We start from the raw sequence: 115,343 nt of genomic DNA, 5'->3' as shown, positions 1-115,343 counted from the left end.
CAGACCTGGCTGATGGTGGTGCGGGACAGACCGAGCTTGTCGGCCACCACGGCCAACGAGCTGGCAGCCACCTCGGCTTGCAGAACCTCAAGCCACGTGTCCATGAGGGGCCTCCTTCACATCGAACTGGTAAAAACGCTGTTCGTTTTGATCCCAGCATCCCCCCTGTGTGGCCCTGACCATGGGGGCAAATCGCCCTGTATCCCTGACCAACTGGTAGCGATTCTGGTCACCCTTCACTTTGAAACGCTCAATCTTGTCCACCAGCCGGACATAACCAGCCCGGACCAGGAAGGTGGTGAAGGTACTCGCGCCGCTGTCATCTACCCCAGACGTGATCGCGAGGTCATTCAGGGTGAAAAAACGGCTGATTTTCATGGTGTTCCACATCTTTTGTTGAACCGTTTTACGCCTTATCCGCCGCTTCTTGCGGTGCTTGGTGCTGCGGTTTCCTGACCCGAATTGAGGTGTTAGCGCTGCATCCACAACCTGATAACGACTGCCCCGGAACGATATACGGCGACCAAATGGTTTCTGGTAGACACAGCGCAGATGGCCACTTGCCAACCAGCGCCGAACAACCAGATAGACATTCCCCAGCTTTAATGGGCTGGCTGCCGCTAACTCCAAAAGATCAAAGGATTCTTGCTGGCACATCCACTGCCAAGCCGTCTCTGCATTGGTGTTTACACTTTTCCCGACCACTGGTATCCCTCCCGTGCTTTGTTGTTATTTGCTGGAATCCAGTGGCTACCGGCTGCGGCGCACGTCATGCAGCAGTTCGCTGGCGTCCACGTCCTCCAGCCGGATAATCCGGGCATCGGAGGCCATGGCCATCTTCTCGATCTTGTCCAGGGCCGAGACGATGGTGCGCACCACCCCGTTGGAGCGCTTGCGGATGAGGTCCAGCAGGGCGTCGTCGATCTCCACGTCCACCTCCAGCATTTCGCTGGCAATCAGGGAGACGTCTTCCAGGTCCGCCGGCTTGAACTCGATCCACTGGGAGATGCGGTTGAACAGTTGCTTGCGCTGGCTGATGCGGCGGGCAATCTCCTCCATCCCTACCAGGATCAGCGGCTGTTCGGTGGCGTCATAGATATCGCGCAGGGTCTCCATGATGCGGGCATTGCCGACCACGTAATCCGCCTCGTCCACGAAGATGGCCAGCTCCTCGGCTCGGACCGCTTCGACGATGCTGTCCACCTGCCCCCGCAGGTTGTGGCGCTGGGGAATGCCGATCTCCTTGGCGATCTGCTCCAGCAGGCTGGTCACGGTGTCGGCCTTGTAGCAGCGCACGTAGATGCCGTTCACTTCGTCCTGGTTGAACAGCCACTCCACAGCCGTGGTCTTGCCGAAGCCGGATGGCCCGTGGATAAGGCCAATGCCCGGCACGATGCTGGAGCGGTTGAGCAGGTTGTCGAGCAGTTGCTCGGTCTTGATCATGTTTTTGACTTCGACGATCTTGTGTTTCATAGTGTTTTTGTCCTTATGAGGTTGTTTTACAGGGCCGCTCGTTAACCTTTTGCCTGGGTGTTGCGAGTGGCCCTGGTGCTTTCCAGATGGCGGTGGATCCGTTTCGCCATCAGCTTGTGGCTGTAGAGGTACTTGGTCAGCCATTCCTTCTCCCGCTCTGTCAGCGGTGCATCCAACTCCTTCTCGGCCAGATAGATGGCCTGCTCGTACTCGGTCTTGAGTGCCCTGGACTCCTGCCCGGCCGCCGCCTGGGCACGGGCCGCTTTCTCCTCACGGCGAGCTTCTATCGCAGCCAGTTCGGCGGCGCTGAATTGTGCCGGTTCGCGGGGAGCGGTAACGCCGGAGAGTGCGGCCAGTGCCGGGTTATCGAGCCCGAGATCGCCGCGCTGGAACTGGGCCACATCACGGGCCTGGTCAACGAAGTGACGCACCACATCCTGATGCAGTTCGTTGACGCCGAAGGTCTTGGCGAGACTGCGCATTTCGCGGCGAAAGCTGGCCAGCGCCTTGGCATCGGCGCGTTTGGCCGCACGGAAGGCATCCGGACTGACGCCATTGCCCAGCAAGTCGAGGTTCACCGCCTCGATCCGCTCGTTCCAGTCGCCAGTGCGGTACAAGATGGCCCGGCCCACGTCGCTCGGGTCGAGGAACACGCTGACCCGCTGGCTCTTCCAACTGTTCTCCAGCAGCTCCGGGGCGCTGTATTTGAGGCCGCCGGCCTTGATAAAACCCTTGGAGACCGTGGCCTCACCGATATGGTTGAGCAGCAGATCCAGCGCCGATTCATCGACGATGGCGCGGCGCTGGTAACGGGCGCTCTGGTATTTCTCGTTGGGGGTCATCCCGAGCGAGCTGTGTTTGCGGTTGTGATAGCGGGCATCCAGCCAGTCATCGAGCAGGGTCTGCAGCTCGGCCGCCGTCATGGCAAGCTCATAGAGCTCCTTCTCCGCATTCGGCTTGCGCTTCTCCTCCAGCCGCTCGGCAAAGCTCTTGCGAGCCTCGATCACTTGACGGTCAGCCACGCAGTGACCGACATAGCCAGGCAGCAACTCGATCAGGCCGTGGGAGAGAGTGCGGAAAAAGCGTTCGATGTACGGCTTCTCCCAACCCGAATAGGCGTTGGAACGGCTGACATTCATGCCGAGCAGGGTGCAGATGGACATGACCCGCTGGCTCACGTAATCGGAGCCGTTGTCGGTACGCATCACCCCGTTGTCGTTGAGGGTGCCCCAGGCCAGCAGGGTCTTGCGCAGCAGCAGGCAGATCCCCTCGCTCGACGAGGTTTTGGCCACCAGCAGCCGCACCCTGCGGGTGAACACATCGATCACCGCGATGATGCTGTGACGACCTTCCACCAACATGGCATCGACCGGGGTGCTGTCGAACTCCCACACGTCGTTTGGCTGGCCCATCCAGGGGTACATCTCCTCGATGGCGGTGCGGTACTTGTTGTTGTAGGCGTCGGGGTTGGTGGCATAGGTAAAGGCCACCTTGTTCTCTGCCAGCCACTTGACCAGCCAGCGGCGCAAGGAGGATTGGCTGGGGATCTGCCAGCCAAGCTGGTTCATCTCGTTGTACTGGGTCGCCAGCTCATGCAATGCCCCCCACTTGTTGGCCAGATGCGGTTTGGCGGTGATCAATGCCGTGAGGAAGCGGGCCAGATCCGGGCTTTGCTCGACGCTGGATGGCCGCTCCCGCTGGTAGTTGCCAGCCAGCGCCGCCGGACCGGCATCCGCCAGGGTGCCTTGCCAGCGGCGCAGGGTGATCAGGCTGAACGGCTTCTGTTGCTCATAGACACTCGCTGGGAGTGACAGGCTGCGGGTACGGTATGCCTCGATAAAGGCACGACGTCCCACCTCCCCTTGCTGGCAGGCTTGGTAAGGGGTCAGGAAGATATCGGCGGCCTGCAGGATCAACAGTCGGGCATCCACCTTCTTGCGGGCGGCAGCGCCCAGGGTCAGCAATTTACGCCCCGCATCCGGCTTCACCGGCACCTCGCGGGCAAGCAGCTTGGCCATCGCCTTGCCACCGGCCGCATGATCGGTCACCGCTTGCCCCTGCTGGGCGACGGCCTGCTCCGCCAGATAACGTCGGGTTTCTGCGGGAAGCGAACTGATGTGGTATTCAACGCCCTTGCCTTTCTCGCGCTTGCGACTTTGCCACTCTTCACGCTCCGCCTTTTTGCGCACACCATCGGGATAGGCTGGCATGCCAATCAATCCGGCCAACCCTTGGGCGGTGAACCAGGTACTCATTGGCCACCTCCCAGCAAGTCGATGCCCAGCGAGTCGGAAAGCTGCGCCATGATGGAACGGCTTTCCCTGCGCTTGGGGCTGACGCCCATGGATGGGGCATATTGTTTGATGCAGCGCTGCACTGCTCTGGGATGCAACCCTTTGGCGCGGGCCCAAGCAGCCTGGGAATATCCGCGTTTTATGAGCTCAGCCCTGATCCACTCTGGTGTTTTCCCTGACATACTCACCCCGTTTCGGTATCATCAAGTGTCGCGGCGCGTATCTTTATCATTCATAAAAGAATGATTTTATGTCGCGATGCGTCACATATGAATGATTGATCACCCCAAAAAGATTGACAAGTCTTTTTGTGCGGAATTTTTTGTCTATCGACTCACCAGCAATAGCCACTAGCCGAGAATTCCTTGTATGTCAGAGCGTTATGAAGAAAAACCACAATCAGCACAAAAAGACGGTGAGGTATCTTTTCTGACGGTTGGAATGGATACTCTGAGTGACCGCCTGGACGAGCTACGTGGGAGTCTGAGCTACAAGGCATTCGCCGAGTTGGTGGGGATGAGTGAGTCGGGGATGCGCAAATACTTCCCCCCGTTCAATTCGCTGCCCACCATCGACAAGGCGCTGCGAATTGCGCGAACGTGCAATGTGAATCTGGAGTGGCTGGCCACGGGTCAGGGCCCGAAACATCCCGATGGAGTTGCCGAGCAGGCGGTGCGTCGTGATGAGTTTGATGAGGAGTACGCGCTGATCGATGGCTACCATGTCACCGTCAGTACCGGCCATGGCGCGTTTAATGATGATCATGAGGTTAAACGCAAGCTGGCATTTCGCCGCAAGTGGCTCACGTTTCGCAAGTTGAGCCCGGATAACCTGGTGGTGGTCTTCGCCAAAGGCGACAGCATGGAACCCACCATTCACTCTGGCGACTCCATCCTGGTCGATATCAGCAAGAATCAGATCGAAGACGGATCCATCTTCGTGTTGCGGCTTGGAGAGGAACTCTATGCCAAGCGCTTGCAGAAGAACTTCGATGGCGGGATCACCATCATCAGCGATAACCGGGTTGATTATCCCCTGCAGGTCGTTCCCGCCAACCAGCTGGAAAGCCTGGCCGTGATCGGCAAGGTAGTCTGGGCCGGGCACGATTTTTTTTAGTTTTGTGAGTCCGAAAATAGGACTTAAATAGCAATTTAAACTTGGAACACCATCTGAGTCGGCCCTCATCTAGGTTTTCATTTTTGCCGCATTCACCCCAAATGTCGTGCGCCGTCTTTCATTTTGGCGGCGCCCGCGACTAGAACCTCCCGATCCCCCTCTAAGCCTTATCAGCCTTGAGTTTGTCCCACGAGATCCCACTTACTTTCGGCTGCTCCCGGTTTTTTCATTCTCAGTGGTCGGTTACAAAAACCGGTCGAGATCCGCCGTTTCGCACGGCAACTGGGCACCCTGTGTGCAGGATATGCCGCCCCGTTCGCAGGTAAAGAGGACGCTGCGACACGGGCAACCCCTCGCTTTCATCGCGGATGACGGGAGCCATTGTCTGACCCGGCACCATGTACTAGTGTGCAAGGGGAGGATTCAAGGAGGAGTCTATGTCACGCACCCTGGTCATCTGCCTCGCCCTGCTGGCGGCGGCCACCCCGCTCTCTGCCGAGGTCTACAAATGCACCGTCAACGGCAGCATCACCTTCAGCGACATCCCCTGTACCGGTGACAGCGAGCCGGTGAGGATGAACATCTTCACCCCCTCGGCCGAGGAGGTCGAGCGGGCGAACAAGCGAACCCGGGATATCGAAGAGAACCTGGCCAGCGGTCGGAAGCAGCGCCAGCTTGAGGCCATGCGCACTGAACTGGATGCCAAGGATCAGAAGATGAACCGCGAGATGACCAGGTTCAACGAGGGCCAGTCAGACACCATCACCACCGAGACCGGCGACACCCGGCGCCTGGATGTGCAGGCCGTGACACGTCCATATCAGGACGAGATGGAGGCACTGAACAAGCGGCTCTCCACCCTCAAGGCAAAATAAGCGCCCTCCCCGTTTCATCCGGGTTCATAAGGATGCTGCCGAGCCGGGAATATTGCGCTTCGCCTGTGTAAAAGGGTTATCGGGGGATCACTGGCATGTGCATGGGGTTATTTCCCACACAATCAATACCGATTCATCGTCTGTTTCAGCCGCCCTGCCGGCCGCTAATCCACCAGCCGATATCCCGGCGCCTCAATGCCATGCAGCCCTCACCGGCATCGGTCGATATTCATCGACAGCCGAAGCGATGAAATAAAAGCCTCCAATGTTGAGACGACAATATCAAGTGTCAAAAGAGACACCGTCATGCCAATATCAGATGCAGCCAGAGAAGGGTAACAATATAAAAGAGCCTTATTCGAGACCTTATTATCCAGCAGTCATAAAATCAGCATTGAAAATTAAAAAGTTAACCCAGGTCCGATGATGATTCATCAAAGAGCAATGCTATTGTTAATTCACTCAGATTAAGCTCGGTCTGTCATTCAAGGGTCTCATGGAGGAGCTCCGTCATGTTCTGGAATCAAAAAACAAGCAAGGAAGCCAGTGAGCAAGCGGCAAGGATGGTGGAGCTGGACGCGTTCGAGCGGGCCATCCAGTCCCAGGTGCCCTTCGTTCAGTTTACCCCGGCAGGAGTGGTCACCTTCGCCAACGAGCTGTTTCTCAAGATCGTGGGATTTGAACGTGAAGAGGTGATCGGCAAGCATCACAGCGCCCTTTGCTTCCCGGAAGACGTCAAGACACGCGATTACGAGGGGTTGTGGCAGGATCTGCGCGGCGGCGTCTCCCGCAGCGGCCGCTTCATCCGCCAGTCGAAATCGGGCAAGGCCGTGTGGCTGGAAGCCACCTATTTCCCCATCGTCATCGACGGCAAGGTGGTGCGGATCGCCAAGGTCGCCTCGGACGTGACCCAGCAGCAATCCTCCCTGGAGCGCACCCAGGCCCTGCTGGCTGCGCTGGACAAGTCCCTGGCGGTCATCGACTTCCAGCCCGATGGCACAGTGCTCAACGCCAACCAGAACTTCCTTCACTGCTTCGGCTATCGGCTGGAAGAGGTAGTCGGCAAACATCATCGCCTCTTCTGCGATCCCGAGTTCTACCAGAAAAATCCCAACTTCTGGCACGATCTCGGTTCGGGGGACATCAAGTCCGGCCTCTTCATGCGCCTGGGCCACCGTGGCGAGAAGATCTGGCTGGAAGCCACCTACAACCCCATCTTCAACCACGAGGGCAAGGTGGTCAAAATCATCAAGCTGGCGAGCGACATCACCGAGCGGGTAGAAAAATCCATCTCCACCCGGGAAGCGGCCCAGAAGGCGTGCGCCATCGCGAGCGAAACCGTCGCCAGTGCCGCCAAGGGGCGGGAGGTGATCGATCGGGTGCTGGAGACCTCCTCCCACATCAACCACTCGGTCAACGCGGTCAGCAGGCAGATAGAGCAGCTCAATCAGCAATCCAGGAGCATAGAGTCCATCATCTCCACCATCAGCGGCATCGCGGATCAGACCAACCTGCTGGCCCTCAACGCCGCCATCGAGGCGGCCAGGGCCGGCGAGCAGGGACGGGGATTCGCGGTGGTGGCGGACGAGGTGAGACAGCTTGCCGCCAGGACGTCGACCTCCACCAGCGAGATCGTCTCCGTCATCAAGCACAACTCGGAGATCACCTCCCAGATCACCCAGACCGTCTCCGTCGTCTCCGACAAGGCGGTGGCCGGGCAGGATCAGGCCAACATCATCGCCGACGTCATCAAGGAGATCATCGAGGACGCCAACTCCGTCTCGGACACCGTCAAGAGCCTCTCCATCTAGTGCGATGCCCCCATGACGACGCGGGGCCAAGAGCCCCGCGCTTTTATGGGTCATAAAGCCCCTCGGGTACGGATCACTCCTCCCCAAGCAGATAGTGCCTGGCCTCCTCGTCGGCCTGACCGAGAGCCGCCTCCCACAGCTCGGCGATGCAGAGCCCCTCCTCCCCCACGGCCTCCTCCTCCAGCGCCTCCAGCGCCCTGGCATCGGCCAGGGTAAAAGGGTGGTGGCTCAGCAGTGCCTTGGCCTCGGCCAGCAAGATCATGTCGCTCATGGTGTGGCTCCTTCATGGCCGGGATGCTCCCCTGTCCAGACTGTAGCCCAACGGCGGCGACTCATCCCCCCGTGGTGATGGCCTGTGGCCGCGGCTTGCCCGAGGGCAGCTGGCCCACCCCGATGCCGGCCAGCACGGCGGCGCAGGCAAGCCATTGCAAGGCACTGAGGGTCTCCCCCAGCAGCAGATAGGCGAGCAGCAGGGTAAACACCGGGATGAGGTTCACATAGGCCGCCGCCAGGGTCACCTTGACCTGGGTCACCGACCAGTTGTAGAGCAGGTAGGCGCCGAGCGTCACGAAGGCGCCGAGGAAGACGATGACCGCCATGTCCTGCCAGGCCCAGGCGGCAGGCCAGGGGGAAGAAAAGGCAAAAGGCGCGAAGAAGAGGGTGCCGACGAAGGCCTGCAGGGCCGTCAGGGTCATCACGCCGTAGCGGCTGGAGAGCTTCTTGAACACCACGGAATAGGTGGCGGCGCAGAGCATGGCCCCCATCTCCAGACTGTTGCCAAGCAGGGCGTTGGGGGCAAACTCGTCGGCCCCCTCCCCCAGTCCCAGCAGGGCGATGCCGGCGATGGCGATGGCAAAGCCGAGCAGCTGGCGGCGGCTCACCCGCTCCCTGAGCAGCACGAAGGCCACCAGAGCCACCATCAGGGGCAGCAGGGCGCAGACCATGCCCGCCTGGCCGGCGCTGGTGTAACGCAGGGCGTTCACCTCCAGCAGGAAGTAGAGGCAGGGCTCGAGCGCCCCCATCAGGGCCAGCCAGCGCCAGTCCCCCTGTCGATAGTGAAAATTGCCGAGCCGGCGGTAGCACAGCAGCCAGCAGCCACCCCCATCCGCATGAAGAGCACCTGGCCGAAAGACCAGACCTCCAGCACATGTTTGAGGGCGATGAAGGAGCTGGACCAGAGCAGCATGGCCAGGGTCAGGGTCAGGATGGGTAAAGGGCGCACTATGCCTCCATGAATTGGCCAGTCGAATAATAACCATGCGGCCTTGCGGTTGTCTAAAGGCACCTAACATCAGATAATACCGCCGCCTTCATACCGGATAACCCATCGTCAATGACTGAGTACCTGCTTTTACTGGTCGGCACCGTGCTGATCAACAACTTCGTGCTGGTGAAGTTTCTCGGCCTCTGCCCCTTCATGGGCGTCTCGGGCAAGCTGGAAACCGCCATCGGCATGGGACTGGCCACCACCTTCGTGATGACGCTCGCCAGCGCCTGCTCCTACCTGATGGAGCACTACATCCTGATCCCGCTGGACATCGCCTACCTGCGCACCCTGGGCTTCATCCTGGTGATCGCCGTGGTGGTACAGTTCACCGAGATGGTGATCCGCAAGAGCAGCCCGACCCTGTATCGCCTGCTCGGCATCTTCCTGCCGCTCATCACCACCAACTGCGCCGTGCTCGGCGTGGCGCTGCTCAGCATCAACGAGCGCCACAACTTCATCCAGAGCATCATCTACGGCTTCGGTGCCGCCGCCGGCTTCTCCCTGGTGCTGATCCTGTTTGCCGCCATGCGGGAGCGCCTGGTGGCCGCCGACGTGCCGGCCCCCTTCCGCGGCGTTTCCATCGCCATGGTCACCGCCGGCCTGATGTCGCTGGCCTTCATGGGCTTTACCGGCCTCATCAAGATATAGCGCTATGACTCACATACTCTTTGCCATTCTGGTGCTGGCCCTGCTTGCCCTGGCCTTCGGCATCATTCTGGGCTTTGCCGCCGTCAAGTTTCACGTAGAGGCCGATCCCATCGTCGATCAGCTCGACGCCCTGCTGCCCCAGACCCAGTGCGGCCAGTGTGGCTACCCGGGCTGCAAGCCCTACGCCGAAGCCCTGGCCAATGGCGACAAGATCAACAAGTGCGTGCCAGGCGGCGACGCCACCATGCGCAAGATAGCGGACCTGATGGGGGTCGATCCCCAGCCGCTGGACGGGGGCGAGGAGGCGGCAACCCCGGTCAAGAAGGTGGCCTTCATTCACGAGGACATGTGCATAGGTTGCACCAAGTGCATCCAGGCCTGCCCGGTCGATGCCATCCTCGGCGCCACCAAGGCGATGCACACCGTCATCGCGGCCGAGTGCACGGGGTGCGACCTCTGCGTCGACCCCTGCCCGACCGACTGTATCGAAATGATCCCGGTGCCGACCACGGTCGACAACTGGAAATGGGATCTGGCCAAGGTCGCCATTCCGGTCAAGATAGTGGAATAAACAGCGGAGTAACCATGCAGCATCTGCTCGAACGCATCAAAGCCGGCACTCTGTGGGATTTTCACGGCGGCATTCATCCCCCCGAGAACAAGCACCAGTCCAGCCTGACCCCCGTCGTTGACGCGGGCCTCCCCCCCCAGCTCATCATCCCGGTGCGCCAGCATGCCGGCCCCGCCGGCGAACTGCTGGTGCGGGTGGGGGACAGGGTCAAGAAGGGCCAGCCGCTGACCGGCTTTGACAAGGGGCGCATCGTGCCGGTGCACGCCTCCACCTCGGGCACCGTCACCGCCATCGAACAGCACACGGTGGCGCACCCCTCCGGCCTCGACGATCTCTGCGTCATCCTCACCCCGGACGGAGAGGATGCCTGGGGGCCGCGCGACGGCCGCCCCGACTACTGGAATCTGGAGCGGGGCGAACTGCTCGCGCGCATTCAGCAGGCGGGCATCGCCGGCCTCGGCGGCGCCGTCTTCCCGACCCACAGCAAGCTCGACGGGCGCGGTCAGCTCACCGAGATCCTGATCGTCAACGGCCTGGAGTGCGAGCCCTACATCACCACCGACGACAGGCTGATGCAGGAGTATGCCGACGAGATCATGGACGGCATCCGGGTGCTCAAGCACCTGCTCAAGCCCAAGCTCACCCTGATCGGGGTGGAGGACAACAAGCCCGCGGCCATCGAATCCCTCAACCGCCATGCCACAGACCCGGATGTGCTGGTCAAGTCGGTGCCGACCAAGTACCCCTCCGGCGGTGCCAAGCAGACCATAGAGCTGCTCACCGGACGCCAGGTCGCCAAGGGCGGCCGTGCGGTGGACATGGGCATCATGGTGCTCAACGTCGCCACCGTGTTCGCCATCAAGCGCGCCATCATCGACGGCGAGCCGCTCATCGAGCGCATCGTCACCCTCACCGGCGACGCCTTCAAGAAGCCCGGCAATGCCTGGGTGCGCCTCGGCACGCCGGTTCGCTGGCTGTTACAGCGCTTCGAGCTGCAACCGGAGGCGGATCAGCGGGTCATCATGGGGGGGCCCATGATGGGCTTCACCCTGCCCCACGCCATGGTGCCCGTGGTCAAGGCCACCAACTGCCTGCTCTCCCCCACCCGGGCAGAGCTGCCGCCGCCCGGCCCCGAACAGGCCTGCATCCGCTGCAGCGCCTGCGCCGACGCCTGCCCGGCCACCCTGCTGCCCCAGGAGCTCTACTGGTATAGTCGGGTCAAGGAGTACGATAAGGCCGAGAAGCTCAACCTGTTCGACTGCATCGAGTGCGGGGCCTGCGCCTGGGTCTGCCCGAGCGAGATCCCCCTGGTGCAGTACTACAAGATCGCCAAGGACGACATCCGCGAGGCCCGTGCCGAGGCCGAGAAGGCCGAGCGGGCCAAGCAGCGCTTCGAGGCCAAGCAGGCCCGTTTCGAGCGGGACAAGGCCGCGCGGGAGGCACGCCATGCCGAGGCGGCGGCCCAGCGCCGTCAGGCCATGACGGCCGCGGGGGGAGAAGATCCCGTCGCCGCTGCCCTCGCCCGCCTCAAGGCCAAGCAGGAGACCACCCAGGCAGGCACCAGCGAGCCAGCACCGGACAACGGCGCCATGATTGCCGCCAGAGAGGCGCGCAAGCAGGAGGCGCTGGCACGTCGCGCCGCCAAGGCGGCTGAGGCCGCTGATGGCGTGGAGAGCGGCGCCGTCGAGGTCGATCCCAAGAAGGCGGCCGTGGCTGCCGCCCTCGCCCGCGCCAAGGCCAGGAAAGCCGCCCAGGCTGCCGGTGGCGACGCCGTGAGCGACCCCCCGCGGGAGCACCGGGACGAGGCCCCCACCGCATCGGTCCTGGCCGAGCCTGCCGATGCCGATCCCAAGAAGGCGGCCGTGGCTGCCGCCCTCGCCCGCGCCAAGGCTAGGAAAGCCGACCAGGCTGCGGGGGACGACGCCGTGAGCGCTCCCCCACGGGAGCACCGGGACGAGGCCCCCCCCGCATCGGTCCTGGCCGAGCCCGCCGACGCCGATCCCAAGAAGGCCGCCGCCATCGCCCGCGCCAAGGCCAAAAAAGCCGCCCAGGCTGCGGGTGACGACGCCGTGAGCGAGCCCCCGCGGGAGCACCGGGACGAGGCCCCACCCGCATCGACCCTGACCGAGCCTGCCGACGCCGATCCCAAGAAGGCCGCCGTGGCCGCCGCCATCGCCCGCGCCAAGGCCAAAAAAGCCGCCCAGGCTGCGGGTGACGACGCCGTGAGCGAACCCCCGCGGGAGCACCGGGATGAGGCATCACCCGCATCGGTCCTGGCCGAGCCTGCCGACGCCGATCCCAAGAAGGCCGCCGTGGCCGCCGCTATCGCCCGCGCCAAGGCCAGGAAAGCCGCCCAGGCTGCGGGAGGCGACGCCGTGAGCGAGCCCCCCCCTCAGGAGCACCGGGACGAGGCCCCACCCGCATCGACCCTGGCCGAGCCCGCCGACGCCGATCCCAAGAAGGCCGCCATTGCCGCCGCCGTGGCCCGCGCCAAGGCCAGGAAGCTGGCCGCCGAGGCTGCGGCCTCTTCCCCTTCCTCTTCGACCGACAAGAGCCACTGACCCATGTTCAATATCGCGAGTGCGCCCTTTGCCCACAACCGCAGGCAGACCCAGACCATGATGGTGCTGGTGATCCTGGCCTGCCTGCCGGGTTTTCTGGCCCAGACCTGGTTCTTCGGCTGGGGGACCCTGATCCAGATCCTGCTGGCCCTGGTCACGGCACTGGGCTGTGAGGCCTTCGTCCTTCGCCTGCGCGGGCGCCCCGTCAAACCGGCGCTGCTGGATGGCAGCGCGGCCCTCACCGCCGTGCTGATCGGCCTCGCCTTGCCCCCCCTGCTGCCCTGGTGGATGCTGGTGATCGGCACCGCCTTTGCCATCATCATCGCCAAGCACCTCTACGGGGGGCTCGGTCAGAACCTGTTCAACCCCGCCATGGTGGCCTATGTGCTGCTGCTGGTCTCCTTCCCGGTCCAGATGACCAGCTGGCTTCCCCCCTCCAGCATCGCCGCCTATGACATCGGCTTCGGCGATGCGGCCTCGGTGATCTTCACCGGCTTCAGCCTGGACGGCTACAGCATGCTGCAGCTCAAGCAGGGGGTGGATGGCCTGACCATGGCCACGCCGCTCGATACCCTCAAGACCGGGCTGACCCAGGGGCTCACCGCCAGCGAGGTGATGACCCACAAGGTGTTCGAGGGCTGGGGCGGCATCGGCTGGAGCTGGGTCAACCTCGGCTACCTGCTGGGGGGCCTCTTCCTGTTGCAGCAGAAGGTGATCAACTGGCGCATTCCGGCCGCCGTGCTGGGCTCACTGCTGCTGGCATCCACCCTGGGCTATCTGGCGACGCCGGATGCCACCGCCACCCCCATGCTGCACCTGTTCAGCGGCGCCACCATGCTGGGCGCCTTCTTCATCGCCACCGATCCGGTGAGTGCGAGCACCACGGCGAAGGGGCGCCTGGTCTATGGTGCCCTCATCGGGGTGCTGGTCTATCTCATCCGACGCTTTGGCGGCTACCCGGACGCCTTCGCCTTCGCGGTGCTGCTGGCCAACCTGTGCGTGCCGCTGATTGACAGCCTGACCCGCCCCAAGGTCTATGGAGCCCGTCGCAAATGAACCCATATCTGAGTTGCCGGACACGCGAGACGGAGAGCCTCCCATGTTGAAGAGCATGCGCAAGAACGGCCTGACCCTGGCCCTGTTCGCCCTGGGTTGCACCGCCATGGTGGTGCTGACCAACGAGCTGACCCGGGATCGCATCGCCCACCAGCAGCAGCTGGAGCAGTTGCGCACCCTCGGGGCCCTGCTGCCGGAGGGAAGCTATGACAACGATCTGGTGGCCAGTTGCAAGCTGGTCAGGAGCCGGGAATACCTGGGCAGCGATCAGCCCATGCCGCTCTATACCGCCACCCTCAAGGGAGAGCACACCGGCTACGCGCTGGAAACCGTGGCCCCCGATGGTTACAGTGGGGCCATCCGCATGGTGGTCGGCACCGACGCCAAGGGTGCCATCAGCGCGGTGCGGGTACTGACCCACAAGGAGACCCCGGGCCTGGGGGACAAGATAGAGCTGAAGAAGTCCAACTGGATCGACAGCTTCGTCGGCCGTACTCTCAATGCAGAGAACGAGGCCAGCTGGGCGGTGAAGAAGGACGGGGGCGAATTCGACGCCTTCACCGGCGCCACCATCACCCCCCGGGCCGTGGTCAAGGCGGTGAAAAACCTGCTGCTGCTGCAACAGGAGCACCCCGAGTTGCTGCGGGACGCCCCCTCCTGTGACGCCACCCCCTAACGCCGGAGCACAAGCTATGGAACAAGTCGACGTGATTGACGGGCAGGGCCCGATCAGCGAGAGCAATGGCCGCCGCGAGGAGCTCAAGGAGCTGATGCTGCAGGGGCTGTGGAAGAACAACCCCTCTCTGGTGCAGGTGCTGGGCCTCTGCCCCACCCTGGCCGTTTCTTCCACCTTCACCAATGCGCTGGGGCTGGGTCTTGCCACCATGGTGGTGCTGATAAGCTCCAACCTCGCCATCTCCCTGGTGCGAAACTGGGTGCCCAAGGACATCCGCATTCCGGTCTACGTGATGATCATCGCGGCCCTGGTGACCAGCGTGCAACTCTTGATGAACGCCTACACCTACGGCCTGTATCAGGCGCTCGGCATCTTCATCGCCCTCATCGTCACCAACTGCGTCATCATAGGCCGGGCCGAGGCCTATGCCTCCAAGAACCCCCCTTTGCTTGCGGCCGTCGACGGCTTCATGATGGGGCTCGGCTTCACTCTGGTGCTGCTGGTGCTGGGAGGCCTTCGCGAGATCATCGGCATGGGCACCCTGTTTGACGGTGCCGACCTGCTGCTGGGGGACTGGGCCAAGTCCCTGCGCATCGAGCTGTTCCACGCCGATGCCAGCCTGCTGCTGGCCATACTGCCGCCGGGGGGCTTCATCGGCCTTGGCCTCCTCATCGCCAGCAAGAATGCCATCAACGACAGGATGGGCCGCAAGCAGGCCGCCGACAGGGCCCACTGCAGCGTGCCGGCGGCGGGCGCCCGCGCCACCCAGCTCTGAGACAAGAGAGAGCCATGAACAACCAGAAACGCAGGCAGATCCTGGAGCGACTGCGGGACGACAATCCGCACCCCACCACAGAGCTCAACTTCACCACGCCGTTCGAGCTGCTCATCGCCGTGCTGCTGTCGGCCCAGGCCACGGATGTGAGCGTCAACAAGGCCACCGACAAGCTCTATCCGGTGGCCAACACCCCGGCCGCCATGCTGGCCCTCGGGGTGGAGGGGCTCAAGGAGTACATCAAGACCATCGGCCTGTTCAACACCAAGGCCGAGAACGTCATCAAGACCTGCGCCATCCTGCTGGAGCGCCACGGCGGCGAGGTACCGGAGGATCGCGAGGCCCTCGAGGCCTTGCCGGGGGTGGGTCGCAAGACCGCCAACGTGGTGCTCAACACCGCTTTCGGCTGGCCCACCATCGCCGTCGACACCCACATCTTCCGGGTGTCGAACCGCACCGGCTTCGCGGTGGGCAAGAACGTGGATCAGGTGGAAGAGAAGCTGCTCAAGGTGGTGCCCGCCGAGTTCAAGCTGGACGTGCACCACTGGCTCATCCTGCACGGCCGCTACACCTGTCTCGCCCGCAAGCCGCGCTGTGGCTCCTGCATCATCGAAGACTTGTGCGAATACAAAGAGAAGGTCTATCCCGAAAGCTGATCCGCAGGGCGCGGCCTGACATGCAGGCGTCTGCGGAGCCGGGCCTCGGGCCATCAGGCAGTACCAATCACCAACCCGGAGAATTGAGCAATGAGAATTCTGCATACCATGCTGCGCGTCGGCGATCTGCAACGCTCCATCGACTTCTACACCCGAGTGCTGGGCATGAAACTGCTGCGCAAGAGCGAGAACAGCGAGTACAAGTACACCCTGGCCTTCGTCGGTTACGGCGACGAGAAGGACGAAGCCGTCATCGAGCTCACCTACAACTGGGGCGTGAGCGAGTACGAGCTGGGGTCCGCCTACGGCCACATCGCCCTGGAAGCGGATGACATCTATGGTACCTGCGAGGCGCTGCGTGCCGCCGGCGCCAAGATCACCCGCGAGCCGGGCCCGGTCAAAGGGGGCACCACCGTCATCGCCTTCGTGGAAGATCCGGACGGCTACAAGATTGAGCTGATCGCCAAGAAGGATGCCGGCACCGGTCTCGGTACCAGCGTCTGAATCCGTGCTGGCGGTGATACAAACAACGGGGCCCTGGGCCCCGTTTTCATTGGCAGGCCGTCAGGCCAGGCGAAAGCGCCCCATGGTCTGGCGCAGCCCCGCCGCCAGCTGACTCAGCTCCAGACAGGCGCGGGCGGTGTGATCCGCCCCGCCCGCCACCTCGTTGGCGGAATCGTTGATCCGCGCCACGTTGCGGCCAAGCTCGTCGGAGACCGCATCCTGCTCGCCACAGGCGCTGGCGATCTGGATCGCCATGTCGGCGATCTGGGCGACCGCCTCCTCGATCTGCTGGATGCCCGAGCCGGTCCGCTCGCTCTGACTCACGCACTGACGGATCATCTCGCAGCTCTGGCCGGTCACCGCCTTCGCCTGGTTGGCGCGAACCTGCAGGGTCTCGATGATGGCGACGATCTCGCCGGTGGAGGCCTGGGTGCGGCCCGCCAGGGTGCGCACCTCGTCGGCCACCACGGCGAAGCCGCGGCCCTGCTCCCCGGCGCGGGCCGCCTCGATGGCGGCGTTGAGTGCCAGCAGGTTGGTCTGCTCGGCGATGCCGCGGATCACATCCACCACCAGGTTGATCTGGGCCGATTCCCGCTCCAGCTCGGCTACCAGGGTCCCGGCCTGCTCCATCTCCTCGGCGACCCGGGTAATGGCCACCAGGGTGCCCTGCACATCCTGATTGCCGCGACGAGCCAGGGCATTGGCGGAGCTCGCGGACTCGGAGGCGACCTCGGTGTTGCCCGCCACATCCGCCACCGTCGCCTTCATCTGGGCCATGGCGGTCGCCACCTGGGCGATCTCCTGTTGCTGGCTCTGGATCCCCTGGGCCGACTGCTCGGAGACGGTGCTCACCTCCTCGATGGCGGCGCCCAGCTGGGTCACGGCGGCGATGACCTCCTCGATGAGGCCCCTCAGGTTGTCCTGCATCTTGAGGGAGGCCCTGGCCAGCATCCCGAGCTCATCCTGTCCGATGTGCCGGCGATCCAGATCGTGGGTCAGATCCCCCTGGGCGATGGCGTTGGCCTGGGCGACCACGGCCTGCAGCGGCAGGCAGATCTGGCGGGTCAGGAACCAGGTCATGACCCCCATGAACAGCAGCAGGGCGCCTATGCTCGCCGAGGCGAAGAGCGTCACCCTGTTGACGCTGCCAAGCAGGCTGCCGCGGTTCTCCCGCACGAAGCCCAGGTTCACCTCCACCAGGGCGTTCACCGACTGCTCCAGTTCGCTATAGGCGGCATTGGAGCCGAACAGCACGTCCCTGGCCTGCTCCCTGTCCCCCAGAGAGAACAGCTGATCGACCCGGTTGGCCGCCCCCAGATACTGCAGCCAGTGCTGCCTGACCCGGTTGAACGCCCGGCGTTCGTGCTCGGCCCCCACTGTGGCCTCATAGGCGCCGAGCGCCTGCTCCACCTTGCCCAGGCTCTCCTGGATACGACCGCGGCGGACCTGCCTGTCGACGACATCCTCCACCATCAGCAGGGCAAACTGGGCGCGCCGCACATAGGAGACGTCGTAGAGCAGGTTTTCCACCGAGATGACGCTCGGCAGGGTGGAGTCGGTGAAATTCAGCACCCGGTCCCGCACGCCGCGCAGTTCGCTGGCGAGAAACAGCCCGAACAGGATGTTGATGACGGCGATGACCGAGAAAACGGCGGCAATCTTCTTGCCGATGGAGAGATGCTTGTAAGACATGTTGGCTGGTGATCCTCGACTGCGAAGACGCAGTGACACAATGATCACATCCATGTAAGCGGTGACCCGAGACTCCTGACGGGAAATGACGACGCGCGAGCAAGGACGGGGCCTTTCCCCTCCCCTCGCCACCCCGGGCCTATGTCGCTCGGCCCGGGAGCCCGCTACAGAGCGACCACCCGAGAGCCAAACTTGAACCGATTGTCGCAATCGCCCCGGCGCCATGGACAAACGGGGGGCCAGGTTATGTAATGGCACCCTCGTCTCTTGATCACAGCGCCCGAGGCTCCATGGAAAACGCGTCGACACTCTCCCCCTCCTGGTCCGTCCAACTGCGCGAGCAGATCCAGGCTCGCCCCCTCGTCGCCCTGGGGCTGCTGCTCGCCCTGGCCGCCGTCCTGCTGCTCCTGTTGCAGAGTCTGGTCGTGCTGGCGGCCGGTGACATCACCGCCGGCATGCGCTATGGCCTCATCGGCGGTGCCGCCGGCTTTGCCGCCACGGCGCTCGGCGCCCTGCCGGCCCTGTTCCTGCGGGCCGTACCCCAACGGGTGGAAGACGCCATGCTGGGTTTTGCCGCCGGCATGATGCTGGCCGCCAGCGCCTTCTCCCTGTTGCTGCCGGGCCTCGAGGCCGCGGAGGGGATCACAGGCGACGGCTTTCTCGCCGCCGCCGTGGTGGTGACCGGCATGGCTCTCGGCGCCCTGCTGATGCTGGGGCTGGATCAGTTCACCCCCCACGAGCACGACAAGACGGGGCCCTGCGGTCCCGGCCACGAGAGCTGCTCCCGGGTCTGGCTGTTCGTGTTCGCCATCGCCCTGCACAACCTGCCGGAGGGCATGGCCATCGGGGTCAGCTTCTCCCAGGGTGACATGGCCGTCGGTCTGCCGCTCACCACCGCCATCGCCCTGCAGGACATTCCCGAGGGGCTGGCGGTGGCGCTCGCCATGTGTGCCGCCGGTTTTCGTCCCCCGCTGGCCGTGCTGGTGGCCATCGCCAGCGGTCTGCTGGAACCGCTCGGGGCCCTGCTCGGGGTGGGGCTCGCCAGCGGCATGGCCATCGCCTACCCCATTGGCCTGGGGCTCGCGGCCGGCGCCATGCTGTTCGTGGTCTCCCACGAGGTGATCCCCGAGACCCACCGCAACGGCCACCAGACCCACGCCACCCTGGGCCTCATGATCGGCTTTGCCCTGATGATGACGCTGGATACCGCGCTGGGATAACGCGTCGGCCCCCGTGCACTCCGTAGTTTCCCACAAAGCGCTTCCCGAGCGGCTGGCCCTGTTCGCCAGCACCCTGCAACGGCTCGCAGACAGTGGTGAACTGGCCGCCCTGGCCAGACGCTACCCCTGACCCCCCATCCGCGCCATCGCAATGCTCGGCGCCACCGCCAAGTTTTGCTATCATCCCCGCCAACTTTTTCGGCCCAGCGGCCATCGAGACGAGGTAGATGATGAAAGTAGGTATTATCGGCGCCATGGAGCAGGAAGTAGCCCTCCTGCGCAGCCAGCTGAGCGAGCCCACCACCCTGCAACTGGGCGGCTGCGAGTTCTATCAGGGCAAGCTGGCCGGTAAAGAGGTGATCCTGACCCGCTCCGGCATCGGCAAGGTCGCCGCCAGCGTCGCCACCAGCCTGCTGCTGGAGAAGTTCGCTCCCGATTGCGTCATCAACACCGGTTCCGCCGGCGGCTTCGCCCAGGATCTGCACATCGGTGACGTGGTCATCGCGAGCGAGATGCGCTTCCACGACGTGGACGTGACCGCCTTCGGTTACGAGATGGGCCAGATGGCCCAGCAGCCCGCCGCCTTCCCCTGCGACGAAAAACTCATCGCCCTGGCACAAGCCTGCATTGCCGAGCAAGGCAAGCACCAGACCAAGGTCGGGCTCATCTGCACCGGCGATCAGTTCATGTGCAAGCCGGACGCCATCGCGAAAGCCCGTGCCGACTTCCCGCAGATGCTGGCGGTGGAGATGGAAGGGGCCGCCATCGGCCAGGTGTGCCACATGTTCAAGGTGCCCTATCTGGTGGTACGGGCCATGTCGGACATCGCCGGCAAGGAGCAGGTGGAATCCTTCGATGCCTTCATCGAGGTGGCGGGTCAACACTCCGCCGAGGTGATCATCGCGCTGCTCGGTAAATTGTGATCGATACCCTCTCCTGGGACGCCCTGATGACCGCCCTCGCCTCGACGACGGCGGCCATCATGGTGGGTGCGGCCCTGCTGGAGGCCATGCTGCCCTGGCCGGCCCGCTTTCGGCCCGGCGCCGTCGTGTCCCTGCTGACCCGCCTCGGCCAGAAAGTCTATCGCCCCGACGGTACGCCCCGCCAGCAGGGCCAGGCCGGGCTCCTGGCCCTGCTGGTGGTCTGGGTGCCCTGCGCCGCCGGCCTCTGGGCGGTGCGCAATCTCACCCTGTCGGAGCCCCTGTTCGACCTGCTGTTTCTGTTGCTGATGCTGGAATCCTGGCCCCTGCGCGAACTCGCCCAGGGGAGCCGCACCCTGGCCACCCAGGAAACCCTGGTGGTGGCGAGGCTGCAGGCGGCGCCCTGGCTCAGGCGCGAGACGGGGAAACTGTCGGTGATGGGGCTGAACAAGGCGGTGAGCGAGACCTGCGTGCTGCGCCTCGTGGGCCAGTGGGCCGGCCCCCTGCTGGGCTTTGCCCTCGCCGGGGTGCAGGGTGCCCTGCTCTGGCGCCTCGCCCAGCTGATGAACCAGGCATGGAGCCCGAAGCAGGCCGAGTTCGTCCACTTCGGCCGCCCCGCCGCGACGCTGTACCAGGGACTCTGCGCCCCCGCCATCCTGCTGCTGGCGCTCCCCCTGTGCCTGACCCGGCTGCGCCGGCTCGGCGGCAGGCTGCGTCCCGCCCTGCACTGGCCCTATCCGGCCATGGGCTGCCTGCTCGCCCTGCTGGCCCTGACCACGGGCAGCCGGCTCGGCGGCCCGCGCTACTATCGGGGCCAGCTGGTGCGCTTCCCTGTGCTGGGCGAGGGGGAAGAGCCCGATGCCCTCCTGCCCCGGCGCCTGCTGCACCGCCTGCTGCTGATCGGCTGGGGCTGGCTGACCGTGGCGTTACTCCTGACCCTGCTGGTACTGCACCATGGCTAATCCCTTGCACTGGCGGGCCCTCTGCCTGCTGCTGTGCCTGCTGAGCGCCCCCCTGCTGGCCACAACGCCTCCGGCGCCACAGCGCATCATCACCCTCACTCCCCATCTGACCGAGCTGTTGTATGACATCGGAGCCGGGGATCGCATCGTCGCCACCGACGACGCCTCCGATTATCCCCCCGAGGTGGCTCCCCTGCCGCGGGTCGCAAACTATCGCAGCATCAACCTCGAAGCCCTGCTGGCCCAGAAGCCGGATCTGGTGGTGGCCTGGCGCTCGGCCCAGGCCCGCATGCTGGCACCCGTCGAGAAGCTCGGTATCCCCGTCTTCTACTCGGAGCCCACCGACTTTGCCTCGCTGGCCACCGAGATGCGCAGCCTGGGGCGCCTGCTCGGCGTCGAACAACAAGCAGACGCCAGGGCCGACGCCTATCTGGCCAGACTCAATGCCCTGACGGCGCGCTATGGCAAGCCCAAGTCCGTCTCGGTCTTCTACCAGCTCTGGTATCCGCCGCTGACCAGCGTCAATGATTCGACCTGGCCCGGCCAGGCCATCGCCCTGTGCGGCGGCCGCAACATCATGGCCAAGGCGGCGACCCCCTATCCCCAGGTCGGGCTGGAGCAGGTGATCAAGGCCGACCCTGATCTCATCCTGGCCGGCAGCCAGGACCCTGAGGTGCTGGCGCACTGGCAACAGTGGCCCATGCTGGACGCCGTCAAGCAGCGGCGGCTCGCCCTCATCAACGCCGATGAGCTGCACCGCTTCACCCCCCGCGCCCTCAACGCGGTGGAGCAGGTATGCGAGGCGATCCTGGCTAGCGCGATCAAGAGCCGCAGCGGAGGGTAACATCCCCCTTGCACACAATCGCAACCGGATTACTCAGAAAAAACCCGTATCAGGCCATATATCCAGTAGCGTCAACCTTGCTCATGGCCCGTTTTTAAGAGGGCATACAGGGTGATATCACTCGCCAGACCCGACTGCTGCAGCCCTTGCTCCAATACAGTCGCAAATTTTGCGTTATGCTGGCGGAGTGTATGGTAGCTATAAAACAGATCCGTGATATCCCGCTCGGTGAGTGGCGCCTCATCCATCGCAATCAAGGATAAATAACTGCGTAGCAGGAAATAATCTGCAATAAGAAGCTGATACGCTATTTGAGGAGTATCAGATTCTGATGGAAACTGATTATGATAGACATGATAAAGCAGATAGTTCTGTTGAATATGGGGGCGTTCCGTTAAAAAGGGCACTACTTTCTGGTGCCAACTCTGGTGTATCAGCAGTAACTTGTCCTCATAAAATTCACCTTCTAATACCTGATTGATTTTATTTAGGCAACGGATCATCACAGCCCTCCCTCGACGCTGCTGATTCTGTATTAACAGATGCGTCAGAGTACGCAAGGCCCACCACTGAACTTTACCAATGAAAGGAATTTGAGAGAAAGCCGCGCTCAACTGACCATCATTGATCATGGGAGCCAATTGTTCGATAAATGCCTGATGCGACCCCTTGCTTTCGTCCCTGTGTACCAGCATACCGATCAGCCAAAGCTTGTCTTCAATCGTCATACCATTGGCAAGCAGCACGTCGATGCTCAATGAATGCAGCATGTCGAGGGAACTGGAAACAGGGGAGGTCTTGGCCTGCCCCTTGAATGGGGTAACGTCAACCATCATGGCATCTGGATTCAAGAGTACCTGTCGGCTCACTTCCGGGCAGGAGAGCACCAGGCTTCGCCTGTGCTGGGTACCAAATTGCCGCAACTGCCTGGGGTAGGTCTTACAAGTGTGACTCAGTGCCTCGGCCCCCATCTTCTTATGTACATTGCATAATCCGACACCGTCCAGAAAAGGGCAGGCGCCAGACTCGTCCATACGGATAGTCCCCCAGTGAGCGTCTGAGTTTTTCACCTTCTCAATATGTTGCCTGGCAGTGCTTTGAATCAGCTGATCCGGGTGACTGACATAATGACGATACGTCTTCTTGTCGATGGATATCGTCCATCCATGGCAGCAATTGTCCTCACATTGATCGCCAATACAGTGAAAATCCGTGTAGTACCTGGGGGTTACCAGGGTATGGGCCATGACGGTGTCCTCAAGAAAATCATTCGGATTCACCTACCCCTTTCAAGAACGTAGGTTTCATTAAGACGCAAAGTGCATGCCTACATAACAGGCAATCATCACCTAATGGGTATTAGGCAAGAGCTAACATCCTTATTGACTCCCCCCTTAGTTACTGGCTATCGTTGGAACTTTCCATTTGTTTCATTTCTACGAGATCGCGTGTCTTCGGTGCAGGTATCAGGCTAATAAATCTGGCCAGACTTAGCAGTGTCATGAAGAGACCGACGGTCGCGTGAAAAAGCAGTACAGAGGCAGCCATAGTGCTTTTTGGCAATAAGTCGAAATCACCAAATGATGTCATCGTGATAAAACTGCTATAAATACCACCAAAGACAGTTCCCGTTCCCGGCTGCCATTTGTGATCAAAGTCAGCGGCCATCACCGTATAGGTGCACGCCAACCAAAGTATGATTTCGAAGTAATTGTGCAGTAGCAACAATACGATACGACGGTAACCCTCTAATCTGTATTCCCTCCCTGCTTTTACGACCCGATACTCATCGAACAACAAGACATTCGTCTGGTATACGACGATCTCAAAGGTTCGAAGAAAACCATAGCCCATAAAAAAATATCCCATCACAGGATAGGGTGAGTAAACAGCGACCACTACTGCCACCATGGAAAGGACAAGGTGACTCAGCACCCAGCAATCGACAAATCGAGCAGTGATGGCTGTAGGGAACAGTTTCCTTACCAGGGTAAATACTGAAACTTTTGCCAGTACGCCAAAAATACTCGACCAGAACTCAACGATAAATGAAGGCATATAACGACCTAAACGCTTGCATACGGCTCATGTTCACTTTATGTCAGGAAAGCAAAGTGAACGCTCGACAATGTAAAAAGAGAGAGATAATCCATCACTGCTGCTCGTGACGCCTATCACACCAAGCGACAAACAACCTTGGCTATCTAGATCTTACCTATTCCCATGATAGGTAGACTTTGCCTTGTTGGCCCTGCCGAGGGCCACTATCTGCATGGCGATCTCATTCTTGAACATATCAACCTGGCTTCTCAGCTCCTGCTCTTTTGCTAATTGATCTCTGATCAAGGTAGCTATGTCCGCTGGCGCCAGCTTCTTCTGCTGGGACAATGCTGTCAGTGCCGCGATGATCGCCAGGCGCTCATCCATACAAGTTAAGGCCTCTTCATATTGATGGCCCGCCAACAATCGCTGCAGTGTCGCGATATTATTGGTCAGGGCATCACCATAAGCATTAAGCTCATCCACTACACACTCCCTGAGGCTTGTCTTAGCTGAAAGCCCTGCTGCTTATCCGCGTCGGTGATTTGATCCCAAGCCGATTTGATCGTCACCATCAGTGTCATGACCTCGTCGAGAGGCTGGATGTCACGTCGCACGCTGGCCTCCCAGATACGCTCATCCATGTAGGCATAGAGCGCAAACAGATCCTCTGCGATCTGCCCCTGCGTCATGTCCAGCCCATCCTGAAGGCCATGCACCAACCCCTGTGCCTTGGAGATGGTCCTGGCCTTTTCCTCCATGTCCTTGCGCTCTATGGCTCCCTTCGCCTGTGCAAGGCTCTCCAGCAGTCCTTGCATCATCAGTTGAATGACGCGATGGGGGTCGGCAACCGCCAGATCAGCCGCTATGCTGGTTGCCTTATATGCTTTCAGATTACGGTGATACATATATGGGTCCTCGAAATATCACACTCAGTCATTTTTTATCTGTAATGCCGTCAGGGCAGACGCCGAGTTGTTCATCTTCACAAGCAGTGCATCCAGGCTGCCGTACTGAGCGCGCAGGGCTGCCTCATATTTCACCAGCTGCTCGTTGGTAGTGGCCTGCTTCTGGCTAAGACTGCGCAGATCCGCATTAAGGGTATCGGTCCGTTGTGCCAGCAGGCCACCGGTCTTGGTATATTCCTTCAAGCCAGTCGTCAGTTTGGCCGCCAGACCATTCTCACCGCCAAACAGGCCCGCCACCTGGTCGAAGTTCTTGTCGACCACCTCGCCAAACTTCTCTTTGTCCAGGGAGAGCTGACCCTTGTTATCCATTTTGATGCCCATCTCGAAGATGGTGGAATAGATGGTACTGGTGTCAGAGGGGGTGGTAATTAAATTGGACATGAAGTTGCTGATGGCCCGCGTGGTGGAGTCCCCCGCCAGCGCACCGCCATCGTCCTGACGCACACCGCCGACGATGCTGTTGCGTTTGCCAAGGCTTGTTAACTTGCTCTGCAGGGCGTTATAGCCATCGATAAACTTCTGTACCGTCTCCTGAACAGAGGTCTTGTCGGTAGTGATATCCACCTTGTTGGACTTGAGATCGCCATTGCTGTCGGTATCGGAGACCCGCAGCACGGTGATCTTCAGATCCTGGATGACGTCATCGAAGACATTGGTATCGCTCTTGAGCTCATTGCCATCTACCAGGATCTCGGCGCTGGACGCCTGTTGCGTCTCTGCCAATTTGCTTGTGAACTTATCTTGCAGTTCGGTCGTGCTGCCCGAGATGACCAGATCCTTGCCATCTCCAGAGACCCCAGAATCGATGACAAGCTTCGCCTTACCATCGGCGGTATTGACGATGTTGGCACTGAGCCCGAAGTTGTCGCCATCATTGTTGATGCGCTTGCGGATAGTTTGCAGGGTATCCCCCGCCTTGACATCGACCGTGAACTCCTTGTCCCCCGCCTTGAAGGTCAGCTGGCCGTCCTGGGTAGCAAGCACCGCCGTCGAACTGTCAAAGATGCCCTCCTGGCGGCTGGTGGTTGCCAACTTATTGACGGTGATATTGTACTGACCATTGGAGGTGCCACTCTTGCTCTCCACTGCCAGCACAGGGTCATCTTTACTCTGGGTGATATTGATGGCTCGCTTGTTGAAAGCGCCGGGTTTGCTCAAGGTATCCAGGATATCGGTGAAGGCAGAGAGGGAGGACTTGAGCTGGCCTATGCCAGACAAGGTGATATTGGTGCTGTTCTGCTTGATGGTGATGGGCTGCTGCAACTGCGCCTTCCTGGCGGCCACGCTCGCCGAGATCACGCTCTCGAGATCGATGCCAGACCCCGCCCCGGCGGAGGTAATCGCCATAATATGCTCCTCTTATCTCGTTAAAAACCTATACCTGACCGTCGAACAGCAACCCGGAGAGGCCGGAACCATCGCCCTGATGCTGCCCCATCTCCTGCAGACGCTTGTTCATCTGGAGGATCTCCTCGCTCGGGATCTGGCGGATCACCTGCTTGGTCTCGGCATCGATTACCTTGATGACCGGTCGATCAAACTCGGGCACCAGGCTGAAATGGATGGCCCACCCCTTCAGCTTGCCCAAGCTGGCCAATTTCTCTTGCAATTCTTGGGCCTGCTTTTCAGTTTCATCATTATTCTTGGATGATGACGCTGTGGCCTTCGAAGGCTCTTCCTTCGCAGTCTTGTTTGCCAGGTCGGCGCTTCCCTGCTCGACGGTTTGCTCCTCAGCAGAGGCCGATGGCGCAGAAACAGGCATGGCGGCCCGAGGGCCGCCATGGGAAGTGAGCGTCGAGGTAGAAGCCATGACGATGGGTTCATTGGCCATCTGCCGCTCCTTATTCAGAGGTTAACCTGGACCGTCTTAGCGACCCAGCAGCGACAGGGCCGACTGCGGACGCTGGTTGGCCTGGGCCAGGATGCTGGAGGCCGCCTGCTGCAGGATATTCTGCTTGGTCATATTGGCGGTCTCGGTGGCGAAGTCCGCATCGCGGATACGGGAGCGGGCGGCGCTGACGTTTTCCGAAATATTGGCCTGGTTGCGAATAGTCGAATCCAACCGGTTCTGCACCGCCCCCAGTTCGGCGCGTTTGCCATCGACCACACCAATCATGGAATCAACTGCACCTAACACCTTCTGAGCTTCAGCGGCACTAGAAATATTGATTTGCCCCGCCGAACCACCTTTAAAGACACTCACGACATCGGCATCGGTACCATCTACAGTACCATCTCCATTGCTATCATACTTCTCAGCAGCCTTCGCGATCCCTTGTATCGTGAATCCATCACCAGTGCCCGAAATATCAATATTATTTGCGCCCGCTTTTTTCATCGAGAAGCTAATGGTTTGATTGGCATTAGCTCCTACCTGGAAGTCACCTTGATAAGAGCCATCAAGCAGCTTGGTACCAGCAAAGGTGGTGTCCTTGGAGATACGATCGATCTCCGCGCCCAGTTGATCCACCTCTTTTTGCAAGGCCTTGCGATCGTCATCGGAGTTGGAACCGTTGGCGGACTGCTGGGCCAGGGTGCGGATACGCTGCAGCATGCCGGTCACTTCGTCCATGGCCCCTTCCGCGGTCTGCGCCAGGGAGATACCGTCGTTGGCGTTGCGGTTGCCCTGATCCAGGCCGTTGATCTGGGAGGTCAGACGGTTGGAGATCTGCAGGCCGGCCGCATCGTCCTTGGCGCTGTTGATACGCAGGCCGGAAGCAAGGCGGGTGTAGGAGGTATCCAGCGACTTGCTGGAGTTTATCAAGTTGCGCTGGGCGTTGAGGGACGAGACGTTGGTGTTGATGTACATGGACATATTGAATTCTCCTGATGAGTCTAAAACTGCGGATCCCAGGGCGCGTTGCGATTGAGATCCATCGTCAGTCCGCAGGGCCAAACCGCTCCCGGTGACTGAGGCAGACCTGATTCAACGTGGTGATGACCAGATCCGCAGCACTGCAAAAAGTTGGACTTCCTGACACCCTTCCATTTGCTTCCCCCTTAGTAACGGCACCACCGCCCGATGCTTTAGAACATTTTTCGCCTCAAGGAGGATAAATCTGTACTGAATCCCACCATGACCGTATTGCGGCCTGATGCTGCCCGCTTGCCTACCTCAACCCCTTATCCAGAAACCGGCGCTGGCTCCCACTTTTGCACTCCCGCATTGCTCATCCCCACGGCTTGCCCCTAAAATCGCCGCCCCATCATCTATTGGACGTGAGTTGTTCTCCATGCAGACTCTGGTTGAGCAGATCGTTTACATCAGCGACATGTTTGGTACTGCGGTATTCGCGTTTTCGGGAGTATTGGTGGCAGGACGCCTTCGAATGGACGGCTTTGGCGTCATGGTGCTGGCGGCGGTGACCGCCATCGGCGGTGGCACCATCCGCGACATGATCCTGGGGGCTACCCCCGTCTTCTGGGTGCGTGACCCCCTCTATATCTGGGTGATCATCGCCACGGCCCTCGTCGGCATGTGGATGGTCAAGCTGCCCCGCCGCATGCCCTGGTATGTGCTGCCGGTGGCGGACGCCTTTGGGCTCGCGCTCTTTACCGTGATAGGTGCCCAGAAGGCGCTCAACTTCGGCACCTCGGGACTGATTGCGGTGCTCATGGGCACCATGACAGGGGTTGCGGGCGGCATGATCCGGGACGTGCTGGCCCGGGAAGTGCCCATGGTGCTGCAAAAGGAGATCTACGCCACCGCCTGCATCCTGGGGGGCATCCTCTATACCCTGTCGCTGGAAGTCGGAGTGGACAGGGTGAGCGCCATGCTCATCAGCATGCTGGGGGTATTCGGCCTTCGGGTGGCGGCCATCTACTGGCATCTCTCCCTGCCCACCTTCTCGCTGCAGCGCAACTGAGGGACGCCGGAGTGGGCGAGATCCCATCCCGACAGGGACAAGATTGAACCAAGCCGGCTTTTCTGTTGTCATACAGGGGTCGTTTCAAGCCGGAATACCTCATGCAAAAACTTGGGCTCATTACCACGCTGACGCTGATGATGGTGGCGGCTCATGCGGGGGCACAGACCCTGTTCGGGCGTCTGGCATCCACCCCGGTGCAGCAGTTCAACCAGCAGATCCGTCAGGCGAGCAGCAATCAGCAAGGCTGGGTCAACGACTATCGCGAGGTGGCTCGCCGCTTCGTGGGCCATGAAGACGTCCCCACCCGCATCCATGCCCAGCAGCTGGACAACGATCTCGTGCTTTCGGTGGCTCTCGATGGCCAGAGGAACGACATGCTCTATATCCTGACCCTGTTTCGCAGCAACAACCTGTGGCAGATGCGTCAGGCGGAGATGGGCTGGCGCTGCCAGGGCCAGGAGACCTTTACCCCGGTTCCCTGTCCCTGACCCTCTGCATCCATGGAAGTGAAATAAAAAATCCGGCGCCTTGGCCGGATTTTTTTATGGGCGAGGGTCGACCGCTCAGGGACGATAGACCTTGACGTTGGCAAAGCCCTTCTCCTTGAGGTAAAGCGCCTGCAACTTGCTCATCACGCCGCGATCGCAGTAGAGCAGGTAGGTCTTCTCTTGCGGCAGATCGCCAAAGGCGGTGGCCAGCTTGAAGAAGGGGATGTGCAGCACCTCGCGCCCTTCCACCACCAGCGGCTTCTCGTCGTGCTCCTCCACGGAGCGGATATCCAGGATCACCTCGTCATCACCGGTCGCGGCCGTGGTCTCCACCTCCTGCACCTCGGCGGCGGTCTCCTCACCGATGCGGCGGATATCGAGGTAACGGGCCTCGGCCACCACCTTGTCCAGAATGGCGAAGTCGAAGTTGGCCTCTTCCGCCTCGATGCGGGAGAGCTCGGCCTTCACGGTCGGTTTCTTGGAGATGACGCCGCAATACTCCGGCATGGTCTCGGCGAACTCCAGGGTGCCGATGCGACGGGCTTCGCTGATGATGTCCGGCTTGTCCCAGGTGATGAGGGGGCGCAGGATCACCTTGTCGGTCACCCGGTCGATGACGTTCAGGTTGGTCAAGGTCTGGCTGGAGACCTGGCCCACGCACTCGCCGGTCACCAGGGCCGGGATCTGGAACTCGTCGGCCACCTTGGCGGCGGCGCGCATCATCATCCGCTTGAGCACCACCCCCATCTGACCGTTGTCGATCTTCTCGAGGATCTCGGCCACCACGGGCTCGAAGTCCACCGCGGTGAAACGCACCCGATGGGAGGAGCCAAAGCGGTTCCACAGGTGATAGGCCACCTGCTTGACGCCGATCTCGTGGGCGGCCCCGCCCAGATTGAAGAAGCAGTAGTGCACGCGGCAGCCGCGCTTGATGAACTGGAATGAAGCGACACCGGAGTCAAAGCCGCCGGAGAGCAGGCTCAGCACATCTTCCTGGGTGGCGATGGGCATGCCGCTCAGGCCCTGGTGGATGGCGCTGACGATGAAGAGCTCCTCGCCGTCGATCTCGAGGTTGATCTTCACGTCCGGGTTCTTGAGGCGCACGCCGTTGCTCACGCAGTGCTGGTTCAGGCCGCCACCCACGTAGCGCTCGATCTCCAGCGAAGAGAACTCGTGCTTCCCGTGGCGCTTGGCGCGCACGCAGAAGGTCTTGCCTTCTAGCTGGTCACCCCAGACGGCTTTCACCTGCTCGAAGATGTCGTGCAGGTCGGTAAACTTGCTGGCCTGCACCTCGAGGAAGGCTTGGATGCCGGGGATGCAGGCGAGCGCTTCGATGGCCTGCTCGCGGAACTGGTCGTTACGGGAGCTCACGATCAGCTTGTCCCAGTCCATCCGCACCCGGGCATCGTCGTCGAAGCGGCGCAGGACATTGCGGATGTTGCCCTGCAGTATCTTGATGAAGCGCTGGCGAACCGACTTGCTCTTGATGGTGATTTCCGGGAACAGCTTGATAATGAACTTCATGGTATTGACTCGGGTGGCCTCGATTTAAGGGCGCGAATTATATCAGAACTTTGTGGCCAGCGCCTACTGGATGAGCGGCCGCTCACATTCCCCCACGCAATGTTTGCCGCACCCTGGCCATCTTGCGTATATTCCCCAGCCTGCGCCCCGGCAACACGGCACCCATGAAAATCCATATCTACTACCCCGGCATGGAAGTGCGGGATGAACTCTGGCTCAAGTTTGCCCTGCTCTATCTGGAGCGGCTCGCCTTCGTCTTCACCGTCAGTGAAAAGAGCGGCCTCACCACCCTGCTCGAGACCCTGCGCCGGCAGACCGACCTGCTGGCCGAACCGCCAGCACCCGCCTTCTTCGCCGCCATCACGCCCCAGATCGAGAACCAGATTGCCGGCCTGGTTGCCCCCGACTTCGTCCGCCACAAGGTGTTTGGCAACAAGGAGTTGATCGGTCGCTGGCGCACGCCGGCCAACCACGACTGCTTCTGTCCGGCCCAGGCGGGGCTGGAGCGGCTGCACGGCTTTTGTCTGGCTCACGGTTTTGCCAGCCTGGAGGAGGGCGGGTTCAGGATGGCGCGCCGCTTTGCCAACCTGCTCTCAATGCGCCTCGCCCGCGAGTGGGCACTCGCCAATGACGGCGCCCTCATCACTGATCACGACTATCTGGATCGGCTGCTCCACCTGCTTGAATCCCGCTATCACAACCGCGGTGGTCAGGATTGCTTCCATCTGGAGATCCCGCTGCGAGTGCCCGCCAACTTAAGCGAGATCCCCATTGCAGAGCTTATTGCCCTGCGCGGGCGCAGCGGTTTTCGCCAACAGCTGGCCGAGTTCCATCAGGCCCTCGACGCCCTGCTCGCCATGCTGGGCAGCGGCTACGCCGAGCCCGCCGTGCTGACCCGTTTCGAGCAGGCACAGCAGGGGCTCAACCCGCTGCTGGGGCCCGAGACGGTCAGCCTGCCGCTCACCACCCTGATCAGCACCAGCCTGCCCGCCATGGCGATGATCCACCGCCTCAAGGCGAGCCACCCGGACAGCCCCCTGGTGTTTCACCCCATCAAAAAGAGCCACTTCCACCAGCGCAAGAGTCAGCACTTCTTCACCCGACTGGGCCAGGTCAAGCCCTGAGCCGGTCGGCGCCCAGCCGAAGGTGGATAACCCCTGGCATCGGAGCCATCCCCGATGTCGTCAATATTCTGGCGCCTGCCATGGAGCCCCCTCAGGAGGGATTTTCCAGCCGAAACTCGATGCGATCGCTGTTGCCCGCCTCGTCCACCACCACCAGCTGGTAGCGACCGGCCTCACTCAACACCTGATCCCCGTCCCAGCGCAGCCGCTGGCCGTTGAGAAACCAGGCCGGCTTGCCGACGCCCCCCAGCACCCTGGGCTGCAGCCGATAGCGCTGGCTGCGGATAAGATTGCCCTCCCCCAGCGCCAGGATGCGGATGGGGGCCTGCAGCTCGGCGCTCTGCCCCTCCCCCGCGCAGCCGCTGGCAAGCAGCGCCTGACGCCGCTCGCCGGGCGTACGCCACGGCTCCAGCGACAGCGGCCACAGGGCCCGAAAACCGGATTGCGCCGCATCCTGGCAACGTGTCAGCGTCGGCTTGCCCGCAACGGTCAGTGCGACCTGGCGCAGCGGCGAGGGCCAGTCCATGGGATCTGGCAAGGTGGGGGGATCGCGCCCTTCCAGCAACCAGGCGCTCTGGCGCTGCAAACAGGTCTCAGGCAGGGTCGCGCTCACCCTGCGCCCCAGCGGCCAGCAGATCTCCGCTTCGCTGACCGTGTTGGGCTGCATCGGCAGAGGGCTGTTATCCGCCAATCGCGAGTAAACCGAGAGCAGCAGCGGCACCGCCGCGCTCTGGCCGTAAAAACCGGGCATGGGGGTGCCGTCGGGGCGCCCAAGCCAGACGCCTATGGTCCAGCGACCGGAGACCCCCATCGCCCAGCTGTCGCGATAGCCGTAGCTGGTGCCGGTCTTCCAGGCCAGTCGGTTAACCCGGCCGGTCGCTTCACTGGCAAAGGGCTGATCAGCCCGCCCCTGCGCGCTCAATATCTGCCAGATGATCCAGGCCGCCCCCGGACTCAGCAAGGGGCGCGACACCGCTCGCTGCCCCGCCAGCCAGACCGGCATGGCCACCTGCCCCTGCCGGGTCAGCGCGCTGTAGAGCGCCACCAGCTGCTCGAGCCGAATACCCGCCGCCCCGAGCGCGATGGCCGGATTGGGTTTGTCGGAGAGCGCCAGCCGCACCCCGGCGTTGTCGAGGCGGCTGACCAGCTTGTCGGGCCCGAGCGCCTCCAGCACCTGCACCGCCGGTACGTTGAGGGATTGCTGCAGCGCCTGAGCGAGCGTCACCGGCCCCTGAAAGGCACCGGAAAAGTTGGCGGGTCTATAATCCGAGCCGAGCCTTGGCGCATCGGAGAGCAGAGAAGCCGAATGCACCAGCCCCTCATCCATCGCCAGACCGTAGATAAAGGGCTTGAGGGTGGAGCCGGGAGAGCGGATCGCCTGCACCATGTCGAGGTAACCGTGGCGGCGCAGGTTGCCATATTCGGAGCTGCCCACATAGGCGCGCACCGCCATGGTTTGGTTGTCGACCAAGAGCAACGCCGCTGAGGTCTGCTCCGGGAAGCGGCGGATATAGCTCGCCACCCGTCCCTCCAGCCAGCGCTGCAGATCCCCGTCTATGGTGGTGTGCACCAGCTCCCCGGCCTGATGGTCGGCGGCGAGGCGGGCAAACAGCGGCGCCTCCATCGGCGTGAAGTGACCGCGAGCCAGCACCGGCTCGATGCGTCCCTCCAACCACACCGGCTCGGGCCAGACACCCTGCGCTACCAGTCGCTGCATCACCTTGTCGCGGGCTGCGCGGGCCCGCTCGGGGTGGCGATCCGGCCGGTTGCGGCTGGGGGCCTGCGGCAGCACCGCCAACAGCGCCGCCTCGGCATAAGTCAGCTTGGCTGCGCTCTTGCCGAGATAGGCAAAACTGGCCGCCTGCACCCCCTCCAAATTGCCGCCAAAGGGCGCCCGGTTGAGGTAGACGGTGAGCAGGGTGCGCTTGTCATAGTGCCACTCCAGCTGCAGCGCGCGCGCCATCTGGCGCAGCTTGCCGGACACGCTCCTGTGGTAGGGCTCGATAAGGCGCGCCACCTGCATGGTGAGGGTCGAGCCGCCCGACACGGCACGCCCATAGCGCAGCCACTGCCAGACCCCGCGCACCATGGCCACCGGATTGACCCCGGGATGACGCCAGAAATGGCGATCCTCGTAGCCCAGCAGCGCCTCGGTATAGCGTGGGGAGACCTGCTCCAGGGTCACGGGGTAGCGCCACACGCCGCTGGTATCGGCAAAGGCGCGCAGCGGCCGCCCCTTCATGTCGAGCACCACCCGCGCATAGGCGGGGTCGAGCGGTGGCGGCGGGAAAATCCGATCCAGCGCCAGCAGCGACAGAAACAGGGCGGCTGCCCCCAGCACCGAGAAGCGCAGCCAGCGTGGCAGACGGCTCAGTCGGTGGCGGCAAATGCGGCCACCGTGACACAGTCGCAGCCAGCCGCGCCGCCAGAAAGTGAGCGTGCGAACCCGCTCAAGGGAGGGTTTGTTACTCAGAGATACGCACCTCGTGGATATCCTCACCCAGAGCCCTGAGCTCGGGGCGGTACATATCCTCCACCTGGGTCGGCGGCACCTGATAGCGACCCGGCGTCACCGCCCGCATCAGGTAGACCAGCTGCTGGTTGATCCCCTCGCTCAGATCCAGCGCCGCCGTGTAGCGGTCGTCGCGAAACTCCTGATGCTTGAGGTAGTCGTTCCACTCGCTCTGCCACGCCGGTTTCCCCTCGATGGAGAGCTCTTCGAGCTTGATGCTGTTGCCAAGGGCCGGGTTCTCCAGCTCGAAGCCGGCGGGCACCATCTCCACCAGCAGGGCATCGGGCACCGCCGACTCGCTGCTGACATTGAGCCGCACCACCACCAGATCGCCCACCTTTACCTTGGCGGGATCAAACGGCTGACCGTCGCTGTTGAACCAGCTGCGGGTCACGCTTATCCCCTGACTCAACCTGGTAGGAGCCTGCTCGGGGTAACCGCTCAAGGTGCGCTGCACATAGAGGGAGCCCTTGCCCTCGTTGCTGATAGTGCTCGCGGCCAGTGCCTCGGGGGCACCCAGCTGCAACGGGGCCGAACCGCTCAGGGATCCACTGCCAAGAGAGGAGGTCACCCTGGCCTGCCAGTCGACGGCCGGATCGAAGCGGGCTAGTCGCAGCAGGGCGAGCCGCTCCTGGGTACTGAGCCACTGACGGTGAGCCAGGGTGACGGCCACCTTGGCGCTGAGATCAGGCCAGCGCTCCGCAGCCAGCTTGTGCTGGCGCAGCAAGGAGAGCTCAAGGGCCTGATCGCGCAGCGGTGAGCCGTAATCCCCGAGATAGTCATCACCACGCTCGGTCACCAATGCCCGACTGAGGGCCTTGGCCGCGTTCTGTTCATCCCCCATGGCTGAGAGTGCCAGCGAGAGGTGCAAGAGCGGCAAGCCGGAGCGGGCGTGATCGGCCTGCTGCTCCCAGACAAGGCGCAGGGTAGCGAGCGGCGCCTTGCCCACCCGGGCCAGCACATAGGCACTGTAGGCCTGATAGGCCAGCCGGCTGTGCTCGGGGGCACTGCTCCAGCGCTCGCCGTACTGGCTGTCGGTGAGATAGCTCTGCAGCCGGTTCAGCGCCTGATTGAGCATCGCCTCCGGCACTGCGTCACCCGCCTCCTTGCGCGCCAGCAGGTAGTCGGCAGCATAGGCGGTGAGCCACTGCTCCTCGTCGGAGCGACCATCCCACAGACCAAAGCCGCCGCTTGGCAGTTGCAACCGCTGCAGCCGTTGCAGCAGGGCGCGCTGCACATCCGCCTCGCTCGCCGCTTTCTTGCCCTCTGCGGGTTTGCTCCAGGCGATGCGCTCATCCGCCGTGGTCAGCAAGTAAGGCCACGCACGGGACAAGGTCTGCTCCAGACAGGCGTAGGGATAGTCGGCCAGCGCCTGCCACTGGGCTGCCGGATCCCAGGGCGGGGTGCCAGAGAGGCTGAGCAGCCCCTGCAGGTTGGCGCGATCCAGCCCGGCCAGCTCAGCTGGCGCAAAGCTCATCTGCTGGCCGGGGGCCAGCATCTGATAGCGTTGGCGAGTCTCGGCCGGCCAGGGGGAGCGCAGCGGCAGAGCCCAGTCGCGACTTATCGCAAAATCCTTGCCGCTGGCAGCCAACTGCAGGCTTGCCACACCGCTCGCCCCGGTCACGGTGAGCGGCAGGCTCAGCCACTGCTCTTCGCCATTTTTCAGGGAAAGGGTGCCGGGCAGCTCGCCGTTTGCCTTGAGCCCGCCATTGAGGGTCCAGACAAGGGAGAGGACCTGATCCTCGCCACTCATGTTACGCAGCTGCACCAACGCCCGGGTCTCATCCCCTCTGGCGCCAAAGCGCGGCCAGCCAATTTCGGCCACCAGGGGCGCCACAACTTTGACGGCGCGTTTGGCCTCACCGACCTGTTGTTCGTTCCAGGCCAATGCCATCAGTGCCAACTCGCCGTTGAAGTTGGGCAGATCGAGCGGGATCACCGCCTTGCCGCTCTCATCAAAGCTCACCTCGCCGCTCCACAGCGCAGCAATCTCGACCCGGCTCTCCAGCGCGCCGCCCTTTTTCAGCGGCGCACGGTCACCCCCATAGTTGAGGCGGGCCAGCTTGCCATCTTGCGGCGGGATCACCTGGCCATAGTTGTCGAACAAATCCTGGGCGAAGCGCTTGCGGCCAAAGAAGATCTCGAACGGGTCGAGGGGTTGATAATCGCTGATATTGAGCACGCCCCGATCCACCGCCGCCAATACCACCCGCCCCTGACTGTTGGGGGTGGAGGTGGCGGTCACCTCCAGTCGAGTGAGCGGCACCGCTTTATCCGGCGCGCTCAGGGTGAGCGGCAGACGGCGCGCTTCCCGATCCAGCGTGAGCGGCACCAGACCGACCGAGCGCAGGCTCTGCCCCTGCGGCTTGCCAGCCGGTTTGGAGGCGCTGTCTGGCGCGGCGATCTGGGCCGAGATATGCAGGTCATGGCGCTGCCACTCGGGGCTGACCGGGATCTCGAACTCGCCGCGAGCATCCTTGGCCTCGCCACCGGCACCCTTGAGCTCGATGCGCTGCCACCAGCGCAGGCTGTCGCCATCTTCCACCAGCAGCAACCCCTTGCCGGGGCGCGGGGCCACCAGGGTCACTTTGGCCTTATCGCCCGCCTGATAGGCGCGCTTGTCGAGGGTGATGGCAATCTTGTCGGGCCGCGCCTGCTCGCCACCGCCACCCCAGGCGTAACTGCCGATCTCCACCCGCAGGCTCGATTGATGGCCCTGACTGTTCTCCACCTCCAACCGATACCAGCCCGCCGCCAGCTGCAAACTAAGGGGGGTCGGCCCCTTGCCGTCCAGCTGCAGGGTCTGCTCCTGCTCCAGATAGGGCTGGCTGTTGAACTCGTACTTCCACCCCTCGCCATCGGCGTAGTGCCAGTAGTAGTCGCGGTACTCGTTGATGAGGCGCACCTTCACCGCCCCCGCCACCGGCTGACCTTGCTCATCGAGGTTGAGGATCTGGAAGGGGAGCGGCTTGCCCCCCTCTACCCGATCAGCCACGAAGTCGGCCTTGAGTGCCGGCCACTGGCTGCCCGCGGGCCAGCCATACTGGGTGCGGCTGCGATTGACGGCGCGGCCACCGGGCTCGGAGAGCGACACCCGATAGGCCACCTCCAGCGGCCCGAGGGCGCGCACTCCATCGAGCTCATCAGCTAACGAAAAAGTCCCCTGCCCCTGCGCATCGAGGGTGAGACTCCGCGCCTCGAGATCCTTGGCCTGCTCGGCGAGCAGCACATCCCCCAGGGTGAACTCCTGCCACTGGGTAAAGGGCATGGTGGCGCGGCTTATCTTCACCTCCGCCTTGGCCTTGGTGGCGCTCGCTGGCGCACCGTAGAGATAGTCCCCCTGCAGCGGCAGGGTGAGGGCGGCGTCCAGACTCGTCACTTCCCCATCCGGCCCCTTGCCAAGCTGCAGTTTCAGCCGTTCCGGCAGAAACTCCTCCACCAGAAAAGGCCACTCGAAGCGGCTGCCGGCGGCGGTCTTGAGGTTGATGGTCCAGCGCCCGAGCGGCGCATCATCCGGCAAACGCAGGCCGTAGTGGGCCGCGCCCAAATTGTCCGGCAGCAGCCGTTTTTGCTCCAGCAGCTGGCCATCCGGCTGTTTCACCTCCAGCTCCACCGCCATGCCCGGCAGCAGCTGGCCATCCTGCCCCTTGAGCAGGATCTCGCTGTCGAGCCGCTCGCCGGGGCGATAGAGGTCGCGCCCGCTGAACAGATAAAGCTGCTGGGCCTGCCAGGGCTGGGTGCCGAGATCGAAGGTGGAGAGATCGAGCGCCGCCCCATCGAGGCGCAGCACCGCCAGATGGGTGCCCTGCTCGGCCAGCAACAGGCGGGCCCCCTGCACCTGATCGAAGCGGCGATGGCCTTGCGGATCCGTGTTTTGCACCTGTAGCCGGTTGCCCTTCTCATCGAGCAGGGAGAGCTGCACATCCTTGAGCGGGTCGGCGCTGGCCAGGGAGCTCACGAACACCTCCAGCTGATCGCGGTAACGGCGGGCACTGAGCCCCATGTCGCTCACCGCGAAGTAGGTGGTCTCCTTGCGCCAGTCGTAGTTGCCAAGGGGCGACATCACCGCAAAGTAGACGCCAGCCTCGGCCAGCTGCGGCTCCTTCACATTGATGAGGCGGGTCTCGCGCCGGTTGGCATCGAGCTCCAGCGCGTAGCGGCCGCTGAATACCCGCTTGGCCCGCTGGGTGATCTGCTCAAGCTCCCAGTTGCCCATGCCGGCACCGGGGCGATACTCCGCCAGGAAACGGGGCAGATATTCCGCATCGACCCGAAAGAAGTCGATATTGACCTCGTCCACGTTGACCGCGCTGATGGGCAGGCGCAGCTCGTCGCGCAGCGGCAGTACCATGCCGCTGGCGGTAAAGGAGGCCCCCGCCTCCAGCGGCCGGGTCTTGAGAGTCCAGCTCTGGGGGGATGGGCCCAGCCCCGTCTTGAGGCTCACCTCGTAGCTCTTGTCGGGCTGGACGTTCGGGAAATAGAGGGTGCGACCATCGTCGGCCAGGATCCACTCCCCCTGCACCTGCTTGCCCCCTTCACTGACAGAGAGCCAGCTCTGCCAGTTCGCCTTGGGGGTCAGGGGGCCGGAGAAGACCAGGGCCAACGCCGGGGCATCGCGGTATTGGCGAGCATTGGCCTGCACCACGGAGGCGGGCGCCCCCGCCTCCTGCCGGGCCATCGGTTCTGTCGTCGGCACCTGGCTGGCAGGCTTGTCGGGACCGCAACCGGCCAGCAGCAGAGCGACCAACCCGGCCAACAACCAAGCGAAACGAGTGACAGGGCAGGGCTTGAAGGGGCGCATAGGTTCCATCCCGGGTTGAATCGCCGCCAGTGCGGCGCAGGAGCCAATAGGATAAAGCGTCACTCCCGGGAACACCAAATGCCTTGTCACGCCGAACCTGCTGGCGGATGCCTTCCCTCCCGGCACATATATTGTTCGCCGGCAGGATGGCCATCAGATTCATTCGGGGTTAGGATTCTGATTGATATTTTATATATGCGAACTCGTCCTGGTTTTCTGAACGCAGGCTAAACTGGTAACCATTGTTAGCTTGTGCGTCTCGGGGACATAAATTATTCTCTGGCCTAGCCACTCTCGGCGCGCCAATCAACCAAATATCAAGTAGTTAAGTATTTTTTAAACATTCAACATCTGTGCCGTAAATATCGTGCAGATGAGTTCAATGTGTCCCCCACACGTTGGCAATGGTTTTATTTATTACTGCGCACTCCATGCTTGCTGACCCTGGGTTCATGCCGGGTCAGCATGGTCGTGCATCCATCCCCCGTTGGAGTCATACCAGAATGGAAAATAACGATCTGTCCATTGTCGAAAAGAGATTGGTTGCCAGATTCCTGGATATGTTCATCAAGTTCGGCCTGATCCTGGCGCTGGGCTCGTTCTGCTTTACCGTGTTCTCCCCCTTCATGAACATGATGCTGTGGGCCCTGATCCTGGCGGTCACCCTCTATCCCCTCCACCAGCGCTTCGCCTCCCGACTGGGGGGAAAACAGGGCAAGGCGTCCACCCTGCTGGTCCTGCTGGGCATCCTGCTGATCGTGGCCCCCACCGTCGCCATGCTCGGCTCCCTGGGTGACAGCGTCAGCGCCCTGGTCGACAAGGTGAACAACAACACCCTGGTGATCCCGGCGCCTTCCGCCGAGGTCGCCAGCATCCCGCTGATCGGTGCCAAGCTGCACGCCTTCTGGACCAAGGCCTCGGTGGATCTGCCGAGCCTCCTCATCAGCTACAAGCCGCAGCTCGGGGAGATAGCTAAACAGGTCGTCGGCATGCTCGCCAGCATGGGCGGCGGCCTGCTGGGCTTCGTCGCCTCCTTCATCGTGGCCGGCATCATCATGGCCTGGGGGGCGCCGGGTGCCATCAGCGCCGAGCGCATCGCCATGCGCATCACCGATGAGCGCAAGGGCCTCGCCCTGACCAAGCTGTGCACCAGCACCATCCGGGCCGTGGCACAGGGGGTCATCGGGGTGGCCTTCATCCAGGCCCTGCTGGCCGGCGTCATCATGTCGCTCGCCGGGATCCCGGCGGTCGGCATCTTCTTCGTCCTGGCGCTGATCCTGGGGATTGCCCAGGTCCCCGTCATCCTGGTCACGGGTCCGGCCATCGCCTACATGTGGATGTCGGGGGAGCACGGCACCCTGCTCAACGTCATCTACTCAGTGCTGCTGGTCGTGGCCGGTATGGCCGACAACGTGCTCAAGCCGCTGCTGCTGGGGCGTGGCGTCGATGCGCCCATGCCGGTAGTGCTGCTGGGGGCCCTGGGCGGCATGGCCACCAATGGCATCCTCGGCATGTTCATCGGTGCCACCCTGCTCTCCATCGGCTATCGCATCTTCATGGCCTGGGTCAACGACGGTCTGGCCAACGCGGAAAAATAACCCCATGGCCGACGCATTTCCTCTCCTTCGCCCCCTGCTTGCAGGGGGCGCCTGCCTGCTGCTTGGCGCCTGTACCCTGCTCGGGCCCAACTATCAGGCCCCCGGCGTCGAGGAGATGGCCAACTGGCACAGCGCCAGCGAGGGTCAGCAGGCAGTGACGGTGACCGACTACCGCCGATGGTGGGACAGCTTGCACGATCCCGTGCTGAGCGCTCTGGTGGAGGAGGCCTTCCTCAAGAACCCGGACGTGCGGATCGCCGGCCTGCGGATCCTCGAGGCCCAGGCCCAGCTCGGCATTGCCGAGAGCCTGCTCGGCCCCCAGGCGACGGTGGGGACGGCGGAATTCCTCCAGGCAGGTCAGACCCGCAACGGCCACAGCAGCGCGGGCAGCAGCTACGGCGCCGGCTTCAACCTCGGCTGGGAGCTCGACTTCTGGGGCAAGTTCCAGCGCGGAGTCGAGGCGGCGGATGCCAGCTATTTCGCGACCCTGGCCCAGTATGACGACATCCAGGTGTTGATGGCGGCCCAGGTGGCCCAGCTCTATGTGAGCATCCGTACCCTGGAGGCCAGGCTGCACATCGCCCGGGAGAATGCCCGCATCCAGCGGCGCAGCCTCGAGATCACCGAGCGGCTGTTCAAGAGCGGCAACAGCGCCGAGCTGGACGTGCAGCAGGCCAGGACCCAGTACCTGGGCACCCTGTCCGGCATTCCCCAGCTCGAGACCAGCCTGCGCCAGAGCCAGAACGCCCTCTCCACCCTGCTCGCCCGATCCCCGGGTCCCCTGCCCGAGATGGCGCAGGGCACGGGGGCCATTCCCGAAGGGGAGCTGGCCCTGGTTACCGAGATGCCCGCGGATCTGCTGCGCCGTCGTCCCGACGTGCGGGTGGCGGAGCATCAGCTGGCCGCCCAGTCGGCCCTCATCGGGGTGGCCGAGAGCGAGCTCTACCCCTCCATCACCCTGCTCGGCACCCTGGGAGTCAATGCCAGCGGCGGGGAGAGTGGCACCTTCTCCTGGGCCGTCGGACCGTCGCTCAGCTGGAACCTGCTGGATCAGGGACGGCTCGGCAACCAGATCCTGGTGCAGGACGCCCGCTTCCAGCAGCTTCACGAACGCTACCGCGACAGCGTGTTCAAGGCCGCCCGCGAGGTGGATGACGCGGCCGTGGCCTATGCCAACGGCCAGGAGGAGATCGCCCTGCTGACCCAGACCGGCGAGGCCGCCCGCCGCGCCCTGGCGATCGCCAACACCCAGTATCGCGAGGGGATGGCGGATTTTCAGCGGGTCCTCGACTCCCAGCGCGCCCTGTTCAGCCAGCAGGAGCGACTGGTCAACAGCCGCGGCGCCCGGATGCGCGACCTCATCACGCTCTACAAGGCTCTCGGCGGCGGCTGGGAACAGGGGCGCTCCCGCCCCCTGGTTACCCCGGAGGTGGAGGCCCAGCTGCGTCAACGCGCCGACTGGGCTCCCCTGCTCGACGCCGCCCGCCCCATGACACAGAAGGCAAGTGCCCATGACTGACAACACCGCCTCTCCCGGCCAGGCCAGCCGCCGTGCCACCCTAGGACTGCTGGGACTCATTCTCCTGCTGCTCGGCTGGTATCTGCTGGCCGACCGGCTGACCCCCTACAGCTCCCAGGCCCGCGTGCAGGCCTTCGTGGTCCCTATCGCCGCCGAGGTGTCCGGCCAGATCCAGAAGGTCCATGTGCGCGACAATCAGGACGTGGAGGGCGGCGCCCCCCTGTTCGAGATCGATCCCGAACCCTATGACATCGCCCTGGCCAAGGCCAGATCCGACTACCAGACGGTACTGAGCGGCGTCAAGGCGAACAACGAAGGGGTCAAGGCGGCCGAGGCGGCCCTGATGGCCATGCGCGCCGCCTATGACAACGCGGCCAAGGATGCCGAACGCCAGGAGCGGCTCTATCGCGAGGATCCGGGGGCCATCTCGGTGCGCCGCCTCGAGGTGGCCCAGGCCAGCCGCGAGACGGCCAAAAGCCAGGTGGCGGCGGCCGAGGCCGACGTCCGGCGCGCCATCGAGGCGGCCGGGGCGAGCGGCGAGGACAACTCCCAGCTGCTCAGCGCCCGCTCGGCGGTGCACAAGGCCGAGCTGGATCGCCAGAACACCCGCGTGGTGGCGCCGGGCCGCGGCCTTGTCACCGACTTGAGCACGGATGCGGGTCAGTTTATCGGGGCTGGCGCCCCGGCCATGACCCTGATCGCCATCCACGACGTCTGGGTATCGGCCGATCTGACGGAGAACAACCTCGGCAACATCCGGTCGGGAGACAGGGTTTCCATCCTGCTGGACAGCCTGCCGGGCCGTCTGTACGAAGGCGAGGTGCGCAGCATCGGCTACGGGGTGGGCGACGGCAAGAGCCAGCCCGCCGGCACGCTGCCGACGGTGGACAACAACCGCGACTGGCTGCGCCAGGCCCAGCGCTTCCCGGTCAAGATCGCCTTCAAGGCCGACGACTTCCCCCCTGTCGAGGCGCTGCGGGTCGGCGGTCAGGCCGACGTGCTGGTCTACACCGGCGAGCGCGGGCCGATGCACTGGCTGGGGGGGCTCTACATCCGGCTGATGAGCCTCTTCTCCTTCCTCTATTGAGGCACCTCATGGAACAGGCTGACCAGGCGGTACTGCGCATTGGCACGGGCATCGGGCTCGCGACGGGGATCTGTTACGGCCTGGCCCTGCCCATGCCCCACCTCGGCGTCATCATGGCCTGGGTGGTGCTGTGCCGACCCGGCGAGCCCCTGGCGCTGAAGAAGGGGCTGGTCGGCGGGCTCCTGTTGCTGGGGATCATGGTCTCCGGCGTGCTGCTGGTGCCACTGCTGACCCACTATGCCCTGGCCGGCGTGCTGCTGGTCGCCCTGTCGCTCCATCTGTTGATGCAGCTGGGGATGGCCGGCAAGGGGGGGGCCGCCATGCTGCTCATCATGGCCATCACGGTGATCCCGGTGGCCGGTCTCATCGAGCAGCGCCTTGCCATCGCCATCGCCCAGATGATGGGGCTGGGGATCCTGATAGGTACCCTGGTCAACCGGCTGGCGCACGCCCTCTTCCCTCCCCCGCCTGCGACGGGCACGGCCGCCAGACCGGCCCCACCGCCCCCCGAGCATCCCGAGCGGCTGGCGCTGCGGGCCGTGGCCATCGTATTGCCGGTGTGGCTGCTGGCCCTCGGCAATCCGGCGTTCTACATCCCCGCCGTCATGAAGACGGTGGCCCTGGCCCAGCAGAGCACCTCCCTCAATGCCAGGCAGGCGGGCCAGGAGCTGGTGCTCTCGACCCTGGCGGGCGCCCTGCTGGCGTTCGCGCTCTGGATGGGGCTCAGCCTCTGGCCCTCCCTGCTGATGCTGGTGCTGATGCTAATGCTGATGACCCTCTGGCTGGCGCGGCGGCTGGTGCCACTAGTGGCCAGCCGCTTCCCGCCCTCGTTCTGGAGCAACGCCTGGATCACGGCCCTCATCCTGCTCGGGCCCGCCATCGAGGACAGCGCCACCGGCAAGGATGTGTGGCTGGCGGCCGCCATGCGCTGCGGCCTCTACCTCTTGGTGGCCGGCTACGGCTGGCTCTGTATCTTGCTGCTCGAACAGTGGTGGCCGGTCGGCCGCCCGCTGGCAGAAGCCAAGCTAGGAGAGTGATATGTTTACGATTTTTCTGGTCGGCATCCCGGTGATCCTGGTCAACATGCTGCTGCAATCCCTGGTTGCCGTCTGGAGCATCCGCTTCTACGTCAAGCGGTTCCATCGCCGCGAGGGGGCCCTGGCCGGCATGCTGGCCCTGTTTGGCATCATCACCCTGGTGATGCTGGGCAACCTGGCACAGATTGGCGTCTGGGGAGCGCTCTTCCTGTGGCTCGGCGAGTTCGACACCCTGCAGGAGGCCGTCTACCACTCCGGCGTCAACTTCGCCACCCTGGGCTATGGCGACATCGTCATGAGTGCGCAGTGGAAGCTGCTGGGCCCGCTGGAGGCGGTCAACGGCGCCCTGATGATAGGCCTCTCCGGCGCCTGCATGCTGGCGGTACTGCAGCACCATATCCGCAAGCAGCTCGACGACGCCCCCTCACCGGAACGGTGAGCGACCTTGATGCGAGAGAGAAGGGCCACTCCATGGAGTGGCCCTTCTCTCTCAGGAGTCGGCTCACCGACCCCTTAGCGCCAGCCATCCCTACTCGGCGCACGCCATCTGCCAGGTCTTGAAGCCGCCGGAGAGGTTCTTGACCTTGAAGCCGTGCTGGCTCAGCAGGCGGCAGGCCACGTGGCCGCGCAGCCCCACCTGACAGCTGATGAGCAGCTCTTTATCCTTGGGCAGTTCATGGAGGCGACTGCGCAGCTCATCCAGAGGGATGTGCAACGCCCCCGGAATGCGACCCAGCTTGTCGAGCTCGGGGCCGCTGCGCACATCCAGCACCTGTTGATGAGGGTGGCGGGCCTGCACCTCGGCGGCGTGACAGAGCAGGGTATCCCCCTTCAGATGGTTGCTCGCCACGAAGCCCGCCATGTTGATCGCGTCCTTGGCCGAGCCGAAGGGGGGCGCATAGGTGAGCTCCAGATCCTGCAGATCGAACACGGTGAGACCGGCGCGCTGGGCCACCGCCAGCACGTCGATGCGCTTGTCGACCCCGGCCTTGCCGATGGCCTGGGCACCGTAGATCTTGCCGTCCGGCGCAAACAGCAGCTTGAGGCTGATCGGGTGGGCGCCGGGGTAGTAGCCGGCGTGGCTGCCCGGGTGCACATAGGCCTTCTCGAACGGCAAGCCCAGCTGCACCAGCCGCTTCTCGTTCAGCCCCGTGCTCGCCACCGCCAGATCGAACAGCTTGCAGATGGCGGTGCCTTGCGTCTTCTTGTAGGTCTCGCTTCGACCCAGCATGTTGTCGGCGGCGATGCGTCCCTGGCGGTTGGCGGGCCCCGCCAGCGGGATCAGCACCGGCTCGCCGGTGACGAAGTCGGTCTCCTCCACTGCGTCCCCCACCGCATAGATGAAGGGATCCGAGGTGCGCATCCCGGCGTCCACCTTGATGCCGCCACGGGGTCCCAGCTCCAGCCCGGCCTTGGACGCCAGCAGGGTCTCCGGCTTGACGCCGATGGCGAGGATCAGCAGGCCGGTGTCGAGCCGGCTGCCATCGCTCAGGGTCAGCCGCAGGCCGCCCCCTTGGGCGCTCGCCACCGCCGAGGTCTTCTCTGCCGGCACCGCCAGGCTCTCGATGGCACTGAGGCCGGTGCGCAGGCGAAGATCGATCCCCTCCTCCCGGATGCGGACGTGCAGCAGGTTGGCCATCTCCCTGTCCACGGGCGCCATCACCTGATCGGAGAGCTCCAGCAGGGTGACTTCGAGCTTGCGCTGGTGCAGCGCCTCCATCATCTCCAGCCCGATGAAGCCGCCCCCCACCACGGTGACATGGCGCGGCTTGTCGTGCGCCAGCGCCGCCAGGATGCGGTCCATGTCGGGAATGCTCCGCAGGGTATGCACTCCCGGGCTGTCGATGCCGGGGAAAGGCGGCCGTATGGGGGCGGCGCCCGGGCTCAGCAGCAGTCTGTCATAGGGCTCGCGCCGCTCCTCACCGGTCTGCAGGTTGCGCACCAGCAGGGTCTTGCCGGCCTTGTCTATCTCGATGACGTCGTGAAAGACCCGCACATCCACGTTGAAGCGGCGCTTGAAGCTTTGCGGCGTCTGCAGCAGCAAGGCATCCCGGTCGGGAATGTCCCCCCCAATGTGATAGGGCAGCCCACAGTTGGCGAAGCTGACGAACTCGCCCCGCTCGAACACCACTATCTCGGCCTCTTCGTTCAAACGACGGGCGCGGGCCGCCGCCGACGCCCCCCCGGCCACACCACCCACAATCAGGATCCGTTTCATCTGCAAGACTCCGCTCAACATGAGATGACCAATAAATTAGGCATTTCTAATTTAGATATCAATGAAATTTTGTTTGCCACGGTTTTGCAGTATTCTTGGCCTCCGACAATTGCTCAACAGGATAGTGTCAGTTCATGTCGTCTACCGCGCTCAGCCATCTCCCGACCGCCAGCCAGGCCCCGCTGTTCTTTCGCCTGGATACCCGTAGTCAACGGCTGGTCGCCCTGACCGATGTGATGCAGACCCCGCTCCACTGGCTTGACGAACCCCGCAGCGCCTGGCCGGCCCAGTTGCCGGACGCCCTGCGCCAGCCCATCGAGCAGCGCCTCGCCAGCGGCAAGGGGGGCAAGCTCCTGCTGCGCTTTGACTCCCTGCTGTGGCATGTCTCCCTCTCTCGCGAGCAGGACGCCTTCTGGCTCATCTGCCTGCAGACCCAGCCTCAGGAGAGTGCGGCCAACCTGTCGCTGCAACTGCCGCGCCTGAGCCAGATGGCCAGCCAGCGGCAGTACGCCCCCATGCTGGAGAGCCTCAAGGAGTGCCTGGGCGCTGACCGCCTGATCCTCTGGCACTACCAGGCCAATGGCCCCCTCGGTAGCGAACAGCTGACCCCGGTGTTCACCCTGGGGGTGGAATCCGTTGGCGCCATCCGCGGCGACAGCCGCTATATCCGCGCCCTGCGCACCCGGGGCGCCCTGAGCTTCTCGGAGGCGGCGCACCAGCCCATGCTGAGCCAGCACTATTACCTGGCCGATGCCAGCGTCAGCTCCCGACTGGACGGCGCCCTGCTGGAGCAGGAGAAGCTCGTCGGCGTGCTCAGCCTCGAGTATGCCGAAACCACCCTGATCGGCGACGAGACGCTGCAACTGGTGCGTCACTGCGCCCAGTTGCTGGGCCACTGGCAACCGGAGCCCGTGGCGACGGAGTCTCCGCTCATCCCCTCTCCCGACGGACTGGCCAACAAGACCGGCAGCGATTACTGCCGCGCCCTGGTGCGATGGGCCATGGACGCCAGCGGCGCCACCATCGGCTGGATCGGCGAGTTTCAGCCCCGCGGCCAGGATCTCTGGCTCATTCCGCGCTGCGTGCTGGAAGGGGATACCTTCTCCGCCGTCAAGCCCATGCGCATGGAGATGGGCCCGTGCCGGGAGATCTACCAGCACGGCCAGAGCCTTTACGTGGAAGACCTGCCCCTGCGCTACCCCCAGGCCAGCCAGCTGCTGGCCCTCAATGCCAGGAGCTACATCGGCATCCCCTTCCAGGGCGCAAACGGCCTCCCCCTGGGTCAGCTCACCCTGCTGCTCGCCGGGCCGCTTGCCGACCCCATGCCCCTGCTCGACGCCCTCTACGAGCAGCGTGAGCGGGCCGCCGTCGAGCTGCAGCGCATCGCCAATGACGATGCCCTGCGCCTGGCCGAGGTGGCCTTCAACACCCACGACGGCCTGCTGGTGATGGATCACGGCGGCATCATCCTCAAGGTCAACGCCTCCTTCAGCCGCATCACCGGCTTTGCGGGCGAGGAGATGATCGGCCAGCACATCGACACCCTGAGGCCCACCTACTACGGCGACAGCCTGAAAGAGGAGGTGGTCGCCGCCGTCAACCGGCAGGGGTACTGGAGCGGGGAGGAGCAGTGCCTGCACAAGGCGGGGCATCTCTTCCCGGTGCGGCTCATGGTGAGCGGCGTCAGGGATGATCTGGGGGAGCTCAGCCACTTCGTCAGCAGCTTCCACGACATCACCCAGGAGAAGGAGACGGCCCGCCACATCGAGCGCCTCGCCTATTACGACGACCTGTGCGATCTCTACAACAGGCGCAGCCTGAACGACATCATGCAGCGCACTCTGCAGACCCCGAGCGGTCAGTGGGGGGCCCTGCTGCTGCTGGATCTGGACAACTTCAAGTCGATCAACGACTCCCTCGGCCACGCCTGCGGCGACCTGCTGCTCCAGGCCGTGGTGGTGCGCCTCAAGTCCCTGCCCCAGGAAAACCTGGTGCTGGCCCGCACCTCGGGGGACGAGTTCGCCCTGCTGTTTACCGCCCTGGGCCAGGGCTATGTCACCGCCAAGATCCTGGCGGAGCACTTCGCCCGGGAGCTGATGGCGATCTTCCGCCACCCCTTCGACATCGGCGATCACAAGCTGCACTGCAGCGCCTCGGTGGGGATCAGCCTGTTCAGCGATGACGACAAGGATCACCTGATCCTGATGCAGCAGGCCGATACCGCCGTCCACATGGCCAAGCGCGCCGGTCAGGGCAACCACATCTTCTTCAGCGAGGCCATGGCGGAGAGGGAGAAGAGCAAGCTCTCCCTCAATAACCAGTTGCGCGATGCCCTGCGCAACAACGAGCTGGTGTTGCACTACCAGCCCCAGTACAGGGTCGACAACGGCAGCCTCTCCGGCGTGGAGGCGCTGCTGCGCTGGCAGAAGGCCGATGGCACCATGGTGCCCCCCGGCGAGTTCATCCCCATCGCCGAAGAGACCACCCTCATCCAGGAGATAGGTTACTGGGTGATGAAGACCGCCTGCGCCCAGTACAGCTTCTGGCTCAACAACGGCCTGGTCATCCCCCACCTGTCGGTCAACGTCAGCGCCCGCCAGTTCCACACCGCCGGCTTCGTACAGCAGGTGGAGTACATACTGCGGGACACCGGCGTGCCCCCGTCGCGCCTGCTGCTGGAGGTCACCGAGTCCGTGGTGCTGGAAAACCGGCTGGAAAGCATCGCCAGGATCCGCCAGCTCAAGGCCCTGGGCCTGCTCATCTCCATCGACGATTTCGGCACCGGCTACTCCTCACTGGCCTATCTGCGCGATCTGCCCGCCGATGAGGTCAAACTGGATAGAAGCTTCATCCAGACGCTGGTGCACAGCGAGCAGGACAAGGCCATCGTCAAGGCCATCCTGGACTTGGCCAAGGTCTTTCGCTTCACCGTGACCGCCGAAGGGGTGGAGGAAGAGGAGCAGCTCGCCGTGCTCAAGGCCCTGGGATGCCAGCATTATCAGGGCTTCCTCACCAGCAGGCCGCTCCCCGTCAAGGCGCTGGAGCGTCTGCTTGGCGGTGCCCGGCCAGGCTAAACATGTAGGATTTATAGGGCTTTCTGTCATAAAATAACGACCGCTAGTACCCTGTCCGAACCATTGGAGTCGTCTATGTCAGTCATTAACCGGAACCCTGTCGTTGAAACCAAGGGGCCTGCCGACCACGGCGCACAGCGGATCCCCGCCGTTGAAGCCGGCGACGCCAGCAGTACCGAAGTGATTGGCAGGATCCACTCCGTCGAGACCTGCGGCACCGTCGATGGCCCCGGCATTCGCTTCATCGTGTTCATGCAGGGCTGCCTGATGCGCTGCAAGTACTGCCACAACCGGGATACCTGGGACACCCAGGGCGGCCGCGAGGTCACCGTGCCCGAGCTGATGAAGGATCTCACCAGCTATCGCCACTTCATGAATGCCTCGGGCGGCGGCGTCACCGCCTCCGGTGGCGAGGCCATGCTGCAGCAGGAGTTCATCGCCGAGCTGTTCACCGCCTGCAAGGCGCAAGGGATCCACACCTGCCTGGATACCAACGGTTTCGTGCGCCACTACGACGAGCTGCTCGATCGGGTGCTCGACAACACCGATCTGGTGCTGCTCGACATCAAGCAGATCAACGACGAGAAGCACATTCCGCTTACCCACGTCAGCAACAAGTACACCCTGGAGTTCGCGCGCTATCTGGCGTCCCGCGGCCAGACCATGTGGATCCGCTACGTGGTGGTGCCCACCTGGTCCGATGATGACGAGAGTGCCGAAGGGCTCGGCCAGTTCATCGCCGAGCTGGGGGAGTGCGTCGAGAAGGTGGAGCTGCTGCCCTACCATGAGCTCGGCAAGCACAAGTGGGACGTGCTGGGGGACACTTACGATCTGGTCGGGATCAAGCCCCCCAGCAAGGAGACCATGGACAGGATCCAGGGCATCCTCGGCAAGTATCACCCCAACGTGAAGTATTGAGACAGGAGGCCGCCCGGCAGAGGGCGGCCTCTTTTCATTGTGCCGCCAGCGCCCGGGCTCATCACCGGGCAGTGACATCCGAGGGAACAGGTCATGAGTGAAGGACAAGTCTCCGCCCTCCTGCTCTGGCTGGTGCTGCTCGCCTTCAGCCTGAACGCCTCCCTGCTGCGCACCCTCCACGCCAACCCGCTCTACCAGCACCTCTGCCTGGGGAGCGCCATCGTCCTGATACCGCTCTGGGCCCTGCGGGCCGGGCTGCACGAGGGGCTGGAGATCCACTTTCTCGGCCTCACCAGCCTGACCCTGCTGCTGGGCTGGCGCCTCGCCCTGCTCGCCCCCTGCCTCACCCTGCTGATCCTCGCGGCCTTCGATGTCACCGAACTCGCGGACATCGGCTGGCAGGCCCTGATCGGCGTCGCCCTGCCGGTGGCCACCAGCTGGCTGCTGTTTCTGGCGAGCTGGGCCTGGCTGCCCCGCCACCTCTTCGTCTACCTGTTCGTGGCCGCCTTTCTCGGCGGCGCACTCAGCATCTCGGTCAAGGTGATCGCCAGCGCCCTGCTGATGGGGATGAGCGGCACCTACCCCTGGCACACCATCGGCGCCGACTACCTCTCCATCTGGCCCCTGCTGCTCTTCCCCGAGGCCCTGCTCAACGGCATGACCATGACACTGCTCGCCGTCTATCGCCCCCACTGGGTCAACACCTTCTTCGATCGGGAGTATCTGGGGCGCTGATAAATTGCTTCACATAAGCGGCATAGGGAGTAATAACCACCGCCATACCGTACCAAGCCTGTCAACCTAGAATCTATATTCTATATGAAGAGTATGACTATCAAGCGAGGGGTTAGAATCATACATTTTGCCGTTGGACATGTGCTCATATTGGTAGCCTACCATCCAGTTCTTATGAAAGGCATAACCCAGTCCCAACCCTGTCGATAGCTGGACAGGCCCCCCATAGTCCTTGAAGCCATTTCCCCTGTGCCCAAACTCATATTTGCTTAGCCACAGCACTTCAAACGGCATCCATACGACCCAATTGCCCAATAGACATTCGGCGCGAGCCCCAACCCCCAGTCTTGCCCCTTCTTCATGACCCACATCCAACAGGCCGCCACGCCCCCCCAAACCAAGCTGGCAATCCGTTTCATCCCATTGCCAGAACATATGATGATATTTCACATCGACAGTAAATATGTCGAGTTTCTCGCTTTCGGCTGGTGTTCCCAGCTGCAAAGCCATGATGTTGTCATCGGCATGAACACTCGAATAGTTCGCCCACAAACCAATCCATCCAACAACTAAGAGAGCCTTCACGTCCATGTTCCCCTCCTATCCTGTTTTTATGCTTAAGCGCCCAAGCACACTTCAGGCATAGTCAGTCAGAAGGGGGGTTGTCCAATGGATATTAAAACTAAAAAATCACACCGTTTAAGTAGACTGGTCTACATATGTAGTACCTGAAAGAAAAATACAGATTAATTCACTGTTTCAGTTTCATTTATCCATCAAGCGCAACCAAGATAATCTGATAAAGAACGCATTGTAGTGGTCAGCGAGGGCCTAGTGCAGCAGGTTACGTTTTAGGTGGTCATGAAGTTGCTCTTGAGCCCGCACCAGTTGCATGGGGCTGAGCTGTGCAAAAGAGCGAAGCAGTGCGAAGAAGGTGCCGTTGTCCATGGTGCCCCCCACCCTCAATACCTGAAATAAGCATAATAGGGCCGACCAAAACGTCTCGGGGACAGCCCCCTGAATAAGGTGGCTCAACCATTACCATCTTCATCGATGGAAGATGATGACAAGAGTGGTAGTCAGGATAACTTCCAGAACGAAACAGTACAGTTAATGTACAGGTAGATGGCTATCATGCCCCCCAATCCCTGAGGAGAAGCTGAACCAAAACTTAATAAAAATCAAATACATTGTATTAGACAACTAGGACTCTCTGCCATGGCAATACAATGTGTTATGGTCATGGGGTCTCAAAGAGATACATGTTTGTGTTGACCCATACGAAACCTCAATGGTAGTATGCGCGACGCATATTTGGCCACCATGTCACATCATAGGTGCGAAATAATATATATCGATAGCGCGGGTAATCATTAATTACCTGCCGCATCGTTACGTCTGTATTTTTCTGCTTTTCGTCCGGAGCTATGACATTTCCGTGCGGTAGCTTTACCATTTTTCAGCTCAACGGCGCCATCCTCACCAAGATAATGACAAAGCACTCTTACAACATAACGGCGCCCCAGTTTATCCCTCAGGCTTCAGATTTCTACTTCGTGGAAAATATTGACATATGAGTTATACGACCCATTTCCTAGCGTTAACGCTGGCACTGCAAATAGCTGGCTGCGCATATGAGCCAAAGCAAGTCCAAGCGTCTCGACCCCTTGTTAATTCATCGGCTTCCAACGAGCATCAGCCTATGGCAGCAGAGATGCAGCAGGCCCTCAACACCTTGCCTCAAGGGGCGACGCTCAACACAAACAGCACTACATTCACCCTTGGTCAACGCTATGTATCTGCTCTGGGACGTGAGTGTGCTGAGCTATTTCTCAACAACATTCAAGGTCACTCACAGAGAAGTGCCGTATGCAAGAGTGAAGAAGATCTATGGTACTTGGTGCCCCAATTGGAACAGGCATCTATCGGCAACCTGTTGGCTGACTAATAAACTTGAAGGTAAACGTTTTGAAGACAATGAACATTCGTCAACTGAGTACCCTCCTGTTTCTCATCAGCACTTCTTGCCCTACCATGTCTGCCGCAGCACCTGACCAGGCACAACTCAGCGGACAGTCATTTGGCTATAGCCTCTCGGGGAGCACAGGCCCCCAACTCGGTGGCCAATCGGCCTTGAGCGCCCAGGCCAACACTAACTCGACGACAGGCAGCTTCACCCAGCAAAACCGACAAGGAATGTTATTGCCGGGCGAATCTGATGTGCGCAAACTGCTGCCACAGGCCGAGGCTGGACTCCCTCCCCCCTACGGCGCCAATCTCTTTGCGGGCGGATATGAAACAGAGCGCAGTGACGGCCTGAACGACAATTACCTGATAGCGCCGGGTGACAAACTGAATATCTGGATCTGGGGTGCCGTCAACTTCTCCAACGTCGTGACTGTCGATAATCAGGGCAATATCTTTATTCCCGATGTAGGGCCTATCAACGTCAAGAACGTGCCCGCCAACCAAGTGAATAACCTGGTCACCAGCAAGATTGGGGATGTGTTTACCAACAACGTCAATATCTATGTCAACTTATTGACCACTACTCCCGTCAGCGTCTTCGTCACCGGTCCGGTGATCCGCCCAGGCCAATATGCCGGGCAATCTTCCGACAGCGTGCTCTACTTCCTCAAGCGTGCGGGTGGCATCGACTCTGAACGGGGCAGCTATCGTCAGATCAAGGTGTTACGCCAAAATCAAGTCATCCAGCAGATCGATCTGTATGAATTCATGCAGCAAGGCAGAATGCCCAAGTTTTCGCTGAAGGATCAGGATGTGATCCTAGTGGAACCCCAGGGACCGATGATCAATGTGGCTGGCAAGGTACGCAATCCGTTCCGCTTCGAGTTGAAAGAGCGCAACACCTTGGGCTCCGAGCTGGTCAATTATGCCCTCCCCCTCGCCAAGGTGAGTCACGTCGGGATCATAGGTGATCGTCCAAACGGCCCTTTCTCCATTTATCTTCCTTACAAAGATTTTGCACAGGTGCAGCTTAAAGATGGGGACAAAGTCCTGTTCAACGATGACATGCATGCGCAAGTGTACGATGTGCAGGTCACTGGCAGTTATATGGGCCCCTCTTATTTCACCGTCCGCAAAGAGACCAAGCTGCACGACCTGCTTAACCACATTCCCATCGACCCCAAACTGGCGGACTACCAATCCATCTACCTGATGCGAAAGAGCGTGGCAGCCAGACAAAAAGAGATGCTGGATGAGTCGCTCAACCGACTGGAACGCAGCGTGTTCACCGCTCCCGCCAGTTCGGACGGGGAGGCTGCCATCCGCGCCAAAGAGGCCGAACTGGTCATGCAGTTTGTGGACAAGGCCCGCAAGATCCAGCCACTCGGCAAGGTCGTGGTATCGGATAAAGGCATCATCGCCAATATCCAGCTGGAGCAGGGCGACCAAATCGTCATCCCGAACAAGACAGACCTTATCCAGGTGGGTGGAGAGGTGCTGATGCCGCAAGCCGTGGTCTATAACGCCAATGCAGACCTCGACGACTATGTCGCGTGGGCAGGTGGATTTACCGAGCGTGCCAACGACAAGCGCATCGCCGTGGTCCATGCCAACGGATTGGTGGAGTTCAAGGGCCAGGGTAGTGTCCAGCCTGGAGACCAGATCTTGGTCTTGCCCAAGGTTGATAGCAAAACCATGCAATCCGTCAAAGACATCACCCAGATCATCTATCAGATCGCCGTGGCGGCGGACGTCGTACTGGGTAACTAACCTCCCGGATAAACAACAGACTCGTCCGATGGCGAGTCTGTCATAGGGTAAATGACCCAATGCATAAACCCATTCTCAATCAAACACCTCGCACACCCTTGCAGGTGCTGCGCGATGTGACCTTTGGTCTGCTTATCCGCGAGCTGAAGACCCGCTTCGGCAGCTATCGACTCGGTTATGCCTGGGCCTTGCTCGATCCCTTGCTGATCATCGGTGCATTTAGCCTGATCTTCGGGCTGCGCGGTCACAGTGGATTTGGTGGGGCGCCGGCCCCCTTGTTTATCACCGCCGGCTATCTGCCTTTTATTTTTTTCAAGAATGTCGTGAGCAAACTGCAATCGGCAGTCAGTGCCAACATGGGGTTGTTCTGCTACCGCCAAGTCACCCCCTTTGCCACCTTTGTTGCCCGTTTTATGCTCGAGATGATGGTAGGCATGATAGTGGGCATCATCCTGATCCTCGGGCTGCTCTGGTTCGGGTTCGATGCCATACCGGCCGATCCCTTGCAGGTTATTCTCGGTTATTTCCTGCTGATGATCTTCTCGTTTTCCCTCGGTATCGTCTTTTGCGTGCTCTGTAATCTGTTTCAAGAGGCGAATAAATTCCTCGATCTGTTGATGATGCCGCTGATGTTTATCTCCTGCGTGATGTATCCGCTGGCGGCCATACCCGCTCAGTACCAACACTGGTTTTTGTGGAACCCGCTGGTGCATGCCCTCGAGCTCATACGCAGTGGCTGGATTGCAGGCTACGCCAGCCCCAACGTTAGTTGGGCATATTTGTCCGGCATGACCTTGCTGCTGCTGACCTTTGCCATGAGCTGCTATCGCCTGAGCCATCGCCGGCTGATCGCCAGCTAAAGTGAAATTACATGATCATTCTTGACAATGTATCCAAGTACTACCCCACCAAATTTGGTCGCAACTATGTGTTGCGGGATGTGAGCATCGAGCTGCCGCGAGATCGCAATATCGGCATTCTGGGGGTTAACGGGGCAGGAAAATCCACCCTCTTGCGTCTGCTGGGAGGGATGGATACGCCCAATCAGGGCAAAGTCACCCGCTTGTGTCGTGTCTCCTGGCCCCTGGCACTCAGCGGTGGCTTTCAAGGCAGCATGACGGGACGGGAGAACACCCGTTTCGTCTGCCGTATCCACGGCGTGCGCGACACCCAGTCAGTGGAGGAGTGGGTCAAGGAGTTCTCCGAAATAGGCCAGCACTTCGAACTGCCGATCAAAACCTACTCCAGCGGCATGAAGTCCAAGTTTTCCTTTGCCGTCAGCATGGCCTTCGATTTTGATATTTATCTGACCGATGAAATCACCTCGGTGGGGGATGCTCGCTTCAAGCAAAAATGCATCGATACCTTCAATCAAAAGCGCGAGACGGCGAGCCTGATCATGGTGTCCCACGATATGAAAAACCTGCGTCAACAGTGTGACATGGGCATCTTGCTGCGCAACAGCACATTGGAAATCTTCGACAATATCGATGACGCCATCCGCATCTACCAGAATCTATAACAAGCAACAACTAACATGACTCAACCAATCAGACCGGAAAGACCCTCACGCCTGATGCGCAAACTGCGCAAGCTCGGCAATGAGCCTAAGCAGTTCTTTATCGACTCCAGCGGCTTCCAAATTGCCCACCGCTCCTGGCAGCAGAGCCTCAAGCTCGGCAGTTTTCTCTGGGTGCTGGCCTGTTTTACCATCGCGGCACTCTATCTCGGGGTGATCGCCTCTGACCGTTATGTGAGCCGGGCGGAGATCATCATCAAGCAGGCGGACCAGATCAAGATGCTGCCCGATGCCCTGTCGATGCTGGGTATAGGTGGCAGCAATCATCAGGATGTGCTGCTGATCCAGGATTACCTGAACTCATGGGATCTGCTGGCCAAACTGGACAAAGAACTTGATCTCAAGGCCCATTACCAGAGCGGCCAAGCCGACTATTTCTCCCGTCTCCCCCAGGATGTCAGCCGGGAAGATTTTATCGAATATTACCGCGATCACCTGACGCTGCGCCTGGACGAACTATCGGGTGTGCTCACCATCGAGTTGCAGGCGTTTGATCCCGAATATGGCCAGCAGGTGGTGGGGATGATGCTCAAGGAGTCCGAGCGTTTTATCAACAAGCTGGGGCACCAGGTGGCACTGGATCAGTTGGCCTTCGTCGAGAAAGAGGTCAATCGCGCCTATCAACGGCTACAGGATGAAAAGGCCAAGGTACTGGCGTTTCAAAACAGCCACCAGCTTATCAGCCCCGAATCCACCAGCAGCGCACGTCTCGGAGTAGTCAGCCAGATCGAAGCCGAGCTGGTAAACCAGCAGGCACAGCTCAAACAACTGCGCAGCTATATGAAAGAGAGCGCCCCTGCAGTCATCTCTGTGCAGAGCCGGGTCGATGCCCTAACCAGACAACTTGAGCAGGAGCGGGCCAAGCTGACCGGCCAGGACAAGAACGCCATGAATGAAGTCACCGCCGGCTATCTGGATGTACAGACCCAGGCAACTCTGGCGGCAGACCTCTACAAGACGGGTCTTATCAGCCTGGAGCAGGCCAGGGTCGAGGCATATCGCAAGCTCAAACACCTGCTGGTCATCAGTCACCCGAGCCTGGCCCAAGATGCGGAATACCCTCGCCGTCTCTACAACCTGGCCACCGTCGGTGTACTGTTGTTCCTCTTCTATGGGTTGATCGTAATGGGCCTCGCCACCCTGCGTGAGCACCAAGACTGATAGTGCGACTGAATCACCACCGGTTTTCGAGCATCGCCTTCATCTCTGATGGCCGGAAACTAGCAAAAATATTACCGAGGCGCCTGATCAAGGCGCCATATTGGCAAAAGAATTCATGCCCCTGTCATATCTGCGTGTGAATGTCGTGAGCCCAACGTTATTTAAGCTGTGAGTCAACTATTTTGTATAAAAATAAACGTCCGCGCATTGCGCTAGTGGCGGACCAATTCACGACATTCAGCCTGACACCCGATGCAGACCTGATTCATATCACGCCATTGGATTGGCAATGGAAATTAAGGTTCTATAAGCCCGATTTTTTATTTGTTGAATCTGCCTGGCGAGGCTACAAAGACAGCTGGAAAGGGAAAATAGCCAGTTATGCTCACAGTTCCCCCAATAAACCGGAGCTGAGCAGGTTGGTAGAGTTTTGTCGCAAGCGAAAGATCATCACCATATTCTGGAACAAGGAAGACCCCTTCCATTTCGAACGTTTTGCTGATGCCGCAGCCCTGTTTGATGTGGTCTACACCACGGATGCCGACTCACTGGATCGTTACCGGGCTTTGCCTCATCAGAGCTTTCAACATATCGGCGTGCTGATGTTTGCCGCCCAACCGCACTGGTATCAACCAGCCGGTGCAGGAGAGCGAGGACCGGGTATCGCCTTTTTGGGTGGCTATTATGGCAATGAGCTGGCCGAGCGCAGTCGGGCTCAGGAAGAATTACTGTATGCGCTGCGAGACCAAGGGCTGATTATTTTCGATCGCTTCTGGCAGAAAAATAATGGTTGCAGTTATCCGAATACATTGCAGCCCTACTGCAAACAGGCTATTTCACCAGCCTTGGTAGCCAAGGCTTATCGGCAATACCAGCTTTATTTGAATATCAATACCATCAGCCAGTCGCCGACGATGTTGTCACGTCGGGTATTCGAGTTGGCGGCGGCGGGTTGCTCTGTGATCAGCACCCCTTCGCTGGCCATGGATAATATTTTTGGCAAGAGCATTATCGCGGTGCCGGATGGAGAAGCGGCGCGAGAGTGGAGTGTACGATTGCAGAACGATGTTCGACAGAGAAGCGAACTCGGCAAGCAAGCCAGGGATATAGTGCTGGCACAGCACACCTGGCAGCACCGGCTGACACAGCTCAATCATGAGCTCAGCCTTTATTAAGTAGTTTGGAACAAAACGAAACTTAATTATTTCACACGGGAGTGAATATTATGCCAACGAAAATGCTGCGGGTATTGATGGTGTTCGGGACCAGACCCGAAGCCATCAAGATGGCCCCGATCGTCAAGGCCTTCCAGGCCAATCGCAAGATTGACGTGCGGGTCTGTGTCACCGGACAACACAGAGAGATGCTGGATCAGGTACTCAATCTGTTTGAAATCAAGCCTGACTATGACCTCAACATCATGAAGCCAGGCCAGGATCTGACCGATGTCACTACGGCCATCTTGCAGGGATTGAAACCGGTATTTGCCGAGTTCAAGCCGGATCGCATCCTGGTTCACGGCGACACCGCCACCTCCTTCGCCGCCACCCAGTCTGCCTACTACCACAGGGTTGCCGTTGGCCACGTCGAGGCTGGTCTTCGCACCGGCAATATCTACTCCCCCTGGCCCGAAGAGGGAATGCGCCGTCTCACCGGCGGCATCGCCGACCAACACTACACCCCGACCGTCAGCTCCCTGAAGAACCTCATCATGGAGAACATCGCCCCCGAGACCATCTTTATCACCGGCAACTCGGTGATCGATGCCCTGCTGGATGTCTCGGCGAAGATCGATGGCGACGCCGCTCTCAACGGCGACTTGGCCGCCCGCTTCCCCTTCCTCGACGCCAGCAAGAAGATGGTACTGGTCACCGGTCACCGCCGTGAGAACCACGGCGAAGGCTTCGAGCGCATCTGCAGGGCGCTGGCTGAACTGGCCAAGCGCGATGATGTGCAGATCGTCTATCCGGTGCACCTCAACCCCAACGTGCAGGAGCCGGTCAAGCGCAACCTGACCGGATTTGACAACGTGCACCTGATTGAGCCTCAGGACTACCTGCCATTCGTCTACCTGATGAAGCGCAGCTACCTCATCCTGACCGACTCGGGCGGTATTCAGGAAGAGGCGCCAACCCTGGGCAAGCCGGTGTTGTGCATGCGCGACACCACAGAGCGACCGGCGGCCGTCAAGGCCGGTACGGTGCGTCTGGTGGGCACCTGCGATGCGACCATAGTGGCAGAGACCACTCGCCTGCTCGATGACGAACTGGCCTATCAAGTCATGAGTCATGCCAATAACCCTTACGGGGATGGCAAGACCAGCCAACGTATTGTGGATGCCGTGCTTGGTCTGGGTGGCGCCCTGGGTCAGCAGATCGACAGCAGCCTGCAAGTTGCCTGATAAACAATATTAAAAACCACACGAGGGGTGGGTAGCCCCTCCAATATGTTGAGAGCACATACATCATGAAATTTGAGACTATCTCCGTCATCGGTCTGGGTTATATCGGCCTGCCGACAGCCGCCGTCATCGCCAGCAACGGCATTCGCGTCATCGGGGTCGATGTCAACCAGCATGCGGTAGATACCATCAACCAGGGCAAGATCCATATCGTTGAGCCAGGTCTGGAAGAGCTGGTCAAGCAAGCGGTCGCCGATGGTCACCTGAGCGCACACTCCGCCCCGCAGAAGGCCGATGCATTCCTGATCGCCGTGCCCACCCCGTTTAAAGGCGACCAACACGAGCCGGATCTTAAATACATCGAGAGCGCCTCGCGTGCCCTGGCCCCGATCCTCGAGAAGGGAAACCTGGTAGTGCTGGAATCCACCTCGCCGGTTGGCGCCACCGAACAGATGGCCAAGTGGCTGGCGGAAGAACGCAGCGATCTGACCTTCCCGCACACCGTCGCGAAAGGTCAGACCCCTGACATCTTTGTGGCGCACTGCCCCGAGCGCGTGCTGCCTGGTCAGGTGATCCGTGAGCTGGTCGAGAACGATCGCATCATCGGTGGCATGGATGCAGCCAGTACCCAGGCGGCCACCCAGGTGTACAAGATGTTTGTGAAGAAGGGTGAGTGCATCGCTACCGAAGCGCGCACCGCCGAGATGAGCAAGCTGACCGAGAACGCCTTCCGCGACGTCAACATCGCCTTTGCCAACGAACTGTCGCTGATCTGTGATAAGCAGGGCATCGATGTGTGGGAGCTGATCTCGCTGGCCAACCGCCACCCGCGTGTCAACATTCTGCAGCCGGGCTGCGGCGTAGGCGGTCACTGCATCGCGGTCGACCCCTGGTTTATCGTCAACCAGAACCCGGATACCGCCAAGATCATCCATCAGGCGCGCCTGATCAACGACTACAAGCCCCACTATGTGGTCGAAAAGGTCGAGCAAGCCATCGCCGGTCTGGCCAACCCGAAGATCGCCTGCCTCGGCCTGGCCTTCAAGCCGGACATCGACGATCTGCGCGAGAGCCCGGCACTGGATATCACCAAGACCCTGGCGAGCAACCCGGCCTACCAGATCCTGGCCGTTGAACCCAATATCGAGACCCTGCCGCCGGTGCTGGAAAATCGTAATAATGTCACGTTGGTATCGATTTCTGATGCGTTAAACAATGCAGATTTAGTCCTTATTCTTGTCAAGCACAAACAATTCATTGGCATCAATGCATCCGATATAAAAAATGCAAAGCAACTGAATTTTGTTAACGCATAAAAACAACTTTATAAGGAAAAGTGGGCATTAATGTCCACTATTTTACTATGAAAGCACGGCAAAAAAAGAAATTTATAAAAAAGAACATTGTAGCACCTGTAAATAACCAGCAACTTTCTAGCGAAAGTGATTTATTAGTTCAACAGCCTAAGGTATCAGACGAAAAAAACTTAATACTATTCAAAGAAGAACTAGCGCAGCTACATAATGAGATAATGAGTCAGAAAGAGCATTTTCTCCTAATTTCTAAAATATTGCAAAAAAAGCAACATGATTATTTGAAACCTCTTATTGCCGAAAATCAACAACTTGCTATTTCGGCTGAAAGGGATGGAATAAACAAAACTATCTTTAATGCTCTAAAAGAGCATGTGTATACATTAGAAATAAAAAATCATGAATTACAGGTAGAGATTGAGAAAGAAAAGGAACGTACTTTCAAAGCAAAAAACTCTCTTTCCTTCTTGCTAGGAAATACATTGATAATGTATCGCAAGAATAACGAGAGTTTGCTTTCATTGTTCATAAAATTAACTAAAATCAATAAAATAGCAAAAGAACGGCGCAATACTAACAAAGTCATAACTCAATCCTCTCGGCCCTTTAAAGCGCAGAAAAATTTCACTCAGGAATACTACCAATCAAAGCTGAAATTATTTACAAATCTCGGTGAGAATGAATACATACCCCTTGATAAGACACCTACTTGGTTTAGCTTCACACCAATAGGAACCACCGAATTAATTTTTCGTTTTTACCCACACTCACCTGAAAAAATAAATTATAAAGATCTTCTTGCTAGAATCATTTACCTAAATGATGACGGCAATGAAATTAATGGCTCTATTCCTGGAACATATATTTCGTCTACCGTCGGTAGATATATTTACCTTGATATATTCAAGAATGAAGATTTTGTTGAGCTAAAATTCACTCCTCCATCTTCAGCTGTATCGATTCTAGTTGGACTCCAAATATGGAATTCCAAAGACAGTATTAGGATTACAAACAGCTTTAATCATCGCGGTGTCGAAAAAGAAATCGACTTACTTCATGATGATACAGATTTCATGTCTTTGCTGGATGGTGTAAGCATTATCATTCCAAGTTACAAAGGCAATAACACAATTCCGGATATGCTTCATTCAATTCTCCAGCAAACATTTCCGAAGTCACTGATACAACTTGTGATTATTGTTAATGGCGATGACACAAGTTCGATTCCTTTATATGAAGATTTCAAAATAAAAAATAATGATATAGATGTAGTTATATATCATGATGTAATGCCTAGCGCATCTAATGCGAGAAATGTTGCTATTGGCTATGCAAATCGCAAATACACATTGTTCTTAGATAATGATGACATGATCACAGAGAACTATATCCAGTCTCTGTATGATAAAAGATCACCAAATAGTATTACTATCAGTGGAATTCATGACATCAATGAACGTGGCGATATAATCAAAGATAACAGTGCCAATAACCAGTATTTACTAGCGTCAATAAAAACATCGATTTCATATAATGACGTGACGGCAATCACGACTATGATTGCATGCAAACTTCTTCCGACTCATAACCTTAAGAAAATTAGTTTTGTACCACATCTACGCAGTGGTGAAGACGTTGTATTCTTCTGTGACTACATATCTAAATTCAAACCAAAAATCACTGCAGTACCAGAATCAGATAATGCATTCTATATTAGAAGGATTACGCAAAACTCTGTTTCAAGACAGAAATCGACTTTTGATTTTTGTATCCGCCAACGACTACAGGTAATAAAGGAGCTGAAGTCATTACAGGACAAATCTGACGATAAAGAGCAGTTTGGATTTATTCAATCTAAAATAAATGCACAGTCTACTTTCATAAGGGATTTTATAAATGAGTCGCCAGAGTATAAGGAAGAGTTAATCCTTGAGCTCAAATCTTTATCGCTCGAAGACTTCTCATATGAAGTAATCAATAGAGGGAAGGCTAAGTCTCTCATCATCTCTTATTGTTTTCCACCCTATGTCGATACAAGTGCTTGCGTTATGGCCAAGCGACTTAGAGCTGATGGGAAAATTGTCGATGTTGTGCATAACAATATGAGCAAGGTGAGAAATACTTCTAACGATCTCAACCTCCTTGTTAACGATTTGATAGAGCAGCGTAAGGTAGTTAACACCCCATCCACTTTTGCTAACTGGTCAGGCATTTACGGTTTTGCGATTGAAACACTGAAGTGGGCAACAAGAAAACAATCTAGCTATGAAGATGTTTACAGTCGAGCTATGTGGCCCGCATCCCATTTTGCTGCATTCCTTGTAAAAAAAGAAGATCCTGCGATTAAATGGATAGCCGAGTTTTCCGACCCAATTTTGTGGGATATAAAATCGCAAGAAAGATATTCCAAGCTCGACCTCAACTTCATCAAGGAGAATGTGCTTGGTAAGTCAATAATAATTGACACCCTTCTATTTAAATATAAAGATAATGATAATCTCTACTTGTGGTGTGAACTTCTCCCCTACCTTTTTGCTGACGAAATAATTTTTACTTGCGCTAATCAACGTGATTACATGCTTTCAATGATAAAAGACTTGGAAATCAAGAACCTTGCACTCAATAAATCAAGAATCTCTCAACATCCTACACTAGAAAATTTTTACTATAACCTAGGGAATTCAACGTACCCACTAAATAAAAAGATAAAAAATATTGGCTACTTTGGCGCATTTTATTCAAAGCGAAATCTTGATGATATTGTCCATGCTTTAAAAAAATACAAAGAACATGGTCATGATAATATTCTTCTACATGTTTTCACAGAACAAAAAGATGATGCATCTCATTTCGTAAATGCTAATGGCCTTTCTGACATGATTAAGATCAATGGCTATCTTGACTATCTTGACTTCCTTAAAGTAATCAAGGAGTTTGATTGCTTGATAGTCAATGATGCTGAAGTCTCTAAAGAAAAAGGGATAAATCCCTATCTGCCATCAAAAATCAGCGATTACATTGGCTCTGGTGCAAAGGTTTGGGCCTTATGTGAAGAAAATAGTGAATTAAGTAAACTTAAAGAAGTTAGCATGAAGTCTATAATTGGTGATTCACACGCTGCATATAAATTACTTATTGAGATGGGAAGCGATGTTAAATAAAAAATTTGCAATTGGGATCAGGTGCCATAAGATTTCAAGTGAAGAATTGAGAGTATATAATTGCTTACAGAATGACTTCGGCATAAATGAAGATGACATCTTTTTTATAGTTGACGACTCCACCTCAGACAAGTGCTATGAAAATTACGAAAACATTGTGTCATTAAGTGACTACACCAATAAAAAAAACCTAATCTTACCTAATAGATTCGGCTGGTTATGTGGTGATTTATTTTACTATGCATTCAAGGAGCACGTGGATAGAGCGATGTATTGGCTATTGGAGCCAGATATCGATTTCGGGAACAATTGTAAAAACTTTTTTTTAGACCTAAATAATAATGATATGGACTTTTTAGCACCAAGATTTGGCCCTGCCAATCCAAGCGGGTATTGGACTAAGACAGGTTTATCTATATCAGATGATGTATACTCATGTTCGTTCCCCATTACTAGGATGAGCAAAGCAGCAATTTTAATTTGTGAAGATTATCGAATTAAGTCTTTTAGTTCCAAATCACAAACACAATGTCCAAACGATGAAACATTTGTCTCCACCATTGCTATTAAAAGCAAATTAAAATGCTTTGATTTATCTGCAATCTCAGGATTGAACTTTTCTTGCTTCAGTACCACCATCCCGTTGATCAACACAGCCATTAAAAAAGCCAATCATATCTACCATCCATTTCTACCATGGGAGGACTATCTGGCAAAGTTTCAGTCAAGATTCGAGCCAGCCCTTAGAAATGGTACGCATTCCAACTTTATTGAAAAAAGCCTCTCTGGATTATCGAAAGAACAACTTCTTAAAATAAGTGAGATAATATGTCTAAGTTTAAAAAAAGATTTAAAAATCGACGAATAATATCTATTTTAAACGTTAATTTAAAATAACTTAGTACCTTAGTAAAAACACGAGTTACATTAATATATATCAAAAATTATTACCTTTCCATGCGGGTGATTATTTATTGAGCGCGGCATGTCAAGCCGACAATTAGCCAACATATATTTAGATCACTAAGCATTTAATTGATAGCTATTACCTACTGTTAACTTAACACCTATTTCAGGGCGTGGTATGAAAATAAAAAAAGCGGTATTTCCTGTCGCGGGTATGGGTACCCGCTTCCTGCCCGCGACCAAGGCATGTCCGAAAGAAATGCTACCCGTCGTGGATAAACCACTGATCCAGTATGCAGTTGAGGAGGCCATTGCCGCCGGTATAACCGACCTGATCTTTGTTACATCCTGGACCAAGCGTGCCATCGAGGATCACTTCGATAGCAACTTCGAGCTTGAGTACAAGCTCGAGCAAGCCGGTAAAAAGGCGTTGCTCGATACCGTCAAGAACATCATTCCCGCCGGCGTCAACTGCTTCTATGTTCGTCAAACTGAAGCCCTGGGGCTGGGCCACGCCGTACTGTGTGCCAAGCAGATCGTCGGTAACGAGCCGTTTGCCGTGTTGCTGGCTGACGACATGATCCACTGTGACAAGACTCCCTGCCTCGACACCATGATTGGCCTTGCTGGCGAGAGCCATTGCTCGGCCGTGGCTGTAGAAGCCGTACCGATGGAAAAAGTCAGCCAGTATGGTGTCATTGCGCCGCAAGCGGTGAGCGAACGCCTGTATAAACTCAATGGCGTCGTGGAGAAACCGCCCCGTGAGGAGGCGCCATCCAACCTCTCCATCGTCGGACGTTATGTACTGCAGCCACGCATTTTTGAGCTGCTTGAGCAGACCCAGCGCGGGGCCGGTGGTGAGATCCAGTTGACCGATGCCATTGCCGATTTGCTCAAGAAGCAAGAGGTCATGGCTTACGAGTTTGACGGTATCCGCTACGACTGCGGCAGCAAACTGGGCCATATGAAAGCCAACATTGAATATGGCCTGCGCCATCCCGAGTTGTCGGACACGCTGCGAGCCTATCTCGAAGAACTGCTGGCACACTGAACGTAGGGCACCATGTCGCGAGATCTCAGCGTTATTACACCGTTCCACTTTCAGCAGAATGGGCGGGGTAGTCTGGATTCCGCGGTAAAGAGACTGGAGGCATGCCTCCAGTCTCTTTTTATCGCAGGTGATCTGGATATTTTGATTCCGACCAACCAACACCATCTGCTAACAGGGCGGCTTGATGCCCGGATATTGGAAGACTCACAGCCCCTTCCTATCTACTCGCCGGGGCTGGCTCGCTGTCATGGCATTGAGCGCAGTACCACACGTTCGCTCTTCATCCTGGATGCGGACCTTCTCTGCTCACAGCAATTGGCCGAGCAGCTTCCCGCTCGCAGCCGATTGTGTGCTTACGAAGGGCAACCCGCCTTTGAGATGTACCCCTGCCTCTATCTGACCAAGGAAGAGACCGAGCGCTTTGACGGCGATTTTCAGGGCTGTCTGGAGTCCTTCTTGCGCGGGGAGAATCACAGGGTGGAGGGGATCGCCCTGGCCAGCAGCTGCCTGCTGATGAACCGCGAGTGGTTCTTGCAACTGGGCGGCTTTGACGAGCGCTTTGTGGGCCATGGGGGCGAGGATCTGGAGCTTATCGACCGGCTTACCCGTCACTATCCCATTGGGCCGCGGCCGGATGACTATGCCCTCAATATCAAGGCGCAGCATCCAGGGGACTATCAGGGCTTTCGTCGCTATTTCAGCTACTATGCCCTCCCCCACCTGTTTGCCGGTCGCTTCCTGGTGCATCAGTGGCACCCGCGTCCATTGACCCATCCCTATCATCGTCGCCGTGCAGGCAACGACGCCATGCTGGAACAGATGTTGTCACGCAGCGAGGCTGAGCGAGGCCCTCTTAAGGGGCCCGTGGTGCCCTGCAATGACCTCAATGGCGAGCTGCCGGACTTTCGGGAGTGGATGATCCACCTGCAGGAAGAGGCGGGGTATCCCGTCAGTGATTACCCGGGACTGTTACGTTGGCAGGATGGGATCACGCTCAAGCGCCCGCTGTGGCGCAAAGTTCGCAAGCTGTACCTCAACCCACGGGCTTTTTTCAAAGACATGTTCAAGCCCGCGTCTCGCTGAACTCTTTTTATCTGAGTATTTTGCATGACTCTATGGACTCAATCTGGCGGCATTATGGCCCGCAGCGCCCAGATCAGCGCCTGCCTTGACCAGCCGTTGGCGCGCCTTGTTTCCCCTGATTCCCCCCAGCCGGGGGATGCGCTGATTGGCTGGGGCCAGAAGGCCAATGCCCGCCAGATCAAGCAGCAGGCGCAAGATCTGGGCCTGCCCTATTGGCACCTGGAAGATGGCTTTATCGGCTATATCGGCCATCCTGCCAATGGCGGCAAGGCGGTATCCCTTATCGCCGATCCGGTCGGCATCTATTACGATGCCCGCCAGCCCAGCCGGCTCGAACAGCTGATCGCCACCCCCAATGACGCCGCCATGCTGGCGCGAGCCGAACGGCTTGTCCACGAGCTGGTGCGCCTTGGGGTCACCAAATACAACTGCTATGCCGAGCGACCCACCTCTCTCTCAAGTTATTCGTCACCCAGCCTGATGGTGAAGGATGTCGCCGGGCTGCCCGCGGCGCTGGCCCAGCGCCTGCGGCAAGACGGCAGGCCCAGAGTCTTGCTGGTGGATCAGGTGGCCGGGGACCTCTCCATTCCCGGCGCCCTGGCCAGCGAGGCGGACTTTATCGCCATGGTGGAAACGGCACGGCGCAATCATCCCGATGCTCGCCTCTTGCTGCGCACCCACCCGGACACCCGCTTTGGCAAGAAGAGTGGCGTGCTGGCCAGACTGAGACCGAGCGATGTAGAGATCGTTGCCGACCATTGTCATCCCCATGCCCTGCTCAATCTGGTGGACGCCGTATACACAGTGTCATCCCAGCTCGGCTTCGAGGCGCTCCTGCTGGGCAAACCCGTGTATTGCTTCGGCATGCCGTTTTATGCGGGGTGGGGTCTGACCCAGGACAGCAAACAGTGTGAACGCCGCACCGTTCAGGTGTCACTGCCCCAGCTAGTGGCGGCGGCGCTGATCTGCTATCCCCGCTATCTGGATCCCGTGATTGGCCAACGCTGCGAGGTGGAAGAGGTGATCGCCATCATCGCCCGCCAGCAGAAGACAGCCCCCCGTTGGCGCAGGCTCTATCTGGTGGGGTTCTCTTTGTGGAAGCGCGCCTTTATGCAGGCCTTCTGCCAGCCCTTGGCCGAAGAGCTCTGCTTTGTGCGCAAGCCGCCAAAACGGCTGACCGGTGACGAGCAGGTGCTGGTATGGGGCAGTCGTTACCCAGAGCTCACCTCGGCCATCCGGGTGGAGGATGGCTTTATCCGTTCCAAGGGGCTGGGCTCCAACCTGTGTCGCCCCTCTTCCCTGTCGCTGGATCCGGTCGGGATCTATTTCGACAGCCGCAGCCCCAGCGGGCTTGAACAGTTGCTCAATTACCAGGAGCTGACCCAGTCACAGCTCGACCGGGGTGAGCAACTGCTCACTCTGCTGCGCCAAAACAAGGTGAGCAAGTATAATGTCGGCGCGCCGACGCACTTCACGCCCCCCGCCGATGGCCGTCCCCTGGTGCTGGTGGTGGGTCAGGTGGATGGGGATGCCTCCATCCTGACCGGTAGCCCGACCATTCGCAGCAACGAGCAGTTGCTCTGGGCGGTGCGCGCCGCCAAGCCAGAGGCCCACATCCTCTACAAACCCCACCCGGATGTGGTGGCGGGCAATCGGGCCGGCGCCATTTCTGCAGCCTGTCTGGCGGAGTGCGTGGACAGCCAGGTGCTGGATATCGGCCTCACCAGCCTCTACCCCCACGTGGATGAACTGCACACCATGACCTCCCTGAGCGGCTTCGAGGCGCTGGTACAAGGGGTCAAGGTGACGACCTGGGGTCAGCCCTTCTACAGTGGCTGGGGGTTGACCACGGATGCCCATCCCCCGGCCCGGCGCCAGCGCAAGCTCCCCCTGGCGGCACTGGTCTATCTGACGCTGGTGGCCTATCCGCTCTATATCGATTGGCAGAGCGGACTCTGGATAAGCCCGGAGCAGTTGATCCGCCAACTGGCCGCGCAAGGTCAATCCTCCGGCCACAAGTCGAGCCGCTGGCAACGCTGGCAAGTCAAGCTGAGCTATCTGGCGCAAGCCCTACTGCAACGCCCTTCCTTTCCCCAGTTGATGAGATGAGTCGTACATGAAGATTTTGCTGCTGCAAGGACCGCTGGGCCCCTTCTTTCAGAGCCTCAGCCAGGCGCTTTCCGACGCCGGTCACGAGGTCTACAAGATCCATTTCAACGGGGGGGATGAGTGCTGGCGCTGCGTAGGCCATAACGAACGCTTCACCGGCAAGCCGGAGACCTGGAACACCTTCTTTCGCCGCTTTATCAAGCGCCATGGCATCGACAGCCTCATCTGTTACGGTGATTGCCGTTATTACCACCAGCAGGCCATCCGTATTTGCAAGCTGAAAAAAATCCGCGTCTGGGCCATGGAGGAGGGCTATCTGCGTCCCGACTTTGTGACGCTGGAGCAAGGAGGCGTCAACGCCTTCAGCCCTCTCTATGCCAAACGTGACTCCCTGGCCGAGATGACCTGGCCAACCCCTTACGAGGCGCGGCTGAAGGTGGGCAAAACCTTCGCCCGCCGGGCCTGGTATGCCAGCCGCTACCACATCAACAAGAGTCTTTTACGCTGGCGCTATCCCCATTTCGTCAATCACAGACCCTGGAGCCTCTATCAGGAGGCCAGGGGCTGGGTGGCGGGGGGCCTGGTGAAGTGGAAGCACAGATGGAGCGACCACTCCCTGCTCAAGGCCCTGCCCCGGCATCAGGGGCACATCTTCTTCGTGCCCCTGCAGGTCACCGAAGACTTTCAGATCCGTGAACATTCGGATTTGAGCGGGGTGGAAGAGATGATCGCCCAGGTGATGAACTCCTTCGCCGAGCACGCCCGCCGCGAGGATGTACTGCTGTTCAAACACCACCCCATGGATCGGGGCTATGTCAGCTATCAACCCCAGATCAACCGGCTTATCACGCTGCTCGGGCTGGAAGGACGGGTGTTCTATGGTTATGAACTGCCACTGCCCACCCTCTATCCGCTGCTCAAGGGGGTCATCACCATCAACAGCACGGTTGGCCTCTCCGCGCTGCTGCACCAGGTACCCACCTACTGCATGGGGAGGGCCCTCTACGACCTGCCAGGGCTCACCACCCGGGGCACGCTGGCGAAGTTCTGGCACAAGCAGAGCCCGGTTTGCAGCGAGACCTTCGAACGGATGCGTCAGTCATTGCTGCATCTGACCCAGCTCAATGCCAGCTTCTACCGTCATCTGGACATGGGTGCCATGGCCGTGGTGAACAAGATAGGCCAACACAATGAGCAATCGGCTTCTGTCCAGAAGAGCAAACGCCAAACCCTCTCTTCCGGCGTTGTCGGGGCCTTGAGCATGACCATCCTGAGCGCATTTTGCCTTTTGACCGAGGAGATGCTGACACCGATGACCATGCTCTGACTCATACCGAGCAGGAAAAAGCCCGCGGATGCGGGCTTTTTTGCAGGTGGCGGTTACACGCTGCGGGGGCGCAGGTGGGCGTGCCAGCGGGCCTCCCACTTCTTGAACAGCCAGACGATGGCGAAGGTGAGCAGCATGTAGAGCAGGCCGGCGGTCAGGAACGCCTCGAACGGGCTGTAGTAGCGGGAGTTGATGATCCGCGCGGCCCCCGTCAGGTCGACTATGGTGATGATGCCCGCCACCGCCGAACCCTGCAGCATGAAGATCACCTCGTTGCTGTAGGCGGGCAGCGCACGGCGAAACGAGTTGGGCAGTATGATGCGGGTGAGGGTCTGCCAGCGGGTCATGCCGAAGGCGCTCGCCGCCTCTATCTGCCCCTTGGGCATGTTCATCACGGCGCCCCGCACTATCTCGGCGGTGTAGGCACCGGTGTTGAGGGTGAACGCCAGCAGGGCGCAGAACCAGGCCTCGGAGAAGAGGGACCAGGCCGCGCTGTTCTTCAGCCACTCCCACTGGGCGGCGCCGTAGTAGATGATGAAGAGCTGCACCAGCAGCGGGGTGCCGCGGAAGAAGTAGATATAGGCCCAGATCGGTCCCTTGATCAGCCAGTTGCGGCTGTTACGCAGTATGCCCATGGGCACCGCCAGCAGGAGCCCCAGCATGAGGGAGGCCGCCACCAGCCAGATGGTGGTGTAGAAGCCCTCCCAGTAGGTGGGCCACTCCGTGAGAATGATCGAGAAATCCATGGCTTACCTCGTCTTGATCGTGATGTAGATACGCTCGGCACTGACACCGCAACGATCACAGTAAACGAATGACTGCATTGAATACGGCATGGCTTACCTCGTCTTGATCGCGTAGTGACGCTCGGCCCACTTGAGCGCCGAGGTAGAGACTGCGGTGAAGATCAGGAAGATCAGCGCCACCGCCATGTAGAAGGTGAACGGCTGCTGGGTCGAGCCCGCCGCGAGCGACGCCTTGCGCACCATGTCATCGAGCCCGATGATGGAGACCAGGGCCGTGGTCTTGAGCAGTACCAGCCAGTTGTTGCCAAACCCCGGCAGGGCGTGGCGCATCATCTGGGGGAAGAGGATCCGCACAAACACCTGGCTCGCCCGCATGCCAAAGGCGCGCGCGGCCTCGAGCTCTCCCTTGTCCACCGCCAGGATGGCACCGCGGAAGGTCTCGGTCATGTAGGCGCCGAAGATGAAGCCGATGGTGGCCACCCCGGCCGCAAACGGGCTGATGTCGATGTAATCCGGCAGCAACGAGACCCACTCCTGGTTCGGATTGCTCTCGAGCAGGTAGTTGTTGTACGCCTCGTTGACCCAGGTGCAGATCCCGTTGATGAGGACCTGACCGCCGAAGAACAGCAGCATCATCAGCACCAGATCCGGGATGCCGCGAATGACGGTGGTGTAGGCCGCCGCGATGCCGCGCGCCCACTTGTAGGGGGAAAGCTTGGCCAGGGCCCCCAGCATGCCGAGCACCAGGGCCAGCAGCAGGGAGGCGATCGCCACCTCCAGGGTGATCCAGGCCCCCTCCAGCAGGGAGGTTTCGTATCCTTTCAAATCAAACATATGCAATGCAGCTCCATCGCAATCGGGCCCGTCACTCCCAGCGGAAGGCAACGGGCCCGATGACTACTGACGGGATCAACCTGTCGTTGTTCGCCTGACGTTGACTTACTCGCCGTACACGTCGAAGTCGAAGTACTTGTCGTTGATTTCCTTGTACTTGCCGTTGGCGCGCAGGGCCAGGATGGCGGCATTGAATTTCTCTTTCAGATCCTTGTCTGCCTTGCGCACAGCGATGCCGGCACCCTCGCCAAACCACTTGGGATCGGTCAGTTTCGGGCCGATGAACTCGAAGGCATCACCGCCCTCTTTCTTCAGCAGGCCATCGCTGATGGCGGCGGAGTCGGCCATCACGTAATCGACGCGGCCGGACTTCAGGTCGAGATAGGCCTCATCCGCGGTGCCGTAGCGCTTGATGGTGGCATTGGGGAAGTTGTCGGTGATGTAGGTGTCCATGGAGGTGGCACGCTGCACGGCGATGGTCTTGCCATCCATGAAGGCCTTGTCCAGCTGGATCTCGGTGCCCTTCTTGGCGGCGAAGCGGGCCGGAATGTGCTGGTACTTCTGGGTGAAGTCCACCTTCTTCTTGCGTTCTTCGGTGATGTCCATGGTGGCGATGATGGCGTCATACTTGCGCGACAGCAGCGCCGGAATGATGCCGTCCCAGTCCTGCTTGATCAGGGTGCACTTCACCTTCATCTCCTCGCACAGGGCGTTGGCGATGTCGATGTCGAAGCCTTTCACCTCGCCGCTCGGCTCGGTCCAGGAGAAGGGAGGATAGGCCCCTTCCACCCCGATCCGCACCTCTTTCCACTCCTTGGCCATCAGGCTACCGGAACACAGGGCCGTCATCACGGCAGTCGCCAGCATCAGCTTGTTCATGTATCTCTCCTTGATAAACACGTCGATCGTTGAAAGTACGGAAATAGCATCCCGTCCATCAATAGATGGAGGAGATGAATTGCTTGAATCGCTCCGACTTGGGATGAGCGAAGATCTCCTTGGGATTGCCCTCCTCCTCCACCCGCCCCTGATGCAGGAACATCACCTTGTTCGACACGTCGCGGGCAAACGACATCTCGTGGGTCACCACCATCATGGTGCGCCCCTCTTCCGCCAGCTCGCGCATCAGGCCGAGGACCTCGCCCACCAGCTCGGGGTCGAGGGCCGAGGTCGGCTCGTCGAACAGCATCACTTCCGGCTCCACCGCCAGCGCACGGGCGATGGCCGCCCGCTGCTGCTGGCCACCCGAGAGGTGCCCGGGGTAGTAGTCGCGTCGCTCCCAGAGCCCGACCCGGTTCAGCAGATGCTCCGCCTTGGCGATGGCCTCGGCACGGGGCACCTTGAGCACCTGGATGGGCACTTCGATGATGTTCTGCATGATGGTCATGTGCGACCAGAGATTGAAGCTCTGAAACACCATGGCCAGCCGGCTGCGGATACGCTCCACCTGGCGCATGTCCTCCGGCAGCCGCTCGCCGGAACGACTGGTCTTCATCCGGATCAGTTCCCCATGCAGGGAGACGCTGCCCGACGAAGGGGTTTCAAGCAGATTGATACAGCGTAGAAAGGTCGACTTCCCCGAACCCGAGGAGCCGATGAGGGAGATCACATCCCCCTTGTGGGCCGTCATATCGATGCCCTTGAGCACTTCGTGGGTGCCAAAATACTTGTGCAGATCACGAACTTCCAGTGCGGCAACGTCGCTCATCCATTACAACCTTGTCTGTCCCTAGACGCCGCTTCGGCGTGACACCACCACCGGAACATTTAACAAAACGTTAACCGATGGCAACCTTCAGCGAAAATATCATTCAGGTAGTTAAAAAACAATACAGAACCGAGGTATTTGGTGGTTTATCTGTATTTTTATTGGCCTGACCGGTATTTTTCAGCACTTTGTCTGCATAAAATGCATTTTTTGTCACCGGTGCCATACCGACCTTTTATACCCGCAACGCACTGGTGGCAAGAATATTCCACCATCCACGCCGGATGTCACCCAAAATGACTTTATTCATCCGACATAGTCACCACCGTCGCACAATTTTACGAGGATGGAATTGATTTTACTGGCGATGTGCCCCCCATCCCGGGACCTTGCCCCTCCCCTCCCTCCTCAAAAAAACATAACAATGTTATAAAAAAGGCCCGTATGGGGCACTCAAACACCGGGATATGTGACACAGACGCAACAAGTCGTGATAAGGTGCCGTTTCTCCCAGTTTTGTGACCGAGGCCCCGATGTTGCTCAATGTGTTGCTGATCCTGCTGCCGCTCGTGATCGGCTATCTGATCCCCCTCTCCTCCACCCGGCTGGTCAAGCTGGTCAACCAGTCGCTGGGCAAGATGGTCTATCTCATCCTGTTCCTGATGGGGCTGGGGCTCGCCTACGTGGAGAACCTGGGCAGCAACCTGGCGGTGATCTTCAAGGTGGCCGGCATCATGCTGACCGCCATTACCCTGTGCAACCTGCTGGCCCTCTGGTGGCTGGACAGGCGCAGCCCGCCCACCCACGAGGCGAGCGACGGCAAGATGCCGAGCAAGCTGCACCTCCTGTGGGAATCCCTCCAGCTCTGTTTCGTGGTGCTGGGGGGCGTCCTGCTGGGGCTGCTGGTGGACCTGCGCGCCCTGCCCATCGACCGCTTGAGCGAATGGGCCCTGATGCTGCTGCTGCTGCTCATCGGCATCCAGATGCGCAACTCCGGCATGCACCTGCGCCAGATCCTGCTCAACCCCTGGGGCATGAAGATCGCCGCCACCGTCATCGTCAGTAGCTGGCTCGGCAGCCTGCTGGCCTCACAACTGCTGGGTATGCCCTTTGCCCACGGGCTGGCCATGAGCTCCAGCTTCGGCTGGTACTCGCTCTCCGGCATCCTGGTGGCGGACAAGCTGGGCCCCGTGCTGGGTTCGGCCGCCTTCATCAACGATCTGGGGCGCGAGCTGATCGCCATCCTGATCATTCCCATCCTGATGCGCCGCCACCCCTCCGCCGCCATCGGCTACGGTGGCGCCACGGCGCTGGACTTCACCCTGCCGGTCATCCAGAAGTCCGGCGGCATCCAGGTGGTGCCGGTGGCCATCGTCTCCGGCTTCCTTCTGAGCCTGCTCGGCCCCATCCTGATCCTGGGGTTCCTGGCCATCTGACCGGGACACACACCGCAAAAAACGAAGCCCGGCCCCCATGCCGGGTTTTTCGTATGTGAACGGGGATGAAGAGATCCGGCTGATGCGCCACTCAGGCTCGCCACTGGCCGCCGCTCATGACCCTTTCTATGGCGAGGGTCTCGGGGTCGATGAGCAGCAGATCCGCGTCCTGCCCCACCCCCAGGGAGCCCTTGCCAGTCAGCCCCAGCGCCCTGGCCGGGTTGGCCGTCACCACCGCCAGCGCGCTGGCAAGGGGCACGCCGAGGGCACAGGCCCGGATGCATTGCTGCCACAGGCTCCCTATCTGGCCGCTGCGCAGCTCGATGAGGCGCCCCTCGCCGTCGAAACGCGGCAGGCTGGCGTTGGCATCCGAGCTGAAACTGATGCGATCCCAGGGCACGCCGGCCGTCAGAAGCCCCACCAGGGCATCCGCCGCCAGCTGCTCGCCATCGTCCAGCAGGTCGGGGAAGCTGGAGGCAGTGAGATCCACCCAGCCCCCGGCCCGACCCCAGTCGATGGCCTCGGCAAAGAGCCAGGGGTTGCGGTTGCAGTGGGTGGGGTAGAGCTGGCGCAGCGGGATGTCGGTGGCGTCCCGCAGGGCCCGCAGCGGCGCCAGCGCACCCCGGCCATCCCCCAGATGGAAGAAGCTCACTCCGCTCTTGCCCGAGAGCAACCCGGCCACCCGCGCCTCGCTCGCCAGCCGCGCCAGCTCATCATGGGTGGGGGCGCTGGATCTGTGGTCGCTGATGGCCACCTCCCCCACCCCCAGCACCTCGGGGATCAGCATGATGTCCGATTCCACCGATCCGGTGAGGGTCTTGACCGGCAGGTGGTAGGAGCCGGTATACATGTAGGCGCTCACCCCGGCGGCGCGAAACTCGCGCACCTTGCCGAGCACCTGGGCCGGGGTGCGGGTCAGACTGTCGGTACCGAGCGCCGCCACCAGGGTTGTGACCCCGGCTGCCAGGGCCTCGTCGGCGGCAAGCTCCCGGGTGCGAAAGGCAAAGCCCCCCTCCCCGCCACCCCCCGTGATGTGGGCGAGCGGGTCCACCAGCCCCGGCACCAGATAGCGGCCACGGCCGTCGACCCGCACCAGCGGCCAGTCGGCCGGGGCCGTCAGCCCCTTGCCCATCCAGGCGATGCGGCCATCGGCCACCAGCAGATCCTGCTGGCCGAGGGGGGCTGGAGTGAAGACCTCGGCCCCCTCGATCAGTGTCAACATGGGGTATCTCCTTGCTGCATGAAAAAAGAGGGAGCAAGCTCCCTCTGCCTGTTACCCATCAACCGCCATAGATGTCGTACTTGAAGTACTTCTGGTTGATCTCCTGATACTTGCCGTTGGCGCGCAGGGCCTTGATCGCCTCGTTCAGCTTGGCCCTGAGATCCTGATCCCCCTTGCGCACCGCGATCCCCATGCCGTCGCCAAACCACTGGCGATCGGTCAGGGCCGGCCCCACATACTCGAACTTGTCGCCCCCCTCCTTGCTGAGCAGCCCCTGATCGATGGCCGAGGCATCGGCCAGCAGGGCCAGCACCCGACCCGCCTTCAGATCGAGATAGGCCTCATCGGCACTGCCATAGCGCACTATGGTGACGTTGGAGCCAAAGTTGTCGGTCAGGTACTTGTCGTGGGTGGTGGCACGCTGCACCCCGATGCGCTTGCCCGCCATGCCCTCCGGCGTCAGCGTCAGCTCGGTGCCCTTGGCCGCCACGAAGCGGTTCGGGATGCGGGCATATTTCTCGGTGAAGTCGACCTTCTTGCGCCGCTCGTCGGTGATCGACATGGCGGCGATGATCCCGTCGTATTTGCGCGACAGCAGCGCCGGGATCATGCCGTCCCAGTCCTGGGCCACCAGCTCGCACTTGACGGCCATCTGCTGGCACAGGGCGTTGGCCAGATCGATGTCGAAGCCTTTTATCTCCCCCGACGCGTCGGTCCAGGAGAAGGGAGGATAGGCCCCCTCCACGCCGAAGCGCACCGTCTTCCACTCCTTGGCGGTGACGGGGGTGGCCAGCAGGCAGGCAGCAAACAGGGCTGACAGGGTCAGTGTGGTCTTCATCATGAGTACTCCATTACATAGAAAGCGCACAGGCGCGGTCAAGGCATCGCAAGCGCGGGCAAGCGATGGCCAAAAAACGGCAAATTGCAGATGAGCAGGATTACGCCGCCATGGGCATCATTCGATTGGCTGGCGTCAATGAACTGCTCCGGGGCCTCGACTTATTCGTCGAACCACTCGGAGAGATAGAAAGGCTTGAAGTAGAAGGCCAGAAAAAAGCCTCTGGCTTTGCGCATCATGGTGATTTGTCGCGTCCTGTGACAAAGATGACATGCACCTTACCACGCCCCAAATTTGCCCCGCAAGGGGGCGCTGACGGCGCAATGAAAAATCCTGCCCATGGTCAATCCGGCCGGCATCCGTTAGGCTCGGATCACCCACTCCACCCTGGCACGCGAGCCGCAGCCCATGAACTTTCTGGCCCATCTTCATCTGGCGTCCCATACCCAGAGCTCCCTCACCGGCAACCTGCTGGGGGACTTCGTCAAGGGGCCGCTGCCATCGGGCCTGCCGGCCCCCTTCGACGAGGGGATCTGGCTGCACCGCAAGATAGATGCCTTCACCGACACCCACCCCGCCCACCGGGCGGCGGTCACCGGCTTCGAGGCCCCCTGGCGCCGTTTCGGCGGCATCCTGGTGGACATGCTCTACGACCACTGGCTCAGCCTGCACTGGCGGCAATTCAGCCCGCAACCCCTGCCCCGCTTCCTGCACCAGAGCTATGGTCAACTTCTGGCGGACCATCATCGCCTGCCACAGGGACTGCCGCCGGCCCTCAGACGCATGGCCGAGCAGGACTGGATCGCCTCCTACCAGCACAGGGCGGGGCTGGGTCAGGCCCTCGACGGCATAGGCCGCCGCCTGCGGCGCCCCATGCCGCTCGGGGACGCGCTGCTGACCCTGGACCAGGCGCGCTGGGCCGAGGCGGAGCACGCCTTCCTGCGCTTCTATCCCGAATTGATGCGCTTTTGCGAGGAGCAGATCGCCGCGCACCGCACCACCGGGGAGCACCAGGTTCCCTAGGTTGCAGCCCGGCCCCCGTGGCCGAAAACGCGGGCGGGACGAGGAGTGAAACGGGTGATGGATCAGATTGGGTCTTTTATGGCACCCCAAAAGGGAGGAGACTGGCGATACCGCTTCGCCCGGACTCAGACCGAGCGGGCACGGCTGGGCCAGGCTCAGCGCCCTCAAGACCCAAGGAGACCTCTTCATGTCATCGCGATTATTCCGTAGCGCCCTGTGCGGCGCCCTCCTGATCGGCGGCGCCGTTCACGCCGCCGAAGCGGCTCGCCCCGCCATCTTGTTCGACAACGTACGCATCTTCGATGGCAAGGGAGGCGCCCTCAGCGCCCCCTCCTCCGTCTTGGTGGAAGGCAACCTGATCACCCAGATCAGCCGGGGCGGCATCAAGGTGGGGGGAGAGGTGCAGCGCATCGATGGCCAGGGCAAGACCCTGATGCCGGGCCTCATCGATGCCCATACCCACCTGATGTTCGCCACCCTGCCGCAGATCGCCGTGCTGACCAACGACGTCACCTTCACCACGGTGGCGGCGACCAGGGCCGCCCATGACATGCTGATGCGCGGCTTCACCAGTGCCCGTGATCTCGGCGGCCCCGTGTTCGGCCTCAAGAAGGGGATCGACATGGGGCTCATCGACGGCCCCCGTATCTGGCCCGCCGGCGCCATGATCTCCCAGTCGGGGGGCCACGGCGACTTCCGTCTGCCCAACGAGCTGCCGGCGCTGGCGGGACAATACTCCTTCGGCGAGCGGGCCAACGCGGCCATGGTCGCCGACAGCCCGGATGCGGTGCGCCAGCGCACCCGCGAGCAGCTGGCCCTCGGCGCCTCCCAGATCAAGGTGATGGCAGGTGGTGGTGTGGCCTCCAACTATGATCCCATCGACGTGACCCAGTACACGGTGCCGGAGATCCGTGCCGCCGTGGAGGCCGCCGACAACTGGGGCACCTATGTGACCGTGCACGCCTATACCCCGAAGGCGGTGCGCCAGGCCATCGAGGCTGGCGTCAAGTGCATCGACCACGGTCAGATGCTCGACGAGGATACCGCCAGGCTGATGGCCGAGAAGGGGGTCTGGTGGAGCCTGCAGCCCTTCACCGACGATCGCAAGTCCCCCTTCCCGGAGGGCTCGGCCAACCGTCTGAAGCAGCTTGAGATGTACAAGGGCACCGACCACGCCTATGCCATGGCCAAGAAGTTCGGCATCAAGACCGCATTCGGTACCGACGCCCTGTTCAGCGCCCAGGCCACGGCCGATCAGGGCACCATGCTGGCCAAGATGGGCACCTGGTATACCCCGGCCGAGGTGTTGAAGATGGCCACCCATGACAACGCCGAGCTGCTGGCCCTCTCGGGCCCGCGCAATCCCTACCCGGGCAGGCTGGGGGTAGTGGAGACCGGGGCGCTGGCCGATCTGCTGCTGATCGACGGTGACCCGCTCAAGGATCTCGCCCTGGTGGCCGATCCGGCCAACCGCTTCAAGGTGATCATGAAGGACGGCAAGATCTACAAGAATACGCTCTGACCCCTCTTGACAGAAAAGGCCCCATCAGGGGCCTTTTTTTGCTGCCGAACGGCCAGCGGTAGAGCGGCTCAGCGCTCCTCCTTCTTCTTGCGAATGCTGAGGCCCAGCTCCCGGCCCCGCAGCCGGGCGTAATAGATGGTGCCCACGAAGGCCAGGGTGGTGAAGATCAGCTCCACCACCGCGAGCCAGCGCTCCCCCTCGTCCGTGGTGATGAGCGTCAGGGCGTGGAGGAAGTAGGGCATCAGCACGAAGTTGCCCCAGGCATGGGTGTAAGGGTTGCCCTGCACTATGCCCTTCAAGGGGAAGAGCAGCGGCACCGTCCAGATCACCGGCAGCAGCCAGGGGGCGAGCCCAGGGTGAGGCGAGAGCCACAGGTGCCAGAGCAGGACCCAGGCCAGCAGGCCAAAGTAACCGACCAGAGTCAGCAGGCGGGCGAAGCGGGTGCTCACTTGAGGATCTCCAGCACCTGCTCGGGCGGGCGGCCGATGCGGGCCTGGCCGTTCCTGATGACGATGGGGCGCTCGATGAGCTTGGGGTGCTGGTGCATGGCACGAATGAGGTCATCGCCGCTCACCTCGCCGAGCCCCAGCTCCTTGTAGAGATCTTCCTTGGTGCGCATCAGCTGGCGGGGATCGGCGAAGCCCAGCTGGCTCAGCAGGGTGCGGATCTCATCCTCGCTCGGCGCCTGCTCCAGATAGAGCACCACCTCGGGGGCAACCCCGTGCTGTTCCAGCAGCGCCAGGGTTTCACGGCTCTTGGAGCAGCGCGGATTGTGATAGATTTGGGTCTCGCTCATGGTAACTCCCTGATATTGCAAGATGGGACGACAAGTGGCGCTATTGTAGGGGAAACCGATGGGCAGGGTAAGCGGGAAGGATATGGAAATGAAACGGATCTGTTGGCTGATTGTGGCGGCCTTGCTGGGGGCCTGCTCGCCGGCGCCGCGCTTCACCGATGCCACCGGGCAGGCCGTGAGCCTGTCCGACTTTGCCGGCAAGCCGCTGCTGGTCAACTACTTCGCCCCCTGGTGCGCCCCCTGCCTGCGGGAGATGCCCCTGCTCGCGGCCTTGCACCGGGAGGGGCAAATTGGGGTGATCGCCATCAACTATGATCCCGCCTCCCCCGCCGAGCTGACCGCGCTGGCCCGGCGCCACGGGATAGCCGTGCCCCTGCTGATCCCCGAGGACGAGTCCCGCCTCCCCTTCCCAAGGCCGGGGGCACTGCCCACCAGCTACCTGCTCGATGGCGAGGGGCGCCTGCTGGAGACCCTGGTGGGAGAACTCGATGAGGCCAGGCTGGCCACCCTCACCACGCGGGTCGCGGCGCTTCCCTGAGCGGCGCGCCGAGCCCGGCAACGAAACGGGGTGCCCCATCTCTGGGGCACCCCGTTTCACGGATGGCGGACGAGCATTTACCCCTTGAGGCTGTCCAGATCCTTCTTGGCCCGCTCCAGCTGGGTGATGCGCGCCTCGATGCGGGCCAGGGTCAACTTGTCGCTGGTGGTGCCGCGGGCCACGATCAGCTCGTCGATGGCCGCCTGGTAGTCCCCGCGTAGGGAGAGGGTCTCCGCCCGCGCCATGTGCAGGTCCGTCATCCTCCCCGCCTTGCGGTAGGCATCCGACAGCAGGCTCCAGGCCAGGCTGTTCTCGTCGTGCTCCCGGGCATAGGGGTCCAGGATGGCGATGGACTTCTGATAGTTCCCCCCCTCCAGATAGGCGTTGCCGAGGTTGACCACCACCACCTCGTTGTCCGGCATCCGGGTGCGGAAGCGCTCCAGCCTGGCGATGGCCTGGGCGCTGCGCCCCTTGGCGAGATCGATGTCGGTCAGGGCGTCCACCACGAAGAGATCCTCCGGATGGCGGGTGGCCAGCTCCTGCATCAGGGCGTCGGCCTCGTCGGTGCGTTTGAGCTGCAGCAGGGCCAGCGCCTTGCCATAGAGGGCGGCGTCTTTGACGGGGTAATCCCCCTTCTGCAGGCGGCTGTCGAAGTAGGTGAGCAACCCCTGGGGGGTCTCGGTGCCATAGCGCACCTGGATGCGCACCTTGGCCAGCCAGAAGTCGAGGCTGGGGGCGAGGGCGCGGCGGCCATAGCTGCCGGCACGGGCACGGGCCTCGCTGATCCGGGTCTCGGGCAGGGGGTGGGTCAGCAGCATCTCGGGCGGCTTGCTGGCGAAGCGGTACTCCGCCGCCAGCTTCTGGAAGAAGTTCGCCATACCCATGGGATCGAACCCGGCGTCATACAGCGTCTTCATGCCGATGCGATCCGCCTCGTATTCGTTGTCCCGGGTGTAGTTGATGGCCGACTGCATCGACAGGCCCAAGGTGGTCTGCAAGGCGGCGATGCCGGCGGTGGGGTTGATCACCGCGAGCGCGATGGAGCCCACCAGACCGGCCAGGGTCATGGCGGAGCTGCTCGCCTGGGCCTCCATGTAGCGGGCGATGTGGCGCTGGGTCACGTGGGTGATTTCGTGGGCCAGGACAGAGGCCAGCTCGCTCTCGCTCTCCGCGTAGAGGAAGAGGCCGGTGTGCACCTTGACCCGGCCACCGAGGAAGGCGGCCGCGTTGATGCTGGGATCGTTGACGAGGAAGAAGGTAAAGGGGAAACGCACCCCGTCGGCGTTGGTGAGCAGTCGCTGACCCAGATCGTCGATGTATTCGTTCAGCACGGGATCGTCGATGATGGGCAGGCCCGCCCGGGCGAAGCGCATGAAGGCGTTGCCATAGCGCACCTCCTGCTCGATGGGCAGGGCGGCGACCCCGGCGGTCCCGATGTCGGGCAACTGGTTGCTCCCCTGGGCGTGGAAGGTCGCTCCCATCAGGGAGACCAGCAGGGGAAGCGATGCTATCAGGGGGGAAAAACGTGCCACGTTATCTCTATCTCCAATCAGACCCTACCGGGCATCGGCAGAATACCCTTGCCATTCAAGGCCCACAAGCGTTGTTTCATCCTGCCATCACGGCCATAATGACGGCCACGCACGCGATGGAATTCCCATGGAACAGCTCGACCTGACCCCCTGGCGTTGTCCCGAGCCCCTCATTCGGCTCAAGCTCTGGCTGCGCCAGGCTCGGCCCGGTCAATCCCTGCTCATTCTTCTGGGAGATCCCGGCTCAAGGCAAGACATTCCTGCCTATCTGCGCCGCCAGGGTCACGACGTCCAGCCACTGGAGGAGTCCGCCACCCGCCTCTCCCTGCTGCTCGTGGTCGCCGGGATGCCGCCATCGGCATCGGGCGACGCCTCCCTGCCATGACCCGTCATTCAAGGAAGCCTCGATGTTAGATGTATTGAAGCGCTGGTATCAGACCCGTTTTTCCGACCCGGATGCCGTCACCCTCTTCCTGCTGCTGGTGTTCTGCTTCGCGGTGCTCTGGCTGTTCGGCGATCTGCTGGCACCGCTCCTGGTGGCGCTGGTGATGGCCTACCTGCTGGAGTGGCCGGTCAGCCGCCTGCAGCGCACCGGGCTCTCCCGCCCCCTGGCCACCAGTCTGGTGCTGCTGCTGTTCATCACGGTGACCACCATGATGCTGCTGGGCCTCATCCCCACGCTGGTGAGCCAGGGCGTCAACCTGGCCAAGGAGGCGCCGTCCATGCTGGCCCATGCCCAGGACTATGTGCGCACCCTGCCGGAAAAATACCCCGAGATCATCGACGTCAGCCTGGTCGAGACCATCATCGACAACATCCGCCAGCGCATCCTGACCGGGGGCGAGCAGTTGGTGAGCGCCTCCCTCAGCTCCCTCATCAACGTGGTGGCCATCCTCATCTACGCCATCCTGGTGCCGCTGATGGTGTTCTTCATGCTCAAGGACAAGCAGGTGCTGATGGGCGGCCTGCGCCGCTTCCTGCCCCGCAACCGCACCCTGGTCAACCGGGTCTGGGTGGAGATGAATGACCAGATCATCAACTACATTCGCGGCAAGGTGATAGAGATCCTCATCGTCGGGGTGGCCACTTACATCCCCTTCGCCCTGATGGGGCTGCGCTACTCGGTGCTGCTGGCGGTGGCGGTCGGCTTCTCCGTGCTCATCCCCTACATAGGGGCGGTGGCGGTGACCGTGCCCGTCGCCATGGTGGCCCTGTTCCAGTGGGGCCTGACCCCCGACTTCGCCTGGCTGATGGTGGCCTATCTGGTCATTCAGGCCCTGGACGGCAACCTGCTGGTGCCCCTGCTCTTCTCCGAGGCGGTCAACCTGCACCCGGTGGCCATCATCGTTGCCGTGCTGGTGTTTGGCGGCCTGTGGGGCTTCTGGGGAGTCTTCTTCGCCATCCCCCTGGCCACCCTGGTGAAAGCCGTGCTCAACGCCTGGCCCAAGCGGGACGATCAGCCCCGTCCCACCCCCTGATGCAGAGGGAGGCGCAAGCCTCTCTTTCTTATCCAGGCCCCTCTCTATTCCCCTTCGCCACCTTGGTTGCCGCCACGCAGGACGACTCTCGGGGTCAATGGGCGCCTCCTCGCGCCATCCCAGGACCTCCGCGTCATTTTTTTGCTATCAACTTGAATTGACAATGGAAACAGGCTTCACTGACGGCATCCGCGGCAGTATTCTCTGCCCCGTTCCAGCCCAGATTCAAAGGATCTCTCCATGCCCCCTGTTCGCGCCCTGCGCCACGCGCCCCTCGGCTGTCTGCTGGCCCTGCTGTTCACCGTCCCCGTCCGGGCCGAGATCGATCTCGGCTCCCTCGACATCTTCGTGCAGGACAGCCCCACCAGCCCTGTGCCCAAGGGGCTGGTGCTGGGCGGCGCCGTCATCGGCGGGGATGCCCGCTACCAGGGGCAGGACGACACCGCCCTCGCGGTGCCGGGCGCCGTCTACTTCGGCGATCGGTTCATGTTCCTCGGGGACAGGGCCCGCTACTACTTCCACAAGGAGGAGAACTTCGCCGCCTACGGCTATGGCCGGGTGCGATTCGGCAACCTGGATCCCGACGATGCCCCCGAGCTCGCGGGCATGGAGGAGCGCGAGTGGGAGCTGGAGGGGGGCGTCGGCGCCAGCCTCATCACCCCCTACGCCCTGCTCAGCACCCGCATCAGCACGGACGTGACCGGGACCAGCAACGGCCAGGAGTGGCTGCTGTGGGCCGACTTTCCCATCATTCGCGACAAGCTGCTCATCATGCCCGGCATGGGGGTGATGATCCGCAGCGACAAGATGGCGAACTACTACTTCGGCGGCGTCTCGGGCAGCGAGGCCAGGGCCCAGCGCGCCGAGTGGGACACGGGCACCACCCTCTCCCCCATGGCCGCCATCATCACCAGCTACCGTTTCAGCCCCCACTGGATCGGCATGTTTGCCGCCAACTACGAGCGCTACGACAAGGACATCGCCAACAGCCCCATAGTCCAGCACGATGGCGAGCTCTACGCGGGCTTCGGCATCGGCTATATCTGGTAACCCGGATCTGCTGGCGAAGCCAACCAACAAGAAGGGAGCCCAAGGCTCCCTTCTTTGTCATTGACGGGCCGTCACCACGTTCCGATCGCGGCCAGAAACTCGGCCAGCGCCCGGTTGACGAACGCCGGGTTCTCCAAGGTCGAGATATGGCCGGCGGCCGGGATCTCCCTGAAGGAACAGCCCAGCACCTCGGCCATCAGGTAACCCTCCAGCACAGGGCGGGCCTTGTCCTCGCAGCCTGTCATCACCAGCGCGGGCAGCGCCATCTCCTCCAGCCAGTCGATGCGATCCTCCCGGGTCACGAAGGCGCGCCCCACCGCCACCAGGCTCGCCACCTTGTCGACCGGCCAGGCGGCGAGCCGCCCCTTGAAGCCGTCCATCAGGGCGGCATCGGGTTGATGGGCAAAGAAGAGCGGCGCCACCTGCTCGACGATGGGGGCGGGTATGCTCCCCAACTGCTCGATGGCGGCCAGCATGGCGAGGTAGCGCTCGCAGGTGATCTGGGGCTCGAGGCCGACGAAGCTGTCCATCAGCACCAGCCCCTTGATGCGCCCGGGCGCCATGCGCGCCAGCTCCACCCCCCACATGCCGCCGATGGAGAGCCCTACCAGCACGAAGTCGTCGACACCGAGGGCGTCGAGCAAGGCCAGATGATCCCGGGCCAGGGTTGCCAGGGTGCAGGGGCCGTCCGGCGTGGCATCGGAATCCCCATGGCCCCAGAGCTCGGGCACGATGCAGCGATACTGCCCCTTGAGGGCCTCCACTTGCGGCGCCCACATGGCGCTGTCCCACAGGTAGCTGTGGCCCAGCAGCAGCACCGGGCCCTGCCCCTCGTCCAGATAGGCCATCCGGCGACCCGCTACCTCCATAAACTGCTTCATGTTTTCTCCTGTTGCCAACTGTGATGATGAGACGGCTGTGCAAATCGCCATCAATGGCGTCATGTTTTTCTATTGTCAGCGGCTGACGGAGCGGCAGTGTATCACGCCTCCCTTGGCAGAGGGGCCGGCCTGGTGCAAGCTGGAGTGACTCACAAGAGGACTCATCAAGGAGAGGCCGATGGCCAAGGAGAAGAGCAAGAAGCGCCCCCGTCTGGACAAGAAGAGCTACGAGCACCACCTCGCCCACCTGCAGGAGGAGCTGGTCAAGCTGCAGGAGTGGGTCAAGCAGGAGGGGCTGAAAGTCGTGGTGCTGTTCGAGGGGCGGGATGCCGCCGGCAAGGGGGGCGTCATCAAGGCGATCACCGAGCCCCTCAACCCCCGGGTCTGCCGGGTCACCGCCCTGCCCGCGCCATCGGATCGGGAGCGCACCCAGTGGTATTTCCAGCGCTACGTGGCCCACCTGCCCGCCGCCGGCGAGATGGTGCTGTTCGACCGCTCCTGGTACAACCGGGCCGGGGTCGAGCGGGTGATGGGCTTTTGCAGCGACGACGAGTACCGTGAATTCCTGCGCGCCTGCCCCGAATTCGAGCGGATGCTGATCCGAGCCGGCATCACCCTCATCAAGTACTGGTTCTCGGTCAGCGACGAAGAGCAGGAGAAGCGCTTCAAGGAGCGGATCAACACCCCCATCAAGCGCTGGAAGTTCAGCCCCATGGACCTGCAGTCCCGCTCCCGCTGGGTGGAATACTCCCGCGCCAAGGACGACATGTTCACCTACACGGACACGCAAGACAGTCCCTGGTTCGTGGTGGAGGCGGACGACAAGCGCCGTGCCCGCCTCAACTGCATCTCCCACCTGCTCGGCAAGGTGCCCTACGAGGCGATCCACTACGAGCCCATCAAGCTGCCCCCCATCAAGACCGAGGGTTATGAACGCCCCCCTCTCTCCAGCCAGCACTTCGTACCTGACGTCACCGCCGGGTTCGACGCCGGGAAAGAGGCGAGAAAGGAGGCGTGACCAGGTGCCGCCCGGTCCGCCGGGCGAGCCCCTGGGCATTTCCCATCAAGATCAGGGGCATCAACGCCCTCCTCTCTCCAGCCCAGGCCAGCCAAACCCGCTGACCTGCCCCCACCAGTCCCGAACGGCAGGCAATAAAAAGCCGGTCTTGCGACCGGCAAAAGGCATTGAACATGAAGAAAGGAAAACCTCGGCATCCTGACCGCGATCAGGTGCGGATATATTTGGCGGTGCGCGGGAACGCCTGTTCCCTGGCATCGAACAGGTAACAGGCCTCGGCCGGAATGCCGACGCTGTACTCCTGGCCGGTGGCTACGTCCACGTCGGAACTCGCCTTGACGGTGAAGTCGTGGCCACCCACGTCCATGTAGACGAAGGACTCCGCTCCCAGGTGCTCGGCCACCTGCACCACGCCGCTCACCCGGCTGTCGGCATGGGCATGGCCCAGCGGCACCAGGTGCTCGGGACGAATGCCCAGCTCCACCTTGTCGCCCACGGCGCCGCGGCGGGCATCCACCCGCACCCGCACGCTGTCGCCCGTGGTCAGCTTGACCACGGCTTCCCGCTCGCCGATCTCCACCAGCTCGCCCGCCAAGAAGTTCATCTTGGGGGAGCCGATGAAGCCCGCCACGAACTTGTTGTCCGGATTGTGGTAGAGCTCAAGGGGGGTGCCGAACTGCTCCAGGTTGGTGGCCGCCTCGCCCTTGAGCGGGCTCAGCACCACGATGCGGTTGGCCAGGGTCATGGCCTCCACCTGGTCGTGGGTCACGTAGATGATGGTGGAGTTGAGCTCCTTGTGCAGCTTGGCGATCTCGATGCGCATCTTGACCCGCAGGGCCGCATCCAGGTTGGAGAGCGGTTCGTCAAACAGGAACACCTGGGGCTGCTGCACTATGCTGCGGCCGATGGCGACCCGCTGGCGCTGACCGCCGGAGAGGGCCTTGGGCTTGCGCTCCAAGAGCGGCTCCAACCCCAGGATCTCGGCGGCGCGCATCACCCGCTTGTGGATGCTCTCCTTGTCCATCTTCTTGAGCTTGAGGCCGAAGGCCATGTTCTCGTAGATGTTCATGTGCGGGTAGAGGGCGTAAGACTGGAACACCATGCCCACGTTGCGCTCCACCGGCGGCACGTCGTTCATGTAGCGACCGCCTATGGTCAGCTCGCCGCTGGTGATGTCTTCCAGACCCGCGATCATCCGCAGCAGGGTGGACTTGCCGCAGCCGGACGGGCCGACGAAGACGATGAACTCCCCTTCCTTGATGTCGAGGTTGATGCTGCGCAGGGTGTCCTTGTGGACAGCCGGGTCGTAATTTTTGCGAACGTTGTTGAGTACTACTTCAGCCATGTCGAGCTCCGCTCTTGAATCTTTGCAAATCGTGATGGCGGGGGGAGTCGGCTCCCCCGGCCATTAACCGTTAACCTTTCACACCGCCTGCGGTCAGACCGCCCACCAGCCAGCCCTGAGGTAGACCAGCAGGAACACCTTGGTACAGGCAGCGTGGCGCCACTTAACCTTTCACACCACCGGCGGTGAGGCCACCGACTAACCAGCGCTGCGCCAGCAGGAACACGACTGTGATGGGGAAGCCGGACAGAACGGCGGCCGCCGCGAAGTCGCCCCACAGGTAGTTCTGCGGATAGAGGTACTGCTGGGCACCGACCGCCAGGGTCAGATTGTTCACATCCTGCAGCAGGATGGAGGCCATGGGCACCTCGGTAATGGAACCGATGAAGGCCAGGATGAACACCACCGCCAGGATGGGCACCGACAGGGGCAGCAGGATCAGCCTGAACGCCTGCCACGGGGTGGCACCGTCGATGGCCGCCGCTTCCTCCAGGGAGGAGTCGATGGTCTCGAAGTAGCCCTTGATGGTCCAGACGTGGAGGGCGATGCCCCCCATGTAGGCCAGGATCAGGCCGCCATGGGTGTTGAGCCCGAGCCAGGGAATGTAGTCACCGATCTTGTTGAACAGGGCATAGATGGCCACCAGGGCCAGCACCGCCGGGAACATCTGGAAGATCAGCATGCCCTGCAGGATGGTGGACTTGCCACGGAACCGCAGGCGGGCGAAGGCGTAGGCACAGGTGGTGGAGAGCACCACTATCATCAGGGCGGTGATGCCTGCGACCTTGATGGAGTTCCACAGCCAGGTCAGCACCGGGAACGGCGGCGGCGTGATGCTGCCGTCGGCGTTGGTGATGGACATGCCGAGCGCCAGCTTCCAGTGATCCAGGGTCGGATTGGTGGGGATGATCTCCCCCACCGAGAAGTTGCCGTTACGGAACGAGATGGCGATGACCATGATCAGCGGGAAGATGATCAGTGCCAGGAAGCCCCACATCACCAGGTGGGTTGCCCACACCCGGTATTTCACTGATTTGGGTTGTACGATTGCCATGTTGAAGCCTCCTTACAGTTGCTTGTCGGCTTTGGACAATTTCAGGTTGAGCAAGGCCAGCGCACCCACGATGAGGAAGATGGCGGTGGCGATGGCACTGGCCAGACCGTAGTCCTGACCACCCGAGCCCTGGAACGCGATCCGGTAGGTGTAGCTCACCAGCAGGTCGGTGGTCCCGGCCGGCGTGGTGGCCCCGATGATGTCCGGCGCCCCGTTCGTCAACAACTGGATAAGCACGAAGTTGTTGAAGTTGAAGGCAAAGGATGCGATCAGCAGGGGCGTCAGCGGCTTCATCAACAGCGGTACCGTGATCTTGAAGAAGTTCTGTACCGGACCTGCACCGTCCATGGCGGACGCCTCATAGAGATCTTCCGGGATGGCCTTGAGCAGGCCCATGCAGAGGATCATCATGTAGGGGTAGCCGAGCCAGGTGTTGACGATGAGGATCATCACCTTGGCCAGGAAGGGGTTGGTGTACCAGTCGGGCTTGATGCCGAACGCCGCTTCCAGGAACAGGTTGATCTCGCCGAAGTTCTGGTTGAACAGGCCCTTGAACACCAGGATGGAGATGAACGCCGGTATCGCATAGGGCAGGATCAGCATGACCCGGTAGAAGCCACGGCCCTTGAGCTGCTCCCACTGCACCAGACACGCCAGCACCATGCCGATGGCCAGGGTGAAGGCGACCGAGCAGGCGGAGAAGATCACGGTCCAGACGAAGATCTGCATGAAGGGACCCTGGATGCCCGGATCCGTCATGATGCGCATGAAGTTCTTCCAACCCACGCTCACCACGAAACCCGGGGCTATGCCCTTGCCGACGAAGTGGCCTTCCGCGTCTATGTACTGGTAGAAGCCGGTGTCGCCGTTGGGCAGCATCAGCTCGCCGCTCTGGTTGTCACGCAGCAGGTTGCTGTCCTTGATCATGACGCCGGACTTGAGCACGACGCCGTCCACCAGCTGGGTATAGAGCTGCTTCTGGGCGGCAAACTTGCGCAGGCTGCTCAGGGTCAGGTGGATGTTACCATCGGGCAGCACCAGATCCAGGGCACTCAGGTGAGTGCGGTGATCGACGATGGCCCGGATGGGCGCCACCTGGTCGATGGCCTCCCCGTTGAAGGGCTGCAACTGAACAACCTGTGGCTCGTCATGAACCCGGCCCTCGCGGACAGCCAGTTCACGTGCCTTGTTGTTCGACAGAGTAAGGGGTTGACTGATAAAGGATTGGTCGTCCTGTTGCAGCAGCAGCTGAAACTGATTGTTCTCACCACCCAAGAGGGTGAAATCGAATTCACCGCCCGCCACCTTATAGGTCTTTTTCAGATGGTAATCCCGAGCCTGTTCGAGGGAGAGCAGGTTGGATCCCGAATAGTTGGTGAAGGCGATGCCGATCGTGTAGGCAAGAGGGAAGATGATAAAAACAACCATGCCTGCCACACCGGGGAAAATATAGCGGTGGGCATAGGTCTTCTTGTTCATGAAGACATAGAGACCGACGGAAACGACCACCAGATCGAGCAGGGCAAAGACCCACTCGCCGCTGGCATACATCATCACGGCCGCATAACCATTAAGCACTGCGATCAGTGCCGCCATGGTCCACTTCAGCCAGACGTACTTGTCTTTCTTCGGACCGGCATAGGATTCGATAGAAGGTACTACTTCCATGCCAATTAACCTTTATTGCGCCAAGAGAGATTGGAGAGAGTGGGAGGCCCGAAGGCCTCCCTGATACGTGCTTACTGGACGATACGCTTGGCAGCGGTATCCAGGGCTTCGTCAACGCTCTGACGACCAGAGGTGACGTTCTTGAGGGCTGTTTCGAAGGAGGACCAGAAACGGCTCATCTCGGGCACGGACGGCATCGGCTCACCGTTCTGGGCGTTCTGCATGGTGGCCTTGATGTTGGGGTCCGCTTCCAGGGTCTTCTGGAAGGACTTCAGGGCCACGGCACCCAGCGGCTTGTCGGCGTTGACCGGCGCCAGACCGGCATCGGTCAGCAGGTAGTTTTCCAGGAACTCGATGGCCAGATCCTTGTTCGGGCTGGCGGCGTTGATGGTGGCACCGAGGACGCCGACGAAGGCCTTGGCCGGGTTACCCTTCAGGGTCGGCAGCGGCGCTACGCCGTACTTGATGCCGCTCTTGTCCAGGTTGCTCCAGGCCCAGGGACCGTTGATCATCATGGCCACTTCGCCCTTGTTGAACTTGGCATCCATGACACCGTAGTCGATACCCTTCTCCAGGTGACCGGACTTGATCATCTCGGAGATGTAGCCGACACCGGCCTTGGCACCCGCGTTGGCCACGCCGGTGTCTTTCACGTCATAACCGGTAGCGGTCTTCTTGAAGGCATAACCACCGTTGGCAGCCACCAGGGGATAGCTGAAGTAGGGGGTATCATAGGCCCACATGATGGCGCGCTTGCCATTTTTCTTCAGCTCTTCGTCGATCTTGGCGATCTCTTCGAAGGTCTTCGGCGGGTTGGGCAACAGATCCTTGTTGTAAATCAGGCTGACGGCTTCGACCGCGACCGGATAGCCGTAAGTCTTGCCATCGACGGTCATGGCATCCCAGGCGAACTGCTCGAACTTGGCCTTGGTGGCGGCGTTCGGGGTCACGGGCACCAGCAGACCGGACTTGACCCACTCACCGTAACGGTCGTGAGCCCAGAAGAAGATGTCCGGGCCGTTGCCGGTAGCGGCGGCTTGCTGGAATTTCACTTCAACCTGATCCGGGTGAGCCACGGTCACCTTGATGCCGGTCTCGGCTTCGAACTTCTTGCCGACTTCGGCCAGGCCGTTGTAGCCCTTGTCACCGTTGATCCAGATGGTCAGCTGACCTTCATCAATCGCAGCAGTGGCAGAGCAAGCCACGCCCAGGGTAGCCAGACCGATCAGGGATGACAGCAATTTCTTTTTCATGAGCCTTTCCTTGTATTAGTTCCGCGCTGTAAGAGCATTGTGTGCGAGATGAATATTATCCCAAGCGTTCAATGCCTCACATGACACGCCTCGCATTTTTGAAATGCAATTACGTATTTTCTTCCAGAAAGTTATGAAAACATTTTCTTATTTCAGCGACTTAACGAGAGTTCCCCCCATATTTTTGCCAAGATACGGAAATAAAATTACCGAAAAGAAATAAATTTACATCAATGAAAGGGATTTCATCCCACTGAAAACCCTTTCACCCCGATTATTTTGTTTAATGTGTTAACAAAAGTACTGCAACGGTTTCCAGCTTCATCACCCCCTTAAATAAAAAGGCACCGGAGCGGACTCCGGTGCCTTTTTGCAAAAAATGATGGGTGGATCACATTACGACTGGCGCAGCAGCTGATCCTTGAGGTTGGGCGGTACCCCCCTGATGGTCAGGGTATCTGTCTGGGGATCGTAGAAGATCCGGCTGTTCAGCAATTTCTGCTCGAAGCTCAGGGTCAGGCCGCCACCCGAGCCGACGAACTTGGTCAACCCGCGCAGGGTGGACCTGTCCGCCGGGAAGCGCTCCTCCAGCTCGTATTCCTGGCCGATGAAGCTGTAGAAATCGAGGTCGCCCTCTCCCGCCTCTTTTGAGGAGAGCTCCGCCGACAACTCCCTGATCTCGATCTCTTCGCCGGCGCTGGCCTGCTCGGTGCAATATTTGAAGACCTGCTTCTTGTAGTCGTTGCGCTCGGCCGGCTCGAGCTGGCGGCTGTCGCAATAGTCGTCCACCGCCTGCAGCAGGCCCTTATTCTGCACCTTGGCATCCATGCCCTCTCGGGCACCCAGCAGATCCATGAAGAAATCCCCCAGTTTGCGGCCAACCCGCCCCTTGCTGAAGGTGATGTAGCGACGCGACTCCGGCTGGGTCTTCCATTCGGTCAAGTCGATGCGAGCCACCAGGTTGAGCTTGCCGATGTCCAGATACTGGATATGGCGCAGCTCCAGCGCCTCGCTGACGGTGACGCTCTCCTTGCCCTCCAGCAGGGCCACCATCAGATAGTCGACCCCCACATAGTTGTATTTGGCGATGAGCAACACCCCCTGCTCGTCCAGGGCGTGCTCCACCAGCTGTTTGACCAGCATCTGGGTCAGGTTGACGGAGAAGGGAACGAACTCGGTCTGCTCGGCCAGCAGCTGCTCCAGGGCGATGCGAAAGGCGGGAGAGGGCTGCTTGGGGGCATCGATGCCCTCGGCCAGCTCGGCGACGGCGGCCTCGGGGTCGACGAAGAAGCCAAAGCCCTTGCCCCCCTTGCCGTTGTAGATGCGATGCAGTTCAGCCATCAGCCCCTGCACCGCCTCGTCGGCAGGCAGGGTCTGGCTGCGGGTATCGGCGTGGGGCTGGCCATCGTTGCCGGGCCGCAGGGAGTGAAGAATGATCTTGTCGATATCGAGACTCATGTCACAAAGCCATAGTGTTAGCCGAAAGGGTGAAGTATTATAAGGCGCTTTGAACCGAGATGAACCCAAGATTATGCCCATCGTATCAAAGTACAATAACGAGCAGTTTGACGCCCTGATGAACGACCTGATCACCGCCCTGGAGAAACACAAGGCGCCGGTGGATCTCAGTCTGATGGTGCTTGGCAACCTGACCACCAACATCATCAACGGCATGGCTCCGGCCCAGCGCCAGGCGATCACCGAGAAGTTCGTTCAGGCGCTCACCGCCTCGGTGGACCATCGCCACGATGCGCATTGAGTTTCTTCGCATTCTTTGATGTTTTTCAAGCAGATGGATCATTATGGTCGAAACCGGCAACCCCTATCGTGATAATGTCTCTCGCCTGATCACCTGGGGGCATTGGTTCTCCTTCTTCAACATCATCCTGGCCATGCTGATCGCGACCCGCTACCTGGGCTCCATCAGCTGGCCGTCGACCACGCTCGGCGTGACCTATCTCATCATCAGCTGGATAGGCCATTTCTCGTTCCTGAGCTTCGTCACCTATCTGCTGACCATCTTCCCCTTGAGCTTCATCCTGCCAAGAGAGAAGCCGCTGCGCTTCATCTCGGCCATCATCGCCACCCTGGCGCTGGTGCTGCTGCTCATCGACACTCAGGTGTTCCAGCTGTTCAAGTTCCACTTGAACGGCCAGGTGTGGCAACTGCTGCTGGATCAGGCGCAGACCGAAGAGGGCTCTATCTGGAGCATCATCTTCGTCGCCGTGCCCACCATCTTCCTGCTGCAACTGCTGCTGTCGGCCTATGTATGGCGCAAGATCAACAAGCGCAAGCGCCGTCAGTACGGCAATCAGGTGGGGCTGGCCCTGCTGGTCTGCTTCATCCTGACCCACCTGGTCAACAGCTGGGCGGATGCCACCCTGTATCAGCCCATCACCATGCAGCGGGCCAACTTCCCCCTCTCCTACCCCATGACCGCCAGAAGCTTCCTGGCCAAGCATGGCTGGCTGGATCTCGAACAGTATGAGAAAAAGGCCGAGGATCAGGGCAGTGCGGAGCACCGGCTGCTCTATCCGTTGCGCCCCCTCAGCGTGAACGCCCCGGGCGATCACAAGAACCTGCTGGTGGTGGTGGTCGACTCCCTGCGGGCGGACATGCTCAACAACATCAACATGCCCAATCTGCAGCGCTATGCGGATCAGCACATCAGTTTCCGCAACCACATGAGCGGCGGCAACGATGAGGCCATGGGGATGTTCAGCCTCTTCTACGGCCTGCCCGGCCACTATTACGGCGACATCCGCACCGACAAGCGTCCGCCCGTGCTGTTCGACGAGATGCTGCGCCAGGACTACCAGTTCGGCCTGTTCGGCGCGCTGGAAGATGCCAAGCAGTATCAGCAGAGCCTGCTCGCCGGCCTGCGCAAGCAGGTCTTCGTCTCGCGCCAGACCGACGACCGCCTGCTGATCGACGACTGGCAGCAGTGGCTCCACAACCGCACGGCGGACAGACCCTGGTTCTCCCTGGTCTATCTGTCGAGCCCGGGGGACTATCAGGTGCCCGCCAGCATCAAGGGCCCCTTCCAGCCCGAGCTGACCCGGTTCAACCCGGCCACCGCCTACAGGCCAGAGAATCTGCAGAAGCTGGAGAATCGCTACAAGAACGCGGTGTTCTACACCGACCAGCTGCTCGAACAGATGCTCTCGCAACTGCAGCAACAGGGGCTCGGCGAGCAGACCATAGTCGTCGTCACCTCCAACCACGGTCAGGAGTTCAACGAGACCCAGAGCAACAGCTGGGGCTATGGCAGCAACTACTCCCCCTATCAGGTGCAGGTGCCCATGGTGCTGGCCTGGCCGGGCACCGAGAGCCAGCCACAGGAGCAGGCGAGCAGCCACCTGGATCTGGTGCCAACCCTGATGAAGGGCATGCTGGGGGTACGCAATCCGCCCCGCGACTACAGCACGGGGCGCAGCCTGTTCGATGCCAGCCCGCGCAACTGGCTGCTGGCGGGGGATCAGAACGATTTCGCCATCTATCAGGGCAACACCATCACCCAGTTCAACAAGCAGGGGGATTTCGAGCTGCTGGACCGCGACACCTATCGTCCCATCAAGCACGGTACCCCGGACATGGGCACCCTGATCCAGGTGATGAACGAGCTGAACCGCTTCTATCGCGCCCCCTGACCGGCGCAAGCCACCTGAGCGAGCCCGCCCCTTTGGCGGGCTTTTTATTGCCAGCACGCGGTGGCGACGAAGGCAACCTGCTAACAACCCGCATTGAACGAGACCATCTTCCCCCGCGGCCATGGCCGGGGACGGCAAGGCGGTGAACGACGGCTACGTTTATCTCGGGTCGTATGCCCCCTTCCCCGCCGGCAAGACGGTGGCCTATCTCGACATCACTAGCGCCTCCGTCGGCCTGCGCACCCTCGGCGCTTGGGCGAAGCAAGTCCTGCTGATGAGGTGAATGTCCACAATAGAGTCTCTTTTGGCACCTCAGTAGATAGGTGGCGGATGGCGACGGTGTGACCCTGGCCGTCAAAAAAGCATCAAATTGCGTCACTGCATGCCGGTTCAGACAGGTTTTGCACCCCGGAGCGCTGGCATGAAACCCACAGAGCGGTTAGTCTAGCGGCGTTGAACCAATCCCATGAGGTACAGATGAAAACCGTGTTGCGTTTTAGCCTGCTGGGCGCCTTGTTGTTGGGTGGCCATGCCTTCGCCGCCGAACCGAAAAAATTTGATATCAGCATGTTCCCCGCCGCCGAAGTGAACCAGGAACGTGTCGTGATCCGTCTGCCGGAAGTCGAGAACGAAGCCGACATGATGGTCGAACTGCAAGTCGGCAAGAAGATGCTGGTCGACTGCAACCTGCCGCGCTTTGCCGGCAACCTGGAACAGCACAGCGTCAAGGGCTGGGGCTACAACTACCTGACCCTGGGCCAGGTCTCCGGCCCCGTCAGCACCCTGATGGCCTGCCCGGATGGTCAGAAGAAGGAGAGCTTCGTCCAGATCTACGGTCAGGGCTTCTTCGTGAACTACAATTCCAAACTGCCCTTCGTCATCTATGTGCCCCAGGAGTATGAGGTGCGCTATCGTCTGTGGCGTGCCGACAACCTGGCCCAGCCAGCCATGATTGAGTGAGTTCAGGGCACTCAGGTTCAGCTCCGTCATGAAGAGACAAAAGGCGCCGTATGGCGCCTTATTTTTTCTGTTTTTACCCTGTCAGAACCGCTTTTTCCTGTATAAAAACTGACATAACTCCACTATTTTTCAGGATTTTTTGTGCAGCGCACCGCAAAATGCCCACTCGGGATGCGACAAACCCTTTTCGATAAAAGATATTTATTAACATAGTAAGAAAATTGATTTTGCACTCTGCGACGGCCTGATGATACTTGCCCGCAAAGGTCAAACTAACCAGAACAAGAGCACTATGAGCTTCGAATCAGACAAGCGTTTCAACGACTTCAAACATTTTCCCCGTGGCCTGCGTCGCAGTGGCGAATTCACCGTGGCCGAAGCGGACAGCCTGGAAAAATATGGCACCGTGATGCTGGCGCTCTATCAGGGCAACCAGGCCCCGCGTGATGACGTAGAAAGTGCCTTCATCGAACAGGTCAAGTCCGGCGCGGCCGGAAGCAATCCCCACGCCAAGGTGTGGTTCAAGTACCTGAAGGTTATTGGTCCCAAGCGCGTGCACCGTCTGTGCACAGTCGCAGGTGGCGCCAATGAAGATGCGGGCGGCAGCTTTGAGGGCGGTGGTGGCGGCAGCGACGAGTCCCTCGATTAATGGATACCGAGCTGCTTCGGACCTTCATCGAGGTCAGCAAAACCCGCCACTTCGGCCGGGCGGCTGAGAATCTCTACCTGACCCAGTCGGCGGTGAGCTTTCGGATCCGCCAGCTCGAGCAGCAACTCGGGGTCAGTCTGTTTGCCCGTCACCGCAACAACATTCGCCTGACCGCCTCCGGTGAGCGTCTGCTGCCCTATGCAGACGCCATCTTGCATACCCTGGGCCGCGCCAAGCAGGACGTGGCCCTCTCCCCCGGTTTCAGCCAGCAGCTCGCCATCGGTGCCCCCGCCATCTTCTGGGAGCTCGATTTCAACGACTGGCTCAACCATGTCTATGCCCTGGCCCCCGGCCTCGCGGTGCGCCTCGAGACCGCCTCCCGCGAACACCTGTGCCGCCAGTTGCTGGAGCGCTCCCTCGATCTCGCCCTGCTCTCCGAGCCGACCAAGATCGACGAGATCGCCCTGCACCCCATCGGCGAGCTGGTGTTCGAGCTGGTGAGCCGGGAGCAGGCCGCCAGCGCCGACAGCCTGATGCAGATGCCCCATATCCACCTCGACTGGGGCACCAGCTTCGAGCCACCGTCGAGCCGGCTGCAGAGCCTGCAGAAGACCCCGGTGCTGCACTCGAGCTCCGCCAGCATGGCGCTGCAGTTCGTGCTGGCCAACGGCGGGGCCGCCTACCTGCCAAGGCGCATGGTGAGCCCCTTCCTGGAGCAGGGGAAGCTGCATCTGGTGGAGGGAGGACAGGCCCTGAGCCGCCCGCTCTACCTCGCCTATCTGGAGAAATCCGATCGCCGGGAGCTCATCGATCAGCTGCTCACCCTGCCGCTTGGCTGGGATGACGCCGATCTGCGCCTGCCCGCCGCCGAGCCGGCCATCACCGTCTGATGGGATGCCGGATATGCTGCCAGCAGCATGAGAAAAGGGGCCCAAGGGCCCCTTTTGCATAATATGCAGCGCACTCAGCCGTGATGGCGACGATCGTTGGCCTGCGCCAACAGGGTGCGGCTCTCGCGCAAAAACTCGTCCGCCCGCTCGCCGAAGAAGCCGGAGACCTGGCTGAACGCCTCGATAAAGCCCTCCCGATCCCCCCGCTCCAGCAGCCCCAGCGCCTCGCCGAAGTTCTGGTAGTAGCGGCGGATCATCGCCAGATTCTGCGGCGACGACAGTATGATGTCGGCGTAGAGGTGGGGATCCTGGGCGAACAGCCGTCCCACCATGGCCAGCTCCAGCCGGTAGATGGGGGAGCTCAACGCCAGCAGGCGGTCGATGTTAGCCTGCTCGCGGGAGAGGTGCCAGCCGTAGGCGAAGGTGGCAAAGTGGCGCAGCGCCTGGATAAAGGTCATCGCCTCGTCGTGGGCCCTGGCCTCCACCTGCTGCAGCCGTGCCCCCCAGATGGTCATCTGATCCAGCAGCCACTGGCTGGCGGCGGGCTCGCGCCCCTGACAGCAGACGATCACCTGCTTGGCGAGGCTCGCCACGTCCGGCCCGAACATGGGGTGCAGCCCGAGGACCGGCCCCTGGTGTACCGCCAGCATGTGCTCGAGCGGAGCCGCCTTCACGCTGGTCACGTCCACCAGCAGGCAGTCCGCCGGCAGGTTGCCGAGCCGGTCGATCACCTCGCAGGTGACGTCGATGGGCACGGCCACCATCACCAGCCCGGCGCCGTGCAGGATCTCGTCTGCGCGCGGCCAGTCCGCCTGACCCAGGGTCTCGACCCGGTAGCCCGAGAGGCTGAACAGGTTGCCGAACAGGCGGCCGAGCTGGCCCTGACCCCCGATGATCACCACCTTGCCAAGCTCCGGCTTCATGCACTTGAAGTGGTGCTCCTTGTCGCTGGCGGATTCCAGAATATAGGACTCGCGCATCACCCGGCGCAGCACGTCTTCGATGAGATCGCCGGGCACCCCCAGGGCTTGCGCCTCCTCTCGGCGGCGGGCCAGCATGCTCGCCTCCCGATCCGGCGCGTAGATGGGCAGGCCGTGTCGGCTCTTCACTTCCCCCACTTCCCCCACCAGGGCGAGACGGGCGGCCAGCAGATCAATCAGCTGCTTGTCCACCGCATCTATCTTGTCCCTGAGGGCATTCAACTCTTCAGCCATGTCCGGTCCCTGCGGCGCCGCCCGCAGCGACGCCCTGTGATTCAAGAGGCAACGAGGTGTCACCGCCTCGGCCGGTGGCACCTCGATTGTTCAATCAGTGCTGACAAGATACCACGGCTTATGCCTTGGTTCTGGCCAAAAGTGGTGCCGCCAGCTGGCTGTGGCAGCGGGCCAGCAGCGCATCCGTGGTCTCCCAGTCTATGCAGGCATCGGTGATGGAGACACCGTAGCGCATCTCGCACTTGGGCTGCTCGCTGGACTGGTTGCCTTCGAACAGGTTGGATTCGAGCATCACCCCTATGATGGAGCGGTTGCCCTCCTGGATCTGGTGGATCACGTTGTCCGCCACCTTGGGCTGCAGCCGGTGATCCTTGCTGGAGTTGCCATGGCTGCAATCCACCACCAGGCCGGGCAGCAGGCCCGCCTTCTCCAGCGCCTCTTCCGCAAGCGACACATTGACCGAGTCGTAGTTCGGGTGCTTGCCACCGCGCAGGATCACGTGACCATCCGGATTGCCCTGGGTCTGCAGCAGCGCGACCTGGCCCTGCTGGTTGATCCCCATGAAGGCGTGGGGGCTGGAGGCCGCCTGCAGCGCATTGATGGCAGTGCCCAGGTTGCCGTCGGTGCCGTTCTTGAAGCCGACCGGCATGGAGAGGCCGGAGGCCATCTCCCTGTGGGTCTGGGATTCGGTGGTGCGGGCACCGATGGCCGACCAGGAGAAGAGCTCCGCCAGGTATTGCGGGCTGATGGGGTCGAGCGCCTCGGTGGCCAGCGGCAACTCCAGCTCGGCCAGCCAGCAGAGCAGCTCGCGGGCGCGGTGCAGCCCCAGCTCCACGTCGAAGGTGCCGTCCAGGTTCGGATCGTTGATAAAGCCTTTCCAGCCGACCGTGGTGCGCGGCTTCTCAAAGTAGACCCGCATGACAATGTAGAGAGAGTCCTGATAGGCGTCATGCAGCGCTTTGAGTCTGGTTGCGTACTCTTTGGCGGCGTCCATGTCGTGGATGGAGCAAGGACCACAGATCACCAGCAGGCGGTGATCGCGACGGTGGATGATGTCGGCGATGGTGTTGCGAGCCCCTTGCACGAATGCCAGCGCACGATCGGAGATGGGCAGTTTCTCCTTGAGCTGGGCAGGCGTGATCATCACTTGTTCGGACTGGATATGGATGTTGTTCAGGGGATCTCTTTGCATCTTCTCATTCTCTCTACTGTTTCAAGCCAAGGGCGCCGGCCGTTCATTTTTGTTTACACAAGTCAGCGCTTTGTTACGCAACCGCCCCCACCTTACCAAGGAAAAACAAACAATCAAGTGAAACTAGCGTCTGCTCACGCTGATAGATGGATAAATGACCAAGAATGCAGGATGAGACAACTCGAAAGTAGCGACTCGCGGGGCCTGAGCAGCGCCAAACTGTAAATATTTAATTACAACCATCCATTTTCAACATTCTCCCTCTCTGCCCCCTCTCACCGCCCCTCATCCCGGCGATGACACCGGGCACAAAAAAAGCGGGGCACCTGGCCCCGCTTGCGTTCCCGTGTTGCTCTTCTTTTATTATTTGCCGTGGGCCTTGATAGCCTCGACTGCCTTGTCGGGGAAGTCGCTGAACACGCCATCCACATCGGCCTGGTAGAGGAAGATGTTGAGCAGATCGGTGAAGTCTTTCGCATAGGCAGGGATCTGCCCCTCATCCTGACGGAATGTATAAGGATGCACCTTGAGGCCGGCCGCGTGGGCCTCTTTCACCATGCCGGTGAAGACAGGCTTGCCAGGAGTACCCGGCTCGGTCACCACCATGGGTTTCCAGGGACCTATCCCCTCGGCATAGGTGGCGATGGTCTTCATGGCCCCCGGCTTGAACATCCAGTCGTAGTCGTAGGGAGTCGCCTTGCCCTTGGCGTCGTAGACCATGGTCTCGTTCCAGTCGGTCTCGGCCATTAGCTGCACCAGCTTGAGATCCATGCCCATGGCGGGCATCAGCTCGCCGTTGATGCGCTTGAGCTCGTTGGCATCGAAACACTGCAGATAGACCTTGTCGTTCTTGCCGGTGTAGCCGTACTCCTTCAGTACCTTCAGCACCGCCCTGGAGATGTCCTTGCCCTCGTGGCGGAACAACCAGGGGGCTTTTATCTCCGGGTAGATACCGATGTTCTTGCCGGTGCTCTTGTTGAGCCCCTGGATCATCTCGATCTCTTCCTGGAAGGTATGGATCTTGAAGCTGGACTTCCAGAGCGGGAAGCGCGCCGGATAGACCGGCACCTGCTTGCCGTCCACCAGCTGGAACGGCTCGGTCATGCGCAGGGAGCGCACCTCGTCCAGGGTGAAATCCACCACATAGTAACGACCATCCGGGCGAGCCCGGCCGGGGAAGCGCTCGGCCACATCCGTGATGCCATCGAGGAAGTGATCGTGCATCACCACCAGCTGGTCATCCTTGGTCATCACCAGATCCTGCTCCAGATAGTCGGCGCCCATGCCATAGGCCAGGGCCTTGGATTCCAGGGTGTGTTCCGGCAGGTAGCCGGAGGCGCCACGGTGGGCGATGACGATTTTGCCTTCGTCAGAGGCCAGCGCGGGCAGCGCCAGCGCGGCCCCGAGGCCAAGGGCCACCAGGGTACGGTGAGTTTGTTTCATCAAGGGTTCTCTTTGTTATTGTTTATTTGGTGTAGGTGATTGTTATAGCAGAGGTTTATTGCAGTTTGACGGCGGACGGCAAAGGCCGCCCGCCGTGGGTCATCAGCTGGCCTTGGGCAGGGCGTGGTGGTGTTCGAGCAGCCAGGCGCCGAGCTGCTGCTGTTCGGATTCGGACAGGCGCAGCCCCAGCTTGCTGCGGCGCCACAGTATGTCCTCCAGGGAGTGGGCCCATTCGCGCGCGATGAGATAGCGCACTTCGGATTCATACAGCCCGGCGCCAAAGTGCTGACCGCGCTCCTCCTTCAGCCAGAGGCGGGCATGGGCGCCATAGGCCTCGGCGATGCGCAGGGCGCTGCGATCATCGAGCCAGTCGAACTCCAGCGCAAAGGCGCGCGCCAGTTCGCGCACCGAGCAGTCGAACTCGCCACCGGGCAACCGGCAGGAGGCGGTCCAGTCCTCTCCCATCTGGCTGAACCAGGGCTTGAGCTTGTTGCAGGCGGCCTGGGCCAGCTTGCGGTAGGTGGTGAGCTTGCCGCCAAACACCGACAGGAGCGGCGCCCCGTCGGACTCGCCACTGAGCTCGAGGGTGTAGTCCCGGGTCACCGCCTGGGGCGAATCGGATTCGTCGTCACACAGGGGGCGCACCCCGGCGTAGGTCCAGACCACGTCCGCCGGGCTTATCTGCCTGGTGAAGTGGGCGTTGACCACCTTGCACAGATAGTCGATCTCGGCGCTGCTGATCTTCGCCTCCCGCGGGCTCCCCTTGTGCTCCACGTCCGTGGTGCCGATGAGGGAGTAATCCTGCTGATAGGGGATGACGAAGACGATGCGGTTGTCCTCGTTTTGCAGTATGTAGGCCTCTTCGCGCTCGTGGATGCGCGGCACTATCATGTGGCTCCCCTTGATGAGGCGAATGCCGCGGGGGGACTTCTCGTGCAGGCTCTCGTCATAGAAGGTCTTGACCCAGGGGCCCGCCGCATTGACCAGACCGCGGCAGCTGACGGTGAACTGCTCGCCCCCTTCCCGCTCGAGCGTCAGGGTCCAGTGCTTGGAGCCGCGCACCGCCTTGACGCAGCGGGTGCGGGTCTGCACATCGGCACCCTTGTCCCGCGCCAGCATGGCATTGAGCACCACCAGGCGGGCGTCGTCGACCCAGGCGTCCGAGTATTCAAAGCCCTTGTGGATACCGCTCTTGAGACCGTCCTGCGGCAGGAAGCGCAGACCGCAGCTCCCCTTGAGCTTGTCGCGCTTGGCCAGGTTGTCATAGAGAAAGAGGCCGGCACGGATCATCCAGGCCGGGCGCAGGTGCGGTCGGTGCGGCAGGCGAAAACGCATGGGACGGGCGATGTGGGGCGCCATGCCAAGCAGCACCTCCCGCTCCGCCAGCGCCTCTTTCACCAGCCGGAATTCGTAATGTTCGAGATAGCGCAGGCCGCCGTGGATCAGCTTGCTGGAGTTTGACGAGGTGGCAGAGGCGAGATCGCTCGCTTCGAACAGCGCCACCTTCAGCCCCCGCCCCGCCGCATCTGCCGCGATGCCGACCCCGTTGATGCCGCCGCCGACGACGACCAGATCATAATGTTCGCTCATGTTCACCTACTTTCTTATTTTGTGTTTGCCATGACAGCAATGTTTGATTTCGCTCATATTAGAACATGAAAAACCAATAAACGAACATTTCGTGAGAGAAATGTGATCGCGATTGTTTTCACAATGCTAAAAATGCTGCCAGTCGGTGACGGCCTGGCAAGCCGGACGGGTTACCGGAAACACCAGTCCCGGGCAGGGAGGCGGGCAAAGGGTCCCGGATGGGAGGGAACGTGCACGAGACAAGGCGATGGACGCGATGGCGTGAAAACCCTCATGGGGCATGCCGCCGGGCGTCTGGGGCAAGCGCCTGGTGTCGGGGGAACTGGCTCCTGATGTGCAGTTGCAGAGTCAGGGGCTCAAGGTATGGAATTCAGCGCCTGGGACTGGCCTCTCTGGCGCCGCAAAGGAGACGCCGCAGACCGGGGGGTGCAGAAAGAAAACCGGCCGCCACAGGGCGGCCTGATGCTAGAGCAGTGGAAATATCAGCAGATATGGCAGGCGATCTGATGCTGGGACATCAGGCGCATCAGCTTCTCCGGCGGCTCCTGATCCGTGAACAGGGCGTGGATCTGGCTGAGGTTGCCGAGGTTGACCATGGCGTTGCGGCCGAACTTGGTGTGGTCGGCGGCCAGGAACACCTGGCGGGAATGGGCGATGATGGCCTGGGCGATCTTCACCTCGTGGTAGTCGAAATCGAGCAATGAGCCGTCGCTGTCGATGCCCGAGATACCGATGACGCCGTAGTCCATGCGGAACTGGCCGATGAAGTCGCGGGTCGCCTCCCCCACGATGCCGCCATCCCGGTTGCGGATCTCGCCCCCGGCGATGATGACGGTGAAGTCATCCTTGGCGGTGAGGATGCTGGCCACGTTCAGGTTGTTGGTGACGATGCGCAGCTCCCGGTGATCCAGCAGGGCACGGGCGATGGCCTCTGTGGTGGTGCCGATGTCGATGAAGAGGGACGAGCCGTCGGGGATGTTGGCGGCCACCTCCCGGGCGATGCGCTCCTTCTCCTTGAGCTGCATCACCTTGCGGGCGCTGTAGGCGGTGTTGACGGTGCTCGAATGCAATGAGGCCCCGCCGTGATGGCGCCGGATCTTGTTCTGTTCGGCGAGATCGTTCAGATCCCGGCGAATGGTCTGGGGGCTGACGTCAAAATGGGTCACCAGATCGTCGGTCGAGACGAAACCCTGCCGGGTCAGGACGTCTAGGATCTCCAGATGTCGTTGGGTTTGCTTCACGCTTGCACTCCGCAGATGAGACGAAAAAAGGCCCCGGCAGGTGCGGGGCCTTTGGCAGTGTACCCTATCCCTTTTCCAATCGATAAGGGCAGGATCACGTTTTATGCCTTATCGGCAGCGGCCTTGTGCGCGATCGAGATGTTCTCGTGCTTGAGGGTCATGGCCAGCAGCACGATGGAGAGCACGCAGGAAATGGTCAGCACCATGAAGCCACCGTCCCAGCCGAAGTGGTCGACGGTATAGCCCAGCATGGCGTTGGCCGCGACCGCGCCGCCCAGATAACCGAACAGCCCGGTGAAACCCGCCGCTGTACCGGCCGCCTTCTTCGGCGCCAGCTCCAGGGCGTAGAGACCGATCAGCATGACGGGGCCGTAGATGAGGAAGCCGATGGCGACCAGGGCCATCATGTCGATGGTCGGGTTGCCCGCCGGGTTGAACCAGTAGACCAGCACCGCCAGGGTCACCAGCACCATGAACAGGATGCCGGCCGGGGCGCGGCGGCCCTTGAACATCTTGTCCGAGATCCAGCCGCACAACAGGGTGCCCGGGATCCCCGCCCACTCATAGAGGAAGTAGGCCCAGGAGGAGTGATCCACGCTGAAATCCTTCGCCTCTTTCAGGTAGGTGGGCGCCCAGTCCAGCACGCCGTAACGGATGAGATAGACGAAGGCATTGGCGATGGCGATGTACCAGAGCAGCTTGTTGTGCAGCACGTACTTCATGAAGATCTCCTTGGCGGAGAACTCCTGCTCGTGGCTCTCGTTGTAATCCTTCGGATAGTCGTTCTTGTACTCCTCGATGGGGGGCAGACCGACCGATTGCGGGGTGTCGCGCATCACGAAGAAGGCGATCACCGCGATGGCTGCCGCCGCCGCCGCCGGCACGTAGAAGGCGCTGCGCCAGTCGTTGAACCAGCCCATGCCGAGGATGAACAGGGGGCCTATCATGCCGCCGCCCACGTTGTGGGCCACGTTCCAGACCGAGACGATTTCCCCCCGCTCCTTCTGTGACCACCAGTGCACCATGGTGCGGCCGCAGGGCGGCCAGCCCATGCCCTGTGCCCAGCCGTTCAGGAACAGCAGCACGAACATGATGGCGATGCTGGAGGTGGCCCAGTGCATGGTGCCCATCATGAACATGATGCCGGCCGAGAGCAGCAGGCCGGCGGAGAGGAAGTAACGGGCGTTGGATCTGTCCGACACGTTCCCCATCAGGAACTTGGAGAGGCCGTAGGCGATGGAGACCCCGGAGAGGGCCAGACCCAGATCGCCGCGGGAGAAGCCCTGCTCGATGAGGTAGGGCATCGCCAAGCTGAAGTTTTTCCGTACCAGGTAGTAGCCGGCATAGCCGAAGAAGATCCCGAAGAACACCTGCCAGCGCAGGCGCTTGTAGAAGGGATCTATCTTGTCGGCCGGTAGCCTGTCGATATGGGGTGCAGGCCTGAAGAGACTAAGCATGTTCTGCTTCCTTTTATTGTTGTCATGGGCGGTTGAGGGTGCCCCGGTCAAGCTGGCGACCAGATGAGTCCTGATTCGCAAGCGAGCTGATTGTGCTCATTTGTGAACATTTAATCTGTGATGCAGACGGAATTATTGCAGTTTTATTACAAAATAAATAACCCCGTGAGTGATCGCTCATCGACGGCCAGACCGCGTGGAACAAGGGTTTGGGGTACCCACTAAGGAGTATTTGAGACCCTGAGAGTTGCTTTTCGTCACATTTTCTTAGCAATGAGTGGGATCTTGCCCACATTTCCGGTGGCGGGGGTCTGGTGAATTGGCACAGAAGGTTTATTTTCTCACTCGTCCAAGAACGAGCGCAAACGAGCATAACGTTTGCGCAGACTCAAACAACAAGAAGAAACGTTTTCGGACGCAATAAATGGGAATGCAAGATAACGAAACGGAACATCAAACCTACTGTGGGTGGATATAAGGAATAACAACTATGAGCATACAAAGACCCAATACCCTGCTTGGCGAGTGCCTCGCCGAGTTTATCGGCACCGGCCTGCTGATCTTCTTCGGCGTCGGTTGCGTGGCCGCCCTGGTGCTGGCTGGCGCTAACTTCGGGCAATGGGAAATCTCCATTACCTGGGGCCTGGGTGTCGCCATCGCCATCTATGTGACCGGTGGCATCTCCGGTGCCCACCTCAACCCTGCCGTGACCCTGGCCCTGATGACCTTCTGCGGCTTCGACAAGCGCAAGGTGGTGCCCTTCATCATCGCCCAGATAGCCGGGGCCTTCGCCTCCGCCGCCCTGGTCTACGCCCTCTACAGCAACCTGTTCACCCAGTGGGAGCTGACCCACAACGTGGTGCGCGGCAGCGTCGAGAGCCTCGGCACCGCCGGCATCTTCTCCACCTACCCCAATGCCCTGCTCTCCAACATGCAGGCGTTCGCGGTCGAGCTGGTGATCACCGCCGTGCTGATGCTGGGCATCATGGCACTGGGTGACAACAACAACGGCGCCCCCAAAGGCTTCGCCGCCGCCCTGCTGATCGGCATCCTGATCGCGGTGATCGGCGCCTCCCTCGGCCCGTTAACCGGCTTTGCCATGAACCCGGCCCGTGATTTTGGTCCCAAGCTGTTCGCCTTCGTCGCAGGCTGGGGTGACGTGGCCCTGACCGGCGGTCGTGACAATCCCTACTTCTGGGTTCCCATCCTCGGTCCCATCGTCGGCGCCCAGCTTGGTACCGCCCTCTATGTGAAAGTGCTGGCTCCCTGCGTCCCGGGCAACCGCGTCGCCACCGAAGAAGCCGCCAAGCTGTCCAATAAAGAAGAGGCCGCCGCCTGAGAGCGGTCCCCCCAACGTGGAAAATAAGAACGTGGAGAACATCATGTCTGCTGAAAAGAAATATGTCGTCGCGCTGGATCAAGGAACCACCTCCTCCCGTGCCATCGTCTTCGATCAGGATGCCAACATAGTCGCGACCTCCCAGCGCGAATTCACCCAGCACTACCCGAAGGCGGGCTGGGTTGAGCACGACCCCATGGAGATCTGGGCGACCCAGTCCTCCGTCTTCACCGAAGTGCTGGCCAAGAGCGGCCTGCACAGCGAGCAGATCGCCGCCATCGGCATCACCAACCAGCGTGAGACCACAGTCGTCTGGGAAAAGGCCACCGGCAAGCCCATCTACAACGCCATCGTCTGGCAGTGCCGCCGCACCGCCGCCATCTGCGAGGAGCTCAAGGCCCGCGGCCTGGAAGAGTATGTGCGCGAGAACACCGGCCTGGTGCTGGACGCCTACTTCTCCGGCACCAAGGTGAAGTGGATCCTGGACAACGTGGAAGGGGCCCGCGAGAAGGCGATGAACGGCGAGCTCTTGTTCGGCACCATCGACACCTGGCTGGTGTGGAAGATGACCAACGGCGAGGTGCACGTCACCGATCCGACCAACGCGTCGCGCACCATGCTCTACAACATCCGCGATCTGAAGTGGGATCAGCGCATGCTGGACGAGCTGGGCATCCCCATGTCCATGCTGCCGGAAGTGAAGCCCTCCTCCGAGGTGTATGGCTACACCACCCGTGGTGGCGGCGCCCGCATCCCCATCGCCGGCATCGCCGGTGACCAGCAGTCTGCCCTGTTCGGTCAGCTCTGCTTCGAGAAGGGCATGGCCAAGAACACCTACGGCACCGGCTGCTTCATGCTGATGAACACCGGCACCGAGCCGGTGCGCTCCAGCAACGGCCTGCTGACCACGGTCGCCATCGGCCCGAAAGGGGAAGTGAACTACGCGCTGGAAGGTGCGGTGTTTATGGGCGGCGCCACCATCCAGTGGCTGCGTGACGAGCTCAAGATCATCCACGATGCCCGCGACACCGACTACTTCGCCTCCAAGGTGGGCGACACCAACGGCGTCTACCTGGTACCGGCCTTCGTCGGTCTGGGTGCCCCCTACTGGGATCCGTACGCTCGCGGCACCATGGTCGGCCTGACCCGGGGCGCGAACCGCAACCACATCATCCGTGCCGCGCTGGAATCCATCGCCTACCAGAGCCGCGACGTGCTGGATGCCATGCAGCAGGACTCCGGCATCAAGCTGGCGGCCCTGAAGGTGGACGGCGGCGCCGTGGCCAACGACTTCCTGATGCAGTTCCAGGCCGACATGATGCACACCCCCGTGGTGCGTCCGACCCGGATCGAGACCACCGCCATGGGCGCCGCCTTCCTGGCCGGCCTGGCCGTCGGCTTCTGGAAGAGCTCGGAAGAGCTGGAAGACAAGTTCAGCGTGGACCGCGAGTTCATCCCGCAGATGGACAGGGACGATCGCGCCAAGCGTTACAACGGCTGGAAGAAGGCGGTGGAACGCTCACGCCGCTGGGCCGAGGAGGATTGATCGGGCAACCGGTGCATCCTTGAGATGAAAAAACTGAAGAGGCCGACAGCGATGTCGGCCTCTTTCTTATTGGCAAGCGCGAGTGTTCTGACCGCCCCCGACCCCAGCCCTCCCCTTGCCAAGGGGGGGAGAAAATGCCCCCCCTCGTGGAGGGGGAGGCCGGGAGGGGGTTGGAACTGTCGGCATGCCCTCTACAACGCCTCGGCGCCGAGCTGCTCCTTCAGGAAATCGAGCCAGACCCGCAGCCGGATGTCCCGCTGGGCATCGGAATAGAAGACCGCATTGATGGGGCGCGAGGCACCGCTGTTGCTGCGGGCAAGTACCTCCACCAGGGCGCCGCTCGTCCGATCATCCCCCGTCATGAAGTCCGACAGGCAGACGATCCCCTGCCCCGCCAGCGCCAGCTGACGCAAGGTTTCGCCGCTGCTGGCCCGCAGGGTCGGGGTGATGGCGAACCTGTCCCCCTGCTCCGCACTCAGCAGCGGCCAGTGGTTGAGGTGATCGGGGTGCAAAAAGCCGAGCAGCTCGTGACCCGTCAGCAGATCCGCCGGCTGGCGCGGGGTGCCGCGCGCAGCCAGATAGCCGGGCGAGGCCAGCAGCCGCAGCTTGGAGCGCCCGAGCGGCAGGGCCCGCAGGGAGGAGTCGGTCAGCTCGCCGATGCGAATGGCCATGTCCACCCGCCGCTCCATCAGGTTGATAAAGCCCTCGGAGCTGTGCAGTTGCAGCTCGATACCGGGGTAACGGCGGCGAAACTCGCCGATGATGGGCACCAGCCGGTGCAGGATGAAGGGGGTGGCGGCATCGACCCGCAGCACGCCCTCCGGCTGCTCCCGGCGCATCAGCAGCAGCCCCTCCGCCTCGCTCATCTCGGTCAGGATCTTCACCGCCCGTTGATAGAACCAGCTCCCCTCCTCCGTCAGACTGACCCGGCGGGTAGTGCGATTGAGCAGCACGGTGGCGAGCTTCTCTTCGAGGCGCTTGATGCCGCGGCTCACCACGGAATTGTCCATGCCGAGGTTCTCCGCCGCCTGGCGAAAGCTGCCCGCCTCCACCACGGCCACGAACAGGGTCAGTTCATCGGAATGGGTCTTCATTGTTGTTGTCCAGGCAAGAGTAATGGGGCTTTATAGGCGCAATGGCCCAGGGTTGGCAAGGCAGACGTCACCAGAGACGGATCTTGCCGTCCGCATAACGTGAGCAACCGCCTGTTTTGCTCCCGGCCTTGTGGTTACAATGCCGAAAATTGGCATCGTATGGCGCCAAACCATCGCAAGGATGAACATCATGAACTTCGAGGAGCGGTTGGCGGCAGCCCACCAGGAGCTTGAAAGCAAAGGCGTGTGGCACGCCAACTACAATCCCCCCTTGCTCAGATTGCTGCGCAGACTGGGCCTGCGACTCAGGCCACCCCACTACGAGCGCTTTCTGGTCAACATCCTTGCTCTGGGTCTGCCCACCGGCGCTATCTGGGGAGTGCTGATGTGGTTCTTCGGTTGGCAGCATGAGGTGAGCCTGGGGTTTGCCCTGCGCCAGGGACTCCTGTTCGGCCTCGGGGTGGGCCTGCTGATGGCATGTTGGCTCTGGTTTCGGCGCAAGCAGCTCAAGCTGACGCCCTGGGAAGCCTTGCCCCACTCCACGATCCGCACGCAGAAACGCTGGCAACCGAAACACCGATAAGGAGATCCTCATGACCAGGGCCCATGAAAAACTGAACTATGTGGAGTTCGCGGCCAGGGATCTTGCCGCCACCCAGGCCTTCTTTACTGCCGCCTTTGGCTGGCAGTTCACCGACTACGGCCCCGACTACTGCGCCTTCGAAGGGGAAGGGCTGGATGGCGGCTTCTACCGCGCAGATATGTGCAGTCACAGCCATCAGGGGGGCGCCCTGCTGGTGTTCTACAGCGCCGATATCGAGGCAACCCAAGCCAAGGTGCAGCACCATGGCGGCATCATCAACCGCCCGCTGTTTGACTTCCCCGGTGGCCGCCGCTTCCACTTTGTCGAGCCCAGCGGCAATGAGTTTGCGGTCTGGTCCGAACCGGCGGCCTGATAGCGAGGGGTGGGCACCCCAGCCCACCCTGCTCTCTGCTTTACATATTAACCTTTCCCCGGCGCCGGCTGCCCGCCGGTCTCTTCTCTCTCCCATTGCTGCACTCACCTCAATAGTGTTTTGCAACTGCTGCCCTGTATTCCCCAGTCTGCGGCGGGCATACTGGCCCCCGAAATTGCAAGGAGGTTCAGATGCCGTTCCCCGTGATCGTGATTGCCCAGCTTGACGCCAAACCCGAATTTTCTGACCGGTTTCGCGCCGCCTTAGACCCCCTGATTGCGGCTACCCTGCAAGAGCCGGGATGTCTGCGCTACCAGTTGCACCAGAGCCTGGAGAGCCCCCACGGCTGGATGCTGCACGAGGAGTGGGAGAGCGAGGCCGCCCTGCTCGCCCACCAGCAGCAGCCCCACTTTATCGCCTTTGCCAGCTTGGCCTCCCCCTGGTTTGCCAGCCGGATCGTGGGCCGCTACCGGCGCGTCTGATGTCCCTGCGGCCCGTCCCCTGTCCGCCATAGGCGCGGGGCCGGGTCGGCACAAGATTGAGCGTAAAAAACAATAACCTGAGGAATTGAATAATGATGAAGATGCCCAACCTGGGTCTTGGAACCTTTCGCCTGACCGGCCAACCCCTGCGTGACTCCCTGCTCCAGGGGCTGGCGCTTGGCTACCGCCACATCGACACCGCCCAGATCTATGACAACGAGGCCGAAGTGGGCCAGCTGATGAGCGAAAGCGGCGTGCCCCGCCAGGATATCTACCTGACCACCAAGGTGTGGACCAGCGAGTTCGGTCCGGGCAAGGTGATTCCGAGCCTGGAGCTGAGCCTGGAAAAACTGCGTACCGACTACCTGGACCTGGCGCTCATTCACTGGCCCTCCCCCCAGGATGAGGTGCCGATGGCGGTCTATCTGGAGCAGCTCGCCGAGGCCAAGGCACAAGGCCTGACCCGGGAGATCGGGGTCTCCAACTTCACCGTGGCCCAGCTCAAGCAGGCTGTCGAGATCTTGGGGCCGGGCGCCATCGCCCACCAGCAGGTGGAGATCCACCCCCTGCTGCAAAACCGCAAGGTGGTGGAATTCTGCCAGGAGCAGGGCATCGCCATCACCGCCTATATGCCGCTCGCCTATGGCAAGGTACTGAGCGAACCGCTCCTGATGGAGATCGGCAAGCGCCACGGCGTCTCGGCGGCTCAGGTGTCACTGGCCTGGCTGCTGGCCCAGGGCATGACGGTGATCCCGAGCTCTACCAAGCGGGAGAACCTCGCCGCCAACCTGGCCGCCCTCAAGGTGCAACTCAGCCCCGAGGAGATGGCACAGATTGCCACCCTGGAGCGGGGCGAGCGCTGCGCCAACCCGGACTTCGCCCCGAATTGGGATTGAGCCCCCTCATCCCCAACCCTTCTCCTGCCAGGGGAGAAGGGAGCAAATAAGGCTCAATGACATTCTTCGGCACCAGCGGGAGGCACAATGCCTCCCGCTTTTTTGTCTCCAACATCGCGCCACGGCCGTCCAAGCCCTCCCCCAGAGCCTTCCCTCAACCCTTTACTCCTTAACTCTTACCTCTTTCCTCTTTGTCCCGGCTCGCTCTGGATTTGACCCCATAGATCCAGACACTCTTTCCCGCTTAGGGTTGTGATACCCGACTGCGCAGATATTCCCGAGGGGAACGATACCCCAAGGCGCTGTGCGGGTGGTGCTCGTTGTAATGCTCGAACGCGATCGCCAAATTGCCTACCGCTGTTCGGCTATCCGGCTTCGGCATCATCTCGATATAGTCTCGCTTCATCGTCTTCACGAAGCTCTCCGCGATACCGTTGCTCTGTGGACTCCTCACCGCCGTTGTTCTGGGCTCCAACCCGATTTCTCGTGCGAACGCGCGAGTCTCATGGGCCCGATACACCGAGCCATTATCTGTCAGCCATTCCACCGGTGAGGCCGGCAACGCATCCCCGAAGCGACGCTCGACCGCGCGCAGCATGACATCTTGTACCGTGTCACTGTCGTAACCCCCGGTGCTGGCGGCCCAGTCCAAGGCTTCCCTGTCACAGCAGTCCATGGCGAACGTGACCCGGAGTTTTTCGCCATTATCGCAGCGAAACTCAAAGCCATCCGAGCACCAGCGTCGATTGCTCTCGTTAACGGCGACACGCCCCTTATGTGCCTGCTGAGCCAAGGGAACCGCCGGTTTTCTTTCCAGCAGCAGGCCATGATCGCGCATGACGCGATATACTCGCTTGGCGTTGACGACGGGCAGTCGTTCGGCCTCTGACTGACGTCGTAACAGCGCCCAGACTCGCCGATAACCATAGGAGGGGAGCTCTGCCAGCGCGCCCATGATCCGGGCAAGCAAGGCGCTGTCATCGCGTTGGCGATGCTGCCGGCCATCTCGCCAACCAGGTTTTCGATGAACATGAACGGATAGCTGCGCACGCGATACACCAAGGGCTTGGCTCACCGCCCTTAATCGTCGTCCCCCGGCAACAAGGGCGCATGCGCAATCCATTTTTTTGCTCGACCAACCTCCACAGCTTCTTTGAGGATCTCGTTCTCCATGGTCTTCTTCCCGAGCAGACGCTGGAGCTCTCGGATCTGCTTGATGGCAGCAGCCAACTCTGAGGCTGGAACAACATCCTCACCGGCGGTGATCGCCGTGAGAGAGCCTTCCTGGAATTGTTTGCGCCATTTGAAGAGCTGGTTGGCGTTGACGTCGTGCAAGCGAGCGACATGAGAGACGGTCATACCGGGCTCAAAGGTCTGCTGCACCATGGTGATCTTTTCTTGCGGAGTCCGGCGTCGACGGCGCTCGGCTCCTGTTAACACTTCGGCCATCTTCTCGTTGCGACTAGTACTGAACATAGTTCCAAGACTACCTCTTAAGTTAAGAGGGGCGAAGTGTCTGGATCCTCCAGGGGCCAATCTA

At 60.7% G+C, this 115,343-nt stretch carries 101 protein-coding genes and 3 pseudogenes (1 of these 104 running past the window's edge); 62 read left to right on the top strand and 42 right to left on the bottom strand.

Translation table 11 applies throughout. From position 1 onward, the window contains the following. The 4 genes in view from AB5Y72_RS02595 to AB5Y72_RS02580 are tightly spaced (at most 45 nt apart) and all read right to left on the bottom strand, a layout consistent with a single transcriptional unit that may run on beyond the window. Positions 1-104, bottom strand: partial view of a transcriptional regulator gene (locus AB5Y72_RS02595; protein ID WP_368198554.1) — the 5' portion only. 457 nt of this gene lie to the left of the window's left edge; the window shows 104 of its 561 coding nt (coding positions 1-104); its start codon is at positions 102-104; the stop codon falls past the left edge of the window. Then, complete coding sequence (locus AB5Y72_RS02590; protein ID WP_128296939.1) at positions 88-705, bottom strand: hypothetical protein; 618 nt, start codon at positions 703-705, stop codon at positions 88-90. Before AB5Y72_RS02590 ends, AB5Y72_RS02595 begins: the two co-directional genes overlap by 17 nt. A 45-nt stretch (positions 706-750) precedes the next feature. Then, a complete protein-coding gene (locus AB5Y72_RS02585) occupies positions 751-1,473 on the bottom strand; it encodes an AAA family ATPase (RefSeq protein ID WP_042008341.1) in 723 nt (240 codons plus the stop codon). A gap of 41 nt (positions 1,474-1,514) precedes the next feature. After that, on the bottom strand, positions 1,515-3,728 hold the full coding sequence (locus tag AB5Y72_RS02580) for a DNA-binding protein (protein WP_368198553.1): 2,214 nt from the start codon (positions 3,726-3,728) through the stop codon (positions 1,515-1,517). A 408-nt stretch (positions 3,729-4,136) separates the two neighbouring features. Between AB5Y72_RS02580 and AB5Y72_RS02575 the strand changes: the two genes are divergently transcribed. The 4 genes and pseudogenes from AB5Y72_RS02575 to AB5Y72_RS02560 all read left to right on the top strand — a co-directional run bounded on the left by AB5Y72_RS02575 (position 4,137) and on the right by AB5Y72_RS02560 (position 7,569). Further along, complete coding sequence (locus tag AB5Y72_RS02575) at positions 4,137-4,883, top strand: helix-turn-helix transcriptional regulator (protein ID WP_180898599.1); 747 nt, start codon at positions 4,137-4,139, stop codon at positions 4,881-4,883. 437 nt (positions 4,884-5,320) lie between these two features. Beyond that, a complete protein-coding gene (locus AB5Y72_RS02570) occupies positions 5,321-5,758 on the top strand; it encodes a DUF4124 domain-containing protein (protein ID WP_010673985.1) in 438 nt (145 codons plus the stop codon). A gap of 512 nt (positions 5,759-6,270) precedes the next feature. Further along, positions 6,271-7,029 (top strand): annotated as a pseudogene (locus tag AB5Y72_RS02565) (PAS domain-containing protein); the annotation flags it as partial. A gap of 96 nt (positions 7,030-7,125) precedes the next feature. Next, positions 7,126-7,569, top strand: coding sequence for a methyl-accepting chemotaxis protein (locus AB5Y72_RS02560; RefSeq protein WP_272941395.1), 444 nt, complete (start codon positions 7,126-7,128; stop codon positions 7,567-7,569). 73 nt (positions 7,570-7,642) lie between these two features. On the opposite strand, the gene AB5Y72_RS02555 is transcribed toward AB5Y72_RS02560, so the two are convergent. Both AB5Y72_RS02555 and AB5Y72_RS02550 read right to left on the bottom strand, forming a co-directional pair. Further along, the gene (locus AB5Y72_RS02555; RefSeq protein WP_010673983.1) at positions 7,643-7,840 is read right to left on the bottom strand and encodes a hypothetical protein; all 198 of its coding nucleotides are present in this window, start codon (positions 7,838-7,840) and stop codon (positions 7,643-7,645) included. A 61-nt stretch (positions 7,841-7,901) separates the two neighbouring features. Beyond that, a pseudogene (locus AB5Y72_RS02550) lies at positions 7,902-8,791 on the bottom strand (DMT family transporter). 111 nt (positions 8,792-8,902) lie between these two features. Between AB5Y72_RS02550 and rsxA the strand changes: the two are divergent. The 8 genes from rsxA to gloA all read left to right on the top strand — a co-directional run bounded on the left by rsxA (position 8,903) and on the right by gloA (position 16,283). Further along, a complete protein-coding gene (gene rsxA / locus AB5Y72_RS02545; RefSeq protein WP_010673981.1) occupies positions 8,903-9,484 on the top strand; it encodes an electron transport complex subunit RsxA in 582 nt (193 codons plus the stop codon). A 4-nt stretch (positions 9,485-9,488) separates the two neighbouring features. Beyond that, on the top strand, positions 9,489-10,055 hold the full coding sequence (rsxB, locus tag AB5Y72_RS02540; protein WP_010673980.1) for an electron transport complex subunit RsxB: 567 nt from the start codon (positions 9,489-9,491) through the stop codon (positions 10,053-10,055). Between the two features lie 14 nt (positions 10,056-10,069). After that, positions 10,070-12,616 carry an electron transport complex subunit RsxC gene (rsxC, locus tag AB5Y72_RS02535; protein ID WP_325783197.1) on the top strand — a complete coding sequence of 849 codons (2,547 nt, stop codon included), beginning with the start codon at positions 10,070-10,072 and terminating at the stop codon, positions 12,614-12,616. 3 nt (positions 12,617-12,619) lie between these two features. Then, positions 12,620-13,672 carry an electron transport complex subunit RsxD gene (gene rsxD, locus AB5Y72_RS02530; protein WP_042079245.1) on the top strand — a complete coding sequence of 351 codons (1,053 nt, stop codon included), beginning with the start codon at positions 12,620-12,622 and terminating at the stop codon, positions 13,670-13,672. Positions 13,673-13,715: 43 nt separating this feature from the next. Beyond that, a complete protein-coding gene (gene rsxG / locus AB5Y72_RS02525; RefSeq protein WP_219144006.1) occupies positions 13,716-14,348 on the top strand; it encodes an electron transport complex subunit RsxG in 633 nt (210 codons plus the stop codon). A gap of 16 nt (positions 14,349-14,364) precedes the next feature. Further along, the gene (locus AB5Y72_RS02520) at positions 14,365-15,123 is read left to right on the top strand and encodes an electron transport complex subunit E (protein WP_325783198.1); all 759 of its coding nucleotides are present in this window, start codon (positions 14,365-14,367) and stop codon (positions 15,121-15,123) included. A gap of 14 nt (positions 15,124-15,137) precedes the next feature. Further along, positions 15,138-15,779: an endonuclease III gene (gene nth, locus AB5Y72_RS02515; protein WP_042079242.1), complete on the top strand. Its 642-nt coding sequence runs from the start codon at positions 15,138-15,140 to the stop codon at positions 15,777-15,779. 90 nt (positions 15,780-15,869) lie between these two features. Continuing rightward, the gene (gene gloA / locus AB5Y72_RS02510) at positions 15,870-16,283 is read left to right on the top strand and encodes a lactoylglutathione lyase (protein ID WP_042079241.1); all 414 of its coding nucleotides are present in this window, start codon (positions 15,870-15,872) and stop codon (positions 16,281-16,283) included. Positions 16,284-16,343: 60 nt separating this feature from the next. On the opposite strand, the gene AB5Y72_RS02505 is transcribed toward gloA, so the two are convergent. After that, positions 16,344-17,975 (bottom strand): methyl-accepting chemotaxis protein, encoded by a 1,632-nt coding sequence (locus tag AB5Y72_RS02505; RefSeq protein ID WP_325783199.1) that lies wholly within the window; start codon positions 17,973-17,975, stop codon positions 16,344-16,346. Between the two features lie 290 nt (positions 17,976-18,265). Between AB5Y72_RS02505 and AB5Y72_RS02500 the strand changes: the two genes are divergently transcribed. The 4 genes from AB5Y72_RS02500 (at position 18,266) to AB5Y72_RS02485 (ending at position 21,921) form a co-directional block, all read left to right on the top strand. Next, the gene (locus AB5Y72_RS02500) at positions 18,266-19,195 is read left to right on the top strand and encodes a ZIP family metal transporter (protein WP_325783200.1); all 930 of its coding nucleotides are present in this window, start codon (positions 18,266-18,268) and stop codon (positions 19,193-19,195) included. A gap of 230 nt (positions 19,196-19,425) precedes the next feature. Further along, positions 19,426-20,118 (top strand): 5'-methylthioadenosine/S-adenosylhomocysteine nucleosidase, encoded by a 693-nt coding sequence (gene mtnN / locus AB5Y72_RS02495; protein WP_010674306.1) that lies wholly within the window; start codon positions 19,426-19,428, stop codon positions 20,116-20,118. 26 nt (positions 20,119-20,144) lie between these two features. Next, complete coding sequence (locus AB5Y72_RS02490; protein WP_368198573.1) at positions 20,145-21,077, top strand: cobalamin biosynthesis protein; 933 nt, start codon at positions 20,145-20,147, stop codon at positions 21,075-21,077. Next, complete coding sequence (locus AB5Y72_RS02485; RefSeq protein ID WP_368198551.1) at positions 21,070-21,921, top strand: cobalamin-binding protein; 852 nt, start codon at positions 21,070-21,072, stop codon at positions 21,919-21,921. Before AB5Y72_RS02490 ends, AB5Y72_RS02485 begins: the two co-directional genes overlap by 8 nt. A 71-nt stretch (positions 21,922-21,992) precedes the next feature. On the opposite strand, the gene fliB is transcribed toward AB5Y72_RS02485, so the two are convergent. From fliB to AB5Y72_RS02450, 7 genes are all read right to left on the bottom strand, one after another. Then, positions 21,993-23,168, bottom strand: a complete 1,176-nt coding sequence (gene fliB, locus AB5Y72_RS02480) for a flagellin lysine-N-methylase (RefSeq protein ID WP_368198549.1) — start codon at positions 23,166-23,168, stop codon at positions 21,993-21,995. Positions 23,169-23,319: 151 nt separating this feature from the next. Beyond that, the gene (locus tag AB5Y72_RS02475) at positions 23,320-23,979 is read right to left on the bottom strand and encodes a hypothetical protein (protein WP_368198548.1); all 660 of its coding nucleotides are present in this window, start codon (positions 23,977-23,979) and stop codon (positions 23,320-23,322) included. 153 nt (positions 23,980-24,132) lie between these two features. After that, on the bottom strand, positions 24,133-24,447 hold the full coding sequence (locus tag AB5Y72_RS02470) for a hypothetical protein (RefSeq protein ID WP_103261808.1): 315 nt from the start codon (positions 24,445-24,447) through the stop codon (positions 24,133-24,135). Then, a complete protein-coding gene (gene fliS / locus AB5Y72_RS02465) occupies positions 24,447-24,869 on the bottom strand; it encodes a flagellar export chaperone FliS (RefSeq protein ID WP_368198547.1) in 423 nt (140 codons plus the stop codon). The genes AB5Y72_RS02470 and fliS overlap by 1 nt, the downstream gene beginning before the upstream one ends. Before the next feature lie 24 nt (positions 24,870-24,893). Continuing rightward, the gene (fliD, locus tag AB5Y72_RS02460; protein ID WP_368198571.1) at positions 24,894-26,279 is read right to left on the bottom strand and encodes a flagellar filament capping protein FliD; all 1,386 of its coding nucleotides are present in this window, start codon (positions 26,277-26,279) and stop codon (positions 24,894-24,896) included. Between the two features lie 25 nt (positions 26,280-26,304). After that, positions 26,305-26,760 (bottom strand): flagellar protein FlaG, encoded by a 456-nt coding sequence (locus AB5Y72_RS02455; RefSeq protein WP_368198546.1) that lies wholly within the window; start codon positions 26,758-26,760, stop codon positions 26,305-26,307. A gap of 36 nt (positions 26,761-26,796) precedes the next feature. Continuing rightward, entirely contained in the window at positions 26,797-27,744 is a 948-nt protein-coding gene (locus AB5Y72_RS02450; RefSeq protein ID WP_368198544.1) for a flagellin, read from the bottom strand. Positions 27,745-28,162: 418 nt separating this feature from the next. Here AB5Y72_RS02450 and AB5Y72_RS02445 point away from each other — a divergent pair, with 418 nt between their 5' ends. Beyond that, a complete protein-coding gene (locus AB5Y72_RS02445; RefSeq protein ID WP_368198543.1) occupies positions 28,163-28,795 on the top strand; it encodes a trimeric intracellular cation channel family protein in 633 nt (210 codons plus the stop codon). 101 nt (positions 28,796-28,896) lie between these two features. Then, positions 28,897-29,286 (top strand): hypothetical protein, encoded by a 390-nt coding sequence (locus AB5Y72_RS02440; RefSeq protein ID WP_069784665.1) that lies wholly within the window; start codon positions 28,897-28,899, stop codon positions 29,284-29,286. A gap of 75 nt (positions 29,287-29,361) precedes the next feature. On the opposite strand, the gene thiI is transcribed toward AB5Y72_RS02440, so the two are convergent. Beyond that, on the bottom strand, positions 29,362-30,810 hold the full coding sequence (gene thiI / locus AB5Y72_RS02435) for a tRNA uracil 4-sulfurtransferase ThiI (RefSeq protein WP_209791624.1): 1,449 nt from the start codon (positions 30,808-30,810) through the stop codon (positions 29,362-29,364). Between the two features lie 164 nt (positions 30,811-30,974). On the opposite strand from thiI, the gene AB5Y72_RS02430 reads away from it, so the two are divergent. Then, complete coding sequence (locus AB5Y72_RS02430) at positions 30,975-31,934, top strand: hypothetical protein (protein WP_368198542.1); 960 nt, start codon at positions 30,975-30,977, stop codon at positions 31,932-31,934. Positions 31,935-32,025: 91 nt separating this feature from the next. Here the strand turns inward: AB5Y72_RS02430 and pbpC are convergent, their stop codons facing one another. Then, positions 32,026-34,434 carry a penicillin-binding protein 1C gene (pbpC, locus tag AB5Y72_RS02425; protein WP_368198541.1) on the bottom strand — a complete coding sequence of 803 codons (2,409 nt, stop codon included), beginning with the start codon at positions 34,432-34,434 and terminating at the stop codon, positions 32,026-32,028. After that, a complete protein-coding gene (locus AB5Y72_RS02420) occupies positions 34,400-39,247 on the bottom strand; it encodes an alpha-2-macroglobulin (RefSeq protein ID WP_368198540.1) in 4,848 nt (1,615 codons plus the stop codon). The genes pbpC and AB5Y72_RS02420 overlap by 35 nt, the downstream gene beginning before the upstream one ends. A 560-nt stretch (positions 39,248-39,807) precedes the next feature. On the opposite strand from AB5Y72_RS02420, the gene AB5Y72_RS02415 reads away from it, so the two are divergent. From AB5Y72_RS02415 to AB5Y72_RS02395, 5 genes are read left to right on the top strand one after another with little or no spacing between them, the layout of a single operon-like run. Beyond that, complete coding sequence (locus AB5Y72_RS02415; RefSeq protein WP_325782385.1) at positions 39,808-40,845, top strand: AI-2E family transporter; 1,038 nt, start codon at positions 39,808-39,810, stop codon at positions 40,843-40,845. A 4-nt stretch (positions 40,846-40,849) separates the two neighbouring features. Then, positions 40,850-42,364, top strand: a complete 1,515-nt coding sequence (locus AB5Y72_RS02410) for an efflux transporter outer membrane subunit (RefSeq protein ID WP_325782386.1) — start codon at positions 40,850-40,852, stop codon at positions 42,362-42,364. Further along, a complete protein-coding gene (locus AB5Y72_RS02405; RefSeq protein WP_325782387.1) occupies positions 42,357-43,451 on the top strand; it encodes an HlyD family secretion protein in 1,095 nt (364 codons plus the stop codon). Before AB5Y72_RS02410 ends, AB5Y72_RS02405 begins: the two co-directional genes overlap by 8 nt. Positions 43,452-43,459: 8 nt before the next feature. Further along, positions 43,460-44,488, top strand: coding sequence for a hypothetical protein (locus tag AB5Y72_RS02400; protein WP_325782389.1), 1,029 nt, complete (start codon positions 43,460-43,462; stop codon positions 44,486-44,488). Position 44,489: 1 nt separating this feature from the next. Continuing rightward, positions 44,490-44,927, top strand: a complete 438-nt coding sequence (locus AB5Y72_RS02395) for an ion channel (RefSeq protein ID WP_279956323.1) — start codon at positions 44,490-44,492, stop codon at positions 44,925-44,927. Between the two features lie 90 nt (positions 44,928-45,017). Here the strand turns inward: AB5Y72_RS02395 and AB5Y72_RS02390 are convergent, their stop codons facing one another. Further along, positions 45,018-46,706 (bottom strand): FAD-dependent oxidoreductase, encoded by a 1,689-nt coding sequence (locus AB5Y72_RS02390; protein ID WP_325782391.1) that lies wholly within the window; start codon positions 46,704-46,706, stop codon positions 45,018-45,020. A 134-nt stretch (positions 46,707-46,840) separates the two neighbouring features. Between AB5Y72_RS02390 and AB5Y72_RS02385 the strand changes: the two genes are divergently transcribed. The 3 genes from AB5Y72_RS02385 (at position 46,841) to AB5Y72_RS02375 (ending at position 51,433) form a co-directional block, all read left to right on the top strand. Further along, entirely contained in the window at positions 46,841-49,780 is a 2,940-nt protein-coding gene (locus tag AB5Y72_RS02385; protein ID WP_325782393.1) for an EAL domain-containing protein, read from the top strand. 75 nt (positions 49,781-49,855) lie between these two features. After that, positions 49,856-50,698: a pyruvate formate lyase 1-activating protein gene (gene pflA, locus AB5Y72_RS02380; RefSeq protein WP_325782394.1), complete on the top strand. Its 843-nt coding sequence runs from the start codon at positions 49,856-49,858 to the stop codon at positions 50,696-50,698. 93 nt (positions 50,699-50,791) lie between these two features. Further along, positions 50,792-51,433, top strand: a complete 642-nt coding sequence (locus AB5Y72_RS02375) for an energy-coupling factor ABC transporter permease (protein WP_325782395.1) — start codon at positions 50,792-50,794, stop codon at positions 51,431-51,433. 66 nt (positions 51,434-51,499) lie between these two features. Here AB5Y72_RS02375 and AB5Y72_RS02370 read toward each other — a convergent pair whose 3' ends face one another. Next, positions 51,500-52,024: an acyloxyacyl hydrolase gene (locus AB5Y72_RS02370; protein ID WP_216989971.1), complete on the bottom strand. Its 525-nt coding sequence runs from the start codon at positions 52,022-52,024 to the stop codon at positions 51,500-51,502. Positions 52,025-53,135: 1,111 nt separating this feature from the next. Here AB5Y72_RS02370 and AB5Y72_RS02365 point away from each other — a divergent pair. From AB5Y72_RS02365 to AB5Y72_RS02300, 14 genes are all read left to right on the top strand, one after another. Further along, positions 53,136-53,381: a hypothetical protein gene (locus AB5Y72_RS02365; protein ID WP_325782396.1), complete on the top strand. Its 246-nt coding sequence runs from the start codon at positions 53,136-53,138 to the stop codon at positions 53,379-53,381. Positions 53,382-53,410: 29 nt separating this feature from the next. Beyond that, positions 53,411-55,171 (top strand): polysaccharide biosynthesis/export family protein, encoded by a 1,761-nt coding sequence (locus tag AB5Y72_RS02360; protein WP_325782555.1) that lies wholly within the window; start codon positions 53,411-53,413, stop codon positions 55,169-55,171. Positions 55,172-55,230: 59 nt separating this feature from the next. Next, the gene (locus AB5Y72_RS02355) at positions 55,231-56,031 is read left to right on the top strand and encodes an ABC transporter permease (protein ID WP_325782397.1); all 801 of its coding nucleotides are present in this window, start codon (positions 55,231-55,233) and stop codon (positions 56,029-56,031) included. Positions 56,032-56,042: 11 nt separating this feature from the next. Next, entirely contained in the window at positions 56,043-56,693 is a 651-nt protein-coding gene (locus tag AB5Y72_RS02350) for an ABC transporter ATP-binding protein (protein ID WP_216989968.1), read from the top strand. Between the two features lie 15 nt (positions 56,694-56,708). Further along, positions 56,709-57,911, top strand: coding sequence for a sugar transporter (locus tag AB5Y72_RS02345; protein ID WP_216989967.1), 1,203 nt, complete (start codon positions 56,709-56,711; stop codon positions 57,909-57,911). A 182-nt stretch (positions 57,912-58,093) separates the two neighbouring features. Further along, positions 58,094-59,086, top strand: coding sequence for a glycosyltransferase (locus AB5Y72_RS02340; RefSeq protein ID WP_325782398.1), 993 nt, complete (start codon positions 58,094-58,096; stop codon positions 59,084-59,086). A 50-nt stretch (positions 59,087-59,136) separates the two neighbouring features. Beyond that, entirely contained in the window at positions 59,137-60,312 is a 1,176-nt protein-coding gene (gene wecB, locus AB5Y72_RS02335) for a non-hydrolyzing UDP-N-acetylglucosamine 2-epimerase (RefSeq protein ID WP_325782399.1), read from the top strand. A gap of 65 nt (positions 60,313-60,377) precedes the next feature. Further along, the gene (gene wecC, locus AB5Y72_RS02330; RefSeq protein WP_216989966.1) at positions 60,378-61,628 is read left to right on the top strand and encodes a UDP-N-acetyl-D-mannosamine dehydrogenase; all 1,251 of its coding nucleotides are present in this window, start codon (positions 60,378-60,380) and stop codon (positions 61,626-61,628) included. Positions 61,629-61,675: 47 nt separating this feature from the next. Then, positions 61,676-64,786: a glycosyltransferase gene (locus AB5Y72_RS02325; protein ID WP_368198538.1), complete on the top strand. Its 3,111-nt coding sequence runs from the start codon at positions 61,676-61,678 to the stop codon at positions 64,784-64,786. A gap of 256 nt (positions 64,787-65,042) precedes the next feature. Beyond that, positions 65,043-65,654 (top strand): hypothetical protein, encoded by a 612-nt coding sequence (locus tag AB5Y72_RS02320; protein WP_216989964.1) that lies wholly within the window; start codon positions 65,043-65,045, stop codon positions 65,652-65,654. Positions 65,655-65,870: 216 nt separating this feature from the next. Further along, positions 65,871-66,743 carry a UTP--glucose-1-phosphate uridylyltransferase GalU gene (galU, locus tag AB5Y72_RS02315; RefSeq protein ID WP_368198537.1) on the top strand — a complete coding sequence of 291 codons (873 nt, stop codon included), beginning with the start codon at positions 65,871-65,873 and terminating at the stop codon, positions 66,741-66,743. Positions 66,744-66,755: 12 nt separating this feature from the next. Further along, entirely contained in the window at positions 66,756-67,826 is a 1,071-nt protein-coding gene (locus AB5Y72_RS02310) for a galactosyltransferase-related protein (RefSeq protein WP_254203645.1), read from the top strand. A 54-nt stretch (positions 67,827-67,880) separates the two neighbouring features. Further along, positions 67,881-69,935, top strand: a complete 2,055-nt coding sequence (locus tag AB5Y72_RS02305; protein ID WP_216991797.1) for a capsular polysaccharide biosynthesis protein — start codon at positions 67,881-67,883, stop codon at positions 69,933-69,935. Positions 69,936-69,942: 7 nt separating this feature from the next. Further along, the gene (locus AB5Y72_RS02300) at positions 69,943-71,262 is read left to right on the top strand and encodes a capsular biosynthesis protein (protein WP_325782405.1); all 1,320 of its coding nucleotides are present in this window, start codon (positions 69,943-69,945) and stop codon (positions 71,260-71,262) included. A 53-nt stretch (positions 71,263-71,315) separates the two neighbouring features. Here AB5Y72_RS02300 and AB5Y72_RS02295 read toward each other — a convergent pair whose 3' ends face one another. The 4 genes from AB5Y72_RS02295 to AB5Y72_RS02280 form a co-directional block, all read right to left on the bottom strand. Then, positions 71,316-72,008 carry an ABC transporter permease gene (locus tag AB5Y72_RS02295; RefSeq protein WP_042079229.1) on the bottom strand — a complete coding sequence of 231 codons (693 nt, stop codon included), beginning with the start codon at positions 72,006-72,008 and terminating at the stop codon, positions 71,316-71,318. A gap of 93 nt (positions 72,009-72,101) precedes the next feature. Further along, the gene (locus AB5Y72_RS02290; protein WP_042079228.1) at positions 72,102-72,842 is read right to left on the bottom strand and encodes an ABC transporter permease; all 741 of its coding nucleotides are present in this window, start codon (positions 72,840-72,842) and stop codon (positions 72,102-72,104) included. A gap of 105 nt (positions 72,843-72,947) precedes the next feature. Further along, positions 72,948-73,721: an ABC transporter substrate-binding protein gene (locus tag AB5Y72_RS02285; RefSeq protein ID WP_010674268.1), complete on the bottom strand. Its 774-nt coding sequence runs from the start codon at positions 73,719-73,721 to the stop codon at positions 72,948-72,950. A 58-nt stretch (positions 73,722-73,779) separates the two neighbouring features. After that, entirely contained in the window at positions 73,780-74,550 is a 771-nt protein-coding gene (locus AB5Y72_RS02280; RefSeq protein WP_010674267.1) for an ABC transporter ATP-binding protein, read from the bottom strand. Positions 74,551-75,083: 533 nt separating this feature from the next. Here AB5Y72_RS02280 and AB5Y72_RS02275 point away from each other — a divergent pair. Then, the gene (locus AB5Y72_RS02275; protein WP_252422431.1) at positions 75,084-75,986 is read left to right on the top strand and encodes a lysine exporter LysO family protein; all 903 of its coding nucleotides are present in this window, start codon (positions 75,084-75,086) and stop codon (positions 75,984-75,986) included. A 91-nt stretch (positions 75,987-76,077) separates the two neighbouring features. On the opposite strand, the gene iadA is transcribed toward AB5Y72_RS02275, so the two are convergent. After that, on the bottom strand, positions 76,078-77,208 hold the full coding sequence (gene iadA, locus AB5Y72_RS02270) for a beta-aspartyl-peptidase (RefSeq protein ID WP_325782408.1): 1,131 nt from the start codon (positions 77,206-77,208) through the stop codon (positions 76,078-76,080). Between the two features lie 58 nt (positions 77,209-77,266). Beyond that, positions 77,267-78,049 (bottom strand): ABC transporter substrate-binding protein, encoded by a 783-nt coding sequence (locus AB5Y72_RS02265; protein WP_209791595.1) that lies wholly within the window; start codon positions 78,047-78,049, stop codon positions 77,267-77,269. A 405-nt stretch (positions 78,050-78,454) separates the two neighbouring features. On the opposite strand from AB5Y72_RS02265, the gene AB5Y72_RS02260 reads away from it, so the two are divergent. Continuing rightward, entirely contained in the window at positions 78,455-79,069 is a 615-nt protein-coding gene (locus AB5Y72_RS02260) for an ACP phosphodiesterase (protein ID WP_325782409.1), read from the top strand. 187 nt (positions 79,070-79,256) lie between these two features. Then, on the top strand, positions 79,257-80,591 hold the full coding sequence (locus AB5Y72_RS02255) for an amidohydrolase family protein (RefSeq protein ID WP_368198535.1): 1,335 nt from the start codon (positions 79,257-79,259) through the stop codon (positions 80,589-80,591). Between the two features lie 68 nt (positions 80,592-80,659). Here the strand turns inward: AB5Y72_RS02255 and AB5Y72_RS02250 are convergent, their stop codons facing one another. Together AB5Y72_RS02250 and arsC are read right to left on the bottom strand one after the other, a co-directional pair. Beyond that, positions 80,660-81,040 carry a DUF2069 domain-containing protein gene (locus tag AB5Y72_RS02250; protein WP_209791583.1) on the bottom strand — a complete coding sequence of 127 codons (381 nt, stop codon included), beginning with the start codon at positions 81,038-81,040 and terminating at the stop codon, positions 80,660-80,662. Further along, complete coding sequence (gene arsC / locus AB5Y72_RS02245; RefSeq protein WP_219143985.1) at positions 81,037-81,387, bottom strand: arsenate reductase (glutaredoxin); 351 nt, start codon at positions 81,385-81,387, stop codon at positions 81,037-81,039. The genes AB5Y72_RS02250 and arsC overlap by 4 nt, the downstream gene beginning before the upstream one ends. 58 nt (positions 81,388-81,445) lie before the next feature. Here arsC and AB5Y72_RS02240 point away from each other — a divergent pair, with 58 nt between their 5' ends. Next, positions 81,446-81,925 (top strand): TlpA family protein disulfide reductase, encoded by a 480-nt coding sequence (locus tag AB5Y72_RS02240; protein WP_368198532.1) that lies wholly within the window; start codon positions 81,446-81,448, stop codon positions 81,923-81,925. A 77-nt stretch (positions 81,926-82,002) separates the two neighbouring features. Here AB5Y72_RS02240 and AB5Y72_RS02235 read toward each other — a convergent pair whose 3' ends face one another. Then, positions 82,003-83,457 carry a M48 family metalloprotease gene (locus tag AB5Y72_RS02235; protein WP_244462926.1) on the bottom strand — a complete coding sequence of 485 codons (1,455 nt, stop codon included), beginning with the start codon at positions 83,455-83,457 and terminating at the stop codon, positions 82,003-82,005. Between the two features lie 127 nt (positions 83,458-83,584). Between AB5Y72_RS02235 and AB5Y72_RS02230 the strand changes: the two genes are divergently transcribed. The 3 genes from AB5Y72_RS02230 to AB5Y72_RS02220 all read left to right on the top strand — a co-directional run bounded on the left by AB5Y72_RS02230 (position 83,585) and on the right by AB5Y72_RS02220 (position 85,985). Next, positions 83,585-83,842: a sulfurtransferase TusA family protein gene (locus tag AB5Y72_RS02230; protein ID WP_368198530.1), complete on the top strand. Its 258-nt coding sequence runs from the start codon at positions 83,585-83,587 to the stop codon at positions 83,840-83,842. A gap of 22 nt (positions 83,843-83,864) precedes the next feature. After that, entirely contained in the window at positions 83,865-84,935 is a 1,071-nt protein-coding gene (locus AB5Y72_RS02225; RefSeq protein ID WP_042077012.1) for an AI-2E family transporter, read from the top strand. 240 nt (positions 84,936-85,175) lie between these two features. Continuing rightward, entirely contained in the window at positions 85,176-85,985 is an 810-nt protein-coding gene (locus AB5Y72_RS02220) for a MipA/OmpV family protein (RefSeq protein ID WP_368198529.1), read from the top strand. A gap of 71 nt (positions 85,986-86,056) precedes the next feature. Here the strand turns inward: AB5Y72_RS02220 and AB5Y72_RS02215 are convergent, their stop codons facing one another. Continuing rightward, positions 86,057-86,866 carry an alpha/beta fold hydrolase gene (locus AB5Y72_RS02215; RefSeq protein ID WP_368198527.1) on the bottom strand — a complete coding sequence of 270 codons (810 nt, stop codon included), beginning with the start codon at positions 86,864-86,866 and terminating at the stop codon, positions 86,057-86,059. 178 nt (positions 86,867-87,044) lie between these two features. Here AB5Y72_RS02215 and ppk2 point away from each other — a divergent pair, with 178 nt between their 5' ends. Next, positions 87,045-87,884, top strand: coding sequence for a polyphosphate kinase 2 (gene ppk2 / locus AB5Y72_RS02210; RefSeq protein WP_042077015.1), 840 nt, complete (start codon positions 87,045-87,047; stop codon positions 87,882-87,884). A gap of 208 nt (positions 87,885-88,092) precedes the next feature. On the opposite strand, the gene AB5Y72_RS02205 is transcribed toward ppk2, so the two are convergent. The 5 genes from AB5Y72_RS02205 to yejK all read right to left on the bottom strand — a co-directional run bounded on the left by AB5Y72_RS02205 (position 88,093) and on the right by yejK (position 94,662). Then, on the bottom strand, positions 88,093-89,229 hold the full coding sequence (locus AB5Y72_RS02205) for an ABC transporter ATP-binding protein (protein ID WP_042077017.1): 1,137 nt from the start codon (positions 89,227-89,229) through the stop codon (positions 88,093-88,095). Between the two features lie 163 nt (positions 89,230-89,392). Further along, complete coding sequence (malG, locus tag AB5Y72_RS02200; RefSeq protein ID WP_010674251.1) at positions 89,393-90,283, bottom strand: maltose ABC transporter permease MalG; 891 nt, start codon at positions 90,281-90,283, stop codon at positions 89,393-89,395. Positions 90,284-90,295: 12 nt separating this feature from the next. Continuing rightward, the gene (malF, locus tag AB5Y72_RS02195) at positions 90,296-91,951 is read right to left on the bottom strand and encodes a maltose ABC transporter permease MalF (RefSeq protein WP_325782416.1); all 1,656 of its coding nucleotides are present in this window, start codon (positions 91,949-91,951) and stop codon (positions 90,296-90,298) included. 71 nt (positions 91,952-92,022) lie between these two features. Next, positions 92,023-93,204 (bottom strand): maltose/maltodextrin ABC transporter substrate-binding protein MalE, encoded by a 1,182-nt coding sequence (malE, locus tag AB5Y72_RS02190; protein ID WP_042077020.1) that lies wholly within the window; start codon positions 93,202-93,204, stop codon positions 92,023-92,025. A gap of 396 nt (positions 93,205-93,600) precedes the next feature. Further along, a complete protein-coding gene (gene yejK / locus AB5Y72_RS02185) occupies positions 93,601-94,662 on the bottom strand; it encodes a nucleoid-associated protein YejK (RefSeq protein ID WP_042077022.1) in 1,062 nt (353 codons plus the stop codon). Between the two features lie 73 nt (positions 94,663-94,735). Here yejK and AB5Y72_RS02180 point away from each other — a divergent pair, with 73 nt between their 5' ends. From AB5Y72_RS02180 to hdfR, 6 genes and pseudogenes are all read left to right on the top strand, one after another. After that, the gene (locus tag AB5Y72_RS02180; protein ID WP_043761594.1) at positions 94,736-94,963 is read left to right on the top strand and encodes a YejL family protein; all 228 of its coding nucleotides are present in this window, start codon (positions 94,736-94,738) and stop codon (positions 94,961-94,963) included. A gap of 43 nt (positions 94,964-95,006) precedes the next feature. Next, positions 95,007-96,854 (top strand): DUF3413 domain-containing protein, encoded by a 1,848-nt coding sequence (locus AB5Y72_RS02175; RefSeq protein ID WP_325782418.1) that lies wholly within the window; start codon positions 95,007-95,009, stop codon positions 96,852-96,854. A 69-nt stretch (positions 96,855-96,923) separates the two neighbouring features. Further along, positions 96,924-97,137, top strand: a pseudogene (locus tag AB5Y72_RS02170) (hypothetical protein); the annotation flags it as partial. Between the two features lie 194 nt (positions 97,138-97,331). Further along, positions 97,332-97,814 carry a serine protease inhibitor ecotin gene (gene eco, locus AB5Y72_RS02165; RefSeq protein WP_005328180.1) on the top strand — a complete coding sequence of 161 codons (483 nt, stop codon included), beginning with the start codon at positions 97,332-97,334 and terminating at the stop codon, positions 97,812-97,814. Between the two features lie 292 nt (positions 97,815-98,106). Next, a complete protein-coding gene (locus AB5Y72_RS02160) occupies positions 98,107-98,463 on the top strand; it encodes a DUF413 domain-containing protein (RefSeq protein WP_042077029.1) in 357 nt (118 codons plus the stop codon). Beyond that, positions 98,463-99,353, top strand: coding sequence for an HTH-type transcriptional regulator HdfR (gene hdfR / locus AB5Y72_RS02155; protein ID WP_325782420.1), 891 nt, complete (start codon positions 98,463-98,465; stop codon positions 99,351-99,353). Before AB5Y72_RS02160 ends, hdfR begins: the two co-directional genes overlap by 1 nt. Positions 99,354-99,427: 74 nt before the next feature. Here the strand turns inward: hdfR and tyrA are convergent, their stop codons facing one another. From tyrA to glpD, 4 genes are all read right to left on the bottom strand, one after another. Beyond that, on the bottom strand, positions 99,428-100,567 hold the full coding sequence (gene tyrA, locus AB5Y72_RS02150; RefSeq protein ID WP_216989950.1) for a bifunctional chorismate mutase/prephenate dehydrogenase: 1,140 nt from the start codon (positions 100,565-100,567) through the stop codon (positions 99,428-99,430). 118 nt (positions 100,568-100,685) lie between these two features. Continuing rightward, positions 100,686-101,759 (bottom strand): 3-deoxy-7-phosphoheptulonate synthase, encoded by a 1,074-nt coding sequence (locus tag AB5Y72_RS02145; protein ID WP_011705545.1) that lies wholly within the window; start codon positions 101,757-101,759, stop codon positions 100,686-100,688. Between the two features lie 363 nt (positions 101,760-102,122). Next, positions 102,123-103,202, bottom strand: a complete 1,080-nt coding sequence (glpQ, locus tag AB5Y72_RS02140; RefSeq protein ID WP_042077034.1) for a glycerophosphodiester phosphodiesterase — start codon at positions 103,200-103,202, stop codon at positions 102,123-102,125. Between the two features lie 102 nt (positions 103,203-103,304). Continuing rightward, positions 103,305-104,792, bottom strand: coding sequence for a glycerol-3-phosphate dehydrogenase (gene glpD, locus AB5Y72_RS02135; protein WP_279981319.1), 1,488 nt, complete (start codon positions 104,790-104,792; stop codon positions 103,305-103,307). Positions 104,793-105,155: 363 nt separating this feature from the next. Here glpD and AB5Y72_RS02130 point away from each other — a divergent pair, with 363 nt between their 5' ends. Next, a complete protein-coding gene (locus AB5Y72_RS02130; RefSeq protein ID WP_325782421.1) occupies positions 105,156-105,299 on the top strand; it encodes a hypothetical protein in 144 nt (47 codons plus the stop codon). Here the strand turns inward: AB5Y72_RS02130 and AB5Y72_RS02125 are convergent. Both AB5Y72_RS02125 and glpT read right to left on the bottom strand, forming a co-directional pair. Further along, entirely contained in the window at positions 105,275-106,033 is a 759-nt protein-coding gene (locus AB5Y72_RS02125) for a DeoR/GlpR family transcriptional regulator (protein WP_042077039.1), read from the bottom strand. The two genes, AB5Y72_RS02130 and AB5Y72_RS02125, sit on opposite strands and share 25 nt — an antisense overlap. A gap of 101 nt (positions 106,034-106,134) precedes the next feature. Next, positions 106,135-107,490 (bottom strand): glycerol-3-phosphate transporter, encoded by a 1,356-nt coding sequence (gene glpT / locus AB5Y72_RS02120; protein WP_042077040.1) that lies wholly within the window; start codon positions 107,488-107,490, stop codon positions 106,135-106,137. A 490-nt stretch (positions 107,491-107,980) separates the two neighbouring features. On the opposite strand from glpT, the gene AB5Y72_RS02115 reads away from it, so the two are divergent. Then, entirely contained in the window at positions 107,981-108,829 is an 849-nt protein-coding gene (locus AB5Y72_RS02115) for an MIP/aquaporin family protein (RefSeq protein ID WP_216989947.1), read from the top strand. Positions 108,830-108,872: 43 nt separating this feature from the next. After that, a complete protein-coding gene (gene glpK, locus AB5Y72_RS02110; protein ID WP_042077080.1) occupies positions 108,873-110,375 on the top strand; it encodes a glycerol kinase GlpK in 1,503 nt (500 codons plus the stop codon). Between the two features lie 191 nt (positions 110,376-110,566). On the opposite strand, the gene AB5Y72_RS02105 is transcribed toward glpK, so the two are convergent. After that, positions 110,567-111,469 (bottom strand): LysR family transcriptional regulator, encoded by a 903-nt coding sequence (locus AB5Y72_RS02105; RefSeq protein ID WP_325782423.1) that lies wholly within the window; start codon positions 111,467-111,469, stop codon positions 110,567-110,569. Between the two features lie 190 nt (positions 111,470-111,659). Between AB5Y72_RS02105 and AB5Y72_RS02100 the strand changes: the two genes are divergently transcribed. The 4 genes from AB5Y72_RS02100 to dkgB all read left to right on the top strand — a co-directional run bounded on the left by AB5Y72_RS02100 (position 111,660) and on the right by dkgB (position 113,803). Next, on the top strand, positions 111,660-112,052 hold the full coding sequence (locus AB5Y72_RS02100; RefSeq protein ID WP_368198526.1) for a DUF6404 family protein: 393 nt from the start codon (positions 111,660-111,662) through the stop codon (positions 112,050-112,052). A gap of 10 nt (positions 112,053-112,062) precedes the next feature. After that, entirely contained in the window at positions 112,063-112,425 is a 363-nt protein-coding gene (locus tag AB5Y72_RS02095; protein WP_368198525.1) for a VOC family protein, read from the top strand. 191 nt (positions 112,426-112,616) lie between these two features. Continuing rightward, the gene (locus AB5Y72_RS02090) at positions 112,617-112,907 is read left to right on the top strand and encodes a putative quinol monooxygenase (protein ID WP_325782425.1); all 291 of its coding nucleotides are present in this window, start codon (positions 112,617-112,619) and stop codon (positions 112,905-112,907) included. A 92-nt stretch (positions 112,908-112,999) separates the two neighbouring features. After that, positions 113,000-113,803, top strand: coding sequence for a 2,5-didehydrogluconate reductase DkgB (gene dkgB, locus AB5Y72_RS02085; protein ID WP_325782426.1), 804 nt, complete (start codon positions 113,000-113,002; stop codon positions 113,801-113,803). A 244-nt stretch (positions 113,804-114,047) separates the two neighbouring features. Here dkgB and AB5Y72_RS02080 read toward each other — a convergent pair. Beyond that, positions 114,048-115,252, bottom strand: a protein-coding gene (locus AB5Y72_RS02080) for an IS3 family transposase (protein WP_270822696.1) whose coding sequence is annotated in 2 segments (ribosomal slippage) — positions 114,048-114,934 and positions 114,934-115,252 — 1,206 coding nt in all. Because the reading frame shifts where the segments join, the coding sequence is not laid out codon by codon here. Between the last annotated feature and the right edge of the window lie 91 nt (positions 115,253-115,343).

The organism is Aeromonas sp. R7-4, from assembly GCF_040908055.1.
GTDB classification, from domain to species: Bacteria; Pseudomonadota; Gammaproteobacteria; order Enterobacterales; family Aeromonadaceae; genus Aeromonas; species Aeromonas sanarellii.
The sequence above is the reverse complement of the archived record's forward strand: the minus strand, read 5'-3'. Positions and strand labels throughout refer to the sequence as shown.

Coding starts and splice junctions, on each gene's coding strand:
- AB5Y72_RS02585 (WP_042008341.1), bottom strand. CDS start 1,473: ATGAAACACAAGATCGTCGAAGTCAAAAACATGATCAAGACCGAGCAA.
- AB5Y72_RS02580 (WP_368198553.1), bottom strand. CDS start 3,728: ATGAGTACCTGGTTCACCGCCCAAGGGTTGGCCGGATTGATTGGCATG.
- AB5Y72_RS02575 (WP_180898599.1), top strand. CDS start 4,137: ATGTCAGAGCGTTATGAAGAAAAACCACAATCAGCACAAAAAGACGGT.
- AB5Y72_RS02570 (WP_010673985.1), top strand. CDS start 5,321: ATGTCACGCACCCTGGTCATCTGCCTCGCCCTGCTGGCGGCGGCCACC.
- AB5Y72_RS02555 (WP_010673983.1), bottom strand. CDS start 7,840: ATGAGCGACATGATCTTGCTGGCCGAGGCCAAGGCACTGCTGAGCCAC.
- rsxA (WP_010673981.1), top strand. CDS start 8,903: ATGACTGAGTACCTGCTTTTACTGGTCGGCACCGTGCTGATCAACAAC.
- rsxB (WP_010673980.1), top strand. CDS start 9,489: ATGACTCACATACTCTTTGCCATTCTGGTGCTGGCCCTGCTTGCCCTG.
- rsxC (WP_325783197.1), top strand. CDS start 10,070: ATGCAGCATCTGCTCGAACGCATCAAAGCCGGCACTCTGTGGGATTTT.
- rsxD (WP_042079245.1), top strand. CDS start 12,620: ATGTTCAATATCGCGAGTGCGCCCTTTGCCCACAACCGCAGGCAGACC.
- rsxG (WP_219144006.1), top strand. CDS start 13,716: ATGTTGAAGAGCATGCGCAAGAACGGCCTGACCCTGGCCCTGTTCGCC.
- AB5Y72_RS02520 (WP_325783198.1), top strand. CDS start 14,365: ATGGAACAAGTCGACGTGATTGACGGGCAGGGCCCGATCAGCGAGAGC.
- nth (WP_042079242.1), top strand. CDS start 15,138: ATGAACAACCAGAAACGCAGGCAGATCCTGGAGCGACTGCGGGACGAC.
- gloA (WP_042079241.1), top strand. CDS start 15,870: ATGAGAATTCTGCATACCATGCTGCGCGTCGGCGATCTGCAACGCTCC.
- AB5Y72_RS02505 (WP_325783199.1), bottom strand. CDS start 17,975: ATGTCTTACAAGCATCTCTCCATCGGCAAGAAGATTGCCGCCGTTTTC.
- AB5Y72_RS02500 (WP_325783200.1), top strand. CDS start 18,266: ATGGAAAACGCGTCGACACTCTCCCCCTCCTGGTCCGTCCAACTGCGC.
- mtnN (WP_010674306.1), top strand. CDS start 19,426: ATGAAAGTAGGTATTATCGGCGCCATGGAGCAGGAAGTAGCCCTCCTG.
- AB5Y72_RS02490 (WP_368198573.1), top strand. CDS start 20,145: ATGACCGCCCTCGCCTCGACGACGGCGGCCATCATGGTGGGTGCGGCC.
- AB5Y72_RS02485 (WP_368198551.1), top strand. CDS start 21,070: ATGGCTAATCCCTTGCACTGGCGGGCCCTCTGCCTGCTGCTGTGCCTG.
- fliB (WP_368198549.1), bottom strand. CDS start 23,168: ATGGCCCATACCCTGGTAACCCCCAGGTACTACACGGATTTTCACTGT.
- AB5Y72_RS02475 (WP_368198548.1), bottom strand. CDS start 23,979: ATGCCTTCATTTATCGTTGAGTTCTGGTCGAGTATTTTTGGCGTACTG.
- fliS (WP_368198547.1), bottom strand. CDS start 24,869: ATGTATCACCGTAATCTGAAAGCATATAAGGCAACCAGCATAGCGGCT.
- AB5Y72_RS02455 (WP_368198546.1), bottom strand. CDS start 26,760: ATGGCCAATGAACCCATCGTCATGGCTTCTACCTCGACGCTCACTTCC.
- AB5Y72_RS02450 (WP_368198544.1), bottom strand. CDS start 27,744: ATGTCCATGTACATCAACACCAACGTCTCGTCCCTCAACGCCCAGCGC.
- AB5Y72_RS02445 (WP_368198543.1), top strand. CDS start 28,163: ATGCAGACTCTGGTTGAGCAGATCGTTTACATCAGCGACATGTTTGGT.
- AB5Y72_RS02440 (WP_069784665.1), top strand. CDS start 28,897: ATGCAAAAACTTGGGCTCATTACCACGCTGACGCTGATGATGGTGGCG.
- thiI (WP_209791624.1), bottom strand. CDS start 30,810: ATGAAGTTCATTATCAAGCTGTTCCCGGAAATCACCATCAAGAGCAAG.
- AB5Y72_RS02430 (WP_368198542.1), top strand. CDS start 30,975: ATGAAAATCCATATCTACTACCCCGGCATGGAAGTGCGGGATGAACTC.
- AB5Y72_RS02420 (WP_368198540.1), bottom strand. CDS start 39,247: ATGCGCCCCTTCAAGCCCTGCCCTGTCACTCGTTTCGCTTGGTTGTTG.
- AB5Y72_RS02415 (WP_325782385.1), top strand. CDS start 39,808: ATGTTCATCAAGTTCGGCCTGATCCTGGCGCTGGGCTCGTTCTGCTTT.
- AB5Y72_RS02410 (WP_325782386.1), top strand. CDS start 40,850: ATGGCCGACGCATTTCCTCTCCTTCGCCCCCTGCTTGCAGGGGGCGCC.
- AB5Y72_RS02405 (WP_325782387.1), top strand. CDS start 42,357: ATGACTGACAACACCGCCTCTCCCGGCCAGGCCAGCCGCCGTGCCACC.
- AB5Y72_RS02400 (WP_325782389.1), top strand. CDS start 43,460: ATGGAACAGGCTGACCAGGCGGTACTGCGCATTGGCACGGGCATCGGG.
- AB5Y72_RS02395 (WP_279956323.1), top strand. CDS start 44,490: ATGTTTACGATTTTTCTGGTCGGCATCCCGGTGATCCTGGTCAACATG.
- AB5Y72_RS02390 (WP_325782391.1), bottom strand. CDS start 46,706: ATGAAACGGATCCTGATTGTGGGTGGTGTGGCCGGGGGGGCGTCGGCG.
- AB5Y72_RS02385 (WP_325782393.1), top strand. CDS start 46,841: ATGTCGTCTACCGCGCTCAGCCATCTCCCGACCGCCAGCCAGGCCCCG.
- pflA (WP_325782394.1), top strand. CDS start 49,856: ATGTCAGTCATTAACCGGAACCCTGTCGTTGAAACCAAGGGGCCTGCC.
- AB5Y72_RS02375 (WP_325782395.1), top strand. CDS start 50,792: ATGAGTGAAGGACAAGTCTCCGCCCTCCTGCTCTGGCTGGTGCTGCTC.
- AB5Y72_RS02370 (WP_216989971.1), bottom strand. CDS start 52,024: ATGGACGTGAAGGCTCTCTTAGTTGTTGGATGGATTGGTTTGTGGGCG.
- AB5Y72_RS02365 (WP_325782396.1), top strand. CDS start 53,136: ATGGCAGCAGAGATGCAGCAGGCCCTCAACACCTTGCCTCAAGGGGCG.
- AB5Y72_RS02360 (WP_325782555.1), top strand. CDS start 53,411: ATGAACATTCGTCAACTGAGTACCCTCCTGTTTCTCATCAGCACTTCT.
- AB5Y72_RS02355 (WP_325782397.1), top strand. CDS start 55,231: ATGCATAAACCCATTCTCAATCAAACACCTCGCACACCCTTGCAGGTG.
- AB5Y72_RS02350 (WP_216989968.1), top strand. CDS start 56,043: ATGATCATTCTTGACAATGTATCCAAGTACTACCCCACCAAATTTGGT.
- AB5Y72_RS02345 (WP_216989967.1), top strand. CDS start 56,709: ATGACTCAACCAATCAGACCGGAAAGACCCTCACGCCTGATGCGCAAA.
- wecB (WP_325782399.1), top strand. CDS start 59,137: ATGCCAACGAAAATGCTGCGGGTATTGATGGTGTTCGGGACCAGACCC.
- wecC (WP_216989966.1), top strand. CDS start 60,378: ATGAAATTTGAGACTATCTCCGTCATCGGTCTGGGTTATATCGGCCTG.
- AB5Y72_RS02325 (WP_368198538.1), top strand. CDS start 61,676: ATGAAAGCACGGCAAAAAAAGAAATTTATAAAAAAGAACATTGTAGCA.
- galU (WP_368198537.1), top strand. CDS start 65,871: ATGAAAATAAAAAAAGCGGTATTTCCTGTCGCGGGTATGGGTACCCGC.
- AB5Y72_RS02310 (WP_254203645.1), top strand. CDS start 66,756: ATGTCGCGAGATCTCAGCGTTATTACACCGTTCCACTTTCAGCAGAAT.
- AB5Y72_RS02305 (WP_216991797.1), top strand. CDS start 67,881: ATGGCCCGCAGCGCCCAGATCAGCGCCTGCCTTGACCAGCCGTTGGCG.
- AB5Y72_RS02300 (WP_325782405.1), top strand. CDS start 69,943: ATGAAGATTTTGCTGCTGCAAGGACCGCTGGGCCCCTTCTTTCAGAGC.
- AB5Y72_RS02295 (WP_042079229.1), bottom strand. CDS start 72,008: ATGGATTTCTCGATCATTCTCACGGAGTGGCCCACCTACTGGGAGGGC.
- AB5Y72_RS02290 (WP_042079228.1), bottom strand. CDS start 72,842: ATGTTTGATTTGAAAGGATACGAAACCTCCCTGCTGGAGGGGGCCTGG.
- AB5Y72_RS02285 (WP_010674268.1), bottom strand. CDS start 73,721: ATGAACAAGCTGATGCTGGCGACTGCCGTGATGACGGCCCTGTGTTCC.
- AB5Y72_RS02280 (WP_010674267.1), bottom strand. CDS start 74,550: ATGAGCGACGTTGCCGCACTGGAAGTTCGTGATCTGCACAAGTATTTT.
- AB5Y72_RS02275 (WP_252422431.1), top strand. CDS start 75,084: ATGTTGCTCAATGTGTTGCTGATCCTGCTGCCGCTCGTGATCGGCTAT.
- iadA (WP_325782408.1), bottom strand. CDS start 77,208: ATGTTGACACTGATCGAGGGGGCCGAGGTCTTCACTCCAGCCCCCCTC.
- AB5Y72_RS02265 (WP_209791595.1), bottom strand. CDS start 78,049: ATGATGAAGACCACACTGACCCTGTCAGCCCTGTTTGCTGCCTGCCTG.
- AB5Y72_RS02260 (WP_325782409.1), top strand. CDS start 78,455: ATGAACTTTCTGGCCCATCTTCATCTGGCGTCCCATACCCAGAGCTCC.
- AB5Y72_RS02255 (WP_368198535.1), top strand. CDS start 79,257: ATGTCATCGCGATTATTCCGTAGCGCCCTGTGCGGCGCCCTCCTGATC.
- arsC (WP_219143985.1), bottom strand. CDS start 81,387: ATGAGCGAGACCCAAATCTATCACAATCCGCGCTGCTCCAAGAGCCGT.
- AB5Y72_RS02240 (WP_368198532.1), top strand. CDS start 81,446: ATGGGCAGGGTAAGCGGGAAGGATATGGAAATGAAACGGATCTGTTGG.
- AB5Y72_RS02230 (WP_368198530.1), top strand. CDS start 83,585: ATGGAACAGCTCGACCTGACCCCCTGGCGTTGTCCCGAGCCCCTCATT.
- AB5Y72_RS02225 (WP_042077012.1), top strand. CDS start 83,865: ATGTTAGATGTATTGAAGCGCTGGTATCAGACCCGTTTTTCCGACCCG.
- AB5Y72_RS02220 (WP_368198529.1), top strand. CDS start 85,176: ATGCCCCCTGTTCGCGCCCTGCGCCACGCGCCCCTCGGCTGTCTGCTG.
- AB5Y72_RS02215 (WP_368198527.1), bottom strand. CDS start 86,866: ATGAAGCAGTTTATGGAGGTAGCGGGTCGCCGGATGGCCTATCTGGAC.
- ppk2 (WP_042077015.1), top strand. CDS start 87,045: ATGGCCAAGGAGAAGAGCAAGAAGCGCCCCCGTCTGGACAAGAAGAGC.
- AB5Y72_RS02205 (WP_042077017.1), bottom strand. CDS start 89,229: ATGGCTGAAGTAGTACTCAACAACGTTCGCAAAAATTACGACCCGGCT.
- malG (WP_010674251.1), bottom strand. CDS start 90,283: ATGGCAATCGTACAACCCAAATCAGTGAAATACCGGGTGTGGGCAACC.
- malF (WP_325782416.1), bottom strand. CDS start 91,951: ATGGAAGTAGTACCTTCTATCGAATCCTATGCCGGTCCGAAGAAAGAC.
- malE (WP_042077020.1), bottom strand. CDS start 93,204: ATGAAAAAGAAATTGCTGTCATCCCTGATCGGTCTGGCTACCCTGGGC.
- yejK (WP_042077022.1), bottom strand. CDS start 94,662: ATGAGTCTCGATATCGACAAGATCATTCTTCACTCCCTGCGGCCCGGC.
- AB5Y72_RS02180 (WP_043761594.1), top strand. CDS start 94,736: ATGCCCATCGTATCAAAGTACAATAACGAGCAGTTTGACGCCCTGATG.
- AB5Y72_RS02175 (WP_325782418.1), top strand. CDS start 95,007: ATGGTCGAAACCGGCAACCCCTATCGTGATAATGTCTCTCGCCTGATC.
- eco (WP_005328180.1), top strand. CDS start 97,332: ATGAAAACCGTGTTGCGTTTTAGCCTGCTGGGCGCCTTGTTGTTGGGT.
- AB5Y72_RS02160 (WP_042077029.1), top strand. CDS start 98,107: ATGAGCTTCGAATCAGACAAGCGTTTCAACGACTTCAAACATTTTCCC.
- hdfR (WP_325782420.1), top strand. CDS start 98,463: ATGGATACCGAGCTGCTTCGGACCTTCATCGAGGTCAGCAAAACCCGC.
- tyrA (WP_216989950.1), bottom strand. CDS start 100,567: ATGGCTGAAGAGTTGAATGCCCTCAGGGACAAGATAGATGCGGTGGAC.
- AB5Y72_RS02145 (WP_011705545.1), bottom strand. CDS start 101,759: ATGCAAAGAGATCCCCTGAACAACATCCATATCCAGTCCGAACAAGTG.
- glpQ (WP_042077034.1), bottom strand. CDS start 103,202: ATGAAACAAACTCACCGTACCCTGGTGGCCCTTGGCCTCGGGGCCGCG.
- glpD (WP_279981319.1), bottom strand. CDS start 104,792: ATGAGCGAACATTATGATCTGGTCGTCGTCGGCGGCGGCATCAACGGG.
- AB5Y72_RS02130 (WP_325782421.1), top strand. CDS start 105,156: ATGGAATTCAGCGCCTGGGACTGGCCTCTCTGGCGCCGCAAAGGAGAC.
- glpT (WP_042077040.1), bottom strand. CDS start 107,490: ATGCTTAGTCTCTTCAGGCCTGCACCCCATATCGACAGGCTACCGGCC.
- AB5Y72_RS02115 (WP_216989947.1), top strand. CDS start 107,981: ATGAGCATACAAAGACCCAATACCCTGCTTGGCGAGTGCCTCGCCGAG.
- glpK (WP_042077080.1), top strand. CDS start 108,873: ATGTCTGCTGAAAAGAAATATGTCGTCGCGCTGGATCAAGGAACCACC.
- AB5Y72_RS02105 (WP_325782423.1), bottom strand. CDS start 111,469: ATGAAGACCCATTCCGATGAACTGACCCTGTTCGTGGCCGTGGTGGAG.
- AB5Y72_RS02100 (WP_368198526.1), top strand. CDS start 111,660: ATGAACTTCGAGGAGCGGTTGGCGGCAGCCCACCAGGAGCTTGAAAGC.
- AB5Y72_RS02095 (WP_368198525.1), top strand. CDS start 112,063: ATGACCAGGGCCCATGAAAAACTGAACTATGTGGAGTTCGCGGCCAGG.
- AB5Y72_RS02090 (WP_325782425.1), top strand. CDS start 112,617: ATGCCGTTCCCCGTGATCGTGATTGCCCAGCTTGACGCCAAACCCGAA.
- dkgB (WP_325782426.1), top strand. CDS start 113,000: ATGATGAAGATGCCCAACCTGGGTCTTGGAACCTTTCGCCTGACCGGC.